The organism is Streptomyces sp. NRRL F-2664, assembly GCF_000719345.1.
Classification (GTDB): domain Bacteria; phylum Actinomycetota; class Actinomycetes; order Streptomycetales; family Streptomycetaceae; genus Streptomyces.
This window is the reverse complement of the sequence record NZ_JOFX01000001.1, coordinates 226,104-337,900: the sequence shown is the minus strand read 5'-3', so window position 1 is coordinate 337,900 and position 111,797 is coordinate 226,104. Positions and strand designations below refer to the sequence as shown.

Sequence of the window (111,797 nt, the reverse complement as noted above, 5' to 3'; positions counted from 1 at the left end):
CCGGCGTGTTCTGACCGCACCACGCAAGCGAGGAAGACGGAGAGGGTGAGATGGCCGGACCACTGTGGCCCCGAACTCGGCGGGGCTCGACCGATGAGGCACTGATCAAGTCCGTGTACGAGGAGCACGGCCACGCCCTGCTCGCGTACGCCACCCGGCTGACCGGGGACCGCGCCGCTGCCGAGGACGTCGTACAGGAGACGCTGATCCGTGCCTGGCGGCACTCGGAGGTCCTGGTCAACGGAAAGGGCTCGGTGCGGGGTTGGCTGCTCACCGTGGCCCGGAACATCATCACCGACCGGTACCGGGCCAGAGCCGCGCGACCTGCGGAGGTCTCCGGTTCGTCGGCCGCGCCCCCGGTGGAGGCGGACCACGCCGACTCCGTGGTGGACAGCATGACGGTACTGGGGGCCCTCGACCGGCTGTCCCCGGAACACCGTGACGTGTTGAAGGAGTTGTACTACCGGCAGCTGAGCGTCGCGGAGGCCGCCGACACCCTCGGTATTCCCGCGGGTACCGTCAAGTCACGCTCGCACTACGCCCTCAAGGCCCTGCGCGACGTCTTCCGGGACGACGGCTTGCGGGAGAACGGCACTGGAGACGGAAAACGATCGGGCAGGCCGCCCCAGCAGCCGGCCGGACTGCGTGAGGTGGTGGCATGAACCGGCAGCGGCACGAGGAGGAACTGCTCGGCCCGTACGTGCTCGGCGTCCTGGACGCCGAGGAGGTCCGCCGGGTCGAGGGACACATGAGCGGATGCGTGCAGTGCCGGGAGGAGGTGGCCGCGTTGCGCGAGATGGAGGCGGCACTGGGCGAGGTGCCCGAGGAGGCGTTCCTCGACGGACCGCCGCAGGGCGGTGACCTCCTGTTGCAGCGCACCCTGCGGCAGGTGCGGGGTGAGCGGGCCGCCGCCGCGCGCCGGCGAGCGGCGTTCACGGGCCTGGCCGTCGCGGCCTCGCTGGCCGCCGTCTTCTGGGCCGGGACGCAGTGGGGCGCGGGTGACCCGGCAGGCGTCGCGCTGCCGCCGACTCCGTCGCCGACCGCTTCGGCGGATCCCTCGCCCCCGCCTCGGGGGACCACGGTGCACTCGGCGACCGACGCGGGCACGGGTGCGCGGATGACGGTGCAGATGACGCCGGCCACGAAGTGGGTGCGAGTGCGGGCGGCCGTCACGGGGCTGCCGCAGGGCGAGCGGTGCCGCCTGGTCGTCGTCTCCAAGGACGGTACGCGCACCACCGCGGGCAGTTGGGTCGTGGGCAGTCAGGAGAACGGCGAGGCCAAGGGCGCCGGGCTGGACGGTTCGGCGGCCGTCGACCGATCGGACGTCAAGGCCGTGACGGTCGAGAACGAGACCGGCCGGACGTTCGTGTCCGTCCCGGTGTGACCGTGGCGGCCCGACCGCCCGGCCACCGGACCGCGTGACCGCGGGGCGGACGTGACGGAGCCCGGGAGCATATCCAGCTCCCGGGCTCCTGTTTGCCACCCAATTGCGCACACCGGCACGTTTAAGAGTCGCGGATCATTCTGAGATCGACGTGTTCTACCTTTGAACTACCGTGCCATGGGAGAGGCACAGGAGGGACTTGAACCCCCGTCCATCGATGGTCGTCCACGCTCGGTCGATCCGGTGTTCGGCGGCGAATACTGAGACTGGAGCGATAACCTGAGATTCAAGGGGCCGCCTCTACCGACTTGGGCCACCCCGGCACGCAATGCCGGGGGAGGGATTCGAACCCCCAACTGACACCCCTGTTTCAGCTTCAACATCAGTTTCAGCTTGCGCTCTCGCGCACCTCCTGCAGACATACAGGAGGGGTTCTGTGGGCTACCGGAACAGGTAGCCGAACACCGCGTCCCCGACCCGCTGGTCGGTGACCTCGGCGCTGTTGGCCTCCTCGCGGGCGTACTTGACGGCCTGCTGGAGCTTCTCGACCCGGTCGACCAGCTCGTTGACCCGCCGGGCCGGCAGCGCGCCGGAGAACTTCACGGTCGTCCAGTAGCCGACCGGCACGTCCTCGTAGTACACCTCGACCTGGGCCGGGTGCTTGTCGGTGGCCTCGGCCTTGACGTGGTTGCGCGGCACCTTCTTGGTGCGGATGGTGCGCACCGGGTCCGTCTTCCAGGAGTCCGTGGACGGGTCCAGGTTCCAGGATTCGGAGGCGTCCAGCACCGGCAGCTTCCGCACGAAGGTGTGCAGGTCCGTGAGCTGCTTCTCCAGGAAGAGCAGGTACGGCACGGGCACCTGCGCCAGCAGGACGTTGCCGTCGACGACCACGTCCGCGGCCGCGCTGCGGTTCGCCCAGTCCTTCGTGGCCGTCACGTCGAAGAGCCGCGTGAGCGTCCCCGCCGTCGCGCGCAGCACGTCCTCGGCCTTGACCTGCACCCGGGTGGACTCGGGCGGCAGCTGCTCGCCCTCCTCGTCCTTGGGCTGGTACGTCCGCGAGATGCCGGCCAGCAGGGCGGGCTTCTGCACGTCGTGGTGGGCCTGGGTGAGCTCCTGGAGCGACTTGGACTTGACGCCCTTTTCGACTGCGATGATCTGATTCAGCTTCGGCACGCGATCAACCTAGCAGCAGCTTGTCCGATCATTCACTCGGATTTCCGGCACCCGCGCCCGGCCCGGGAGGCGGCACATGTCCCGGCCGCCGGAGCGGGTGGCCGGGGCCGGGCAGAAAACGCTGGGGACGTGTCGGTCGGGGCGGGCCGGAACGGGCTCGATCGCCTCCTGCGGCAGGGCCGCGCCGCGCAACCGCTCGTCGCACGCGGACGTCTTCCTGGCCGAGCAGCGTCAGCGGCACGTCCGCGGGGTGCTGCCGGGTGCTGCGCCGGGCCGCACAGCACCTGAGTCCACCGGTCACCCATGTCCCGTCCGTCCCCCACCGAGTCGAAAGGCCAACCCCGGCAAGGAAGCCCACAGGCGGACCGATCATCACATTGCGGTCCATGACATCCTGTGACGTCACAACTCGCCGGGCGGATTCGGCGGACGTCCGGGAATTGGGGAAGGTCGATGAGGCTCTGCTTCCTGGTGGAGGAGCACTACCGCCACGACGGTATGCCCAACGAGGTGATCGGTCAGCTGACCGCGTGGGGGCACCGCGTGGACGTCGTACGGCCGGGCGGCTCCCTGCTGCGCATGACCGAGGCGGTGGACGCGGGCGCCCATGACGCCTGGGTGCTCAAGACGGTGTCGGGCGGCCCGGGGCTGACCCTGCTGGAGGCCGCCGCCGCGGCCGGGTCGACCACCGTCAACGACGCCCGGTCGATCCGCGGTGTACGGGACAAGGCGCTGGCCGCCGCCATCGGATGCGGGCGCGGGCTCCCGCTGCCGCCCACGTACGCGATCGCCCGGCCCGAGTTGCTGAGGGAGATACCGGCGGTCGAGTACCCCCTCGTCGTCAAGCCCGCCGACGGCAGCTCCGGGCGGGCCGTGCACCTGGTGTCCTCCCCCGGGGAGTTGGAGGTGCTGCTGCCCGCCCTCGCGGGCGAGGGCATGCTCATCGCCCAGCCCTACGTCCCCAACTCCGGTACGGACATCAAGGTGTACGCGGTCGGCGGCGAACTGTTCGCGACGGAGCGCTGCTCCCCCCTGCACCCGGACCCCGCGGTGCGCGAGCGCAGGGTGCCGCTGTCGGCGGAGGTGGCGGCGATCGCCGCACAGGTGGGGGCGGTCTACGGCCTCGACCTGTACGGGGTCGACGTGCTGCTGGGCCCCGACGGTCCGGTGGTCGTCGACGTCAACGACTTCCCGAGTTTCCGCCAGGTGCCGGACGCGGCTGCCCGGGTGGCCCGAGCCGTACTGGATCTGGCCCGGTCCGGTGGCGCCGGGCCCGCGGCGGCGCCCGTGGTGCTCCCGTACCCGCTCCCCCTGTCGATCCCGGCGCAGGCCACGGCGCAGGTCCCGGCCCAGGTCCCCGCCATCGCGGGTGAGGCCGTATGAGGATCGGTCTCATCACCCCGGAACCGGGGCATCCGCTGCTGGCGGACACCAATGCGCTGCTCACCGCGGAGCACGAGGTCGAGGCGCTCGACCCGGTCGCCGCGGCGCGCGCGTCCCTGCCCCGGATCCTGGCCGACGTGTACCTGCTGAAGTCGCGGACGCCGCAGGCGCTGGAGTTCGCTCGGGCGCTGGAGCGGCGCGGGGCGCCGGTGATCAACACCGCCGCGGCCACCGCGCTGTGCCAGGACCGGACGGAGATGGCCGGGCTCGCCCTGCGGGCCGGCCTGCCGTTCGCCGCGACCCGTACTGTCGGCGCCCTGGGGGCGTGGGCGCGACGGGCACGGCCGGCGGCCCCCGTGGTGGTCAAGAGCCGGCTCAGCCGGCGCGGGGACCTCGTCGCCCGCGCCGACGACCCCGTGCGACTGCGGGAGTTGGCGCGGGACTGGCCCCGGGAACCCGTCGTGGTGCAGGAGTACGCACCCAACAACGGCTGGGACCACAAGCTGTGGGCCATCGGTGACCGGGTCTTCTCGGCACTGCGCCGGTCCGAGCTCTCCCCCGGGGGACGCGGTCCCACCCGTCCGCTCGCCCCGGACGAACTGCCGGGCGGCTGGGCCGACCTGGTCCGCCGGGTCGGCGCGGTCTTCGCGCTCGACGTCTACGGCGTGGACATCATCGACACCGGCGGCGGGACCCCGCTGATCGTCGACGTCAACGCCTTCCCCGGGATCCGCGGCCAGTCCGGCGCCCCCGAGGCCCTCGCAGCGCTGGCCCTGCACCGGGCGACGGCCGCGCGGGGCCGGGGGGCCGCAGGTTGTGCGGCATCCGGGGGCTGAGGGCGGTGTCGGGGGCTCGCCCCCGCGAGTGCCTCCGGCAGGTCCGGACGGGCGAATACGGACGCCGCGCCGCGCGCGGTCCGGTGTCGCGGGGCGGACGGGCGGCCGGCGCGGTGAGGATCGGGGCATGGGCGTCGTCCTGCCGGTCCTCTTCGCGCTGTTCGCGGCCTTCAGCAACGCGTTGGCCACCGTGCTCCAGCGGCGGGCCGCGCTCACCGTGCCGCAGAGCGACGGCTTCCGCTTCGGTCTGGTCCTGGACCTGCTGCGGCGGCCCGTATGGGTCGCGGGCATCCTGGCCGTGATCGCGGCCGGGGCGGGGCAGGCCGCGGCGCTGGCCACGGGCGCGCTGGCCCTCGTACAGCCGCTGTTCGTCCTGGAGCTGCCGCTCGCGCTGCTGATCGCCTCCCTGCTCACGCGGCAGCGGTTGCCGGGGGCGCTGTGGCTGGCCGTGGCGGGGGTGGTGGCTGGACTCGGGGTGGCGATGGTGGCCGCCTCGCCCGCCGGCAACCGCACCGATGTGCCGCCCGAGCGGTGGGCGGTGGCGCTCCCGGCCTGCGCGGTGATCGTGGCGCTGCTGGCCGTCGCGGGCCTGCGGCGTCCGCCCGGGCGGTCCCGGGCCGGCTGTCTGGGGGCCGCCACCGCCGTCTGCTACGCGCTCACCGCCGCCCTGATGAAGTCCTCCGTGCACGTCCTCGACGACGACGGCATCGACGGGTTCCTGACGACCTGGGAGACGTACGCCTTCGGTGCGAGCGGCATCTGCGCCCTGCTGCTGCTGGAACACGCCATGCAGGGCGGCCCGCTGGTCGCCTCCCAGCCGGCGCTGACCCTGGGCGACGCGAGCATCAGCATCGCCCTGGGCGTGGTCCTCTACGAGGAGCACCTGCGGTCGGGCTGGTGGCTGCTCCCCCAACTGCTGGGGGTGGCCCTCGTCTGCGCCGGTGTGCTCGCCCTGGCCCGGGCGGGCGAGGGCGCACCGTGACGACGGCTCACCGTGGCCACGGAGTACCGCACCCCGCTCCGACTACGGAGCGCCGGGCGGGGCGCCGGGCGCGGTGACGGGCACTTCGAGGCTGCCGTACCGCTCCATCCGCTGCCAGCGCAGGCGGGAGCCGGCGACTGCGGTGAAGACCGACTGGATCACGACCAGGTACATGAGCTGCCGGTGGACGAACTGCTGGAGCGGCAGGCTCCACAGCGGTCCGGGGCGCTCACCGTCCAGGCGGAAGGCGTACAGGCCCATCAGTACCTGGAGCATCAGGAAGGCCGTCCACAGGCCGACGATGCGCACGGGGTCGAGGAAGACCAGTCCGTAGACGGCGAAGACGTCCACGACGGGCGCGAGCAGCGGCAGCAGGACCTGGAACGTCAGGAGGTAGACGAGACCTCGACGGCCGAGTTTGCCGGCCTGCCCGCGCTGGGTGAGAGCTCCGCGGTGCTTCCACATGGCCTGGAGGGTGCCGTAGCACCAGCGGTAGCGCTGCTTCCAGAGGGCGGCGAGCGAGGCGGGGGCTTCCGTCCAGGCCCTGGCCCGCTCCTCGTAGACCACGCGCCAGCCGTCCCGGCACAGGGCCATGGTCAGGTCCGTGTCCTCGGCAAGGGTCGTGTCGCTGACACCGCCGATCCGGAGCAGGGCCTCACGGCGGAACGCGCCGACGGCACCGGGCACGGTGGGCATGCACTCGGCGAGGTCGAACAGGCGGCGGTCGAGGTTGAAACCGACGACGTACTCGATGTGCTGCCAGCGGCCGAGGAGACCACCCCGGTTGACGACCTTGGCGTTGCCGGAGACCGCCCCGACCCGGCGGTGCGCGAAGGGCTGGACGATCATGCGGACCGCGTCGGGTTCGAAGACGGTGTCGCCGTCGACCATGACGAGCAGGTTGCAGGAGGCGGCGGCGATGCCGGTGTTGAGGGCGGCCGGCTTGCCCGCGTTCTGCTGCCGGATGACCCGTACGCCGGGGAGGCGGAGCGCCTCGACGATGTCGGCCGTACCGTCGGTGGAGCCGTCGCCGACCACGATGACCTCGACGGGATGGTCGGACGCGAGGAGGGAGCGGACGGCCGCCTCGATGCCGGCGCTCTCGTTGTACGCGGGCACGATCACGCTCACCGGTTCGGTGACGGGGGCACCCCAGGGCTTGCGCCGCATCCGCACGTGCCGCCGGGCGGCGACGAAGACGGCGACCGCGCGGAGCAGGCTGATCGCGCCCGCCGCCCACAGCAGCCACGACAGCACGTCGAGGACCCCACCGCTGGTTCGGATGGCGGTGATCAGGGCCGTGCCCTGCCACCGGTCGGCGGTGCCGGCCTGCTGCACGGCGGCCGGGAGGGCGACGGCGTCGCCGACGGTGGCGAAGGTCCAGCCGGACGCCTTCAGCCGCGGGACGAGCTGTTCGAGGGCGGCGACGGTCTGCGTACGGTCCCCGCCCCCGTCGTGCAGCAGCACGATCTGCCCGGCGGAGTCGGAGGGGGTCGCAGCGGAGACGATCGTCTCGACGCCGGGGCGCCGCCAGTCCTGGCTGTCCAGGGTCGTCAGGACGGTCAGGTAGCCCTCCTGACCGGCCTGGACGACCGCGCTCCATTCGGCGTCGCCCAGCGCCTTGTTGGTGGAGGAGTACGGCGGGCGCAGCAGGGGGGTGGTGACCCCGGTGGCGCCGGCGATGACGAGTTGGGTCTCGCGCAGCTCCAGGGAACGGCGCCAGGCGGAGGCGGCACCGAGGTCGGTGTGGGTGAAGCTGTGCACGCCGATCTGGTGGCCTTCGGCGACGATCCGGCGTGCCAGGTCCGGATGCTCGGCGACGCGGGTGCCGACGGTGAAGAAGGTCGCACGCACGTCGTTGCGCCGCAGCACGTCGAGGATCTTCGGGGTCCAGACGGGGTCGGGGCCGTCGTCGAAGGTCAGGGCGAGCGTGCGGGGCGCCGGGGCGGCGGTGCGGCCGGCCGCTCCCTCGATCACGGGGCCACCGGAACTGATCGCGGCGGGCACGGACGCCCCGGCACGCTGCTCCCGGTGGGCCCCGTCGGGCCGGGAGTCGAACAGGTGCTGGGTGTAGCCCTCAAGGAGGAGCGCCGCCGAGAGCGTGAGCACGAGGGTGGTGAGCAGCAGCCAGTGGGTGCGCAGGGGGACGCTAACGCTGCGCACGGAGATGTGCCTGCCCTGCGAGCGGCGACGACGGTTCTTCGACACGGGGATGGGGCTTCCTGCCTGCTGCTTCGGGGGGTGCGGTGGGTGGGGTGGGCCGGCGGCGCGGTGGGTGCCGTGGCCGCGCTCGGGCCCGTGGCGCCGGACGGACCCGGGACGCCAGGTGGGATCAGGGACGGCCGGTGGGCTTGCCCCCGCCCTGGCCGGGCGGCGCGGTGAAGCGGCCGCGGCCGCCGCCGGGGGGTGCTGCCGTCGTGGCCGCCGGTCCACCGGTGGCCTTCGCCGGCCCGGTGGCGAGTGAGGTGGCGCTGCTCCCGGGGGTGGCCACCGGTGCAGGCGCGCTGGACTGCGCCGCGACCGGAGTGGCTCGCGGAGCTGTGCTCGCCGTGCCGCGGGGCGACGGGCCGGCGGTTGCGGACTCGGCCGTCTCCCCGGGCGCCGGGGTGTGCGGAGCCGGGGCCGAGGGGAGGAAGGGCGCCGGGAAGGTGGGGCCGCCCGTCAGCGTGCTCAGGAGCAGGAGAACGTAGGCGGCCGCCGGTATCACGAGCAGGTATCCCCAGCGACGGACCCGGCGCTGCCGGCGCCCCGAGCTGTCCACGAACACCGGTGCTTCGGCCTCGCCCTCGGCCGCGGCCACCGCCACGGGTGCGGCCGGCGGCACCTGAGCTGCACTCATGTCGCCGAGGAAGAGCTCCACCGTGTCCTGGTCGGGGGCGCCGGATGATGGGTGCATGCGTCGTGGCCTCTGGCAGGTCGGGCGACTGGTGTCGAAGGTCGGGGCAGAATCGTGGCCGCCGGGAGGCGACCCGTGCCTCTCAGCGCTGGGAGCGCCACGGGTGTCACTCCGGGGAGTGCGAATCGGTCTCTTTCCCCGCGTTCGGTACGGCGAGGGGGCGCACGCTGGTTGCGGCGCGCCGTCCTGGCTACGATCGCCCGACTCGGACGGACGGGCCGTGAGGGTGGGGGGCGGGCGATGGGCGGGGGTTCCGCAGGCCGTGCGGCGGGCGCCGCGACGGTGGCGCTGGCGTGCGCCCTGACGCTGAGCGCCTGTTGGGGCGGCCCGGGCGGGGCCGAGCCGGACGTGCCGGCACCCGCCTCCGCCCCGGTCGTCACACCCCCGGCCACGTCCCCGTCGGAACGGGCGACGGCGCAGCCGTCCGCCGAGCCGCCCACACCCGCTGCGGAGCCGAGGCCTTCGGCCACCGGGGAACCCGCCGCCGCCTCACCGGGCGTCCCGCAGAACCCCCGCCGGGCCCCGCACCCGCCGCCGGCACCGGACCGGCCGCCGCCTACCTGGAAGCCGACGCCGTTCGACCCGAAGAACCCGTCGATCCCGAACTACACGGTGCCGCCCCCCATGCGCTGACCCGCGGACTGACACCCCCGTACCGAGGCCGTCCCGGGCCGTCCCCGTGAGCATCGCAGGTTCACCCCGAGCTACGGCTACGACGACGACCTGTGCCTGCGTGGCACCCGCGACCCCGCCGCCCGCCACCGCGTCGAGTCAAGAGCATCCGATCCTGTGTCATTGCGGTGTCCGAGCGGTGGCCTCGCGGTGGAGGCGGCGATAGCGGCGGAGGTGCAGGACGTAGAGGGCGGAGGCGGTCGCGGCGACGGCGGCTCCGATCGTCAGGAGCCAGACCGGGGTGCCGTCGCCGACCGTGAGGAGCTCGTCGCGGTAGACGGTTCGGCGGTACGGGGTGTCCTCGGGCGTGGCCCGCAGTTCGTGGTCGCCGTCGATGCGGCCGGGGTCCGGGAACTCCTGGTCGAGCGCCGTCAGGAACACCGGTTCGCCGTCGGTGAGAGCGGCGAGCGCGCCGTGCTTCGGCTCGACGGTGCCTGCGAAGGTCACCTTCGGTGCCGAGCCGCCGATGCGGGTGGCGGGCTCCATGCGGTGGTCCGCCAGGACGTACAGGCCTAGGGACTGGGGGGTCCTGGCCATGCGGGAGAGCCGCATGGGGTAGACCAGCCGGTCACTGTCGAAGCGTATCTTCAGCGGGTCCAGGTTGCCGCGGAGCACCTTGCCGGCGCCGCCGTCGCGTGGGGCGAGTCGTACCGCCACGTATTCCCAGTGCTGGTCGACGTACGGCTTGACCTCGGTGGCGAGGCGGTCGGGCAGCGAGAAGCCGTTGCTCTCCAGCCAGTTCTTCAGGGCGTCGGGGTCGGTGGCGGTGAGCCGGGCGACGTCGAAGTCGCCGAGCTGCTCGCGGCCGACGACGCCGACGGGCGGCACGGCGCCGGTCGCCGGGGCGCCCGCGGCGTCGCCCGTGGTGTGGGAGAAGGGCCAGTCGCCCTCCCGCGGCCAGAAGTGGGTGCGGGTCCTGCGCTCGGGCCGGGTCAGCTGGCGCAGTTCGTCGAACATGCGGCCGTCGCCCAGTTCCACCGTGGCCCGCCCGGGCACCGGCATGATCCAGGCGGCCCGCTGCGCGTTCCCGCCGACGGTGAAGCGCATGACGATCTGCTCGGTGCGCCCGTCCCAGCGCACGACGGAGGTCTCCCGGTCGACTCCGATCCGGGACCCGCCGTCGGGGATCATGGCCCCGCATCCGCAGGCGTAGGCGGGGACGACGAGCGAGCCCACCTGCGTCGCGAGCAGGGCGAACAGGAGAAAAAGGATCCTTCGTTTCATCCACACGGGGTCTCAGACGGCCGTCCGTGTGATCCGGTTCCGCCCCCTCTCGCTGCACGATCAGCCCTGGCCCATACTGTGGCGCATGTGGGGGAGTGAGAAGCAGCCGCACGCTCAGCGGCACCTGAACGCGCTACCGCGCAGCCCGATGGTTCCCGACTCCGTGATGGCGGAGATCGCCCGGCACGACTGGGAGGGAACGGAGTGCGGCTGCGGCCGGTCGGCGGGCCATCTGGTCGACGCCGTGCGTGATGCGGCGGAGGGTCATCCGGCCGCGTTCCACGCACTGGAGGGCCACGCCTTCTTCGCTCAGCACCTGAAACCGCCGGCCCCGGCGGTCTGTGCCGTGCTGATGGCGGTGTGGGCCGCGCGGCCGCCCCGGCGGGCGACCCGTGAGGCGCTGCTGTGGACCTTGCTGGCCCTGCTGTGCACGGTCGACGACGGCGGCACCCACGAGGCCGGCCTGCACGGGCAGTGCGCCGCCCACATCCGCACCGGCGTGGACGGCTTCCGCCTCGAACTGGGCGTGCCGGGCTCCGGGACCTCCGCGTACGCGGAGGGCATCCTGGAGATCCTCGGCCTGCCGGCCTCCTCCTGACCTCTGCCTCAGGCGGTCTCGGCGACCGCCCCGGGCAGCCAGTCGGCGACCCGGCCGAAGGGGAAGCCGAGGCCTTCGGCGCGGCCGTTGTCCATGGCGTACGCGCGGTCGAAGGAGAAGGGCGAGGCGGCCTCGCCCGCCCCCACCACCCGGTAGCGGGGCTCGCGGCCGAGCTGTCCGGCGACCGTCGAGCAGAGCGCGAGCACGTCCGGCGCGCCGTGCGAGGCGGCGTTCACAGGCCCGGTGAAGGTGTGCCGTGCGGTCCAGTCGAGGAACTCGGCCATCTCCAGGTGGTGGATGAACGAGGTGCCGTACGGGGCCTGGTGGACGTCGACCGGCCGCCCGGTGCGGATGCGCTGCACGTAGTGGGCGAGGCGCCCGGTGAACTCGGCGGGGCCGCCCCCGAGGACGTGCGCGGTCCGCACGGAGACGAACGGGAAGGGTGGCTCGCGCAGGAAGACGGCCTCGGCGCGGCGCTTGCCCTCCGCGTACGCATGGGCGTCGCTGTCCGGGGCGTAGCGCGTGGCGGCACTGAAGCCGGTACTGGTGCCGGTGCCGGTGGCAGAGGCCGTGCCGGTGCGGGTGCCCGTGCCGGGGCCCGGGCCCTGCCGGTCCGGGAACGGCGGCGCGAGCGGCGGCCGCCCCGGGTCGAGGGCCGCTTCGGCCACGGGCACGGCGTGGGGCGCGGAGCCCGCGGGGAGGGTGGCCGGGTCGTACACCTCCATGGTCGAGGTCATCACATAGCGCCCGGTCCGCGCGGCGAACACCCGGCGGGCGACGGCGGCCTGGAGCGGCGTGTAGCAGACCTGGTCGATGACAACGTCGAAGTCGCGGCCGCCCAGGGCCGCCCTCAGGCCTGCCTCGTCGTCGCGGTCGGCGAGGAGCCGGCCGACCCCGGGGGGCGGGGCGCTGGAGCCCCGGTTGAGGACGGTCACCTCGTCCCCCGCGTCACGCAACCGCGTGACCAGGGACTTCCCGAAGTACCGACTGCCGCCTACGACAAGGATGTGCTTCATGCGTCCGACTCTCGCGCTGTATCGTCCCCAGCGGAACCGACCAGCTGCTGAACGGGTCGTAAGGAAAACTGATGATCGATGTGCAGCGGTTGCGTGTCCTGCGCGCGGTGGCCGAGCACGGCAGCTTCAACAAGGCGGCCGCAGCCCTGCTGCTGACCCCGTCCGCCGTCTCCCAGCACATCGCCGCGCTGGAACGCTCCCTGGGCCACCCGGTGGCGGTGCGCAGCACGCGCGGGGTCACGCTCACGGAGCCGGGGCGACTGCTCGTGGAGGCGGCGGAGACGATCTCCGCCGAACTGGATCAGGTGCGCCGGGCGATCGACCGGCTGACGCAGGAACGGCCGCGGCTCACCGTCGCCACATTCACCAGTGGCGGCCGGCACCTGCTGCCGCTCGCGCTCGCCCGGTTCGTGCAGGCCCACCCGGAGGTGGAGCTGACGGTGCTGGAGAGCGAACCGGAGGACGCCGTGCCGATGGTGCGCAGCGGCGCCGCGGACCTCGCCCTGGCCTACCACTTCGACGGTCCGCCGCCGAGGGGTCCGGGTGGCCGCCGGGACCTCGACTGGCAGCCGCTGACGGACGATCCGCTGTGGGTGGTGCTGCCGCGCGGCCACGGCCTGGCGGACCGATCCTCGGTGGACCTCGGGGAGTTGGCCGGGGACCGGTGGGTGCTGGGCTGCCTCAAGACGGAGGCGTTCCTGCGCCGGTACGCCGAACTCGCCGGTTTCCACCTGCGCGTGGGGGCTTCCACCACCGACTACTTCTTCGCCCAGACCCTCGTCGCGGCGGGGGTCGGGGTATCCCTCGTCCCCGAGGTCGCGCTCGTCGGCACCGGGGAGTCGGTCGCGGTCCGTGTCGAACCCCCGCGCCCCACCCGGCACATCGGCCTGCTCCTGCCGCGCCGACGGCGCACGAACCCCCTTACCGAGGCACTGGCCGAGGCCCTGACAACAGCCGCCACCACCTCCCCCACCGCCCCGCAGACCGGAGCCCGCCCCTGAACCCCTTGCTGAGCGGCCTCGCCGCCAATCCCGCGTTGCCCGCCGAGCTGGTCGACCGGTTGATCAGGTTGGCCGCGGGAACATCCGATGCCGCGGACGAGCTGGTCGGGTACCTGGCCGACCGCACGGACCTGTCACCCGACCAGGTCGCCGCCCTCGCCGCGCACGACGAGGACACCGCCGTGCAGCTCGCCCGCGGCGGCCACCTGACCGCCGGCGACGTGGACCCCGCGGTGCGGCCGTCCGTGGCTCTCGCCCTCCTCGACGAGGGATGCGGATGGCCGCAATGGGCGGTCCGGTTCGCAGCAGACCCCGATCCGTGCGTCCGCCGGCGGCTCGCCTCCTGCCCCGGGCTGCCGCCGGAGGCCGAGGACGCCCTGGCCGGCGACGCGGACCTCGAGGTGACGACCGAGTTGGCCCTGTGGACGACGTCCCCGCCGGTTGCGGCCCGTCTCGCCCGGCACCCGCATGCCGAGGTCCGGCGGGTGGTGGCCGCCAACGAGGCGGTGCCGCCCGCGGCCCTGGCTGCGCTGCTCACCGGCGACGGCCTGGAGTCTGCCCGGTCGTGCCTGGACTGCGAGGACCGGGCGGAGGGCCGGGCGGCACCCTTCGCCCACCGCTCCTGCGGCCCGGATCCGGCCGGTGGCCCGGGGCCGGGTGCCGCATGCGACGGGACGCACGGCTCGACCGTTCACGGCACGTGGCGGCGGGCCCTGGCCAATCCGGCCACGCCCCCGGCGGCCGTGGCCGCGTTCGCGGACCATCCCTCCGAGCCGCTGCGGTGGGCCGTCGCCCGGCATCCCGGTCTGCCCGCGCACGTACGGACGCGCCTCGCCGAGGACCCGGCGCCCGGCGTACGGGCGGCGCTCGCGGGGAACCCGGGGACCGGAGCGGCCATATGCCGCCGACTGGCCGCAGACCCGGATCCCGAGGTGCGCCGGGCTCTCGCACACCATCCTCGCGTCCCGTTCGACGTGCTGGCGCGGCTGGTCCTCACGACCCGCACCCGCACCGGCCCGGATCCGCTGCCGCGGATCTCCTCGGCCACCCCCGATGAGCTGGCGGAGGCGGCCGCGTCCGCGCGCGGGCAGGTACGGATGCTCGTGGCCCAGCGGCGCGATCTGCCCCCGGACGTGCGGAACCGGCTTGCGTCCGACGAGGACGCCTCGGTGGCCAAGGCGGTTGCCCCGCATCCGGGTCTGCCGGCGGAGCTGCTGCGGGGCATGGTCGCGCTGCACGGGGTGCAGGTCCTCGCCGGGGTCGCGGCCAATCCGGACGCCCCCGCGGATCTACTGGCTGAACTGGCCCACCGCGAACCGCCCGTCCGACGGGCGCTGCGAGAGATCGCCTCGCACCCGAACGCGACCGCCGGGGCACTGATGCCATGCCTTGCGGACCGGAAGGCGAGGGTGCGTGCCGCCGCCCATCCGGCGCTCCCGCCGGCGGTCGTCGTGGAACTCCTCGACGATACCGACCCGGCGGTGGTGGAGGCGGCAGCCGCCAACCCCGCGTTGCCGTCTGCCGTGATGAGGGGGCTGCTGCCATGACCACCGGTGGTGCGGGCGAGGTGCCCGGGGGCGGATCCGGGGATCCTGCACCTCCGCGCCGGCGGGGAGGGGCCGCATGGTGAGGGAGCGCATATGCGGATGCGTGCGGGGGCCGGGGCTTCGTAGGCTGCTGCCCGGAGGGGGGCGGGAGCCCCGTGTCGCCGGCGGGAGGGAGAGGCGGATGCCGCGCAGTCCGGGCAGGGCCCGACGGATCGTCGTGGACGGTGACACCTATACGTGGTCGGTGCGCCACTCCCACAGCCGGCCCGGCGGCGGTGCCGGGGACTGCTGCGAGTCGCTGACGCTCCACTTGGCCGGGGCGCGGGGACATCTGCGCATCCTCTTCCGGGAGGGGCCGGGCCGGCTCGTGCCGAACGGCTACCCGATGGTCTCGGGGGAGGTGTCCCTGACCTCGACCGAGTCCCTTCACCTGCACGAACCCGGCACCGTCCGGGCCCTGTTGGAAGAGGGCCGGGCCGCCGGGTGGCGTCCCGACGGGCCGTCGGGGAGGGAGGTCGACGGATGGACCCTCTTCGAGGGCGCCCTGCGGCGGCGCGCTGCCGCCCGCGCAGGCCGTCGTCCCGCCCCTCAGGGGTGATTCCGTCACCTCACCGGGTCGGGGGTCGTTAGGGCCTGGGGGTTGACTCGGGGGCGAAGGGATGGCGGTATGCGGCAGTTTCCTCTGGAGATGCACCACGTGGCACCCGGCAGGGTGGTCGAGTGGCGGCTCAGGTCCACCACGGCGGTGGCCGACCGGCCGGCCACGCAACAGACGGATGATGTCAGGCAGTTCGGGGCCGGTGGACCGGACGGGGAGCAGGCCGACGGGTCCGGTGATCCGGCGAGCCGGAAGGCGTCCTTCAACCAGGACAAGCACTTCACCGTCGCCGAGGAGAGCCGGGCGGCCGACGACCCCGTCGCGTCCTGGGTCGCGGTCACCTTCGAAGTGACCGGGCGGCTGGACGAACGGGCCCTCGCCGCAGCCCTGCTCTGCTTCGTCCAGCGGCACGAGGTCCTGCGCTGCGCGTTCCGCAGGTTGGCCGGAGAACTGGCCTGCGAGCCCTTCGACCCGGCCGCGCTCGTCCTCGACCCCGAGCCCGTGGGTGTCTTCGACGACGCCGGAGTGCTGTCCGACTTCCTGGTCGAGCGCTTCAAGCGGAGCATCGACACCTTGTCCTGGCCCCTGTTCATCATGGGCGCGGTGGTCCGGGAGGATTCGGCCACGGTCTACCTCGCCTTCGACCACATCGTCTGCGACGGCATGTCGATGCCGATCGTCGCCCGCGAGGTCCTGACCGCCTACGAGGACCTGTGCCGCGGCGAGCGTGTGGACCTGCCGCCCGCGCCCAGCTATCTGGACTTCGCCGACGAGCAGCGCCGCCGCTACCTGTCCATCGACGCCCGCGACGGACGGCTGGACTACTGGAAGGCCTTCATGGGGCCCGCCGGGGAGTTCTTCCCGCGCTTCCCCCTCGACCTCGGGGTCGAGCCGGGGCGGATGTACCCCATCGTCAACGAAGCCTCCATGCTGCTGGACGCCGGTGAGGCGGAGGTATTCGAGAAGACCTGCGTGGCCGTCGGCGGCAAGCCGTTCATGGGGGTGCTCGGTTCGGTGGCGGTGTGCCTGCGCGACGCGGGCGGGCCGGGCGTCTACCGGGGCCTGATGCCGGTCAGCGAGCGCGGCCGGGGCACCTGGACGAACTCGGTGGGCTGGTTCGTCAACACCCTGCCGATCGAGTTCGACGCCTCGCCGGGCCGGGACTTCGCCCAGGTGATGACCTCCGTCCGGGCCGGGTTCAGCGAGATGATGTCCCACCTCGACGTGCCGTTCGTGCGGGCGTGGGAGCTGCTGGCGCCGCAGGAGTTCGCCGCCCGCTCCTGGCCGTACCCGGTGAACTTCTTCTCGTACATCGACATGCGCAAGTGCCCGGGCGCGGAGCGCCACGACGACTGGCGGCCCACCACCCACGTCTGGTCGGCGCGTGCCAACGGTGCCTGCTCGTGGTTCCAGCGGGACACGGACGGCCTGCACATGAACTCCATCTACGTCGACACCCCGGCGGCCCGCCGGACGATGGGCGGCTTTCAGGAGGCGCTGCGCCTGACGGTCCAGGAGGTCGCCCGGTCGGGCGGTTTCCGCCGGCCCGTCGCGCTGACGCCGCAGCGCCGGCCGGTACGGCCCACCCCGGTGGACGTGGCCGCGTCCGGGCGCCGCGGCTGAGTGGTCCGCCAGTGGAGCCTCACAGGCGGGCGGCCCGCCGCAGGAGCAGGGTCCGTTCCTGCGCGTTGCGGGTGAGTGCGGCCGCGCGTTCGAACTCGGCCCGGGCCTCGCGCGGCCGGCCGAGGCGCTCCAGCAGGTCGCCCCGTACGCTCGGCAGCAGGTGGTAGGCGTGCAGGGCCGGTTCCGCCGTGAGGGCGTCGACGAGCGGCAGGGCGGCCGCGGGTCCCTCGGCCATGGAGACCGCGACCGCCCGGTTGAGTTCCACCACGGGTGAGGGCGTCAGCTGGACCAGTCGCCCGTAGAGGGTGGCGATCCTCGCCCAGTCCGTGTCCTCGTAGCGGACGGCGGCCGCGTGGCAGCCGGCGATCGCGGCCTGGAGGGAGTACGGGCCGCTGCCGGCGCGGCTCATCGCCCGGGCGCCCCTGGCGATGAGCAGGCGGTTCCATCGGGCCCGGTTCTGGTCGGCCAGGAGCACCGGTGCGCCGTCGGGGCCGGTGCGGGTGGCGATGCGGGACGCCTGGAACTCCAGGAGCGCGGCGAGGCCGTGCACCTCGCCCTCCTCGGGCATCAGGGCCGCCAGGACGCGGGCCAGGCGCAGGGCGTCCTCACAGAGGGCGGGGCGGACCAGGTCGTCCCCCGCCGTCGCCGAGTAGCCCTCGTTGAAGACCAGGTAGATCACGTCCAGGACGGAGGACAGCCGCGCCTCGCGGTCGGCGCCGTAAGGGACTTCGAAGGGCACCGCAGCCTTGGCCAGAGTGCGTTTGGCGCGCACGATGCGCTGGGCGACCGTGCTCTCGGAGGCGAGGAAGGCGCGGGCGATCTCCTGGGTCGTCAGTCCGCCGACCAGGCGCAGGGTGAGCGCGATGCGGGCGTCGGTGGCGAGGACGGGGTGGCAGGCGGTGAAGACCAGGCGCAGCAGGTCGTCGTCGATGTCGTCGGCTTCGGCCGGATCCGGGGGCGGGGGTGCGTCCTCCAGGGTGCGGCCGACCTCGGCGAGCTTGCGCGCGTAGGTCTCCTTGCGGCGGACGAGGTCGATGGCCCGGTGCTTGGCGGTCGCCATGAGCCAGGCGCCCGGACGGTCCGGGACACCCGACTGAGGCCATTGCTCCAGTGCGGTGACGAGGGCGTCCTGGGCGATCTCCTCGGCGATGCCGACGTCCCGCACGATGCGGGTGACGCCGGCGATGATCCGCGCCGACTCGATCCTGAACACCGTTTCGACCGCCTGGGCCGCATCCACTGCCGTCACGGCCACCCATCAGAGCAGCCGTGACGAGGCGGGGCAAACGCGGCACGAGCCGTCGGGATCACATCTCCTGGATCTCGCGGACCTCGGCGCTGACGTTCCATTCCGGCGGGTGGATCTCCAGGAACCGCCGGGTCCACTCGATGGCCTCGGCCTTGTCCTTGCACTGGCTGAGGGAGTAGCCGCCGACGACCTCCTTGGTCTCGGTGAAGGGCCCGTCGGTGTAGCTGATCCTTCCGCCGGACCAGCTCAGGCGGGTGGCTTCGGAGGTGGGCAGCAGGCCCGCTGTGTCGAGCATGACCCCGGCCTTGGTGATCTCCTCCAGCAGGGCGCCCATGCGCTGCTCGAACTCCGGCGGGAACTCGTTGGGGGGAAGGTCGTTCTCGTTGATGCGGATCATCGTCAGGAAGCGCGGCATGGTGACTCCTCGGTCATGGGGGCGGGCTTCTCCCCGCCTCTCACCCTTGCGTCGAACGGGAGGCGCCCGGATCGACAGCTGCCGGGAAAAACTTTCGAGGATGTTCCGCCGGCGGCCGCCGGCACGGCGCCGGTCGGCACCTCGCGGTCCGGTCGGCAGTCGGCGGGCTGCGGCGGGAACCTGTCAGCGGCTGTCGCCGGTCCAGTCCCAGTGGCCGGGGTCGCCCGCCCGGCGGCGGTAGTGGGCCCGGCCGCCCGCTCCGTAGCGCCCTATCTCCGTGGGGAGGCGGGCCTCCTCGTCGAGCCGGGACCCGCTCCAGCCGGTGATGTCCAGGAGGAGCCCGTCGAGTGGGCCGCCGACCAGTTCGCCGTAGACGTGGCCGGGTCGCGGCCCCGGGTCGGGGTCCTCGTGGTCGGCGCCGTACACCCGGCGCCGGAGCATCCTGTCGTCCATGCTGATCAGCTTCACAGGCGGCACTGACAACGGCCCGGCGGTCGCCCGCCCGGACGGCGGCGATGATGGGGGCTGCGCTCCCGGCGGAGGAGCGCCCGAACGAGGAGCGACGCGCATGGCACGCGGGGTGCACCGGCCGCAGGAGGACGCGGAGTTCGACTTCGTGCTGTCGATGACGGCGGGACCCGTTCTCGCGTATTTCTGCGGCACCTGGCCCAAGGCGGTGGAGGCGTGCCGGGCGATGGACGCGGTCGTCGGCGAAATGGCCCGGGAGTACGGCACGCGGCTGACTGCCGTCCGCACCGACATGACGCGCTGTCCGGGGTCGACGAAGCGCTACGGCGTGACCGGTGCGCCGACCGTGGTGCTCATCGAGGGGGGTGAGGCGGTCGCGAGTCAGGCGGGGTCGATGGACCGCGAGGAGTTCCGCGCGTTCCTGGACGTACACCTCCCCTGAGGGCGGCTGCCCGCCGGGAGTCTCGGAGGACCGGGGCCGGGCCGGACTTCCTGTACAGTTGTTCAGAAAGTCGAGTCCCGCACGGTGCGAGAAGTGGAGACGGCCCGATGCAGACGGTCGCGCAGATCCTGATCGGCCTCGTGGCCGCACTGCACGCCTATTTCCTGGTCCTGGAGATGTTCCTGTGGCAGCGGCCGCCGGGGCGGGCGCTGCCAGGGTTCGACGCGGACACCGCACGGCTGACCGCGCCGCTCGCCGCCAATCAGGGCCTGTACAACGGCTTCCTCGCCGCCGGGCTGGTCTGGGGGCTGGTCGTCGACTCGCTCGCCACACAGGTCTTCTTCCTCGTCTGCGTGGTCGTGGCGGGGGTGTTCGGCGCCGTGACCGCCAACCGCCGGATCCTGCTCGCCCAAGCCGTCCCCGGCGCCCTCGCGCTCGGCGCCGCTCTGCTGGCCGCGTGAGTCCGCAGCCCGCCGGACGGGAGCAGGACCGCCCCGAGGACCCACGCACGGCCCGGACGAAGGCGCGGCTGCGCGAGAGCCTGCTGGCCGAGTGCGCGGGCCGGCCGCTCGCGGAGGTCAGCGTCTCGGCGGTGGTCCGCCGGGCCGGCGTCGGCCGGGCCACCTTCTACCTGCACTACGAGGACCTAGCCGCGCTCGCGGTCGACGCGTGCGCGGGCGTGGTCCACGCGGCGGTCGACGCCCTGCACGCCTGGCAGACCGGCCCCTCGCCGCTTCCCCCGGCCCGTCCCCCCGCCGCACTGGCCGTGTTCCTGACGGGTGCGGCCGAGCGGGCGCCGCTCTACCGCACCCTGCTCCTCCCGGGCGGCGGCGGACCCCTCGGCGACCGCTTGCACCGGGAGCTGCGCGCCCGCGCCCGCGCCGAGCGCGCGGCAGTGGGCGCCCCCCGGCCGGAGCTGGTCGCCTCGGCGGTCGCCGCGACCTTCACCGGGGTGCTCGCCGACTGGCTGCACGAGGAGATCCCGGTGGGCCCGTCCGTACTGGCGGACCACCTGTGGCCGCTGCTCCTGGCCCTGCACCGGGCCGGCCAGTAGGTCCCCGCCGAGCGGGCGGGACGCAGCGGACACGACCTGCGGGAGCGGGCGGCGCCGGCTCCCGCAGACGCGGCAGGCCCCGCCGGCGGACCGGCGGGGCCTGCTGCACGGCGCGTGGCGGCGGCTACCCGAGGGGGACCACGTTGTCGGCCTGGGGGCCCTTGGGGCCCTGGGTGACGGTGTAGTCGACCCGCGCGTTCTCCTCCAGCGACTTGAAGCCCGTGGTCTGGATGGCGGAGAAGTGCACGAACACATCAGGACCGCCGTCGTCCTGCTGGATGAAGCCGAACCCCTTCTCCGAGTTGAACCACTTCACGACACCTGTTGCCATCTTGCTGATCCTTCACAACGGTCCACTGCGGGCCGCACACGCGGCCGTCTCGATCCTGCCCGACGGTGCTCCACAGCACACGCCGAACGCGGCCAACCGGGGCGCGTCGCGCATGCGAACTTGCGGTCGACTTGTCCGCGATACGGGGGGCAGGCCCGCCGTACAGGCTCAGGCGGCCTCGTCGGCCGCCAGCGGCACCGCGGGCCGGGAAGGGGCGAGGGCCACCGGGGCACGGCGGGGCCGGGCGGCCACCCGGCAGCCCAGGCAGTCGGCGTGCCCGGCGCGGGCCGCGGTGTCCCGGACCCGCCAGTCCCAGTCGGCTTCGGAGCGGGGGCCGCTCGGCTTGCCCCATCCGGCAAGGTGCAGCAGCCAGGTGGCGACCCCGGCCAGGGCCACGACGGCGAGGCCGATCAGGATGCCGGGCGGCCAGGCCGCGCACAGCGCGGCGCCCGCGCCGGCGAAGCCCAGAAGGGCCAGTGTGGTTCCGGTCCAGCCGGCCACCGTGTGGCCGAGGTCGACGTGACCGTGCGCGCTCATGGTTCTCCCTGGTCGAAGGGGGCAGCAGTAGGCTCGGAGACAAGGGGATCCTTATTTCGCAAGGTAAGTATCTCACAAGCTAAGTAACTTAGATGCTAAGGAGTATCTGCGTGCAAGGCAAGCCCCGCCCCGCGGCCACACCCGCGGAGGCGCTTTCGCGCATGGACCAGTTCGTCGCCCTCGGCATCGTCGGCCAGCAGGAGGTGGCGCAGCGGCTGGGCCTCAACGTCACCGATCTGACCTGCCTCGGGCACATCCTGGGCGCCGGTGAGAACCCCCTCGCCGCCGGCGACCTGGCCGAACTGGTGGACCTGACCACCGGCGCCGTCACCGGCGTGCTCAACCGCCTGGAGAAGGCCGGCTATGCGCGGCGGCGCCCCGATCCGGCCGACCGGCGCCGGGTCCGGGTGGTGGCGGAGCCGGCCGCGGCAGCCCGGGTCTTCGCCGTCTACCAGCCCTTCTACGATCGGCTCGGCACGCTGTTCGCGGACTACACCCCCGACGAGATCGCCGTGATCGCCGACTGGTTCGAACGCGCCGCCGCCGAGGTCCGTGCCCACTGCGCCCAGGTCCGCTCCGGCGAACTGGACGCCCCGGAGGGCCTGCCCTCCGCTGGTACCATGGGCGGTTGACCAATCTCCTTCCCCTCTCCCCCACTCCCCCTCTCCCCTGCTTCCTTCTTCCCCCCTGCTTCGAAAGGTCCTGCATGAGGAACCCGTCAGCCCATGGGCGCTTCGGTGTGAAGGGCGGTGCCAAGGGCGGTTCGAAGACCGCCACCCCCCGGAACATCGGACCGCAGGGCGAGTTCGCGATGCCCGAGCCGAAGTCGCCGGCACTGGCGCCGGTGGAGTCGTTCGCCGAGCTCGACCTGCCCGCCGAGCTGATGGAGACCCTGGCCTCCCTGTCGGTGACGCAGCCGTTCCCGATCCAGGCCGCGACCCTTCCCAACGCCCTCGCCGGGCGGGACGTCCTCGGGCGGGGGCGCACCGGCTCGGGCAAGACGCTCGCCTTCGGGCTGGCCCTGCTCGCGCGCACGGCGGGGCAGCAGGCCGATCCGAAGCGGCCGCTGGCCCTGGTCCTCGTACCGACGCGCGAGCTGGCCCAGCAGGTGACCGAGGCGCTGCAGCCGTACGCGGCGGCCCTGCGGCTGCGGATGGCCACGGTGGTGGGCGGGCTGTCCATCGGCCGGCAGGTCAGCGCCCTGCGGACCGGTGCCGAGGTCGTCGTGGCCACCCCCGGGCGCCTCAGCGATCTGGTCGGACGGCGGGACGTGCACCTGGAGCGGGTGCGGATCACCGTCCTCGACGAGGCCGACCAGATGTGCGACATGGGATTCATGCCCCAGGTCACGGAGATCCTGGACCAGGTCCACCACGCGGGCCAGCGGATGCTCTTCTCGGCGACCCTGGACCGCAATGTCGACCAGCTGGTCCGCCGGTACCTGAAGGACCCGGTCTCCTCGTCCGTCGACCCGCAGGCGGGCGCGGTGACGACGATGGACCACCACGTCCTGCACATCCACGCGGCCGACAAGATCTCCGCGGCGACCGAGATCGCGGCCCGCGACAACCGCGTGCTGATGTTCCTGGACACCAAGCACGGGGTCGACCAGTTCGTGAAGCACCTGCGCGCGATGGGCGTGCGGGCGGAGGGCCTGCACAGCGGCAAGTCGCAGCCGCAGCGCACCCGCACCCTGGCCCAGTTCAAGGCCGGGGCCGTCACCGTGCTGGTCGCGACGAACGTCGCGGCACGCGGCATCCACATCGACGACCTCGACCTGGTCGTCAACGTCGACCCGCCGGCCGACCACAAGGACTACCTGCACCGCGGTGGCCGTACGGCCCGGGCCGGCGAGTCGGGCCGGGTCGTCACCCTCGTCACGCCGAACCAGCGGCGGGACATGGTCCGGCTGCTGTCCGACGCCCGGATCCGGCCGACGATCACGCAGGTGCGGTCCGGCGAGGCGGCGCTCAGCAGGATCACCGGGGCGAAGGCCCCGTCCGGTGTGCCGCTGTCCGGGGCCTCGCCCACCGACGCCAAGGGCAGGCCGTCGGGGACGGAGCTCGGCTTCCGCGGCATCGGCACCCGCCCCGGCCGGCCCGGGCGCGGCAAGGAGTCCCGCAAGACGCTGGAGGCCCGTCAGCAGGCCGAAGCCCGCCGGGCCGCCCGGGTCCGCCGCGGCATCTGATGCCCTGCGGGGGACCGCCCGGCTCGCCGGCCGGTCCCCCGCACCCGGGTCATTCGCGTTCGAAGACGTGCGAACGGCCGACGACCTCGAAGCCGCGGCGCCCGTACCAGTGCCGCGGCCAGTCCGTCGCGTCGGCGGTCAGGAAGCGGGTGCCGCAGCCCGCCTCCGCGGCCAGGCGCAGTGCGGTCGCCAGCACGGCGTCGGCGTGGCCGCGGCCGAAGTGGGCCTGCGAGGTCATCAAATCCTCGATCTGGGCCGTTCCCGCCGCCGGGTCGAGATAGAGGTCGGCCCAGGAGGCGACCTCTCCGTCCGCCGCGCGCGAACCGATGAAGCGGACGTCGTCGGCGCCGCGGAGGCGGGACTCGCGGCGGTCGACGAGCTGGCGCACGACCTCGTCGTCGACGTCGGGGAGGATGCCGCGCCAACGGGTCGTCAGCGGGCCGCGCAGAGCGTCGAGGGAAACCTCCTCGGCACTCGCGCGGTCCGGCACCGGACCGGTGTGGACCATCACCAGGTAGCCGGAGTGGGTGTAGCCGGCCCGGACCATGGGCCCGACGCACGCCCGCGCGGTGTCCTCGTCGAGTACGCAGACCAGCCGGTGCGGCAGGTGACCGAGGGCGTCCTCCGCGAGGGCGGGTAGCGCCTCGGCGTCGACGGCTCCGTCGATCACCACCTGGTTGTTCGCGCGGGACTGCGGGAACAGGTCGTCGAAGGCGGCGAACCCTCCGGGCAGCGCGACGGTACGGGTCGCCTGGCGGCGGGCGAAGGCCGCCATGAAGCGGTTGATGCGCGAGAGGTGCGGACCGGTCATCGGGGCAGCCCCAGCCCGCCGGTCCCGGGGGTCACGCGGATGCGCGGGTCGACGGCTCGCCGGCGCAGGCGTTCGGCGGCGGCATAGCGGACGCGGCCCGTACGGGCGCCGGCGGCCAGCAGCTCCAGAGCCTCGCACGAGGCGAGCAGCCGGACCGCGGTGCGCTGGCACCAGTCCGACGCGCCGGCCAGCTCGGCGGCGGACCACGGCTCGCCGCGGGTCACGGCCTTGAGCAGGCTCCACTCGCGCAGCCGCCGCTCGGGGAAGGCCCGGCCGGCGAGGACGCCGGAGATCGCCCCCGCCCAGGCGGTGAAGCCGTCGTCGGTGAGCAGGCCGGCCGCCCGGCGGTCGAGATGGGTGACGACGGCGCTCTCGGCCATCACCCGGTCGGGGTCGCGCAGGACGGCGGCGACGGTGTCGGCCTCGGCCTCGGCATGTGCGCCGGGCGTCGCGGCCAGGGCTTCGAGGTGGCGGGCGTAGCGCCAGTGCTCGGGGGGCGTGCGGGCGCCGGAGGGGCTCATCGGGTGCCGCCCGCGACCGACCCGGCCCGGTCTCCGGGCACCGGTGTGACCGTCCTCGTCGGTATGCCGCCGGCGGGCCGCCGCTGCTTCTTGCCTGTCCGCATGGCACCCATTTCACACGACCGCCGGGGCGTACCCGTGGTCAGGGTGCCGTCCGGGCGCACCGGGGGCGGCGGCCTCGGCCCGGACGGATCGGTCAGGTCGCAGCCGGCACCCTCCGGTCAGGGGGCGCGGAGGAGCGCCGGACCCTGCCGGGCAGGCGGGGGGCTGCGGACACGGCCTATACCCCCTGGGGCAGCGGCGCCCCCGTCTCCAGCAGGGTCTTCAGGCTCGACGCGAGCATCGGCCAGGCCTGCCCGCACAGGCCGATCAGGGCGCCGCCCGGCTGGAAGCCCTCGTGGCGGATCGTGAGGCGGGCGAGGGTGTCGCCGACGGGCTCGATCTCGTACGTCACCTTCGTGCGGGGCTCCTGCGCGAGCCGGGCCCGGAGTTCCTCGTCGATCCCGGCCGCAGCCGCCCATTGCGGGCTGAAGGTGTGCCAGGTGTAGGACAGCAGGCGGTCGGGCACGCAGCCGAGGACCAGCTGGCCGGGGTCACTGGTGCGGGCGCCGCGCTCGACCCAGTCCATCGCCGAGCCCACCGCCCAGTCGGTCTCGAAGCTCAGCCCCCAGTAGCGGCGGGTGAGGGCGGGGTCGGTGAGGGCCTGCCAGACGCGGGACGGATCGGCCTGGATGTACAGGGTGTAGGTGATCGCGCTGTCGCTCATGGCCCCATGCTGCGGGACCGCGCACGGCGGACGCCGGATTTCGCGGCCCGGCCCCCGCGACGGCCGCGGCCGCGGGCCGGGGCGGGTCGGCCCCGGCCGTCACCAGCGCACGCCCTCCTCGGGGAGTTCCGCCAGCGGGGTGCGGGCGGCGGCGGGCAGGTGGAACCGGGCGCGGGCGGCCAGGACGGCAGCCAGCTCGGCCTCGCCGGCCGGGCCCCAGTCGCTCAGTTCGCGGACCTGTTCGGGGGTGGCGAGCAGGCGGGCGTACGCCGGGTCCGCGGCCGGCGGGAGGCCGGTGAGGCGGGCCGCGACGCGGGCGTGGGCGCCCTCCTCGCCGGAGCGGTGGCCGAGCGGCACCGGTCCCGCGCAGAGCGCGGCGGCCGGGGGCGGCAGGTGGACGGCGCCGGTGGCCCGGGCGATCAGGAGCAGGACCCGGCCGTCGGGTGCGAACAGCCAGCCGGACACGTCCCGTACGGGCAGCTGCGCGGGGACCGGGCCGTCGTGCCAGGCGCCCCGCTGCGGGACCCGGCGGGTGCGGAGCACGCCGAGCCGGTCGAGGGCGGTCGGTGCGGTGGGGCGGCCGTCCTCCAGGAAGGCGGCGCCGGAGCCGTTGATACGGGCCCGCAGGGCGGACAGGGCGCGGCGGGCGTCGCCCGGGTCCATCAGGGCGGGCAGGTCGGCCGGCTCGGCGAAGTGGATGCCGGTGATCTCCTGCGCCGGGAGGCGGACGCCGTCGATGCGCTCCGGTGTCCAGGTCCCGCCGTCGTAGACGTGCAGGACCTCCCCCGGGAACCGCATCGCCGGGGGGAATCCCGGGGTGTCGGCGGGAATCCAGTCCACGGCCAGGCCGCGCGGGTAGTGGCCGTCGACGCCGAGTTCCTCGCGCAGTTCCCGGGCGGCCGCGGCGGACGGCGCCTCGCCCGCGTCGACCGCCCCGCCGGGGAGCATCCGCTCGGCGCGGTAGTCGACGCTCTGGACGAGGATGCGGCCGTCGGTGTCCGTCACCAGGACGACGGCTGCGGTCCAGACGGCGGCCCGCGAGGCTCCGTACTCCTCCGGAGTCATCCAGGTCCCGGTACCGGGGTCAACGGCGCATTCGGGGGCGTCGGTCGCACTGTCGTCGGTCGCGCTGTCGTCGGTCAGCTGCGGCATCGGGACTCCGTTCACCGGGGTGGACCCGTGCGGGCCCGTGGGCCCGTGTCCGGCCCGCCGTCTGTGCAACAGCGGGCGGGGGCCACGGGTTACGGCGCGCGGTGCGGTCCCGCGGCGGCAGCGCACTCCGCCGTCCCCCACCTCCTTATTACTCGGTTACATCACCGTTGCTACCGTGCGGGAGCGGGCTGGCGGCATGAACACCGCCGGTCCGACCAACTTCAGAGCGGGAACGGCAGTGGCGGGGACAGCGGTGGGAACAGGGGCCGGGGCAGGGGCCGGTGCGCAGGCGACGGCGGAGCGGCGCAGCGGCGGCGGATCCGGCCGGCTGGCCGGGGTGGACGCCGTGCGCGGCATCGCCGTCCTCGGCATGTTCGCCGTGCACGTCGGACCCAGCCCGCAGCCCGAGGGTGCCGGCTATCTGCTCGTCGCGGCGGACGGGCGTGCCCCTGCCCTCTTCACCCTGCTCGCAGGTTTCTCCCTGGTCCTCGCGCAGCGCGGCACGGACCCGGCGCGGCGTCCCGAGGGCTGGGCGTCGCGGTGGCGTCCGCTGCTGATCCGCAGCGCCGTCCTGGCCGTACTGGGTCTGTACCTGGCGTCGTTGTGGCCCGGCTTCCTGGTCATCCTCGCCTTCTTCGCCGTGTACTTCCTGGCTGCCGAGCCCTTCACCCGGCTCTCCACACCGGTGCTGACCGCCGTGGCCGGCGCGTCGGTGGTGGTGGGGCCGCTGCTGTCGTTCCTGCTGGGCCCGTTGTTCGGGTACGGGTCGTCGGGGCGCGGCCTGGTCCCCGAGGCCGCCGATCTGACCAGCTGGCCGGGGCTGGCGGCGGTGGTGTGCGAGCTGCTGCTGACCGGGGCGTACCCGCTGGCCACCTACTTCCCGTACGTCCTGGCCGGGATGGCCCTGGCTCGTCTGTGCGACGTGCGCGAGTGGGCGACGGCCCTGTGGATGACGGTCTGGGGCGCGGTGGCCGCCGTGGCCGGGTACGGCTCCGCGTGGCTGGCGGGGCACGCGTTCGGGACCCGGCAGCGGCTGCTGGAGGCGATAGCGGTGCACCACCCGGAGGCCCTGGCCGCCTCCGACCCGGTACGGGAAGTGCTCGGCAGCCAGTTCGGGGCCGTGCCCAGCACCTCGTGGGACTGGCTGCTGCTCGCGGACCCCTACAGCCAGACCCCGCTGGAGACCCTGGGCAACGCGGGCGTGGGGTGCGCCCTCATCGGCCTGTGCGCCCTGGTCGCGCGGCACGCGGTGGGCGCCCGGCTGCTGCGGCCGCTGACGGTGCTGGGCGCGATGGCGCTGAGCGCGTACGTCGTCCACGCGTTGGTGCTGGCCGGACCGGCGCACGGCGCCGCGTCCTGGTCGGCGTGGATCGGCTTCAGCGGCGCGGCGCTGGTGCTGACCTGGGCGTGGCAGTGGGTGTGGGACGACAGCCCGCTGCGTCGCGGCCCCGTCGAGCACGCCCTGCGGCTGGCCACGCGGGTGGGCGCCCGGGCATAGCGCCCCGGCACCGCCCTGGACACGGCCGGCGACGGCCCGGGACAGCGGGGATCCCGAGCCCCCCACCCCCGTGGGGGGGCTCCGATCCGGACGGGACCTCCCGTGCCTCTCCGGGTGGCGGAGCACCCTGCGAGAACGGTCCCCACGCTAGGGCCGGGCGGCGGGCCGCCCCCATGGCCGCAGACGTCAGCAAGGGGACCGAACGCGCCACGGGGGGACCCTTCACGCCGTATGGGGGGCATCGGTCCCCGAACCCGGCGCAGGACTGGCGTTCCCCGCCGGTCTATGCTCAGCCCCCGTGGCCTCGCACACGCACCAGGGGACGACGTCCTCCGCTCTCACCCGTCTGAACGCCCATGCCGCACACCTGTTGGGGATACCCCCGGACGGTTACGCGCACCTGTTGGGGATGGCGCCCGAGCACCTCAACGACGACCTGTGCCGGCCGCCGGCCATGACGAGCATCCGCATTGCCGAACTGGCGACCGTCCACGCCCCCTGGAGCGAGGTGTCCCTGCTGCTGACGCAGCAGTCGGCGGTGGGGAGCCTCGGGGTCTGGGACTACTTGATCACCTCTGCTCCGACTCCACTCGAAGGGATCCGGGACGCCGGGACCTACCTCGCCGCCGTCGTCGACACCAGCACGGACGACCTGCGGATCACCGAGGACGGGGACCGGGTCACGCTCAGCCATCTCAACCGGGGCGATCTGGCCCACGAGGCGGCCTGCGCCGTCCGGGCCTGCGCGCTCGGCCTGTACCTGCGGCGCCTGAGCGAGGCGGCACAGCGGCGCCTCGTTCCCCTCCGCGTGTCCCTCGCCGCCGAGGCCCCCCGGCGGCACGACGCGCTGATCGAGCTGTTCGGCACGCGTGACATCGAGTTCGGGGCCGCGGTCAGCACACTCACCTTCCTCACCCGCGACCTGACCGCCCCGACGCCGCACGCGCAGCCGGGGCTGTCGGCGGTGCTGCGGCGGCACGCCGACCAGACCCTCGCCACCGCGGTCCCGCTGCGCGACTGGCTGGACCTGTTCCGCGGCGCCCTGGCCTCCGTACACGACGAGGCCGGCGTACCGGCCCTCGCCTCGGTGGCACGGCGCTTGGCCGTCAGCCCGCGGACCCTCCAGCGCCGGCTCGACGAGCACGGCACCACCTGGAGCACCGAGGTCGAGACGGTACGCCGGGACCGCGTCTCACGGCTGCTGCACTCCACGGATCTGAGCATCGAGGCGATCGCGGCCCGCAGCGGGTACGCCGACGCCCGGGCCCTGCGCCGCGCCGTGCAGCGCTGGTACGGCACCACGCCCGCCGCTCTGCGCCGCTCCCCCGACCGGAGCGGCGTCGCGAGCCCTGCATGACGGCGGGGTGCTCGTTCGATCAAGACGGGACCTAGCGGTTCAGGCGGCGCGTCCAGTCCTCGGGGACCCGGTCGGCCGGGCCCGGGGCGGGTTGGTCCGCGGGGTGGTCGCCCGGCGGGGCCAGCCGGGGCCCGGACTCGTACATCTCGTTGCCGTCGTAGTCCCAGAACCACTGCTCGCCGGGTTCGAAGCTCTGCACCAGCGGGTGTCCGGTGGCCCTCCAGTGGGCGGTGGCGTGCTGTGCGGGCGAGGAGTCGCAGCAGCCGATGTGGCCGCACTGGGCGCAGCGGCGCAGGTGGAACCACCAGCCGCCCACCGCGTCGCAGTCGGCGCAGCCGGTCCCGGTCGGCGGGACGCTCGGGTCGATTCCCTCGATGTCGCTCATGCCGGCTCCTCGGCCATGTCGGTGCCGGGCGCCGTCCCGGCGTCGTGGTTCTCCGGTGCGGCGGTCAGCGGCAGCAGCACCTGGAAGCGGGTGTCGCCGGGGGCGGACTCCACCTGGAGGCTGCCGTGGTGCTTGTTGACGACGATCCTCCAGGAGATGTCCAGTCCGAGGCCGGTGCCCTCGCCGACCGGTTTGGTGGTGAAGAACGGGTCGAAGATGCGGCTGCGGATGTCGGCGGGGATGCCGGGCCCGGTGTCGCGGAACTCCACCAGCAGGCGCTCCCCCTCGCGTGCCGTGTGCACCGTCAGGGTGCCGTCGCCGCCGGTGCTCGCGATGGCGAAGACGGCGTTGTCGATGAGGTTGGTCCACACCTGGTTGAGCTCGGCCGGGTAGGCGGGCACCTCCGGCAGGGAGCGGTCGTAGTCCTTGACCACCCGCACCCGTGGGCCGATCTTTCCGGACAGCATCAGCAGGGTGCTGTCGAGGAGTTCGTGGACGTCGACCACGCGGTGCGGGGCCCGGTCGAGCTGGGAGTACTGCTTGGCGGCGTCGACGAGGTGGGAGATGCGGGTGGTGGAGTCGTCGATCTCGTCCATCAACAGTTCGGTCTCGACGGTGTAGTTGAGCCAGCCGATGGCTCCGGGGAGGATGTCCCCGGCGACGGCCGCGGCGACCTGGTCCAGCCACTGCACGTCGAGTCCGGCCTGGACGAAGGTCGGTGCGATCCGCCAGCCCTCGGGGATGCCGTGGTCGTCGAGCCAGTCGGCGAGTTCGTCCTCGCGGTCGGCCGCCTCCAGCGGGCTGAGCGCCGTGGCCTTCGCGACGCGTTCCACCGTGCGTTCCTGGACCTCGATGAGGTCGGCGATCGCCTCGCGGGAATAGTCGCCCCGGGCGATGACGGCCAGCTTGTGCCGCATCCTGCCGACGCGTTCGCGCAGGGTCGCGGTGGCCCGGACGGCTGCCGCGGCCGGGTTGTTGAGCTCGTGGGTGAGGCCGGCGGAGAGCGATCCCAGGGCCAGTAGGCGCTCGCGCTGCCCGATGGCCCGCTGGGTGTTCTTCGCGCCGAAGAAGAGGCCCTCCAGCAGGTGCGCGGCCATGGGGAACCACTGCTGCATGAAGTCCGAGAAGGCCCGCGCGGGCAGCACGAAGAAGCGGGTGGGCTCGGTGACCCGCATGGAGTTGGTGTACGTCTGGGGCACCCGGTCACCGAGGTAGGCCTGCATCGCGCCGGCGTACACCCCGCGCTGGGAGGTGCGGCTCACCTCGATGTCGTCTCCGCCGACCCGGCGGGACAGGACGACGGTGCCCTCGATCATCACGTAGAAGCAGGACGCCGGGTCGCCCTCGGTGTAGACGGGGCCCGCGTCGAAGCGTTCGACCCGGCCCTCGGCGCACAGCTGCCCGAGCTGCTGCGGGGTGAGCTTCTCGAACAGGAACAGCGAGGCGATCTCCTGCGGGTCGCAGTGCGCGTACGTTCCGCTCATGACTGCTCCAGGTAGCGGTGGACGAGCATCACGGCCATGGCTCCCTCGCCGACCGCGGAGGCGACGCGCTTCGCCGACTGGGCGCGTGCGTCGCCCGCGACGAACACGCCGGGGACGTTGGTCTCCAGGTGGTAGGGCGGCCGGTCCAGCGGCCACTCGGCGGGCGGCCGGCCGTCCGGGGTGAGGTCGGGGCCGGCCAGGATGAATCCGCGTTCGTCGCGCAGCACCGTGCCGTCCAGCCAGTCGGTCAGCGGGGCCGCGCCGATGAAGACGAACATCCACTGCGCGTCGACGCGTTCGACCGCCCCGGTGTCGACGTCCCGCAGGTCCAGGCGCTCCAGGTGCTCCTCGCCGTGCGCCGACTCCACGACGGTGCGGGTGCGCACCGAGATGTTCGGCGCCTCCTCGATCTGCTGGATGAGGTAGTACGACATCGAAGCGGTCAGGGACTCGCCGCGTACCAGCAGTGTCACCGACTTGGCGCCGCGGGAGAGGTACATGGCGGCCTGCCCGGCCGAGTTGGCGCCGCCCACGATGTAGACGTCGTGGCCCTGGCAGGAGGCGGCCTCCGTGAGCGAGGAGCCGTAGTACACGCCGCGGCCGGTCAGGTCGTCGCAGCCGGGTGCCAGGAGCTGGCGGTAGGAGACACCCGTCGCCAGGATCACGCTGTGCGCGGCGACGGAGGAGCCGTCGGAGAAGCGGACGAGCCGCGCGGGTCCGTGGGCCTCCAGTCCCGTGACCTCGCGCGCGGTGAGGATCTCGGCGCCGAACCGGCCGGCCTGGCGGCGGGCGCGTTCGGTGAGCTGGGCCCCCGACACGCCGTCGGGGAAGCCGAGGTAGTTCTCGATGCGGGAGCTCTGCCCGGCCTGTCCGCCGGTCGCCGACCGCTCGACCAGGACGGTCCGCAGCCCCTCGGAGGCCCCGTACACGGCTGCGCCCAGCCCGGCCGGTCCCCCGCCGATCACGACGAGGTCGTAGAAGTCGGCGGCCGGCGTCGTCGCGAGCCCGACGTGCGCGGCGAGGTCGGCCGGCTCGGGCTCGATCAGCACGGTGCACTGGGGGGTCACGACCAGCGGCAGCCGCTGCCCGTCGGCGCCGGCCGCCTCCAGCAGCCGCCGTCCCTCGGGCTCGTCGGAGGAGTACCAGCGGTAGGGCACCTGGTTGCGGGCCAGGAACTCCCGCACCTGCGAGGAGCGCGCAGACCAGCGGTGCCCGACGACCTTGGTGGCGGGGACGGGGCGGTAGTCACTGGAGCGCCAGGCCGCGAGCAGGTCGTCGACGACCGGGTAGAGCTTCTCCTCGGGCGGGTCCCAGGGCTTGAGCAGGTAGTGGTCGAGGTCGACGACGTTGATCGCGTCGATGGCCGCGCCGGTGTCGGCGTAGGCGGTCAGCAGCACGCGTCGCGCGCCCGGGTACACGTGGAGGGCCTGTTCGAGGAACTCGATGCCGTTCATCTGCGGCATCCGGTAGTCGGCGAGGATGACGGCCACGAGGTCGCCCCGGAGCTTCAGCTCGCGCAGTGCCTCCAGTGCGGACTCGCCGGACTCGGCGCGCACGATCCGGTACCCGGCCCCGTAGTGGCGCCGCAGGTCGCGGGCGACGGCGCGGGAGACTCCGGGATCGTCGTCCACGGTCAGGATGACGGTCCGAGCTGGTTCGGCGGCCTGTGCCATACGTCTCCCGCGACGGCCCGGTCCGGTCCGGCGGGCGGCGGCGAGCCGTCCGCGCCGGTTCCCGCCCATCGTATGTTCGATCGTCCGCTTCCGCTCCGGGTCGCCGCGGGGGGTGCGCTGCGGGTCGCCGCGGAGGGTGCGCTGCCCGGTGCACGCCGAGCGCCTGCGGGGAGCGCGCGGCCTCGCTCGATCCGAAAGCAAGACCGCCCGTCACCCGACCGTGTGATCGGCAGGCCCGCACGGCGGCGGTGCGGCAGGGTGGGCGGATGCAGCTGCGCCGGGTTCTGCCCCTGACACTTGCCGCTCTCGTGCTGGCCTCCGGGTGCGTGACGGTGCATCCCGTCCCCGCACCGCAGGCACGGCACCCGGCGCAGGCGCCCGCGCCCGCCGGGACGTACGGGCGACCACCGGAAGCGCCCGAGGCGGCGGGGCCGTTGGTGGACCTGCCCGCTTCGCGAGGCGCTTCCGCCGCCGCAGCGGATCCGGCCGGGGCCGGCCCCGTCCCGGCGCCGGCGCCCCGCCGGCCGGCTGCCCGCGGACCGGCGCACCGGCCTGTCCCGCCGCGCGGGCTCAGGGCCCCCCGGACGGTGAAACGGGCGCAGCCGGCGAGGACCGTACCCCGGGCCGGGGCCCGCCGGCAGGCCGCGCTGCCGGGGATTTCCCGCCCCGCCCCCGGGCGTTCGTACGACATGGCGCCCCTGTGCGCGGCGGCCCGGGGCACGGTGTCCCCGGCCATCGTGGCCCTCTGCCGCTGAATTGGGTGGATCCGCCCGCTCCCGGATACCTACAGTGACGGCTGAACCCCGTCGTCGAGCCGGAGCGGACCATGCGCACCCACTATCCCCGTACGCCCCATCTGCCCTGGTCGCCCGGGGCAACGGCGGACGATGTGCGGGCCCTCGGACTGGCCGGGCTGGCCGGACGCGAGGTCGTGGTCACCGAGAAGCTCGACGGGGAGAACACCACCCTGTACGCGGACGGTCTGCACGCCCGCTCGCTCGACTCCGGGCACCACCCCTCCCGGGCCTGGGTGAAGGGCCTGCAGGGGCGCATCGGTGCCGGGATCCCGGCCGGGTGGCGGGTGTGCGGGGAGAACCTCTACGCCCGCCACTCCATCCCGTACGAGGACCTGGACAGCTGGTTCTACGGGTTCTCGGTGTGGGACGGCGAGCAGTGCCTCGACTGGGACCGGACCGTGCGGTTCCTGCGGGATCTGGGGGTGCCCGCGCCGCGGGTGCTGTGGCGCGGCACCTTCGACGAGCGCGCGCTGCGCCGGCTGAAGCCCGACACCTCCCGGCTGGAGGGCTACGTCGTGCGTACGGCCGCCGGCTTCGCCCGTGCGGACTTCGGCCGATGCGTGGCCAAGTGGGTGCGCAGCGGCCACGTGCAGACCGACACGCACTGGATGTACGCGGAGATCGTGCCCAACGGACTCGGTCCGGCGGCCCCGTTGTGGGCGGTGCGCTCGGGGGCGGAGCCCGATGCCGCTGCCCTGTCCGCCGCCGTGGGCGCGGTCGCCCCCGCAGGTCCGGCAGCCGACGCGGAGGCGGTCGGGGACGCGGAGGGGGCCTCGGACGCGGAGGTGGTCGCCGAGGTCGCCGCACGGATCGACGCGGCGGGGCGGACCGGCGACGACCGGCTGGCGGGGGTGCTCGCCGCCGTGCTGCGCCGCACACCGCGTGCCCGGGCCGCCGCGCGGCTCGCGGCGGGGCCGGCCGGTATGGGCCTCGCCCGGCGGGTCGGCGACCTGCTCGGTCTGTACCCGTACCTCCAGCGGCCGTTCCCCGACGCCGACCGGCGCGCCGGGCTCGTGCGGATGGCCGCCGCGGCCGATCTCGGGGTGCTGCACGCGCTCGCCGGGGCGCTGGCCCGGGGGCCGCAGGAGCGCGAGTACGTCGAGTGGTCCGCGCTGTGGGCCGAGGAGGCGGGGCTCCTCTGCGGGCCCGACCCGCTGGAGGCCCTGCGCGCCGCGCTGCGGGAGCCCCTCGCCGGGCTGGACGCGGACGCGGCCGACCGCTGCTGGGCGGAGGCCCGGCGGGCCTTCGCGCACGGCCGGATCTCCGGCAGTTCGGTCGAGGAGGCGGTGGCAGCCACCTGGCAATGGCGCGACGGCTCGTTCCCCCGGCTGGTGCAGCTGTGCGGACCCTCGGGCAGCGGGAAGAGCACCTTCGGCCGGGGGCTGCCCGGCGTGGACACGTACATCGGGCTCGACGACCTGCGTGCCGCCCGCGGCGCGCGTGCGGACCAGCGGGCCAACGCGGCGGTCCTCGGCGAGGGCCTGGAGCGGCTCGACGCCGCCCTGGCCCGCGGTGGGACGGTGGTGTGGGACGCCACCTCGCTGACCGACCAGCAGCGCGGGCGGGCCGGTTCGGTGGCGCGCCGCCGCGACGCGCTGGTCACGCACGCCGTGGTGCTCGTCGAGGAGGCGGAGCTGGTGCGCCGCAACGGCGTGCGCGCGCACCCGGTTCCGCCGCAGGTGCTGACCTCGCAGCTGCACCGGTTCGACCCGCCGTACGCGGGCGCGGCGCACCGTACGTGGTACGTCGGCGCGGGCGGACACGTGCAGGACACGGCCTGCACCCTCGGGCCCGGTCCGGTGGCGGCAGGCGGAGGAGGCGGCGATGCGCACCAGTGAGCAGCTCTACCACCAGGTCCGGTGGGACCCGCGGTTCGATCCGGCCCGGTTCGTCCTCGGCCTGCTCCAGCGCGGGGCGGCTCCCAAGCGGGTTCCGCTGCCCTCCTTCGTGCCCGGCGGGGACATCCCCTGGCACCGGGTGCTGTTCGTCGAGGCCGACGGGGAGCTGGTGTGGGACCGGGCCACCGGCGTGGACCGGATCGATGCGACGACGGCGGGCCGGGTCCGCCGTGCGCGCCTGCTGCGCGCCCCCTTCTTCACCGCGCGTACCCCGTACGCATGGGATCCGGCGGGCGGTGGCGCCTGGCGTCCCGCGCCGGCCGGCCCGCGGGACGCGGCCGCGGCGCCGTCGTCGGTGCGGCTGCTGACGTGGAACACGCTCTGGGACCGCTACGACGCCCCGCGCATCGCCACGGCCCGGCGCAGGCCGCTTCTGCTGGACGACCTGGCCGTCGCGGACGCCGACGTCATCGCGCTCCAGGAGGTCGAGCCCGAGCTGCTCGAGATGCTGCTGGCGGCGCCGTGGGTGCGGGCCGGGTACAGCCTGGGCGCGGATCCCGCCGGCCGGGACGTCGCCGAGTACGGGCTGCTGGTGCTGAGCCGGCTCCCGGTGCGGGAGGCGGGCCTGCACGTGTTCCGCGCGCACAAGGCGGTCACCGCCGTCACGGTGGACACCGCGGCCGGGCCGCTGGTCGTTGCCGCAACCCACCTGACCAGCGACCACACCGAGAACGGGCACCAGCGGCGGGAGGCGGAGCTGGCCCGGCTCGCGGAGGGGCTCGGCGGCGTCGAGGCCGCGGTGGCCCTGCTGGGCGACTTCAACGACGGCCGGCACGGCGCCGAGGGGCCCGCGACCGCGCTCGGCATGCGGGACGCCTGGTGCGAGGTGCACGGCGCGGCGGACGCCACGCCGACCTTCGACCCGGGGGCCAATCCGCTGGCGGCGGTGGGCTCCCTGACGGGGCGCGCCGCGCGGCTGGACCGCATCCTGCTGGGCTCCGCCCCGGCCCGGGTCACGCGGGCGGCCCTGCGCGGCGACTCCCCCGCCCCCGGCGGGCTGTTCGTCTCCGACCACTACGGGGTGGAGGCGACGGTGGAGTTCGGGCAGGACGGCTCCGGCCCGGCCCGGCTCGACGCGGAGGCGACGGTACGGACGGCGGTGGCATGGCTGCCGCCCCGACTGCCCGACGGGGTGCGGGAGCTGCGCCGCGCGCACGACCCGGCGCACGGGCGCTGGCCCGCTCATGTGAACCTGCTCTTCGGGTTCGTGCCGGAGTCCGCCTTCACCGAGGCCGTCCCGCTACTGGCCCGGGCGGCCGCCGCGAACGCGCCGTTCGAGGTCCGGCTGGAGGGCGTGCACAGTTTCGGGCAGCGTGAGGAGGCCACGCTCTGGCTGGACCCGGCAGCGGCCGGTGAGGCGCCGTGGCAGGAGCTGCGGCGGGCGCTGGCGGAGCGGTTCCCCGGATGCCGGAGCCGCACCGGCACGTCCGGGGGGTACACCCCGCACCTGACGCTGGGGCGCAGCGCCGACCCCCTGCGGGCGGTCCGGGATTTCGAGGCGCGCCTGGGTGGGCCGGTGTCCGCGCGGGTCGGGGAGCTGGCCGTGCTCTCGCGGCGCGGGGACGGGCCGATGCGGGTGCGGGCGACGGTGGCGCTGGGCACGGGTGAGGTGCGCTGGGCGCCCGAGCCGCTGCCCGGGCCCGGTACCGGGCACGAAAGCGGTCACGCCGAGTCGGTCGCCGCGCGCATCGGCGCGGCGCTGCCGGGCGCGCGCGTGCACGTGGCCGGCTCCCGCCGGATGGGCTGCGCACTGCCGGACGCCGATCTGGACCTGGTGGCGGCGGTTCCGGGGGCGGCGGACGTCGACGGCGTGCGCGCACGGGTGGCGGCCGCACTGCCGCAGGCCCGGGGGCTGCGCGAGGTGGAGGGGGCCCGGGTGCCGGGGCTGCGCCTGCAGGTCGGGACGCTGTCCGTGGACCTGGTGGTGGTCTTCACCGGCGCGCTGGATCCGGCGCGGGCGGTGGCGCGGCGCGCGGAGCTGGGCGAGGCCGCCGCCGTGGCGCTGAGCGCGGTGAGCGACGCGGACGCCGTACGGGAGGCCGTGGGGGCGGAGCACGCCGCGTTCGCCGGGCTCGCGCGGCGGGTGAAGGCGTGGGCGCGGGCCCGGGGGCTGGACTCGGCGCCCTTCGGGGGCCTGCCGGGCCTGGCCTGGTCGGTCCTCGCGGCACGCACCGTACAGGAGGCCGGGGCGCTGCCGCCCGACGCCCTGGTGCGCGAGTTCTTCGCGCGGTGGGCCGCCTGGGACTGGCGCGAGCCGGTCACGGCGGCGGGTTCGCAAGCTGCTGCGGGGCCGGATGCCGTCACGGTCCTCACCCCGTCGGAGCCGGTGCGCAGCTGCACCACCCAGGTGACACCGGGGCTGCGGGACCTCCTCGTCCAGGAGCTGTACGGGGCGTGGGAGCTGCTGGAGTCGGGGGTCGGGGCGGAGGCCCTGGCCGCGGCCGCGCCGGCACCCCACCGCCGGCACGCGGCCTGGGCGGTGGTGACCGTACGGGCCGCCGAGCAGGAGTTCGAGGAGGTGCGGGGCCGGGTGCGCGGACGGCTGCGGGCGCTGCTCGGCGCGCTGGAGGAGGCCGGCGTGACCGGGGTGCACGCCTGGCCGCGGCCGTTCGAGTCCGGGCCGGGCCTCGCCCGGTACGCGATCGGTCTCGGTGCCGCGCCGCCGGACGCGGCGCGGCTGGCCGGGGCCACCGAGCAGTGGCGGGCCGGCCTGCGGGGCGTCGAGGTGACCTGGGCGGCGGGCGGTGAAGTGCCGGACCTGGGCGCCTGACCCGGGGGCCTCCCGCGGACGGGATCAGACCTCGATGATGATCTTTCCCGGTGTGTGGCCGCCCTGGCTCAGCTCGAAGGCCGCCGCCAGCTCGGCCAGGGGGAAGGTCTTGGCGACCGGTACCTTCAGCCGTCCGCTGTCGGCGAGTCGGCCCAATTCGGCCAGGTCGCTGCCGACGGGACGGACCCACATCCACTGCCCGCCCGAGCCGAGGACACTGGGGTCGGCGATGGACGCGTGCCGGCCGTCGTCGTGGAGGACCTCGCGGGTGACGGCGCCGACCCCGCCGACGAAGTCCGCCACGACGGTGGGCCCGTCGGGCACGAGGGCGCGCACCCGGTCGGCGAGGCCGTCGCCGTACTCGACGGGCTCGGCGCCCAGCTCCCGCACCCGGTCGTGGTTGCGCAGGGAGGCCGTGCCGATGACCCGGGCTCCCAGTGCGCGGGCGATCTGCACGCCGAAGGAGCCGACGCCGCCGGCGGCGCCGTGGATGAGGACGGTGTCGTCCCCGCCGGTGCCGAGGCGGGTGAGCAGTTGGTAGGCGGTGAGCCCGGCGAGCGGGAGCCCGGCGGCCTCGGCCCAGCTCAGCGCTGCGGGCTTGTGCGCGAGGGCGCGCACCGGCACGGTGACGAACTCGGCGAAGGTCCCGCCGTGCACGTAGTCCTTGCGGGCGTACGCCATGACCTCGTCGCCCTCGGCGTACTCGGGAACGTCGATGCCGACCTTCTCGACGGTGCCGGCGACGTCCCAGCCGGGGATGACCGGGTGGACGACGTCCATCAGCGGGTCGAGCCCGCCCGCCATGATCTTCCAGTCGACGGGGTTGACGGCGGCGCACCGCACCCGGACGAGCACCTCGCCGGGGCCGACCTTCGGCAGGGGCAGCCGGATCTCGGAGAGCACCTCCGTCCCGCCGTACGTCTCGTACGCCATCGCCCGCATGGTTTCCTGGCCGCTCCGGCCCGACTCGGACATGTACCCGACCTCTCGGTGTGCTGGTGGACCCCGCCCCGCCCCATCCCACCACGCACGCCGCGGCCCGGCCGGTCGGACACGACCGACCGGCCGGGCGTGCACCGGGAAGGCGGCCCGGAGGCCGCGCCGGCCGTCCGCCCCGGTCGGCGGTCCGCCACCGGGCGATCACTCGTACTCCGTACCGCCCTTGCGGGTCAGGTAGGCGGGGCTGACCGCCTTGGCGATGGCGCGACCGCCCACGACCGGGCTGTACCGTTCCACCACCGGGCGGACGACGACGCCCTCCCGCAGGTGAACGGCGCGGCCCGACACCGTCTCGCGGCCGCTCACGTGCTCCAGCACCGTGTCCAGGTCGTACGGGCCCTCGTACAGCCGTGGCACCAGCGGCAGTTCACCGTCCGCGAGGACCGCGTACGGGTCCAGCCGGCGGACCTGGCCGTCGATCTCCGCGGACACGTCGAACACGGCGTATCCGGGCGGCGCGTCGGCGGTGCGTACGTCGGTTCCGTACGCCAGGTCCTGGACGCCCGCCCCGTACACCTCGGCGAAGATCCCGATCCGGGTCGCGCCGAGGCGTTCGGCCAGCACCTCGGCGACGGCCGGGACTCCGTGGCCGCGCACCGCACGCCAGTAGAGGTTGCGCTCGTCCTCCTTGAGCGCGAGACCCTTGGAGCCGAAGCCCTTGGAGGAGACGAGGGAGCGGCCCGCGTCGACGACGTATGTGTACAGGCAGGCCGTGCCGTGCAGTTTCTCGGTGAGGACGACGGGCTCACCGGGCTCGAAGATGTGCGGGTAGCGCTGCAGGTTCTCGATGTCCCCCCACGGCAGGAGGTCGGCGGCGGGCTCGACGTCGCCGCTCATGGTGGTGGGGACGGGCGGCACCCATTTGGTGATGCCGAGCAGCTCGGCGAAGTCCGTGCCCTCCTCGGCCGCCTGCTCCAGGTCGACCCCGGCCAGCGCCCGGGGCCGGCACACCAGGCCCTGCGAGAGTTCGCCGCGCAGCCGGACCGCCTTGACGCGGTCGGCGGAGCTGCCGGCGAGGCGCCCGGTGAGGCCCAGCTCCTCGATCAGCGGGGCGGGCAGGACGGCCTGTTCGGGTATGTAGAGCGCGAACTCCCCGGTCCGGTAGGCGCCTTTGGCGATGACCGCGCGGTAGAGGCCCACCTGGGCCAGCTCCAGCGCATCGGCGTTCGGGTGTTCGTGCACGGTCAGCTCTTCGGCTGTGACGCGCAAGGTGGACACGGGAGACCTCCAACGGGTCGTCATGGACGCGACCGACACGCACACATGCGGCAACAGGACGGCCCGCGCATCGGTGGCACCACCCTCCGTCCCGGCATTTGCGCTGGTCCAGCGAATATCCCGGTGTTAGCCTGCCGCACCGTGCGACACGTCGGGCGCCCGCACGCGCCTGCTCCGCGCACCGCGTCCCACAGGAGGCTCACATGTCACGTCGTCCCGTCACCGTCGTCACCGGGGGCAGCAGGGGCATCGGTGCGGCGACCTGCCTGCGGCTGGCCGCCGACGGGCACGACCTCGCGCTGGGCTACGTCCGCGACGGGACCGCGGCCGATGCCGTCGCCGGGCGGGTACGGGCCGCCGGGGTCCGCTGCGTGACCGTACGGGCCGACACCTCCGAGGAGTGCGGCGTCGAGCGGCTCTTCGACATCGCCGGTGCCGAACTCGGCACGGTGACGGGCCTGGTGAACAACGCCGGGGTGACGGGGCCGCTGGGCCGGCTCGCCGACGCCCGCACCGAGGACCTGCGCCGTGTGGTCGAGGTGAACCTCCTCGGATACCTGTTGTGCTGCCGCCGGGCCGCCCGGGACATGGCGGAGTCCGGGGGCGGGGCCATCGTGAACGTCTCCTCGGCGGCCGCCACCCTGGGCAGCCCCGACGAGTACGTGCACTACGCGGCCACCAAGGCGGCCACCGACGCACTGACCGTGGGCCTGGCCAAGGAGCTGGGCCCGCAGGGCATCCGGGTGAACGCGGTGGCGCCCGGCACCATCGAGACCGACATGCACGCCGCGATGGGCGACCCCGGCCGCCCGGCGCGCATCGGGGCCGAGACCCCGCTGCGGCGACCTGGGCGCCCGGAGGAGATCGCCGGGGCGATCTCCTGGCTGCTGTCACCGGACGCCTCGTACACGACGGGGACCGTCCTGAGGGTCGCGGGCGGCCGCTGACACCGGCCCGACCGGCAGGACACAGATCAACCCCGGGCGTCTGCGTACCGTGTCCGTGGGGGGTTCACCGCATCATGTCCTCGTCCCGTTCCGATGTCTTCCAGCCTCGTCCGCCACTGACCCACCCGGCCCCCAGTCCCCGGCGTGCTCTGCTCGGGGTGCTGCACGCCGCGCTGACGGCGGCCGCGGCAGCCGATGCCGCATCCCTGTACGCCGGTTTCCGGGCGCACTTCGCGGTGGAAGGGGACGGCGCGTTGGCCTTCGTCGCCGAGGACCGGTGGACGGCCCTGAACACGATGTTCGCCCGAGTGGAACAGCTCCAGCTGCTGACCGTGCTCGCGTGCGCGGCCGTCTTCATCATGTGGTTCCACCGCATCCGGCTGCGGGCCGGCCTGCTGGCGCCCACCGGGTTCCGGTGGGGTCCGGGCTGGGCGATCGGGGGCTGGTTCGTACCGCTGGCCTGCCTCTGGATGCCGTACCGGATCGCCCGTGAAGCCTGGACCGTAGGCCTGCGGGGCGCCACAAGCCCCTTTTGGCCGCTGAACCTCTGGTGGGCGTCGTTCGCCGGATCGCTCCTCCTCGGCCGGTACGCAAGCGTGAGCCACCGGCGGGCCGAAGACCTCGGCCCCTTCCTCGACGCGGTGACCGTGGGCATGATGGCCGACGCCCTGAACATCATCGCGGCGGTCGCGGCCATGTTCTTCGCAGCACGCCTGACCCTCATGCCGGACCACGACGGAGCCCCGGCCACCCTCCACTGAGCCGGCGGCTTCAGAAGCGGCAGTCCTCGGTCGGGGGGCGGGCTGACACGGCTCAGGTGCGCTGCGGGCGGCGTCGGCCACGCCCGCGTGCGGGCCGTCCCGGCCAGTGGAATAGTGGGGAACGGGCAGGTCTCCTTGCGGTGTGGATGGTCACCCACGTACCTCCACGAGGCGTCAGATGCGAGTTCGAAGACGCCGACACCTCAACCGCACCCGGCGTATACCAAGCCCTGAGCCCTGAGCACCACCCGTCGGCTCCGAGGCCTGGCGCCGACACACAGACACGTTCCCGGCCGACACTCCTCTGCGAGGCACGGGAGGCGTGCGCGGGCGAGGCCGCTTGTCGAGCGAAGCCACTGCCTTCAGTCGAGGGAGAGGGACATCTCATGCGAAGCAGAACTCTGTCCACCGCCGTCGTAGCTGCCGTGGCGTTCAGCGGATGGACCGCCGTCACGGCGAGTGCGGCCCACACGGCAGAACGGGCCGCTCCAGGCGCCACCTGCTTCCTTTCGGAAGGCCCCAACAACACGTTCGGCGTGTCGGGCGACGGGTTCAGACCCGGTGAACGCGTCACCGTGAAGAACTCACAGGGCACCACGGTCCGTACGACCACCGTCGTCACAGGGGGCTTCTTCGAGGTCACCGGGCTGCCGAACGACACCTACAGCGCCGCGGGACGTCGGGTCAGGGCGATCTGCCCGAAGTGGGTGTCCGACGAGGAGGCCGCCATCAAGTGCACCGTCACCAAGGGCCCGGGGGCGACCTACGGCGTGTCCGGCAGGGGATTCCCGGCGGCGGAGACGGTCACGCTGAAGAACTCCTCCGGCGCCGTCGTGGACACCACCCGAACCATCTCCGATGGGTTCTTCGAGTTCACCGGCGTCCCCAACGACACGTACACCGTCACCTCGAAGTTCGCGAAGGTGACCTGCGCCAAGGCAGCCGGGTAACGGAACCCGCCCCTCCCGCCCCTCGCCGCGGCCGGCCGACAGGGGCACAAGAGGGCACGCGACGGTCTTGCCGAGGGAGTGCTTTGTGGGCTTCCCCGTCATCGGCCCCAGCTGACGCCGGCTCGGCCGCTCGGACCATCCGCCAGGGTCCGGGGGTCAGGCGTCGCCGTCGGTCAGGAGTTTGGCGTGCAGGCGGTGCACGGTCCGGTCGGACAGTCCGACGCGGTTCGTGAGGTAGCCGTGCACCGAACCGTGGCGGGCCTCCAGGTCCGCGAACACCAGTTCCATGATCACGGCGGGGGCGCGGCCGTAGCTCGGCCATGCCAGGACGCGGTCGGGGTGGGCGGCGCGCCAGTCGGCGGCGAGGCGCTCCGTGGCCCGCTCGGTCAGGGCGAAGTCGGCGAGGACCTCCTCCCGGCCCACGCCCAGCAGGGTCAGCACGAAGGCGGCGACCAGCCCGGTCCGGTCCTTGCCCGAGGTGCAGTGGAACACCACCGGGCCGGGTGCCCCGGCGATCTCCTCGACAGCTTGCCGGATCTCCTCCGCGCCGTCCTCGGTGACCTCGGCGAAGCGGTCGGCGAGGTAGCGCCAGGGGTCGACGCCGGGGTCGATCGCGGCCTGGTCGTAGGGCCGGTGTTCGATGCTGAGGTTGACCCAGCGGAATCGTTCCGCTTCAGGGATGCGGCCCTTCGCCTCGATCTCCCACGGATAGCGCAGGTCGATCACCGTCCCCACGCCCAGCTCCAGGAACCTCTCCCAGTCGCCGCCCGCCAATTTGCCCAGCGAGTCCGCCCGGTACAGGGTTCGCCACGCGACCGTCCTGCCGTCGGCGGACCGGTAGCCGCCCAGGTCACGGAAGTTGTGCACACGCTCGAAGTCGACATGCCGATTCATCGGTTCTCCCCCCGGCCCCCCGGGCCGCGCTCGTTGGAACGTGATCATTGACCGGTCCGCGTCATCGGAGTTCTATCAGCCCTCGGCGAGAGGCTCCGAGCCCGGCTCGCGCAGTGGCCGGGTCGCCGGCGGCAGCGTCGGTCTCGGACCGCGACGCCGGGCCCGGTACGGCAGGTGGACCTCGGCGGCCGGCCCGCAGATCGGGCCACGGCCGCGGGCCGGCGCCCCGCGGCGGTCCGGACCACCGCCCGGCCGCCCGGGCCGGCCGTGGTGAAGAGCAGCGCCCGTTGCCCGTCCGGCTTCCGTTGCGGACTGTCGGACAGTCCGCGGGCGGCCCTGCCTCACTTCGGCGTATGCGCGCTGTCCCGGTTCACCGCGGGGTCGAGCGAGTCGACATCCTCCATGAAGTCCAGCATCCGGGCGTTGACCAGGTCGGGGTGATCGATCTGCGGTCCGTGGCCGGTGGCTGCGACGATCTCGGCGCGGGCACCGGGGATCAGGCGAGGTACGCGCTCCAGCTGCCGCTTCGGGTGTACGAGCAGGCTGCGCCTGCCCATGATGAGGGAGAACGGCGTGCGGATGGAGCCCAGTTCCGCGTCCGACAGCGGCAACGGGGCGGGGCGGCGGATCCGGAAGGCCTTCACGCCGGCCTGGATCCACGCACGCAGCTCGGGGACGACGATCACCGGCTGCTCCAGCCACGAGGCGAGGCGCGGTCGCCACGCCTTCGGGGCGTAGGTGGCGAAGAGGCTGGCGAAGATCCAGACGAAGAAGCGCAGGCCGACCTTCTCCAGCCCGCCCGGATCGAGGGCGGTGACCGAGGCGAGGCGTCCGGGCCGAAGGTGGGCCTGGTTGATGACCAGCCAGCCGCCGTAGGAGGAGCCGACGAGGTGGACCTTGTCGAGGCCCAGCGCGTCGAGGGCCTCGTCCATCCACTGGGCCGCGCGCTCGGGCTGCCACATGGGTTCGCGCTGGACGCTGCGGCCGGGGTCGCCTGGAGTGTCGAGGGCGTAGACGGGGCGCTCGGCGCTCAGCGCCCGGGTGTTGGGGTACCACATCGCGGAGCAGCCGCCCGAACCATGGATGAGGACCACGGGCGTCCGCGACTCGGCCGCCGGGTCGGAGGGGCCGTACCGATAGACGTGGGTGGTGCCGAAGCTCGTCTCGACGTCCGTCTCGGAGCGGGCGGGCGCTCCCATGGCATAGAGGACGTCACAGGCGGCCAAGTAGCGGTCGCGCAGCTCGTCACTGACGTAGCGGCCGATGTCGCGTCGCACTCGGGTCGCGTTCTCGGACACGGGGCACCTCCAGGAAGATCCGTTCTTCGTGATACGAACGTACCACGTTCTTGGTACACCGGTACCATGAAAGGGCGCGGATCGAGCCGGACCGCGTTGCCCTCGAACCATCCCCCACCTCACGGCCGGAGACAGAATCGATGCCCAAGCGCGTGGACCACGACGTACGGCGCACCCAGATCGCCGAAGCGCTCATCCGGGTCGCGGGGCGGCGGGGGTTGCACGCCGTCGGCATGCGCGACGTGGCCGCCGAGGCCGGCGTATCCCTCCGGCTCGTGCAGTACTACTTCGAGACCAAGGAGAAACTCCTCTTCCACGGACTGCAGCACCTGACCGACCGGTTCACGGCTCGCGTGGGCGCCCGCCTGGCGGCCGTCGGCCCGAACCCGGGCCCGCGCGCGACCGTCGAGGCGCTGCTGCTCGCCTCTCTTCCGACCGACGAGGAGAGCCGGACCTTCCACCTCCTCTACAGCTCCTACTCCATCCTGTCCGTGACCGACGAGGCGCTCGCCTCCCAGCCCTTCATCGACAAGCCCGACGCCGCGGAAAACGCCGTGGCGCATCTGCTCGAACAGGCACAGGAGGCGGGATCGGCCGATCCCGCCGCCGACGCACGCATCGAGGCCATCAGCCTGCTCGCGATGACCGCGACCATGGGCACGAGCATCCTCGTCGGCCAACGGACACCGGAGTCGGCCATCGCCGTACTCCACCACCACCTGGACCGCATCTTCACCACCGACGGCAACACCGGCCCGGACGCCCGACAGCGCCCCGGCACCGAGCCCCGTCCATGACGTCTGCCGGCCGGTCCCTCCCGGCCCTCGGCGCAGTCCCCTTACGCGGCCGTTGCTCATCCGTCCGAGGGGCGCCACGGAGCAGCGGCCCTGGGCGCTTGGCGGCGGTGCGGCCACGGGTGCGGGTGGTGGACGACACCGCCCGCCCCAAGCACGGTTGTTCTCGCCCGGGGTGGTAGGGCAGTGCTAGCCCATGGCCGCCTGGGTGTTCGGCCCGTAGACGCCCTGGGGGTCGCCCTTGATGGACCGGTCGCGCTGGAGCTGGCCGACACCGCGTTTGGTCTGGCCGTCGTAGACACCGGTGACGGAGACGTACGTGAACCCCTGCGCGTAGAGCATCTCCTGCAGGGCGCGCACCTCGGGCCCGCTGTCGCCCATGCGGAGGGTGACGTACGCGCTCGTCGGCCGTGCCGTCGACGCGGTGGGGGCGGTCGACGGCTTGGCAGGGCCCGTCGCCCGGGCCGACGCCTCTGCGGTCGGGGCCGACGGTGCGGCGGACCGGGCCGACGAGGCCGGACCGGGGGACTCCGCGGTCGTGTCCGGGCCTCCGCCGGCCGGGAGCGCCGGCACGGTCAGGTCGGCGGGCGCCTGCGCCCTGGGCGGCCGCTGGTCGGGGCCGCTCAGCAGTAGGAAGGCACTGACCGCCGCGAGGCCCAGCCCGGTGCCCACGGCCAGCGGAAGCCGGCTCCTGCGGCCGCGACGCCCGGCACGGCGGCCGCCGGCCACCGCAGGCACGGAGCCGCGTACCGGAAAGTCGTCCGGGTCGGGCGCCGGGCCGCCTGCGGGAGCGGTGGGGCCGGGGAAGGCGTACGGCCCGCTCTGCGGCCAGGGGGAAGCCGCCTCGCGCGGCGGCGGGCCGGAGGAGGCGACGTACGGGCGTACGAACGGGGCGCCGTCGGGGGCGAGCCCGTTCTCGTCAGGATCATGGGACATGGCGGTCTCCCGGCGGGGACGGGGGCCGGCGCGGCGGTGCGGTGCCGGCCCCTGCCCGGCCGGTCAGGCTCTGCGCCGCCGGGCGGCGGGAGCCTGGGCCGCACCGGGCGCACCCGGCGCGGCGGGTGCCGGAGAACCCCCGGTCGCGGGCGGGGCGAGCGGTGAGCGAACCGGTATGGACATCTGGGTCTCCGAGGTGCGGCTCGAACTGTGGTTCTTGATCGGGCGCACTCTCGCCCTCCGGCCGGTGCCGGGTCAAGCCGGATGTCCGATCTGCTCCGGTCCACCCGGTCTGTCGGGCTCATCGCGGCACGATGCGGGGGGGAGGGGTCAGCCGATGCGGTCGGGCCGGCCGCGGAGCGCCGTGGCCCGGACGGTGGCGGCGGCCGCCAGCATCAGGACGGCTCCGCCGAGCGGGGCGGCGGGGGCGGAGATGCCGTCGACCGCAAGGCCCCCGAGCAGCGCCCCGGCCGCTATCGCGAGGTTGAACACGGCCACCATGAGCGCGGAGGCCGCCTCGGCGGCGGCCGGGGCCGCCTTGATCATCCAGCCCTGCACGCTCACCGAGACCCCTCCGTAGGCCAGCCCCCAGCCGAGCAGCAGGGCCGTCCCGGGGACCGGTCCCGGCAGGACCGCGATCAGGGCGAGGACCGGGGCGAGGGCGGCGCTGATCACGAAGAGCGTGCGGTAGGGATCGCGGCTCCCGGCCAGGAAGTTGCCCGCGACGCCCGCGAGGCCGTAGCCGAGCAGGAGGGTGCTGACCCATCCGGCGTCGATGCCGGAGACGTCCTCGAGAATCGGCCGGACGAAGGTGTAGGCGGTGAACTGCGCGGTCACGACGAGGAAGGTGACGACGATGCCGGCCCGGACGGCGGCGTTCGCGCGCAGCAGAAACGGCAGTTGGGGGAAGCTGACGCGCCGGGTCGGCGGCAGCGGGGGCAGCATCAGGACCAGTGCGGCCAGTGTGCCGAGGCCGAGGGCGCCGACGGCGGCGAAGGCGGTGCGCCAGCCTCCGAGTTCGCCGAGCAGCGTTCCGGCGGGCACGCCCAGCACGGACGCCGTGGGGACGCCTGCGAAGAGGAGGGCGGTCGCCCGGCCGACGTGGCGTGGGGGCACCAGTCGGACGGCGAGCCCGCCGGCGACGGCCCAGAAGCCGCCGACGCCGACCCCGACGAGCAGCCGCGCCGCGAGGACGATCGCGAAGTCCGTCGCGACGGCGGCGGCGAGGTTGGCGACGGCCGTCAGGGCGATGAGCACGCACAGGACGACCCGCCGGTCGAGGCGGCCGGCTCCGACGGCGACCAGCGGCGCGCAGAGCGCGGCGACCACGCCGGGGGCGGTGACCATCAGCCCCGCGGTCCCGTCGGAGACCCCGAGGTCGGCGCCGACGGGGGTGAGCAGGCCGACGGGCAGCAGTTCGGAGGTGATGAGGCAGAAGATGCCGAGGGCGACCGCACCCACGGCGGCCCAGCCCTTCCCGGTGGCGGGTGCCTGTGCGGCCGCGCTCACGGCACCGGATCCGGCTTCGGGCTCGACGGGGCCGGCGCCCCCGGCGGGTACGGATTGCTCGGCGGGAGGCGGCGCGGATGCGGGGGCGGCTGCGGGCCCGCCTTCCGGTTCGGGGGACGGCGCGGGACTGCCGGGCGCGGCGGCGGCTGTCATGGATCGGTACTCCGTACGGGTCGATCGGCGGGCAGGGGCAGGTCGGGTCCGCACGGGCGCCGGAGGGTCGCGCCTCCCCCGGCTCCCGTACGTCCGGGCCAATCTCCCACACACCGCTGCCGACGGTTTCGCCGCCCGGTGTCACCCGGACGCGTGAGCCGGGGAGCGGGACGCGCCGGTCCGTGCGGCAAGGTGATCGGATGCAGTTGCGCCGTGCCCTGCCCCTCTCCCTCGTCGCGCTCCTGGCGAGCGCCGGCTGTGTCTCCGTCGGCCCGCGGGATCCGGCTCCGTCTCCGTCTCCGTCTCCGGCGCCCGTACGGGGATCTGTGCCGTCGGCCGACCTCCCCGCGCACGCCGCCCTGCCCCTGAGCGCACTGCCCCCGGCCGCGCCGCCCGGGCCGGCGCCGGACCAGGACCGGAAGGCCGCCGCGGACCCGGACCGGGCGCCCGGCTCCGCGGCCCCCCGGAGGCGGTCGCACGCGAAGCAGGCGGCCCCGCCCCGGCGGACCCGGCAGCCCGGCACGGCGACCGCCCACCCGCGCCGCCGCCCGCCGCCGCCCCGCATGGACGAGCTGTGCGCGGCCGCCGACGGTGTCGTGCCGCCGTCCATCGTGGACCTGTGCGTGCGGCAGTACGGCCGCTGACTCACCCGGCGTGGACGCGGGGGCGGCTGCCGCAGGCCCGGGCACAGCGGCGGGCGGTGTCCCGGCGGACGGTGCGCAGCCGGTGCAGGGTGCTGTGGCCGCGCCGCTGCCACTCGCCGCGCGGCAGCGCGGCGCGCTGGCCGCCGCCCGCGATGAGGGCGTTGACCGGGGTCATCGGGTCGGCGGCCATCGCCTTCGCGATCAGGACGCCGACCACGAGCGGGACCAGGGCCACGGCCAGGGCCGAGCCGGCGCTGGTCACGTGCTGCATGCGCGGGCGGACGGTCGCGCTGCGCGGGGCGTCGTTGTTCATGGCCCCATTCGACCAGCGGCGGCGCTGCGGGGAATCGGGGCGGATACTCAGGCCGTTGGGCGTGAGGTACTCAGACGGGCAGGACAGCGGGCGGTGGTGGGGCGATGACGGACCCGGGGCAGGCCTTCGAACCGGCGACCGGTGACGGTGCCGGCGACACGTCCCCGGGGCGTGACGCCGAGCTGCGCACCGCGTACGAGGGGCTGCTGCAGATCCGCCGACTGGTCAACGGCCCGGCGGGCGCCGCGGTTCCCGCGCCGTGGGAGCTGCGGCAGCCCTCCCGGGCGGTGGCCCTCGTCCTGGAGGCGGCCGGGATCCCGCCGTCGGCGCTGGATGCGGACGGCAGCCGTTCACGCACGGGCTACCGCGTGACCGCCTCCGGCTCGGGGGCGGGACGGGTGGAGGTGGCCTGGGTGGGCCCGCCGAGCGGTGGCGCGGCGGCGGAGGAGCAGGAGCGTCTGAAGGCCTGTGCGGCCGTGCTGGAGGAGCTGGGCTGGGTGTGCCTGCTGTACCGGGGCCCGCGCCGGCGGCGGTTCCTGGAGGTGGAGCCGCCGCACTGACCGACCGCCGCCTGCCGGCACAATCCGGTGGCCGCGCAGCGGGCGGCGAGACTGGAGCGATGGGCATGCTGGACACGCAGGCGGACCGTCTCGGCCGCGGTGAGACCGTGGAGTTCCGACCGGCCGGCAACTCGATGGCACCGCTGATCGCCGGCGGGCAGCGGGTGCGGGTCGCGCCGGCCGCTCCCGCCCTGGTGGAGGTCGGCGACATCGTCCTGGCCCGCGTGGCGGGCACGGTGTACCTGCACCTCGTGTCCGCCGTGGACGCGCCGCGCCGACGGGTGCAGATCAGCAACAACCGCGGTCGGGTCAACGGCTGGACCGGCCACGACCGGGTGCTGGGCATCTGTGTGGCCGGGGACGGCCTGCCCCGGCCCGGGGCGGCCGCGAAGGTGCGCCGGACCCCGCTGCGGCCGCCCGCCCTCGCCACCGCCCGTCTGGACCTGCTTCCGCTGCGGCCGGAGCATGCCGACGAGATGGGCGTCGTCCTCGCCGACCCCGCCCTGTACGCCTTCACCGGCGGCGCGCCGCTGTCGCGCGGCGCGCTGCGCGCCCGTTACGAGCGGCTCGCGGACGGCTCGCCCGACCCGGAAGTGGTGTGGGCCAACTGGGTTCTGCGCCTGCGCGGGCCGGGGAGGCTGGTGGGGACCGTCCAGGCCACGATCACCCCGGCCCGCGGCCTCGCCGAGCTGGCGTGGGTCGTCGGCGTCCCCTGGCAGGGCGACGGTTTCGCGTCCGAGGCCGCCCGCGCCCTCGCGGCCTGGCTGGAGGGGGTGTCTGTCAGCCGCCTGGTCGCGCACGTCCGTCCGGACCATGCCGCGTCGGCGGCGGTGGCGCGGGCCTGCGGGCTGCGGCCGACGGGACGTCTCCGGGACGGCGAGGTCCGCTGGCAGTCCCCCGGCGGCGGGGCCGGCGCGCAGGCGTAACGGTCGGCGGGTGCCTTCCCTGTAGCGGCGGGGCACGGCGCCGTTCGCCGCCCCGGCCTCAGCCGGTGCCGGCGGCTCCGGCCCGGGCGCGAGGGCGCGGACCACACCGGTCCGCGCCCTCCGGCGTCCCGTCGGCCGGCCTCGGGTCACGGCGCGCCGAAGGTGAGCGTCAGCTGCGGCGTGCCCTCGGCGGCCTGGGCCTCGGAGGACCACAGCCACAGGGCGTCCGTGGCGGGACTGGTCAGCGCCAGGCCGAGGCTGCTGCCGAGCGACGCCGCGACGGGTCCCGCGGCCAGCGCGGCGGTGTGCACGGCCGAGCCGTCGGGAATCGGCGGGTAGGAGCCGAGGGCCGGACCGCCGAGGGCGGGGCGGTTGTTGTACGTCGTCCCGCCCTCGCTCCACGAGCCGGTGACGGGGACGACCGAGACGGTGTCCGTGGTACCGGCACCGCTCATCGTGCTCGTTCTCACGCCGAGCGTGGCCGACTTCAGCACCGTGCCCGCCGGCGCGGCCGGCAGGTCGAAGCGCAGGTAGCTCGCGTAGTACGAGCTTCCGCGCACCGCCAGCGAGGACGAGCTGCCGTAGTTGGTGCCGGGGGCGCCCGCGTTGGCGTAGGTGTCCTCCGCGGCGGTGACCCGGACGACCGAGTCGGCCGGGGCGGTGGCGAGGGCGTAGTGGTTCTGCACCTGCGCCGCGCTCAGCACGGTGGGGTAGACGGCGCTCTCGTCGAGCTGTCCCGCCCACATGTCGCTCGTGGGTCGGTCGGGCCAGCCGCCGAGGGCGTCGCCGCCGGCGTGCCAGTAGCCGGAGTAGTTCTCGTGCGAGGTGACGGCCAGGGTGCCCCGTGGGACGCCGTCCACGTAGAGGGTCATGCCGCCGGGGCCCTGGGTCGCGACGACGTGGTGCCACTGGTTGTCGTTGTACGCGCCGGCGGTGGCGATGGTGCGGGTGACGCCGGGATAGGCGCCGAAGACCACCCGGCCGTCATTGGTCATGTAGAGGTGCTTGTCGTACTGGTAGCTGCCGCGGTCCTGGTTGCTTCCGAAGCCGAAGAGCTTGCCGCCGCGGGTGGTGTTCGTCTTGAACCAGGTCTCGATGGTGTAGGCGCTGCCCACGGTCTGCCGCTTGTCGGCGTAGATCCGGGCGTCGGTGCCGTTGAAGCCGATGGCCGTGCCCCCACCGGATACCGCGCCCGGAGTCTGCCGCAGGGCGGGGGCGTTCATGTGGACGCCGTTCTGGTTCCCGCCGGCCGAGGAGTCCGCGACGTAGGGCAGGATCGCGTCGTCGTAGCGCCAGTACAGCTGGGCTCCGTCGGCACGGACCTGGTTCGGGTAGCTCTCCGGCCGGGTCGGCACGGTCACGCTCGCCGTGGCGGACAGGGCGCTGGTGTTGCCGGCCGCGTCGGTGGCCGTCACCCGGTAGGTGTACGACTGGCCCGCCGTGACGGTGGTGTCGGTCCAGGAGGCCTGGGGGCGCTTGAAGAACAGCGAGTCCGCCGCGACCGTGGCGATCGGAACGGCCGCGCCGTTGCGGTAGATGCGATAGGTCAACGCGCTGTCGTCGAGGTCGAGGCTGGTGCGCCAGCGCACGTGGACCTCGCCGGGCTTGAAGCTGACGGCGCTCGCCACGGGTACGGTGGGCGCCCCGGTGTCCCCGGTGGAGGCGAAGCGCGTCAGGCTCTGCTGCGCCGCGCCGTTGACGGTGGTGAACTCGCCGCCGACCCACAGGTACTGCACCCCGCCCTTGGAGCCGACCGCCATCACGCGCGGCCCGATCCCCTCGCCGATGCCGTCGTTGGTGTCGGGGGCCCAGCCGAGCTTGCCGGTGCCGGTGGTGGGCTGGGCGAGCAGGTGGTAGCGCCGGCCGTCGGGGAACTCCCCCATGGCGGCGCAGTCGTGTGCGTGGGAGGCGCTGTAGAGGACGTTCTGGTACGGCAGTACGGCCTGTGTGGCGCCCAGGCAGGTGTCGCGCCAGCGCTGGCCGAAGCCGGGGAGGTCGAGTGCGATCCGGCCGTCGAAGACGCCGCCGCCGGTGCCCTCGTTGGCGGTGTAGAAGCCGGTCGCGTCGGTGGCGATGTCCTTGACGACGGAGTTGGTCTCGATGAAGCCGGGGTAGGGCTTGGTGAGCGCTCCGCTGACCGCGTCGACGACCGCCAGGGCGTGGGTGTCGGTCCCGTTCACGGTGAAGAAGTCCCCGCCGAGGACCACGTTCCGTCCGTCGGGGGTGACCTCGACGGCGCGTCCGGGTTCGTCGGCGTCGGCGGTGAAGGGCTTCAGCGCCCCGTCGGCGGCGCCGACGGCGGCGAACCGCTGGCGCGGCTGGCCCGCAACGGTGAGGAAGTCGCCGCCCGCGTAGACCGTGTCGGCGGTGACGGCGAGAGCGCGGACGGTGGCTGCGAAGGCCGGCCGGAAGCCGGTCTTCACCGTGCAGCTCGCCACGTCGACGGCGGCGAGGCTGGAGACCGCAGTGCCGTTGACCGCGCCGAAGTACCCGCCGGCGTACAAGGTCTTCTTGTCGGGTGAGAGGGCGAGCGCCCGGACCGTGGCGGTGCCGGACGCGATCGTGAAGGACAGTTTGCAGGAGGTCGGCGCGCCCGTGGCGGCGTCCAGCGCCACGAAGTTCACGGCCTGCTGCTCACTGCCGGCGCCGCCCGCCGGCGGGCGCACGGTGGAGAAGGTACCGCCGGCGAAGACCTGTCCGCCGGCCTCGGCGAGGGCCCATACGACGCCGTTGGGCTGCCAGGTGGACAGTGCGTCGGCGGTGAACGCGACGGGCGGGGTGAGTGCCGCCGCCTGCGGAGCGAGGGCGACGCCCAGCCCTGCTCCGGTTCCGGTCAGGGCCAGGGCGAGTGAGACCGCCAGCCCGCGGGATCTGCGCATGAACCCCCCAGTTCGGTGTGCGGTGCGACCGTGGGGCACGGTCGGCGGGTCATGGCCGGAAACCGCCGTACATACGTCCACGACCATGCTTACGGCGCACCCTAGAGCGAATCGGCGGTCGGTTCACCCCTCTTGACGCATTGGATGCCGAACGGCACGGGGCCTGGCCCGGACGTGGATGCGCTCGCCCTGGCGGCCGAAAAGGGAGAGGATCTCCACCGGGCGCCCGTCGGCGCTGGTGAACCAGTGGGGCAGCCGGGTGTCGAACTCGGCCGCCTCCCCCGGCCCGAGCACCAGGTCGTGCTCGGCGAGGACGAGACGCAGCCGGCCGTCCAGCACGTACAGCCACTCGTAGCCCTCGTGCGTGCGCGGGTCCGGCTCGGCGCCCCGGTCCGGGATCAGCATTTTGAAGGCCTGGAGCGGGCCGGGGCCGCGGGTCAGCGGTACGGCCGTGCCGCCGTTGGGCAGGGTGCGCGGTTTCAGCCGCACCCGGGGGTCGCCGACCTCGGGTGCCCCGACCAGGTCGTCCAGGGGCACGCGGTAGGCCGCGGCGAGCGGCAGCAGCAGTTCCAGGCTGGGGCGGCGCTGTCCGGACTCCAGCCGGGACAGGGTGCTCCGGGAGATACCGGTCGCCTCCGACAGCGCGGCGAGGGTGAGGCCGCTGTCGGCGCGCAGGCGGCGCAGCCGCGGAGCCACCTGGTCGAGGACCGCCTGGTGGGAAGGGGGTGTGTCCATGCCGCCATTCCACTGCGCCGTCCCGGAATCGGCAACAATGTTTGCCACCGGGTCGGAGTCGGCCGGACCCTCCCCCCATGACCACTCCCGAAGCCCCGGGCCCCGGCGCGACCACGGTCCGCCCGGCCCCGGACGACGTCCGGCCGGCCGGCGGCCGCCCGGCCCTCGCCGGCCTGTCCCTGTCCATGCTGCTGTCCGCACTGGGGACCGGCATCGCGCCCGCCGCCCTGCCGACCCTGGCGGACGCCTTCTCGGCCTCCTTCGGGTCGGTCCAGTGGGTCGTCCTCGCCCATCTCCTCACCGTCACGGCGCTGGTGGTCGGGGCGGGCCGCCTCGGTGACCTCTTCGGGCGGCGCAGGCTGCTCCTGGCCGGCCTCTGCCTGTTCACCGTCGCCTCGGCCCTGTGCGCGGCCGCGCCGACGCTGTGGCTGCTCGTCGGCGCCCGGGCGGTGCAGGGCGTCGGGGCGGCCTTGATGATGGCCCTCACCATGGCGTTCGTCGGTGAGGCGGTGCCGAAGGACCGGACAGGCCGTGCCATGGGGCTGCTCGGGACCATGTCCGCCGTCGGAACGGCCCTCGGACCGTCGTTGGGCGGCGGCCTGATCGCCGCGTTCGGCTGGCGGGCGGTCTTCGTGGCGCCCGTCCCGCTGGGCGTCGCCGCGCTGGTGCTCGTCCGCCGGCACCTGCCCGCGGACGGGGAGGCCGCCGGGGCCCGCCGGGGCCGGTTCGACGGAGCCGGCACACTGCTGCTGTCCCTGGCGTTGGCCGCCTACGCCCTCGCGATGACCTTCGGCCGCGGCGGTTTCGGCCCCTTCCACGCTGCGCTGCTCGCGGCCGCCGCCCTCGGCGCCGGTCTCTTCGTACGGTCTCAGGCGCGCGCGGCGTCGCCGCTGGTCCCCCGGGCGCTGCTGCGCGCCCCCGGGCTGCGGGCGGGCCTCGCCACGAGCGCGCTCGTCTCCACGGTGATGATGACGACCCTGGTGGTCGGCCCCTTCCAGCTCTCCCGCGCGTACGGGCTCGACCCGGCCCTCACGGGGCTCGTGTTGTCGGTCGGTCCGCTGGTGGCCGCCGTGACCGGGGTGCCCGCCGGACGGCTCGCCGACCGCTTCGGCGCGGGCCGCACGACGGTCTTCGGGCTCGCGGCGATGGCGGGCGGCGCCCTCGCCCTGTCGGTGGTGCCGTCGGCGGCGGGCCCCGTCGGCTACGTCGCCCCGCTCGCCGTACTGACCGCCGGGTACGCGGTGTTCCAGACGGCGAACAACACCGCCGTGATGGCGGACGTGCCCCCGGACCGGCGCGGAGTCGTCTCCGGCGCCCTGGGGCTGGCCCGCAACCTCGGGCTGGTGACGGGCGCGTCCGTCATGGGGGCGGTGTTCGCACGCGCAGCGGCCGCCGGCGACGTGGCGGCGGCGTCCCCCGCGGCGGTGGCCGCCGGCACCCGGACCGCTTTCGCAGTGGCGGCGGCGCTGGTCGTGCTCGCGCTCGCCGTGGCCGTGCGGGGCCGCGCCGGATCCGGCGCGGCGCGCGGGACGGGACCTACCCCGCCTCGGGACCGGGCAGCGGCCGGCAGAGGAGGGCGGCCGGGGACGGACGAGAAGCGACCCGCGTCGTGAAGGCGATGCCCGCCGCGTACTCCGCGGGCCCGCACTGGCCCTTGCGGTGCCCGGCGGCGAAGTCGCCGCCGGGGCCGCCGGCCGGGCGGTTGTCACCGCGGTCGAACCACAGGGTCCGGCCGCCCGCCGGGAGGGCCGTACGGGCCGGGGCGCACAGGGCGGCCGAGACCCGCTCGCCGCGGACGCTGTGGCCGATCAGGAACTGGCCGGCCGGACACTGGAACTTGGTGTACCCGGTGGCCCAGTCACCGCCGGCGGGGACGTGGCGCTCGTCGCGGACCACCGTGTGCGCGCCGGTCGCGGCGCGCAGGCCGGAGCTGGTGCACAGGCTGCGGCCGCCGGTGTGGGCGAGGCCGGTGAGGCGGGCGCCGTCGGGACAGACGGCCTTGCGGGCCCCGCTGTCCCAGTCGCCGGCCGCGCGGGTGAGCAGCGAGGCGTTGTGGTCGCGGTGGTCGGTCGTCAGCTGGTGCCAGGCGGTGGTGGCGGGGACGGTGCCGGTGCGGCCGGGGGCGGCGAGCAGCCCGGACCAGCGTGCGGTGCGCCAGTCCCCGGGGTCCAGGACGCCGGAGCGGTGGCCGGCCGCGTCGTAGCGGAGCAGTGCCCAGCTGTCGCCGCCGGGGGTGCCCTGCGCGGTGGTGCTCCAGCCCACGAGGGGCCAGTAGGCGAAGTCGGCGTCGCTGCTGGTCAGCCGTCCGGTGAGGCGGTCGAACCAGGTGCGCGGAGCCGCGCCGGCCTCGTCGGCACCGATGCCGAACTCGCTGATCCAGACGGGGGCGGAGAAGTGTGCCCCGGTTTCGGCGGAGACGAAGAAGGCCTGGTCGTAGAGGGTCTGTTCCAGTTCCGCCGCGGTCATGTCCTGGTACCGGGCGTCGTGCGTCTCGCCGATGCCGGTGGCTCCGCTGTGCCGCGGGCCGGTGTACCCGTAGAAGTGGGCCGAGTAGACGAGCTTGTTGGACACGGCCAGGGTGTGCGAGAGGGTCCGTACGGGGGTCAGGGTGGGCCGGCCGTGCGGGAGGCCGTCGACGGGCAGTCCGAACCAGTTGATGCCCTCGACCACGATGAGCAGGTCCGGGTCGGCCTCGGTGAGGATGCGGTCGGCCGCCTCCTGGGCGGCCGCGTGCCAGTCGTGGTGGTCGCCGAGGCCCCAGTTGGGGTCGTCCCAGAGGTCACGGCGGACCTCATTGTAGAGGTCGGCGCCGACCACGCGCGGGTTGTCGCGGTAGCGGCGGGTGAGGAAGACCCAGTCGTCGGCCCACTGGGCCGTCGAACGGCCGCTGTTCCAGCGCTCGTTGCCGTCGAGGCCGCAGCACCAGCGGGTGGTGACGGTGTGGTTGTTGAGGATGACGGCGAAACCGGCGTCGGTGAGGGCCGCGACCACGGCGTCGTAGACCTGGAGGGGGGTGCGGCCGCGCAGCGACGGGTTGGCGGCGACGGCCGCGTCGGGGACCGGGGTGGCGGTACGCAGCATCTCGTTGGAGAAAGGCAGCCGGATGCTGTTGAGGCCGAGGGCGCGGAAATCGGCGAGCAGGGCGGGGATGGGGACCCGGTCCAGACCGAGCGGGATGCCGTGGGCGTTCTGGCCGCTGTGGTGACTGCCGGGGTCGTTGCGGTCGCCGGTGCCGTTCCAGGAGCCCTGGGCCCCGTCCCAGTTGCCGGAGCGCAGGCGGAAACGGTTGCCGTTCGCGTCGACGATGTACCGGCCGCGTGTGGAGAGCGGTGGGGTCCAGGCCTCGGCGGCGGCAGCGGGCATCCGGGCCGCCGGGGCCGCTTCCGCCGTCCGAGCTGCCGGTGCGGCCTGGGCGGGCGCGGCGGCGCCGGCCGTCAGCAGGAGGGCGCACAGGGCGGCGCGTAACAGGCTTCTCATCATGCTCCCGCCGGGATCCGGCCGCCCTGTCGCCGGGCGGTTGCCGCGGGTCAAGCTACCGGCGGGTCGTCGCCGGCGGAAGTCGAACGCGCGCACGCTTTCGGCGGCCCTCCGCCCCGGTCGCGCCCGGCCGGACCCGCCGCGATCCGGCCGCCTTCCGCGCTCCGGCAGGGGCACCCTGCGGAAAGCGCCCCGCGCCGGGCCGCGCCCCTCTACGGTGCCTGTGAACGGGGGCCGGCGGCGGAGGGCGGGGCGGATGAACGAGGAAGAGGACTTGCGGCTGGCGGGGTTGACGCCGGAGATCTCCCGCCGCACCCTCGTCATGCTGCGCGGCCTGGCAGGCCTGGAACCCCCCGAGCAGGTACCGGAGGAGGCGATGGTCGTGGCCGACGCGGTCCTGGCCGAGCACGGCACCGACGGCCTCCGGGTGCTGGTGATGACCCTGGCGGCCTGGGCCACCGCCCAGATCGAGAACGTCGCCGAACTGAGCGGACGCAGCCACGAGGCGGTCCTGGACGCCATGGAACTCGCCTGCCTGGAGGCGAACGCCGAAGAGTAGGCGGCCGTGGCGGCGGGGAAGAAAGGGGCGCCGCGGGCCGATCCGGATCGGTCGGCGTCGGCGACACTGGGATCAGCAGGAGCGTCGCGGGGGGTCGATCGGAGGCCGTCGTGAGCACACCTTCCCCCATCCGAATCGCCGCCGTGCTGTCCACGGAGCACCGTGGACGGCTGATGGCGCAGGCCCATGAGGTCAATTTCCCGGAGAACGCGCGGATCTTCGACGAGGGGCGCCGTGCGGAGTCCTTCTGGATCGTGCGCTCCGGCACGGTGACCTTGGAGGTCCCGGTGGCGGGCCGCCGGCCCGCGCAGGTGGAGAACCTCGGCCCCGGCGAGCTGGTCGGCTGGTCCTGGCTGTTCCCGCCGTACGTGTGGCAGCTCGGCGCGCAGGCGATGACGCCGGTGCGCGCGTACGAGTTCGACGCGGCGGCCGTGCGGATGCTGATGGACGCCGACCCGGCCTTCGGATCGGCGGTCGGGCACTGGGTGGGCCGGGTGCTCGCCATGCGGCTCCAGCAGACGCGCACCCGTCTGCTGGACCTCTACGCCCCCCGCCTGGGCGCGGCCGGGTAGGGCCGGCAGCGGGGCCCCTTCGCGTGTTTCGGGGAGGTTTCCCATCGGTGTTCGGCCGATTCGGGCGTCTCCTCCCGCACAGGTCACACCCCTGGCGCGGCTGCGGACTGCACTCATCCGCGCACGATCAGTGACGAGAAATGGGGGTGCGAACGGGCGTTCGTGGTGCGTGTCCGCAAGACTCTGTCCGCTATCCGAAACACCAACCCAAGGGAGTGTTCGCAATGCGGTCCATCGCAAGGGGTCTCGGACTCGGTTCCGCCGCCATGGCGCTCACCGCGCTCACCGCGCTGGCGTGGCCCGGCACGGCCGGCGCCGCGCCGGCCGGTGCCCGGAGTCTGTACGCGCCGTCCGCGCTGGTGCTCAGCGTGACGGCCGGCCCGGACACCGAGACCGGCACGGTGCTGCGGGCGGTGACGCTCGTCTGCGCCCCCAAGCCCGGCGGGACGCACCCGAACCCGGCCACCGCATGCCGTGAGTTACGTGCGGCCGACGCGCAGCTCGACCCGCTGGCGGCGCCCGCCGCCGACGCCGTGTGCACCCGGGAGTGGAACCCGATGACGGTCACGGCCGACGGGGTCTGGCAGGGCCGTCGACTCAGCTACTCGTACACCTTCGCCAACCCGTGCGGCCTGCGGAACACCACCAGCGCCCTCTTCACCTTCTGATCCGCGCGACCGCGACCGGCCGGGCGGCGCCGTGCGACCGCCGCCCGGCCCTCGCGCCCCGGCACTTCAGCCCAGTTCCAGGCTGGTCACGCCGAACAACTCGGCCGCCGGGAAGTCGGGGACCGGGCCGGTGTACATCCGGGCCGTCTCGAAGGTCGGGACGAGGCCCAGACCCTTGCACAGCGCCGTCGCCTGCCCGTTGGCGTCAGGCACGTCCACGGAGACCAGCCCGCCGGGCGCGTGCCCCGAGAGGCTCCGCAGCAGAGCAGCCGCCACCGCGGGCGTCGCCGCGTACAGGGGGCCGATCCGATGGGCGGCGCTGCACGGCCGGATCAGACCGAGGCCCTCGATGCGTCCGTCGCGGACGGCGGCCAGGGCGGTCCGCCCCGGCAGAGAGGTCCAGGCGGACAGGAAGGCGTCCCGCGGCGCGGGGAAGAACCGCCTGTCGTAGGCGGCGAGCAGTTCGAAGGCAAGCGTGGCGGCGTCCACGATCTCGACACCGCCGCCCTCGTCCGGGCCGGTGCCGCCCAGCGGCACGCCTTCGACGCGGATGTTGTTCCAGGCGGAGCGGAAACCGGACGTGCGGTAGTTGTCCTGCTGCTCGACGACCCCGTCCAGCCCGACGAGCCGCCCGTCGAGGCGTTCCATTCCTGCGCGCCAGAGCCGCATGCCGTAGCCGCGGCCCCGGAAGGCGGGGCGGACGATGTAGAAGCCGATGAAGCCGAAACCGGCTCCGTAGCGGACGGCGGAGATGCAACCCACCGGCTCCCCGTCCAGCCGGCCGACGAGGAAGCCGCCGGGGTCGGCCACGGCGAAGGCGAACCGGTCCGAGTCCCCCGGGTTCCAGCCTTCCTCGTCGGCCCAGCCGCGCAGCATCTCCATGTCGGCGGCGCTCGCCCCGGTGATCCGAAATCCCGTCATGCCGGTGTTGTACCAGATGCCGGCGGCGCGGGCAGGGGTGCCGGACCGGCCGTCAGCATTCGGACGAGGGCGTCGGGATCGGCACCTGCGCCGAGGTCGCTGACCTGGCCGTCACCGACCTCGACGACGCGCCAGACGCCGTCCTCGCGCAGGGCGAGGTCGGTGGTCACGAAGGGGCACCCGAGCGCTGCGACGGCCGCACGGACCGCTCCGAGGGCGGGCGGGGTCACGACCTCGGCGACCGGACTGTCGGGGTGGGCGGTGATCAGCCGGGGCATGGCGTCGCGCCACCACACCCGCACCTCGCCCGCGCCCGGAGTGCCCGCGGGCGTCAGGGGTGCGACGAACTCCTCGAAGGCCCTCAGGACCACACCGCCCGTCAGGAACTTCTCCTGGAGTGCGACGAACCGGCCGACCACCCGCTGCAGGGCCTCCGTGTCACCGAGGTCGGGCAGGTAACAGGCCTCGTCCCACTCGTGTTTGCGGGACTTGACGTAGTCCTTCACGACGGCGGCGCCGGGCGGCAGGGCGGCGGCCAGGGTCGCGAGCCGCCGCGCATCCGGCATCCGCCCCGGATCCGTGGGCAGCCAGACACTGGCGGGGGTGAGCCCGGCGAAGGTCTCGTACCAGCCGGGGAGTTCGTGTGCCCTGCGGTACTCCTGCCCGGTGACGGCGAGCCGGCCGCCGCGCCGCCGCAGGGCGGCGTCCAGCGCGTCGTAACGGTCCGCGGGAACCATCCAGCCCCGGTACCAGAGCGCACCCGCGCCCTCGGGCACCTGGGCCAGGGCCCGCTCGGCGTCCCCGGCGAGCAGCGCGTCGTGGTCCAGGAGCAGGACCCTGCCGCCGGCCGCGCGCACCTGCCGCGCCTCCGCCGCGAAGTGGGCGTCGGCGCGGCGCTGGTCGAGCGGGTCGCAGCAGTACAGGACGGTGATCGGGCAGGCGTTTGCGGTCGTCGCGGGCATGGGCCCACCCTAGAGGGCGCCTCGTCGACCGGGCCGGAACGGGGCTGCGGACCCGGCGTGATCGGCAAGGCACCTCCTGGGGGCGCGACGGGACCGACGGCCGGTCAGCCCGCGCAGATCACGTCCTCGACCCGGAGCGGTCTGGTGTCGAGCCGTACGTACACGGTGAAGGTGTCGGTCCGGTCCGCCGCCCAGTGGGTGGTCACGGTCGCCCAGCCGACCCCGGCCGCCTGGGCGACCGTGACCGGGCCGATGCCGATGTCCTGCGGTCGGTCCTGCGCGCAGAGCAGGACGTCGGACAGCGTATTCGTCTGTCTCTCCAGGAGCACCTGCGAGACGTGGTGCCGGCGGGCGTGGGCGGACGGTCCGTGCTTGCCGTAGAAGCGGACGAGGAAGCGGCTGATCTGGTCCGCCGTGTGCCCGGCGGGGGCGGCCGCGGGTGCGACGGCCGCGGGTGCCGCGACGGCGGGGACGGGCGGCACGAGCGGCAGCGCCAGCGAGGTCAGCAGCAGGGCACCGAGACTGTAGGGCTTCAGCATCATGTCCGGTCTGTACCCGCCGGCCCGGTCCACGGGGAACGCCCGGCCCGGATCTCACTCCTGTGGGGGGTCGGGATTCACCGCAGAAACGGCCCTGCCTCCCCCGTGCGGTCGGCGCGCGGTAATGGGGTCGCGGGCGGGCGGCGGCCGTACATAGGGTCGGAGCCATGGGGAAGCCACTCGTCGCAGTGTTCAGCGGGGCCGGAATGTCCACCGACTCCGGGATTCCGGACTACCGGGGGCCGCAGGGTCTCTGGCGTCGTGAGCCGGACGCCGAGAAGCTCGTGACCTACGAGTACTACATGGCGGATCCGGAGATCCGGCGGCGTTCCTGGCAGATGCGGGCCGAGATCGGCGCGCTCGGGGCCCGGCCGAACGCCGCGCACGTCGCCGTGGCGGAGCTGGAGCGCGGCGGCACCCCGGTGCGGGTCATCACCCAGAACGTGGACGGGTTGCACCAGCTCGCCGGAATGCCGGCGCGGAAGGTGTTCGAGCTGCACGGCACGGCCCGGTCGGTGGTGTGCACGGCCTGTCACGCCCGGTCCGGGATGGACGAGGCGCTGGCCCGGGTCGCCGCCGGGGACCCCGATCCCGCCTGCACGGCGTGCGGCGGGATCCTCAAGCCGGCGACGGTGATGTTCGGCCAGCGCCTCGACCCGGTGGTCCTGGGCCACGCGATGGCCGTGGCCAAGGGGTGCCAGGTGTTCGTGGCCGTGGGCTCGACGCTGCAGGTGCAGCCGGCCGCCTCGCTGGCGGGCATGGCCGCGGAGGCCGGTGCCCGCCTGATCATCGTGAACGCGGAGGAGACCCCGTACGACTCCCTCGCCGACGAGGTCGTCCGCGAGCCGATCGGCACGGCCCTCCCGCCCCTCCTCCACAGGATCGCCGCGGAGGGCGGGACCTGAGGCTCCAGGGGGTGTTGCGAAGGCCCGCACGGCGCCCACGGCCCCTAGCCCGCGTCGGCCGCTCGGCGCATTTCTGCCACGTCCAGCTTCTGCATCCGCATCATCGCGGCGGTGGCCCGGGAAGCCCGTCCCGGGTCCGGGTCGCTGATGAGGTCGATCGCGCCGGGCGGGATGACCTGCCAGGACACGCCGAACCTGTCCTTGACCCAGCCGCAGTCGGACGGTCGGCCGCCGTCGCGGGTCAGCGCGTCGTAGTAGTAGTCGGCCTCGGCCTCGTCGGCGCAGTGGATCTGGAAGGAGATCGCCTCGGTGAAGGGGAACTGCGGGCCGCCGTTGAGCCCGACGAACTTCTGCCCGTTGATCTCGAACTCGACGACCATCACCGAGCCCGTCTCGCCGGGGCCGGTGTCGGTGTAGCGGCCGATCCGGCCGATCCTGCCGTCCTTGAAGACGGACAGGTAGTAGTCGGCCGCCGCTTCCGCGTCGCCGTCGAACCACAGGCACGTGGTGAATCCGTTGCCGCTCATCTCTGCCTCCAGGCCGGTGCGTGGGCGGTGGACACCGCCTCCGCACATGAAGACCGGCCCCGGGCCCGAAATTCATCGGTGTGCCCGGGGCCGGTCCTCATACGGCCGGGAATGCGGCCGAACGGCCTACTTCGCGGGCTCCGCGCCCAGCGCGAGCATCCGGTCCACGACGCGCGCGGCGGCGTCGCCCCGGTCGAGGTCGCAGAACTCCTCGCGGAACGCCGCCCGCGCCCCGGCGTACTCGGCGCCCACCGCGTCCGCGTTGCGCACGGCCGCGATCAGGCTCTCCGAGTCGGTCAGCATCGGACCGGGCGCCTTCTCCACCAGGTCGAAGTTGAAGCCGCGCAGGGTGGCCCGGTAGTGCTCCAGGTCGTACGTGAAGAGCAGGATCGGCCGGTCGGTGAGCGCGAAGTCGAAGATCGCGGAGGAGTAGTCCGAGATCAGGACGTCGGCGACGAGCAGCAGGTCGGCGGCGTCGGGCCAGCGGGACACGTCGACGACGAATCCGTCGCGGACGCCCTCGCGGACCTGCTCGGTGACGTGGTGGTGGCCGCGGATCAGCAGGACGTGGTCCTCGCCCAGTTCCCGGCGTGCCTGCTCCAGGTCGATCCGCAGGTCGAGCTTGTAACCGCCGCTCCAGCCCTCGCAGTTCTCACGCCAGGTCGGCATGTAGAGGACGACCTTCTTGCCCTCCGGCAGGCCGAGCCGGCGCCGGACCTCGGCGATCCGCTGCGCGTCGGGCCGCACCAGCGCGTCGGTGCGGGGGCTCCCGGACTCGATGACCTCGCCCTCGTAGCCCAGGGCACGCTTGAGCAGCGGCGTCGCGTAGGAGCTCGGGGAGGCGAGCAGGGTCCACTGCGCGCTGTCGTGCGCGAGGCCCTCCAGGATCTCCGGGCTCGTGTAGTAGTCGTGCACGAAGTCGTGGCCGATCTGCTTGATCGGCGTGCCGTGCCAGGTCTGGACGACGACCTGGCCGGGGCGGCGCTGGAACAGGGTCGGCACGCTGTCGTTGGTGACGAAGTAGCGGGCGCGGGCGAGGACCTCCCACCACTCCACGCTGTCGTACTGCACGGCGCGGGCGGTCGCGGGGACCTCGGTGCGGCCGTCGCGGACCAGCCAGATGTGCTCCAGCTTCTCCCCGCGGCGCAGCAGTTCCTCGTGGACGGCGCGCGGCGCGTCACCGGCGCCGTGGCCCTGGAAGGTGTCGTAGACGACGATGTCCTTGACCGGCAGGGCGCGCTGGGCCGGGTAGGTCTCGAAGCGGGCGACGCGCTGGGCGTAGCGGGAGCGGTCGTGCGGGCTGAGCAGCGGGTCGGCGACGAGCACCATGCGGTCGTGGAAGCGGGTCTCGATCCGCATCCGGCGGCCCTGCGCGGTGAGCGGGTGCGGGCCGGCGAAGAGCAGTCCGGGCGCCATCTGGACCGGGGCGCCGCGGTCCACGCCGAGCAGGCCGGCGGTGGTGCCGCCATGGGCTGCCGGGCGCAGCGTGGGCCACCAGCGGCCCTCGGGGAGCGTGGTGCGGCCGGCGAACGGCTCGGGGAGCACGGGCTGGAAGGTGCTCGTGAAGGCGTCGCCGTCGCGGGTGACGGGGTAGCTGAACTCCATGCCGTGCGCGTTGTGCAGGACGAGTTCGTAGGGCTCGTCGGTCGGCGCGACGAAGCGGCCCCGGAGGGTCAGGGTGCCGTCCGCGGCCTCCACCCGGTCGACGAGCGGCGGGGAGGGCTGCACGGACAGGGTGAGGTGACCGGTGTTGCCGCGCTTGACGAACAGGGAGCGGCCCGCGGTCTCGCCGGGCAGGGGCAGGACGAGGCCGTCGAAGCCGGCGCGCTCGTCGTGGGCCAGGCGGTGCTCGGTGCCGTCGGCGCCGACCACGGAGAGGCTCCACGGCTCGGGGATCCACTCGCCGGGCTCGCACGGGGAGTCCGGTACGGCGGCCAGGTCGGCCAGATTGACCCGGGCGGTGAAGGGGATGCGGCCCGCGGTGGCGGAGCCCTTCTCCAGCGGGAATTCGGCGGTGGTGCCGGTGGAGACGTGCACGGCCTTCAGGCGGGTGGCGTCGACGCCTGCGGAGAGCTCGCCGGTGATCTCCACGGCGTCGTCGCCGACGGGCCGGGCGTCCAGGCCGCGGGCACGGGTGACCTCGACCTGGATGGTGAGCGCACCGGAGACGGCCGGCACGATCCGGACGTCGGGGGCGACCCAGAAGGGCGGCGGGTTCTGGCCGGTGTCGTGCTCACCGCCGCGCAGGCGGGCGCGGTGCAGGCCGCCGGCGCCGGTGACGGCGATGGACGTCGTCCATATGCCGTCGTTCCACTTGCCGCCCGACTGGAAGATCGCGGGGTCGACGACGGCGGTGAAGCCGGCCCAGTCGGCGTGCCGCAGTGCGAGGTGCGGGGCCTTCACGGTGGCCATCGGCGAGGCGACGGTACGGGTGCTGACGACGGAGCGGCGACGCTTGCCTCCCTCGCGGAAGATCAGCATCTTGCGGGAGCCGAGGCGGCTCTCGGCGCCGAGGTGGCCGGGCAGGGCGTAGCCGCGCAGCAGCAGCTTGCCGTCGGACCAGGCCGCCTGCTCCAGGCGGCTGACGACGCGGCGCTCGCGCGTGCCCAGGGTGAGGATCTTGGCGGGGACCGGCGGGCGGCCCTGCAGGAAGGGGTAGTCGGCCTGCGGGCGGGCGAGGCCCTTGACCGGGACGCTGTAGTGGTAGTCGCGCTGGTGGTTCAGGAGCGCGATGAAGTCCTCGACGCGGCCTTCGCCAGCGAGGTAGGCCTTGAGGCGGTCCGCGACGGTCAGGTCGGGCCAGGGGCCGGTGCCGATCTCGCGGACGAGGCCGCCGACCTCCTTGACGAACGCGGCGCGGAAGTCGGGGCCGCCCTCGGCCACGTACTTGTAGATGAGCGGGAGCTCTTCGCTGAGCACGTTGTAGTCGTAGTCGCGCAGGTAGCGGACGTACTTGGCGCCCTGCTTGGCCTTGAGGGACTCGCGGACCAGGCGGACGGACGTTACGCGGTCGATGAGGGAGACCGGGTCGGTGGAGCGCTGGGTGATGGAGCGCTCGCCGGTCTCGCGGACGCGCCAGTGGTAGACGCAGTCGCTGAGGATGTCGACGCTGGAGGCGAAGTAGTGCGCGGGGATGCTGACCGGGGCGTCCTCGTAGAGGATGCCCTCCGGGTACTGGAAGCCGTGCTCGTCCCAGAAGGTGCGCCGGTAGACCTTGTTCCAGGCGGTCCGGTCGGTGACCAGCGCGGGGAACTTGGAGATGTGGGTCTTCAGCTGCGTCTTGGCGAAGGCGGCCCGGTGGCCCCACGACTGGTTCATGCCGACCGAGCGGAAGCGCTTGACGTTGCCGCCGGCGAAGTCGGAGCCCGTCTCGTCGAGGGCGTCGATCAGTCGCTGGTAGGCGTAGTCCGGCATCGTGTCGTCGCTGTCGACGAAGGCCAGGTACTCGCTGTCCGGGTGGATGTGGCGGGCGCCGGCGTTGCGGGCGGCGCCGAGGCCGGCGTTCTCCTGCATGACGACCCGGAAGCGCTTGTCACGCGCGGCGAAGGCCTTGGCTATGACGGCGCTGCTGTCCGTGGAGCCGTCGTCCACGAGGATGGCCTCGAAGTCGCCGAATGTCTGAGCGGCGATGGATTCCAGGCACTCGTCGAGGTAGAGCTCGACGTTGTAGACGGGGACGACGATGCTCAGGCGCGGGGGCATGGGTGGCGGTTTCTCCAGCGTTTTTTGCTATTTCGATGATCAGCTCACAGCATCTTACTCTGTAACAGAACCATAAACTCCACCCATACGGGGCATAGAGTGCTGATCGTCGGGGCGGACGGCAAAGAATGCAGCCGTCCGCCACTTCGACGCTGCGGTGGGACGCGTTCCGTCCCGGTCCGGCGCCCCGTTCAGATCTCCAGTTCCGCTTCGATCTTCTTCAGCTGATGGCGCGCCATGGCGAGGTTGGCCCTCTTCTTGTCGAGGGCCAGGTAGAGGAAGAAGCCCACGGAGCCCCGGCCCTTCATCAGCCGGATCAGGTGGTACTGGCTACCGAGGGTGATCAGGATGTCCTCGATCTCGTCCTTGAGGCCGAGGAGCTCCATCGTGCGGACCTTGGCCCGCACCACGTCCGTGTTGCCGGCCGCCGCGACGGCCAGGTCGAGGTCCTTGCCGCCGCCGATGGTGCCCAGGGCCATGCCGCTGCCGTAGTCCACCAGAGCCGCGCCGATCGCGCCCTCGATGAGGGTGGTGGCTTCCTTGAGTGCGGTCTCCACGTTGACCATGAGAAGTACCTCTTTCCGATGTTGCTGTAGCGGATTGTGCTCTGTTGTGACTGGCTGTAGTTGTCCTGAAGGCGACGGGCCTCGTGCGGTCGGCCCGGGGCGGATCAGGCGGGCGCCGTGCCGGAACCCCGGCGGGCGAGGGTGTGCTCGATCAGTTCGGCGATGCGCAGGCTGGACCGCCTCGCTTCCAGATGGAGGCGTCCGACGTTGACGCGCGGCTCGGCGGTCAGGGTGAGGACGGCCGCCACGCCCGCCGCGTAGGTGGCCACGTACCCGTCGGCTCCGCGTACGAGCAGTTCGCGGAACGCGCCCTGGCCGGTGCTGTCGCTGAGCCGTTGGGCCACACCGAGGGCGGCGGCGGTCAGGGCGGCGACGGCCTCGGCCTCGGCGGCGGCACTGTCCTGGGCCAGGACGAACCCGTCGGCGCTCGCGGCGAGCGCGCCGGTGAGCTGGGGTACGCGGGCCCGCAGCCTGCGGAGCTCGGCGAGTATCTCGGCCTCCGCCTCGGGGGGCAGCGTACTCATGTCGGCTTTTCTCCTTTCGGGCTGCCTACGCTCGGAGCGGTCGGCGCGCAGGGCCGGTCGCAGCGGGAGCCTCACAGGCTTGCCTCCAGTGCGTCGCGTAACCGGCGGAGCAGCGCCACGTCCGGGGATTGGGCCTGGGTCATCCAGTCGGGCAGGGGCACCTCGACCGGCGGTGGGGCCGGGCTGTGCGGCGTCTCGACGAGGCCGGCAGCCGCGAGGCGGCGTACGTCGAGCAGGGTGTGGAAGGCGGGCCGGCCCAGTACCCAGGCCAGGTCCGCCGGGGTGCGCGTTCCGTCCGCCCGGTCCAGCAGGGACCGCTGCCGGGCGGTGACGGTCTGCCCCGGCGCGGCGGACCGGGGCACCACCGGGGCGGTGTCGAGCAGCGGGTACGGCCAGACCGCGTCAAGCAGCTCACGGCGTCGCCGGGTCTCGCGTTCGACGGCGGCGGCCGCAACGGAGCGGACGGAGCCGATCCAGTGGGTGGCCCCGCGGCGGAACCGGGAGGGGCCGCTGCCCGGGGAGAGTGCGAAGAAGGCGGCGTCGAAGATGGCGGCGAGGTGGCATATCTCGAGCTCTCCGCCGGCGAGACCGCCGCTGTCCACGAGGAAGCGGGCGACCTGTCTGCGCGCCCCGGCCCGGTCCACCGCCTCGCGCCACCGTTCGGGGGCGAGGCCGCCGCCGGTGGTGAGGAGGACGTCGAGACCGGGGGTGGCGGGACTCTCCGCGTGGACTATTCGCCCGTCCTCCAGGAAGAGGGTGCCGCGGTCGCGGAGCAGGGCGCCGGTGGCGCGCTCGGCGGCGAGCCGGGTGAGGAGGGGCGAGACGGCGGCGAAGGCGTTCGGGGCCGTGGTGGGGGTGGTCATCTGAGCACCAGCCCTTCGGCCAGGGCTCTGAGTTTGAGCCGGGCGAGGGCGAGGTTGCCGTCGGCACGGTCGAGCCAGACGTGCAGGAAGACGCTGCTGTCGAAGCTGGTCTCGACGAACCGCAGGACGTGGAACCCGCTCCGGGTCGTGACGATCAGGTCTTCCACGGGCGGGCCGGCGGGGACCGCCGCGTCGGCGGAACCCTCCTCCGCGCGGGCGAAGGATTCGTACTCCGCGGCCGCGCGTGCCAGCTCGGCGGTCTCCGCCGCGGTGGTCTCGTGGTCCCCGACGGGCGATTCCCCGATGGTGCCGAGAGCCAGCCCGCTGCTCCAGTCGACCAGCGCGGCCCCCCGCGCACCAGGCAGGGCCATGGCTTCGAGCAGGCATTCGTCGATCCCGGGCACGCGGGCTCCCCTCCCGGCCGGACGTGCGGTGTGCACGGTAGTGCGGCGCGACAGGAGGGAACTTACTCAAGTTCCGCAGGGCGAAAAGGCGTTCTGGCATTTTCCGCTGGAACGTGCCATTCAACGTGTAAGAGCTTGGCCGGAACGCGTCGGATTCTGATCACGAAGCCAGGGGAAGATCGTCCGCCAGACGGAAGGACCCGCCCACACGCTCGACGTAGCCCTCGTGGCTGAGGGTGCGGAGCAGGTGGTAGACGGTCGGCAACGGGATGCCGGTGACCCGTGCGAGCCGTTTGGCGGTCGCCCCGCCCTCCGCGTACATCGCTTCCACGAGCCGCAGCGCGCGCTGCACGGAACCGATCAGGGTGGGTGTGCTGTCCTTGTGGATGCGGTCGGTTCCCATGAATGGTCCCCCTGCTCCGGTACGAGGCCTGGCAGGGACATCAAAGTCCCTCATCGCCCCCAAGACCAGCGGACTCGCGTAAACCCGAGCATAAGATCACCGGACCCGGTGGCGCCTACCCCTCCCGCTCAGCGGCCTGCGCGGCCTTCATCGCCCTCGCCGACGCCAGCAGGTACGGGACGTCGATCACCGCCACCCCGGGGGTGAACAGCAGGCGCGCCTTGAGCCGCAGGGCGTTCTGGTTGTGCAGCGGCTGCTCCCACCAGTGGCCCACGACGTACTCCGGGATCACCACGGACAGCATGTCCGTAGCCGGCGCCGCGGCCAGCTCCTCGACGTGCGCCAGGACCGGGCCCACGACCTCGCGGTAGGGCGAGTGCAGGATCTTCAGCGGCAGGCCCGGATCGTGTGCGTCCCACGCCTCGCGCAGCCGGGCCGCCTCCGACTCGTCGGCGGCGACGGTCACGGCCGTCAGGGTGTCGGGGCGCAGGGCCTGCGCGTAGCCGATGGCCTTGAGTGTCGGGGCGTGGACGGCGGCGACGAGGACGAGCACGTGGTGGCGTGCCGGCCTGCGCGGTCTGGCGTCGGGGGCCACGCCGACCTGCTGCGCGACCTGGTCGTAGTGGCGGCGTACGCCCTGCATGCCGAGGAACAGCAGGGGCATGGCGATGACGACCAGCCAGGCCCCGTGCGTGAACTTGGTGATGAGGACGATGACGAGGACCAGGGCGGTGAGGGTGGCGCCGACCGCGTTGATGGCGAGCCGGCGGTGGATGTGGACCCGCTCCTCGCGCGGGGTGGCGGGGGAGGCGAGGGCCTTCCTCCAGTGCCGGACCATGCCGGACTGGGAGAGGGTGAAGGAGACGAACACGCCGATGATGTAGAGCTGGATCAGGCGGGTCAGTTCGGCGTCGAAGGCCACGATGAGGGCGACGGCGGCGAGGGCCAGGAGCACGATGCCGTTGGAGTGGACGAGCCGGTCGCCGCGGTGGTAGAGCTGGCGGGGCGCGTAGCGGTCCCTGGCCAGGATCGAGGCGAGCATCGGGAAGCCGTTGAAGGCGGTGTTCGCGGCGAGGATCAGCACCCCCGCGGTGACGGCCTGGAGCAGGTAGAAGAGGAAGTGCCAGCTGCCGAAGGTGGCGCGGCCGATCTGGGCGAGGGCGGTGGAGGTCGGGGTCCCCGGCGGCAGGCCCAGTTCGGTGGGGTCGGCCGCGACGTGGACTTCGTAGGCCATGGCGAGGGCGGTGATGCCGGCGAACATCGTCACCGAGAGGAAGCCCATCACGGCGAGTGTGGTCGCCGCGTTCGTCGCCTTGGGCTTGCGGAAGGCGGGTACACCGTTGCTGATCGCCTCGACGCCGGTGAGCGCGGTGCAGCCGGATGCGAAGGCGCGCATCGTGAGGAGCACCAGGGCGAGGCCGGTGTAGGTGTCGGTGGCGATGATCGGCAGATCGGCCGACTCGGCGCGGACGGTCTGGCCGGTGCCGAGGCGTACGGCGGCGACGGCGAACATCAGGTGGACGACCAGGACGAAGCCGTAGGTGGGGATGGCGAAGAGGCGGCCCGACTCCCTGACGCCGCGCAGGTTCATCAGGGTCAGCAGCGCCACGAAGGCGACCGACATGACCACTTCGTGGTCGCTGAGCGCGGGGAAGGCCGAGGTGATGGCGGCGACTCCGGAGACGACCGACACCGCCACGGTCATGACGTAGTCGACGAGGAGGGCGCTGGCGGCGGTGAGCGCGGCGGTCTGCCCGAGGTTCTCGGCGCTGACGACGTACGCGCCGCCCCCGCCGGGGTAGGCGTGGCAGGTCTGGCGGTAGGAGGCGACGACGACGATGAGCAGGAAGACGATGGCGGCGGCCGCGTACCAGGCGAGATGGAGCAGCGCGACGCCGCCGAGGGCGAGAATCAGCAGGATCTCCTCGGTGGCGTAGGCCACCGAGGAGAGAGGGTCGCTGCAGAAGATCGGCAGGGCGAGTCGTTTGGGAAGCAGGGTCTCGCCGAGCCGCGCGGTGTCGAGGGGTTCACCGACCAGCACTCGCTTCGCCTTGATACGCCTCATTCGGGCATGATCGTGCACGCTCCTCAGTTTCTGCGGCAAAAATCCCTTTTACGGCTTGTGTCATTCGGCGAGTTCCTCGGCCCGATGGGCCAGCCAGAGGTCGTACCGGACGCTCGGCGACTGCAGCAACGAGCGCTCCAGCACGCCCTCGATCCGGGCCAGCCGCTTGCGTGCGCCGGGGACGGAGACCCCGAGCGCTGCGGCGGCCGGGACGAGCCGGGCGTCGTGCGCCAGCCAGGTGCGTACGGTGTCCCGGGCGCCGGGCGGGGCGTCCGGTCCGGCCAGCCCGGCGAGGTGGGCGCGGGCCCACTCGGTGAGCCGGGGGTCGCGCAGGACCGCGTCGAGCGCGGGGGCGGCCGCCGGTTCCGCACCGGCGCTCCCCCGCTCCGCACCCGTGGTCAGCCGCAGCGCCAACGAGAGCGCCGCCTGGTCGGGGAGCCGGCCGAGGTCCAGTCCGAGAAGCGTCTCGACCAGCCGGATCCGGGCGGCCAGGGTGTTGCGGTGCACCTTCAGCAGCCGGGTGGCGTGCGGGCCGAAGTTCAGCCAGGCGTGCGCGGTGGCGCGCAGTTCCTGCCCGCCGGGGTCCTGGGGTCGCCGGGGTGCGTACGCGTGCAGGGGCGCGAGCAGGGCGCCGGCCCAGCCGGCCCCGGCCTCGTGGGCCGCGAGGGCCAACTCCGGACCGGGGCCGAACCGGGCGTGCCGCTCGCCGCGGCCGCGGGCGACGGCCAGGGCGTGGAAGGCCTGGGTGTAGGCGGTGGGCGCCTGCCCCAGCGCCAGTTCGCCGCTGACCCCGACGGCGCAGTCCGCATCCACCGCCGTCAGCGCCCCGGCCAGCGGGTCGTGATCGGCGGACACCGCCGTCGCGTCGGCCGGGACCAGGATGATGAGGTGGCGCACGTAGACCGGGCAGCGTACGACCCAGGCCCGCCCGCCGGTCGACTCCTGGCACACTCGCGCCACTTCGGCCCGCCGCCCGGTCCGGCACTCGGCGACGTACATCCGCATCGGGTCGGGCAGTGAGGGGCGCAGCGCCTCGGCGATTTGGTGGGCGGTGGAGAGCCGTCCGTTCATCAAGAGGTGGAGCACGGCCTCGCGGGCGCGGGCCTCTGCGACCGCGGCCCGCGCTTCGCGCTGCTCGGCCTCCTCGGCGCGCAGGACGAGGGCCAGCGGTACGGCGGCGTCCGCCAGCAGCGCGGGCGCTTCGGGCAGGTGCGGCACAGGCAGTACGGCGGCGAGGGTCCGCCCGGCGTCCAGGGCGAACAGCAGGGTGGCGGACCCGTCGCCGTGCAGGACGGCCGACCGTACGCCGCGCGCGGCCATCTCGGCGGCGCCGCGGACGGCGTCCGCGGGCGCCTCCCGCCCCCGGCCGGCTGCGGCTCCGGCGGCGTCCGGTGCGTCGGCGGACACCACGCCGGTCCAACCGCCGAGGCGGGCGGCGAGCCAGTCCAGCAGCGCGGCCGATCCCCCGGTGTGGGCGAGCCGGTGGACCCTGAGTACGTCGTCGGACCGTGACACCGGCGCATTCAACCACCGGTCGCACACTGTGCGCTGTGATACCGGTCTCGCCCGCTCACTGGGCAGGGCGAACCCTGCGGACGGCCCCGCTCCGGCATAGGTTGTTCCACGAGCGGACGGGTCCCGGAGCCCATGAGTACGAATACGGGGGAGGCACCGGGATCCGCCGCTCACATCCTGGCGGCAGCGCTCCGGAGGGCCTTGCGGAGGCAGACGTGGATGCCGCAGATGCCGCACCGGCAGAGGTCGGCGATGGCGTCGAGGGCCTCGTCCGTGGGCTCGCCGGTAAGCCGGGGCAGCGCGACGGCCGCCCTGATCCGACCGGGCCAGCAGAAACCGCATTACCGACACGTAGAGTAACGATCCGAGTACGTCCGGGGAAGCCTCGATCCCGTTCGGGCTGCGCGCCGCGGATCCTCCGTTCGGGTGGATCGCAGGGGGCACCGGGAACCGGGCAGGGTGCGCGGGGCACCGGCGGAACGCCTCGTACACCTCGGGCGTGTGATCGAGTCACGCGAGGCGGATGGCCGGATTCCGGTCATGGGTACCGGATGCATCAGCGGCCCCACCGGCAGCGTCGCGCACCACACCCGCGGAACGCTGCCGACCGGATTCGTTCGCACACCGCGCAGAACTCGCGAGGCCCGTGTCATATACCAGAAGCAAGAACGTAGCGGATGTTGCCAAACGTCTTACACAGTGTCGCTGCCTGTGCAACAGTCGTTACCGGTCCTTCCTTCAGACTTGGCCGTGCCGCGCCTGTATCGGAGTTCTCATGCCGTCCCACCTGTTCGCGGACCGTCCCGCGCAGCCGCCCGAGCCGGGGTCGGTGGACGCACTGATCTCCCAGACCCGGCGCCTGCGGGGCGACGTGGACGCGGTCCGCCGCGACACCGTCGTGGACGACGACGACGCGCAGGGCCGCTGGCAGCGGGCACTGTGCGATCTCGCCGTGCACCACCTCGACGACCTCCGCGAGCACCTCGGCCAGCTCAAGGAGGGGCTGCCCCCGGCCCCCGAGAGCACCGTGCTCCCGCAGGCGGCCCCCGAGGCCCCTGCCGAGGCGCAGACCCGCGTCGGCAGCGCGGAGTGGAACCTGCTGACCGACGAAGTGACCTGGTCGGACGAGCTGTTCCAGATCCTCGGCCGGTCCCCCGAGGCGGGCCCGCTCCCGCTCGACGAGCTGGGCTCCACCCTGTTCTCCGAGGACCAGCCGCTGCTGACGGCGTGGGTCACCGCCTGCCTGGTGGACGGCAGGCCGATCGACGGCGAGTTCCGCATCGTCCGGGCCGACGGCCGGGTCCGGACGCTGCACATGAGGGGCGAGCCGGTACTCGACTCCGACGGCTGCACGGCCTCCATGTGGGCCGTGCTGCGGGACGTGAGTGAACTGCGCCGCAGCCAGCGGGCGGTGCGCGAGTCCCGCGACTCGCTGCAGCGCCAGCGGGAGATCGCGCAGACCGAGCACCGGCTTGCGGTCGAGCTGCAGGAAGCCGTGCTCCCCCCGTGGCGCGGCTCCCTGCGGTTCCCGCACCGTGACACCGGCTCGCTGGACGTGGCCGCGCACTACCTGCCCTCCGCGACCAGCGCGCTGATCGGCGGCGACTGGTACGACGCGCTGGAACTGCCCGACGGGTCCTCGATGCTGACGGTCGGTGACCTCACCGGTCACGGGGTGACCGCCACCTCCGGCATGGCGATGATGCTGGGCGCCCTGCGCGGCATGGCCATGGCTGGGATCGCGCCGGGACCGCTGATGGGCTGGCTCAACCAGCTCCTGGAGACCTCCGTCCAGCCCGCCCTCGGCTCGGCCGTGTGCTGCCGCTACGACTCCGCAAGCCGGGTGCTGACCTGGGCCCAGGCGGGCCACCCGGCCCCCCTGCTGTTCCGCCGCGGGTCGGGCCGCGCCCTGACCCCGCCGGAGGGCATCCTGCTCGGGGCGACCTCCGGGGCCGCGTACGGGCAGGCCGAGGAGCGGCTGGAGGCGGGTGACGTGCTGGTCCTGCACACGGACGGCCTGACGCCGCGCAGCATCGAATTCAGCCGGGCGGACGGGACCGAGCGGCTGCTGGCACTCGCTCCGCGGCTCTCGGCGGCGCGGTCCGCCCGGGACTGCGTGCGGCTCGTGGTCGAGGAGTTCGGGGAGGGCGAGCGGGAGGACGACGCCTGCGTGCTCGTCGCCCGGGTCGGCGGGTAGGGCACCGGGCCGGCCGGAGCGCCGGACCTGTGGACTGCGGCCGTCGGGCTGCACCGTAGGGCCTCCTCGTACGGGCTTCAGGGCCGCGCCGGACGGCGCGGCCTTTCTCGTCCGCGTTACCGCCCCTCTCGTCCGCAGGGCGTGCGGGATCCCTGGCCGGCGGCTGCCGCGGGAGCCGGCAACTACACCCCCATGGCCGGCCGGCCGCTCGCTGCGGGGGTGTCGGGGAGCGCCAACTCGATCTCCTGGCGCAGGTCCTCGATGCGCGCGTACCCGGCGTACTGGGCGGTGAGCCGGTACATCTCGCGCAGGCGGTCCCAGGTCCGGTGCGAGGAGGTCTCGTTCATCGAGACGAGCGCCAGGCGCGCGTAGCGGTCGGCCTGTTCGGGGTCGTCGGCGATGAAGCAGGCGGAGGCCATGGAGATGTAGTCGAAGATCTGCGACCGCTGGTAGCCGTCGCCGCGCAGCCGCAGGGCCTCCTTGGCGTGCCGCGCGGCGATGGGTGCCGCCGTGGCGTCGTGGTCGGCGAGGGTGCGGTAGGCGAGCGCCTGCATGCCGTGCAGGTCCGCCTCGTCGAAGTGCTGCATCCAACTCGGGGGCGGTACGTCCCCCTTGTCGGAGACGAACAGCTCCTCCGCCTCGCCCAGGGTGCGGCGCATGGCCTGCCCCTTGCCCATGGCTGCCTGTGCCCACGCCTCGATGGTGTGCAGCATGGCGCGGGTGCGCGGGAGGGTCTGCTCGCCGGAACCGGACTGGGCGAGCTTCATGAGGTCCAGGGCCTCGTTCGGCTTGCCGAGGTGGACCATCTGGCGCGCGGCGCGGGACAGCGCCTCACCCGCGCGCGGCCGGTCGCCGCCCTCACGGGCCGCGTGCGCCGCGATGACGAAGTACTTCTGCGCGGTCGGTTCGAGGCCCACGTCGTGCGACATCCAGCCCGCGAGGACCGCCAGGTTGGCCGCCACTCCCCAGAGCCGCCGCTGGAGGTGGTCGGGGTGGTGGTAGGCGAGCATCCCCCCGACCTCGTTGAGCTGGCCGACGACGGCCTTGCGCTGCAGCCCGCCGCCTCTGGAGGCGTCCCACGCCCGGAACACCTCGACGGAGCGCTCCAGTGCCTCGATCTCCTGGGAGCCGATCGGGGCGGCCTCGTAGCGGTCGAAGCCCGCTGGGTCGGCCTGGAAGGAGTCGGCGAAGCGCGCCGGATCGCCCTTCGCCAGGGCGGGGTCGGTGTGCAGCCAGTCGTACATGGCGTTGCTGAGGGCTGAGCCGGCGGTGAGCACGGCGCCCGCGCCCATCAGACCGCGACGGTTGAGCATGAGGTCCATTCCCGTGAATTCGGTGAGGACCGCGGCTGTGCGTTCGGGCGCCCAGGGCATGCCGTCGGGGTTCTCGCGAGCCCCGTCCGGCTGCCGTCTCGAGGTGCGCCGCTGCCGTACGAACCCGAGGTCCTCGATGGTCACGACACGACCGAGCCGCTCGGTGAACAGTGCTGCCAGTACCGTGGGCACCGGTTCGCGGGGGCTCTCCCCCATGTCGATCCAGCGCCGCACCCGCGAGGTGTCGGTGGCGAGCTGGGGGTGGCCCATGGCCGCCGCCTGCCGGTTCACCATCCTCGCCAGCTCGCCCTTCGACCAGCCGGCCAGGCCGAACAGGTCGTTCAAGCGGGTGTTCGGACCTTTGCTCACGTCAAGCCCCCAGGTTCTCGGCTGAGTTGACAGTAGCCCGCCGTCAGATGCCCAGCGACTATTCGCCAGGCTTCGCCAGGGCACGCCCGATGGTTCGCCACCTTGCGACGGGTGTCAGGTAGGAATGCGCCTCCCCGCCCCGGTCACCGGCGGAACTCCCCAGGGTGAAGTACGGGATCGGCGGGGTGGCGTACGCAACTCGTCGGCGCACGAAGGGATCCGTATCACCATGTACGCAGCAACGTCCTCCGTGTCCGCACCGGTCCGGTCGCACCGCACGCTCCCCGCGGGCGGCGGCCCCTATCTCGAACCGGGCCGCGCGTCGGCCGCGGCGCAGGGCGCAGTCCGGGCGCGGCGGATGCCGAGCGCCGGGTCCCAGCCCGTCAGCGGAAGAATCGACCTCTCGGGGCCGCAGGGAGCGCAGCTGCGCACCGCGCTCGCCTCGGTGCAGCGGATCTGTCCGGAGTTCTCACCTGTGCAGGTGCTGCGGCGCAGCGGCCGCTCGGTCCTCCTGGTGGGGACCACCGGCCGCATGACCGCCGTTGCGAAGGTTTTACTGGACCACTCGCCGGAATGGCGTGAGCGCTACCGGCACGAAATAGCGGCGTACCGGGCGTTCGTCCGCCACCGCCCGCCGGTCCGGGTACCGCGGTTGATCGCCGCCGACCCCGAGAACTGCACGCTGGTGGTGGAGCGGATGGCGGGCCGGGTCGCGGCACTCCAGCGGCACCCCGTGGAGCCGCCGCCGCGGGTGGACCTCCGGGCCGCCCTCGGGGCGGTGTGCCGGGTCAACCAGTGGCAGCCGCCGGCCGAGTTGTTCGGCACCCCGATGAACTACGCGCGGCGGATCGCCCGCGACTACGAGTTGGGCCTGCTCACGGACCGGGACCTCGGCGACCTGCAGAAGCTGCTGCACGGGGTCAAGCTGTCGGGGGCGCCGCTGCAGTTCAACCACGGCGATGCGCTGCTGTCGAACCTGCTGCTCTCCCCCGCCGGCCCGGTGCTGCTCGACTGGGAGCACGCGGGCTGGTACCTGCCGGGCTACGACCTCGCCACCCTGTGGACGGTGCTCGGCGACGCCCCAGCCGCCCGCGCCCAGATCAGCCGGCTCGCCCAGTCGGCCGGTCCGGTGGCCCGGGACGCCTTCCTGATCAACCTGATGCTGGTGCTGACGCGGGAGATCCGGATGTCCGAGACGGCCGTCCAGCGCTCGATGCTGGCGACCGCCCCGGCCCAGCCGCTGCCGGCGGGCGCCCTGTCCTCCGGGGAGGAGCAGCGGTTGCTGCTCCGCCGCCTGCACGACGACGCGGGCATGGCCCGGCGGGCGGTCCGCGCGGCGGTCGGCACGCGCTGATCCGGTCTGCTCCAGCCCCTGACGCGAGGTCCCGTGGCCCCACCGCCACGGGGCTTCGCCCGTTCGCGGTCCGGCAACGGCGGCGCCGGGCTCCGCTAGCGTGGGAGCGGACGACCGACGGGAGGCGCTGAATGAAGTCCGGAGTGCGCAAGTGGGAGGCGGTGCGGGAGTTCGCCCTCGGCCTTCCGGAGGCCTTCGAGGACCATCCGTGGGGTCCCGAGGACTGCGTGGTTAAGGTGAACAAGAAGATCTTCCTCTTCCTGGGCAGCACCGACGGGCCGGGGCAGCCAGGGCTGTCCGTCAAGCTCAAGGACGAGGCGCTGCACGGGCACGCGATGGCGTCGCCCGGCGCGGAGCCCACCGGGTACGGTCTGGGCCGGTCCGGCTGGGTGTCCGTACCGCTGGGTGAGCAGGGGGCGCCGTCGGTGCAGGTGCTGTGCGAGTGGGTGGAGGAGAGCTACCGGACGGTGGCCCTCAAGCGGCAGGTGAAGGAGCTGGACGCGCGCGGCCGGGCGGAGGGCTGAGGGGCCGGTGCCGCGGCGGGTGCGCGGGGGTGCACCGGATGGCTTGACATCACATGATCCCCCGAACACCTTTTTCTGACTCAGCATCAGACGTGTTGGAGTCACCTTCTCCTCCCCAAACCGCTGGAGCCTGCCCATGTCCGCAAGCGCTTCACGCACGTCCCCCGCCCCCCTGCCGTCCAGACGCGCCGTGCTCGCCGGTACGGGGGCCGGGGTGCTCGCCGCGGCCGTGCTGCCGTCCGGTGCGGCGCGGGCCGACGGTGACCGGGCCGGACCGCCGCTCGGTGAGTACGACGTGGTCGTGGTGGGTTCCGGCGCCGCCGGGATGACGGCCGCGCTGACCGCCGCGCGGCGCGGGCTGAGCGTGCTGGTGGTCGAGAAGGCGCCCACGTTCGGTGGCTCGGCCGCGCGTTCCGGGGCCGGCATCTGGCTGCCGAACAACTCGGTGATCCTCGCCGCCGGGGTGCCCGACACCCCGCAGAAGGCGGCGGCGTACCTCTCGGCGGTGGTGGGGCCCGATGTCCCGGCCGACCGCCAGGCGGCGTTCCTCGCCCACGGCCCCCGCATGCTGGACTTCGTGATGGCCCACAGCCCGCTGCGGTTCCGCTTCATGGAGGGGTACAGCGACTACTACCCGAACCTGCCGGGCGGCCTGCCGAACGGCCGGTCCATCGAGCCGGACCAGATCGACGGGAACGTCCTCGGGGGTGAACTGGCCCGCCTCAACCCGCCGTACATGCCCGTGCCGGCCGGAATGGTCGTCTTCAGTCAGGACTACAAGTGGCTGAATCTGGCGGCGGTGAACGCGAAGGGCCTGGCCGTTTCCACCGAGTGCCTGGCGCGCGGCACGAAGGCGGCCCTGCGCGGCGAGAAGCCGCTCACGATGGGCCAGGCCCTCGCGGCGGGGCTGCGGGCGGGACTCCAGCGGGCCGGGGTGCCGGTGTGGCTGAACAGCCCGCTGGTGGACCTGGTCCAGGAGGGCGGCGCCGTCACCGGGGTGGTGGTGGACAAGGAGGGTGTGCGCGGTGTCGTGCGGGCCCGCAGGGGGGTGGTCGTCGGCTCGGGCGGCTTCGAGCACAACGGCGCGATGCGGGCGCAGTACCAGCAGCAGCCGATCGGCACCCAGTGGTCGGTGGGCGCGAAGGAAAACACGGGCGACGGCATCCTGGCCGGTCAGCGGGCCGGCGCGGCGCTGGCCCTGATGGACGACGCGTGGTGGGGTCCGTCGATCCCGCTGCCCGGGGAGCCGTACTTCTGTCTGGCCGAGCGGACGCTTCCGGGCGGGCTGATCGTGAACGGGCACGGGGCGCGGTTCGTCAACGAGGCCGCCCCGTACAGCGATGTGGTGCACGTGATGTACGAGAAGGATCGGGCGGCGACAGGTTCGCACATCCCTGCGTGGCTGATCGTGGATCAGAACTACCGCAACCGGTACTTGTTCAAGGACATCCTGCCGACGTTGCCCTTCCCGGACTCGTGGTATCAGGCGGGAGCGGCGAAGAAGGCGTGGACGTGGGACGCGCTGGCGGGTGCGATCGGTGTGCCGGCGGGTGCCCTGCGGGCGACGCTGGGGCGGTTCAACGCGCAGGCGTGGAGCGGCACCGATGCCGACTTCCACCGGGGCGACACCGCCTACGACCACTACTACACCGACCCTGGGGTCCAGCCGAACTCGTGCCTGGCGCCGGTCTGGGTGCCGCCGTTCTACGCCTTCAGGATCGTGCCGGGGGATCTCGGTACGAAGGGCGGCATCGTCACGGACGCCCGGGCCCGGGCGCTGCGGGGGGACGGTTCGGTGATCCGCGGCCTGTACGCGGCGGGCAACGCCAGTGCGGCGGTGATGGGGCGCAGCTACGCGGGGGCCGGGTCGACGATCGGCCCCGCCATGACGTTCGGCTACGTGGCCGCGAACGACATCGCGGACGGCTGACCGGTGCCGGAACCGGGTCGGGCCGACCGGTACCCGGCCCGGGGTGGGCACGAAGGGACGGCCGGGACCGGCGTGCGAGCGGCCTCGGCGGGGGGCCGGGGCGGGTCAGCCCTGCTGGAAGAGCTCGGCGGGGAGCGGCTTCAGGAGGGCGTAGAGGTCGTCGGTGATCGGGCGGTCCCAGCTGGCGATGGTGACCAGCACGTTGTCGCTGCGGTCGAACTGGACGCAGGAGATGCGGGACTCCGACAGCTTGATCTTCCGGACGATGAGGAGGTTGTCGCCCTGCATGACGGGGCAGTCCTCGACGCCGGTGACCTCGACGTCCTCGTCGTTCTCCAGCGCGTCGAGGAGCTGGGCCACCTCGAAGGGGACCTGGCCGTCGGTGAGGTCGCGGGCCGGGGAGCCCTCGGGCAGGTTGCCGATGATCATCGCCGGACCGCGTCCGCCGAACAGGTCGTACCGGAGGAAGACCCCCTGGCAGCTGCCGTCGGGCGCGGGCAGCAGCCCGGCCCCGAGATTGCCCGGCCAGTCCCCCGGGTCCATGGCCAGGACATCGAAGTCCGGGCCGGCGGGTGTGGCGGCGCGGTGGCGGCGGAGGAAGGACATGCGGCCATGGTACGTGGCCGCGGGAGTTTTACGGCCCGGGGGCCCCTCGTCCGACCGGCCGTCCTGCCCGGTCCCGCGCCCTGGTCCCGCCGCTGTCCGCGAATGCGCCCGTCGGAGGGGCGTGACCGGCGTGAACCAGCGCGGGAGCAGGCCGCTGCCCCCGTAACGTGCGGGTCGGCCGGGTGGGACGCGGCGGCGGAAGGGGGTCGGCCCGGGCGGAGCCGGCGGCCTCGCCGGCCGCGGGCCCGGTGGTGGTGGCCGGCACGCCCCTGTCGCCCGCGAGGAGGATTCCAGGATTCCCGGCCTGCCGTACGCCGGAAGCGGTACCTCCCGCCGGTGTCCGGGGCACCTGCCGTCGGGCGCGGCGGGCGGGGGTCGTACGCCGCGGGTGCGGGGGCGGCGTCGACCGCGACGGCCGGGGCGCGGGGGGGGCGGCGGGGCGGCGCGTCGCTGCGCGCGTCCGCGGCGGGCCGCCTTCTCGGAGACCGCCTCGTCGAGGCGCGGCAGGGCCTTCCCCTCGATGTGGTCCGGGTGCGTCGTGCCTGCGGGGCGGGGTGGGTCCGATCACGTGGAGCTGCGGGCGAACGCCTCCAGTGCGGCGCGCAGCCCGGACCGGTCGGTGCCGAGCTTGCGGCACGCGGCCGACAGCACCCAGTCCGGGGACGCAGGCTCGGGCTGCTCCGCGGAGCGTACGGCCAGGTCGGCGGCCCGGATCTCCTCCTCGGTGACCCAGTCCGCGCGGGGCGTCCTGGAGGGCAGGGCGCCGCCCATGCCGGTCAGGGTTTCGGTGGCCTCCTCCACCAGCCCGTCGGCGCCGCATTCCCGGGCGGTGACGACGGCCGCCGTCAGCAGGTCGGCGTCGCGCAGTCCGTAGCCGAGGGCGGCCAGGGCGCGGGCGAGTTCGTATCCGGCGGGGGACGCCGAGAGCAGGGTGACCGCCTCCCGGAGGAGTGCGGTGCGGTCCTGCGGAGCAGCGACCTCCGCGGCCACTCTGAGGGCCTGGCCGATGGCGGAGGGCGCGCCGAAGGCCCTGGCGCGCCGGACGGCGTCGGCTGCGAGCGCGCGGGCCCGTTGCGGATCGTCCGCGGCGACGGCGCGGGCCAGGTGCAGCTGCCACGGGCACCAGGCCGGGTTCTGGATGCCGCGGGGTGTCAGTCTGCGGTCAACCGCCTCCAGTTCGGCGACGGCCGCGCGGACCTCGCCGCGGGCGAGCAGGAGTTCGGCGTGGACGGTCTGCGAGTCGGGGAAGACGACGGCCGCCGGGAAGGGGGCGCCGAACTCGTGCTCCTGTGCCAGCTCCCAGGCCTCGTCGACCCGGCCGCGGGCGAGCAGGGTGGTGAGGAGGATCGCTATGGCGTACCAGTGCACGGGGGTGCGCCGGCCGACGCGTTCGGCGAGGCGAAGCCCGGACCGGGCCAGTTCCTCGGCCTCCACGAGCCGTCCGCGGCGGTAGCGGATGTAGGCGCGCAGGCTGTATGCGAAGGACAGGTGGGCGCCGCGCCAACCCTGCCGCTCGAACTCGGCGGTGCCGGCCTCGAACAGCTCCTCGGCCCGGCCGGGCCGGTCGGCGTACATGTGGACCATGGCGGCCAGCACCGGGACTTCGAAGCCGCGGTCCTCGTGCGCCCAGCTGAAGGGCTGTTCCAGGACGCGGCCGGCGTGGTGCAGCACCACGTCCACCGGTTCGCCCCACAGGCAGGCGTCCCAGGCGCGCAGGGCGATGACGTACCGCTCGGTGAGGTCCCGGCCCGTGAGGCGGTCGGCGAGCCGGGTGAGGCGTCGGGAGCGGGCCGGGGAGTCGGTCTCGGCGGCGTTGAAGGCGTCCCACATGAACTGCTCGGACTGCAGGCGCAACCGGGCCCGTACGTCCGGGGTCCGGGCGATCTCGCGGGCGAGGGATGCGGAGGCCTCGGCGAGGCGGTCGCTGTGCGCGAGGACCTGGGCGAGCCGGATGACGATGCCCTGGCGCAGGGCCGGGTCGTCGAAGGGTTCGGCGAGGGCCGCCCGCAGGTGGTTGACGGTGTTGGCGGGCTCGGTCAGCAGGGAGGCGCAGCCCAGTTCGTACAGGACGGCGGCGCGTTCGTCGAAGTCCGGTGGCTCGCGCAGGGCGCGGGCGAGCTGTCGGCGGGCGGCTTCGGGGGCGCCGGCGCGGAGGTTCTCCGCGGCCGCCTCGCGCAGGGTGCGCACGACCCACGGGTCGTTCTCGGGGTGGGTCTCCAGCAGGTGGCGGGCGGCGGCGGAGGCACCGAGGCCGGCGTCGACGACGGCGGCCGCGGCCTTCCCGTGCAGGGCGACGCGCAGGGCGTCGGGGATGGCCCGGTAGATGGCGGTGGCGATGAGGGGGTGGACGAACTCCAGCCCGGTCTCGGGCTCGTGGTCCGAGGCGGGCCCGGCGGCCGACAGGATGCGGGCGTCCCGCAGGCGCGTGGTGGCGGCGACGGCCTCCTCGGCGCCGAGCGCCGCGACCCGGGCGGCGATGTCCTGCGGGATGGCGGTGCCGAGGACGGCGCAGGCCCAGGCGAAGCGGACGGTGGAGGGGCCGAGGCGTTCGAGGCGTGCGACGAGGCCGCTGCCGCGCTGGGCGGCGGCGAGGTCGGCCAGTTGCGGGGCGTTCTCCTCGACGGGCCGCAGTCCGCGGCCGCGGACCTTGGCGGTGAGTTCGACGGCTTCGAAGGGGTTGCCGGTGGTGACGGCCCAGGCCTCCTGGCAGAAGGCGTCGTCGGCGTGCTCGCCGAGGGCTTCGCGGACCAGGGCGGCGACGGCGGCCGGGGTGAGCGGGGCGAGGGGCAGCGGGGCCTGTCCCGCCCGGCCGGGCAGCGTACGGAAGGCTTCGGCGTGGGCGGGGAGTTCGTCGGGCCGGTAGGCGACGACGAGGAGCAGCGGGAGGTGTTCTGCGCGCGGGGCGAAGGCGGCGAGCCAGCCGAGGGACTCGGGGTCGGCCCAGTGCGCGTCGTCGAGGACGAGGACGACGGGGGCGCGCTTGACGACGAGGTGCGTGAGGACCCAGTCGAGGCCGTCGCGCAGGCCCTGCGGGTCGGGCGGGGCGCCCTGCTCGGGCGCGCAGAGGCCGAGGGCGGGGCCGACGATGGCGTACCAGCTCCCGAGGGCGGCGCGCAGTTCCTGCTCGGAGGTGCCGGCGAGCTGGGGCTGGATGAGCTGACGGGCGACGTGGAAGGGCTGGCTCTGCTCCTGTTCGCCGCCGCGTGCGGCGAGGACGGTGCAGGAGCGGGCGTGGGCGCGGCGACGCAACTCGGCGAGGAGGGTGGTCTTGCCGAGGCCGGCGGGCCCGGAGAAGGCCAGCAGCGCGCCGCCGGCGTCGGGGCCGGGACCGGTGAGCTGGTCCAGGGCCTCGTCGACGATGGCGAGTTCGGCATCGCGTTCGACCATGGTGCGCCGGATGCGCGTCCGGTGGTCCGTCATGGCTGGTACCCCCCAGGCCTGTTCCGGGAGATCAGCGTACGCCCGCGCATATCGCGGGGTGCCCCACTGGCGGAAAGAATCCGATCTTCTTTTCCGACGCGATTGCGGGACGGATCGCAGGAGGTTTCGAGTTGCTTCCGAGGGCGATCAGTCCTGCCCGGAACGGGTCGCCAGGTCTTCCGGGACACCGACGGCCTCGGCGGCCCGGTCGGCGGCCACGAAGAGGTGGTCGTGGTGGTGCCCGGCGATGACGTTGCAGCTCAGGCCGCGGGTGGCGAGTTCGGCGGCGAAGGCGGCGGTGAGACCGACCGCGTCGAGCGCGGAATGGATCCGCAGGGTGATCCAGCGCGCGACCGCTCATGCCGCCGCCCCAACGAGCGGGCGGTCAGCCGAGGGTGAGCTGGAAGTGCGCGGTCTCCCGGTAGCCGGCGGCCGGCGGATCCACTTCCACGGTGACCGTGGCGCCCTTCGCGCCGGGCCGGACGCGGACCGGGACGCGGCGTGTGCGGTCGGTACCCAGGGGCGGCAGGAGGGCGGCGGCGGACTCCTTCGAGTTCAGCCAGTCCAGACTGTCGCCGGAGGTGTGGTCGTCGAGCGAGCGGCCGGCGCGGACGGTCAGCGGTGCGTCGCCGTACTCCGACACGGCGGAGGCGGCCGACTCCCCGCCGGGGCGCAGCTCCTCGTCGGTGTCGTTGTCGTAGGTCACGGTGAGGCTGTAGGTACCGTCGGGCTCGGCCCGCGGGCGGCTGACCGTGATCTTCAGGCCGTCCTCGTACCGGGCGGTCGCGCCGGGTCCGAGGGGGTCCGCCACCGATCCGGAGGGGCCGCTCTGTTCCAGCTGGCCGTAGCCGTCCAGGCCCTTCTCGAACTCGGCCAGCCCCCAGGCGCCCAGGCCGGCCAGGCCGAGCAGAACGAGGGCGGCGAGCGTGCATCCCTTCAACCACCGGGGCGTGTCCGCGGCAGGGGTGTCGGTGGGGGTCCGGTCGGTGTCCATGCCGGTCAGCCTAGGCAGCCCTGGCCCTGCGGATCATGAGCGGAAGTACTCAACGGCGTACTCGGGCACTGTCTGAGTAGCCGTTGCGCAGCCGTCCCCGGCCGACGCCCCGGCCACCGCCCCGGCCGGGGACGGGGCGGCGGCGTGCGGTCAGGTCAGGTCAGGTCAGGTCAGGTCAGGTCAGGTCAGGTCGAACTCGCCGCCGCGGGCGTTCAGCACGAACTTGTGCCACTCGTCCGGCGAGAAGATCAGGGAGGGGCTCTCGGGGCGCTCGCTGTTGCGCATCGCGATGAAGCCCTCGACGAAGGCGATCTGGACGTCGCCCGCTCCCCGGCTGCTCGACTGCCAGTCCGCGTCGGTGAGATCGAGGTCCGGCTTCCCCCAGCCGGCGAGCGGCTGTGAAGTCATGCTCTCGGCCACGTGCGTGCTCCTCCCGGTACGTCGTCCGGGGCCAGGTTACCCATCGCGGCGGGTGCCGCACAGGCCACGGTGAGTCACTCGTGACCGGTCCGGCACCCCGGCGGGCCCGACGGTTGGATGTCAGGAAGCGGGATCCTGCGTCCCCACCAGCCACATGGCGAAGAACTGCGCACCGCCGCCGTAGGCGTGGCCCAGCGCCCGACGCGCTCCCGGCACCTGGTGCTCCCCGGCATCACCGCGCACCTGGAGGGCCGCCTCGGCGAAGCGGATCATCCCGGACGCGCCGATCGGATTGGTGGACAGCACACCGCCGGAGGGGTTGACCGGGAGGTCCCCGTCGATCTCGGTGACGCCCGCCTCGGTGAGCTTCCAGCCCTCGCCCTCCTCGGCGAAGCCCAGGTTCTCCAGCCACATCGGCTCGTACCAGGAGAAGGGGACGTACATCTCGACGGCGTCGATCTCCCGGCGCGGGTCGGTGATCCCGGCCTGCCGGTAGACGTCGGCCGCGCAGTCCTTACCGGCCTGCGGGGAGACGAAGTCCTTGCCTGCGAAGAGGGTGGGTTCGCTGCGCATCGCGCCGCCGTGCACCCAGGCGGCCGGTTTCGGGGACCGGGCGGCGCCCGCCCGATCGGTGAGGACCATGGCGCACGCGCCGTCGGAGGAGGGGCAGGTCTCGGAGTATCGGATCGGGTCCCACAGCATCGGCGAGGCCCGGACCTTCTCCAGGGTGATGTCGTGCTCGTGCAGGTGCGCGTACGGGTTCTTCAGGGCGTTGCGCCGGTCCTTGTACGCCACGAGCGAGCCGACCGCGTCGGGTGCGCCGGTGCGCCGCATGTACGCGCGCACGTGCGGGGCGAAGAAGCCCCCGGCACCGGCGAGCAGGGGCTGTTGGAAGGGGACGGGGAGGGACAGGCCCCACATGGCGTTGGACTCGGACTGCTTCTCGAAGGCGAGGGTGAGGACCGTGCGGTGGACGCGGGCCGCGACCAGGTTGGCGGCGACGAGCGCGGTGGACCCGCCCACCGAGCCGGCCGTGTGCACGCGCAGCATCGGCTTGCCGACGGCGCCGAGCGCGTCCGCCAGGTACAGCTCGGGCATCATCACCCCCTCGAAGAAGTCGGGGGCCTTGCCGATGACGACGGCGTCGATGTCGGCCCAGGTCAGCTCGGCGTCGGCGAGGGCGCGCAGGGCGGCCTCGCGGACGAGTCCGGCGATGGACACGTCGTGGCGGGCGGCGACGTGCTTGGTCTGGCCGATGCCGACGACGGCCACGGACTCTTTGCTCACCTTGTGTCCCCTTCCAGGACGGCGACCAGGTTCTGCTGGAGGCAGGGACCCGAGGTGGCGTGCGCGACGGCACGGTCGGAGACGCCGCGATGGATGCGGGCGGCGGCCTCGCCGATGCGGATCAGGCCGGCGGCCATCATCGGGTTGGCGGCCAGCGCCCCGCCGGACGGGTTGACGGCGACGGATCCGGTGCCGTGGCCGTTGCCGGTGCCGTTGCCGTGGCCGGTGGCGGTCGCGCGGAGGCCGAGGGCCTTGCGGAGCACCACCTCCTGCGAGGAGAACGGCGCGTGCAGTTCCGCCGTGTCCACGGGGGCGTCGAAGAAGCCGGCGTGCTGCGCCGCGATCCGGGTCGACGGGGAGTCGGTCAGGTCGCGCAGGCCCGGACCGTGCGCTTCGATGCGGTGGTCGATGCCGGTGATCCAGGCGGGGCGTTCGCACAGCTGTCGCGCGAGGTCGCCGGCGGCCAGGACCACCGCTGCGACGCCGTCGCCGATGGGCGGGCAGTCCCCGGTCCGCAACGGCCGGACCTGGTAGTCGCCCTGTGGGACGGTGCCGCGGAGCTGGGCGTGCGGGTTGGCCCCGGCGTCGGCCCGGCTGCGGGCCGCGATGGCGGCGAGCTCGGACTCGTCGGTCTCGCCCGCGTCGATGAGGGCCTGGGCCTGGAGGGCGGCCAGGGCCACCGAGTCGGGCCAGAGCGGGGCGAGGTAGTACGGGTCGAGCTGCCGGGTCAGCACGTCGCGCACGGATCCCGGCGAGGACTTCCCGTACGAGTAGACGAGCGCGGTGTCCGCCTCGCCGGTCTGGAGCTTGACCCAGGCCTCGTAGAGGGCCCAGGCGCCGTCCATCTCGACATGGGACTCCGAGATCGGCGGCCAGGCGCCCACCCCGTCGAGGGTCATGGTGAAGGAGAAGGCGCGGCCCGCGAGGTAGTCGCTGGAGCCCGAGCAGGTGAAGCCGATCTCGCCGGCCCTCAGTCCGGTGGCGGCCAGCACCTGGTGCAGGACGGGCATGACCATCTCGACTTCGCTCAGTTCGTCGGTGCGGCGCAGGTGGTCGCTCTGCGCGAAGGCGACCACGGCCACGTCGCGTGCGTACCGGCTCGCCTCGGGCCCGGTCATCAGATGAGCTCCTTGTACGCGTCGTAGTCGGCGTCCGGTTCGCCGGTGGGGCGGTAGTGGTCGGGGTAGCGGCCGCCTTCGGTCCAGACGGGCTCGACGCGCAGGCCCATACGGACCTGGTCGTACGGGATGCCGCCGATCCGGCCGTGGAGGGCGAGGCCGGCGCCGTCGAGGGCGATGTGTGCGTAGACGTAGGGGACGTCGATGTCGAGGCCCTTGGCCTTGATGTTGACGATGCAGAAGGTGGTGACGGTGCCGGCCGGGCCGACCTCGACCCGGTCGGTGGTGGCGACGCCGCAGGTGGGGCAGGCACCGCGGGGCGGGACGTACACCTTGTGGCAGGACGGGCAGCGCTCGCCGACGGTCCGCCGTTCGGAGAGGGCGTTGATGTAGGCGGTCTGGGCACGGCCGGGGCTGTAGACGTAGTCGAGGCGGGCCTCGGCGACGATGCCGGTGACGGGGTCCTGGAAGACTCCGTCGTGCGCGGCGGGCCCGGCCTCGGCGGCGGGGCCGTCGAAGGGCTCGAAGCAGGCGATGTCGGTGATGGCGCCGGTGCGCTCGGCGGCCCAGCGGACGCGGACCCGCATGCCGGTGCGCACGGCTTCGGGGCCGAGGGCGTCGAGTGCGTGGAGGAGGGCGGTGTCGGCACCGTCGAGCCTGACCAGCGCCCAGGCGAAGGGGGTGTCGAGGGGCTGGTGGGGGCGGGGGTGATCGTTCCAGGCCCAGGTGGTGACGGTGCCGGTGGCGGCCACCTCGACGAGCGCGCGGACCTCCTCGGAGGTCACGGGGTCGTACTCGACGGGCGGGACCACCACCCTGCCGTCCGAGGTCTTCACGCCGAGGACGGTCTTCTCGCGCAGGCCGGTCAGGAAGGCGCTCTGCACGGGCCCGAGGGACCGGGTGAAGGGGAACTCGACGACGAGAGGCGCGCGGAGCACCTCCGGTGGGGAGGCAGCTGTCATGGTGGCTCTCCGTTGCAATGGGTTCCGGTGATGATCGAGACCTGCGCGAGGCCCGCCCTTCCGGCCCCGCCTGCGTGCGAGGCACTTCTCGGCCCGCCGGCGGTCGAGGCGCGGGGTCGGGGGCGCAGCCGCGGTCCTTGTGCCACGCCGGCACGTGGGGCGCAGGACCGGGCATCCCCCGACGGGGGCCGCAGGGTCACTCCCGCCGATACACCGGCTCGCGCTTCTCCGCAAAGGCCCGCGCCCCCTCCTTGGCGTCCGCCGTGTCGAAGACGGGCCACCCGCGCAGGAGTTCGGAGGCCAGTCCCTCCGTCTCCGTCAGCCCGGCGGTCTCGTAGACCGACGCCTTGACCGCCTCCACCGCCAACGGGCCGCACGCGTTGATCCGCTCGGCGATCTCCAGGGCCGCGTCGAGTGCCGTTCCGTCCGGGACGACCCGTCCGACGAGCCCGATCCGCGCGGCTTCCTCGGCGGAGTACGGACGTCCGGTCAGCAGCATCTCCAAAGCGTGCGTGCGCGGGATCTGCCGGGGCAGCCGCACCGTGGAGCCCCCGATCGGAAAGAGCCCCCGCTTGACCTCGAAGAGTCCGAAGGTGGCACTCTGCGCCGCCACGCGGATGTCGGTGCCCTGGAGGATCTCGGTGCCACCGGCCACGCAGTAGCCCTCCACCGCCGCGATCACGGGCTTGCGCGGCCGGTGGTGGCGGAGCATCGCCTTCCAGTGCAGGTCGGGGTCGGCCTTGAGGCGGTCCCGGTACTGGTCGCCCGCCATGCCCTTGCCGGCCAGCGCCTTGAGGTCCATGCCCGCGCAGAAGTCGCCGCCCGCTCCGGTCAGCACCACGGAGCGGATCTCGTGGTCGGCGTCCGCCTCCAGCCAGCCGTCGTACAGCCCCACCAGCAGCGGCAGCGAGAGCGCGTTCTTCGCCTCGGGCCTGTTCATGGTGAGCACCAGCGTGGCGCCGCGGCGTTCCACGGTCAGGTGTTCCGTCCCACCCATTGCCGTCCTCCCGTCTGAAGACCTAGAACAGGTTGCAGTAGGGGAGGGTGCAGTTCAATAGCTTTCTGACACTCAGTCAGGTTTTTTGGACGGTGCCCTTCCCAGTTGCCGGGCGCGGCGCTCTAATGACCGCCGGGCGTCCGGCCACGGGGCCGGTCACCGGGGAACAACGGGGTCAGGAGGAACGGTGGAGTACAACCTTGCCGACCTGTTCGAGTCGGTCGTGGACGTGGTCCCGGACCGCGAGGCCCTCGTGTACGTCGACCACCCCGGTACGGGCGCCGAGCGCCGCCTCACGTACGCGGAGCTGGACGCGGCGGCGAACCGGATCGCGCACCACCTGCTGGACAGCGGCCTGGAGGCCGGCGAGCACCTCGGCCTCCACCTCTACAACGGGATCGAGTACCTCCAGACCGTCCTGGCCTGCCTGAAGGCCCGGCTGGTCCCGGTGAACGTCAACTACCGTTATGTGGAAGAGGAATTGGTCTACCTCTACAACGACGCCGACCTCGCGGCGCTCGTCTTCGAGGGCGAGTTCACCGCGCGGGTGGCGGCCGCGCTGCCGAAGACACCGAAGCTGCGGCACCTCGTCCGGGTCGGCACGGCACCCGAAGGGGCGGCGGAGCCGTCGATCGCACCGGTGGCGTTCGCGGACGCGGAGGCGGCCGGATCGCCCGGGCGCGGGTTCCCCCCGCGCAGCGCCGACGACCTCTTCATCATCTACACCGGCGGCACCACGGGCATGCCCAAGGGCGTGATGTGGCGCGCGGAGGACCTCTTCTTCGCGGGGCTCTTCGGCGGTGAGCCGTCGGGCGAACCGGTGAAGCGGCCGGAGGAGCTGGCGGAGCGGGTGGCTGCGCGCGGCGCCGGGCTCACCTTCTTCCCGGCTCCCCCGCTGATGCACGGGACGTCGACGCTGACCTCGTTCATCGCCTTCAACTACGGCCAGCGGGTGGTCATCCACCGCAAGTACGTCCCCGAGGAGGTGCTGCGCACGATCGAGAAGGAGAAGGTGTCGAGCGTGTCGCTCGTCGGCGACGCCATGCTGAGGCCGCTCATCGACGCCCTGAACGGTCCGCTGAGGGGCACCGACCTGTCGTCGCTGTTCAGCGTCTCCTCGTCGGGGGCCATCATGTCCGAGACGGTGCGCGCGGAGTTCCAGAGGCTGGTGCCGAACGTCCTGCTTCTGAACAATTTCGGGTCCTCGGAGTCCGGGTCCAACGGCCGCGCCACGGACGACTCCGGCCCGGAGAAGGGCTTCCGCCTGGAGGTCAACGACCGTACGCAGGTGGTGGACCCGGTGACGCACGAACCGGTGGCGGTCGGCGAGCCGGGACGGCTGGCGCAGCGCGGCCATGTTCCGCTCGGCTACTACAACGACCCGGAGAAGACCGCCGACACCTTCTTCCAGAAGGGCGGCGAGCGCTGGGTCCTCCTCGGCGACATGGCGACCGTCGACGAGCAGGGCATCGTCACGGTCCTGGGCCGCGGCTCCCAGTGCATCAACACGGGTGGCGAGAAGGTCTACCCGGAAGAGGTCGAGCAGGCGCTGAAGGCGCATCCCGACGTGTACGACGCGCTGGTGGCCGGTGTCGCGGACCCGACGTGGGGCAGCCACGTGGCCGCGGTGGTCCAGGTACGGCCGGGCGCGGAGGCGCCGACGCTGGACGCCATCCAGAACCACTGCCGCACCCGACTGGCGGGCTACAAGATCCCGCGGCAGCTGGTCGTCGCGCCCGCCATCCAGCGTTCACCGAGCGGCAAGGCGGACTACCGCTGGGCGAAGGCGGTCGCCACGGAGGCGGACGCCGGTACGGACGCGGGCGGGGGCACGGCGCCCTGAACCGCCGCGCGGGCCGGCCCCGGTCTGTGCACCCCCCCGGCCCCCGGCCCGCCCGCCGCCGCGCGCCACCGCTGCCCTCCGGGCCTGCGAGGCCGCCGTGCGCGACGGCCGCCCGCATCGCGGGGTCGCCGGCGGGCGGGGTGCCCGAGCAGCCGCACCGCGGCTCCTGCCGGCTGGACGTCCAGGAGCCCGGCGGGACACCACAGCTCAGTCCGGCGAGGCCGGGCGCGGGTCTGCCGTCCGTGCGTCCGCGAGCACCGGCACCTCCCCCGCGACCCGGCGCAGGGCTGCCCGGGGGGCGCGTCGTAGGGCTCGGTGCCCGCACCGAGGCGGGCCGAGCCGGCCGGTCCTGGCGGTCCGCGCGGTACGTGAACCCGTCGGCCGGCACGGCCGAGTCGCCGGTGCCGCGCAGGGCGAGCAGGATCAGGGTGGGGCGGGCCAGTCCGGTCCCGTCGTGCGCGGAGAAGGTGGGAGGGCGGCCACGAGAAAAGACGATCACTCGTTCGAGTCATTGATTTCACCAGCAGAAGCCTGGCAATCTACCGAATGATCGGTCGGTTACTTGGGGCTACTCACGATGAGGTGACGACATGGCGGCGCAGGCGGTCTTCCACGACGAGGGTGAGCGGCTGGGCCGCGACGAGTTGGCGGCACTCCAGCTCAAGCGACTGCGGGCGACGCTGCACCGGGCGTACGCGTGCGTGCCGTTCTACCGGCAGGCCTTCGAGAAGGCCGGCGTCCACCCCGACGACTGCCGTTCGCTCGCCGACCTCTCCCTCTTCCCCCTCACCGGCAAGGCCGACCTGCGCGACCAGTACCCCTTCGGGATGTTCGCGGTACCGCGCTCCGAGGTGCGCCGCATCCACGCCTCCAGCGGCACCACCGGGCGTCCGACCGTCGTCGGGTACACCGAGGGGGATCTGTCCACCTGGTCCGATGTCGTGGCCCGGTCGATACGCGCCGCGGGCGGCAGGCCCGGCCAGATCGTGCACGTCGCCTACGGGTACGGGCTGTTCACGGGCGGCCTGGGCGCGCACTACGGCGCCGAGCGCCTCGGCTGTACGGTCGTGCCCGCATCGGGCGGGATGACGGACCGCCAGGTCCGGCTCATCCAGGACTTCCGGCCGGAGGTCATCATGGTCACGCCGTCCTACATGCTCACCCTGCTGGACGAGATGGAGCGCCAGGGCATCGACCCGCGCACCACCTCGCTCCGCACGGGGATCTTCGGCGCGGAGCCGTGGACCGAGGAGATGCGCCGGGAGATCGAGGAGCGTCTGGGCATGGACGCGGTCGACATATACGGCCTGTCGGAGGTCATCGGGCCCGGCGTGGCGCAGGAATGCGTCGAGACGAAGGACGGCCTGCACATCTGGGAGGACCACTTCTATCCCGAGGTGGTCGATCCCCTGACGGGTGCCGTACTGCCGGAGGGCGAGCTCGGGGAGTTGGTGTTCACCTCCCTCACCAAGGAGGCGATGCCGGTGATCCGCTACCGCACCCGGGACCTGACGCGGCTGCTCCCCGGCACGGCACGGCCGGCGTTCCGCCGCATGGAGAAGATCACCGGCCGCAGCGACGACATGATCATCCTGCGTGGGGTGAACCTCTACCCGACCCAGATCGAGGAGATCCTGCTCCGGACGCCCGGGCTGGCCCCCCACTTCCAGCTGAGGCTGGGCCGGGAGGGCCGGATGGACACTCTGACGGTCCGGGTGGAGGCCCGCCGGGGGGCGGACCCCTCCCGGCGGGAGGCGGCGGCGGCCGAGGTGGTCCAGGCGGTCAAGGCGGGCATCGGCGTCTCGGTCCGCGTCGAGGTGGTGGACCCGGAGACCTTGGAACGCTCCGTGGGCAAGATCAAAAGACTCGTCGACCCCCGCACCCCCACCCGCCCCCCTGCGCCGCCCGCCGGGTCGTGACCGTCCGGTGGGGGACGGCTGGTCGGCCCTAGCGGGTGAGTCCGGGCCGCTCCCTCCGCCCGGTCAGCAGACGGGTACTCCGGGTACCTGGTTCTCCGGCACGCTGAGGTAGATGTTGGTCATGTAGCCCCCGTACTGCGGCAGGTGGGCCCACCAGTCGTTGGCGTAGGGCGGCTGGCTGACCTGCTGCCCGCGCTTCTGGCAGCCGACCAGGACCTCGACTCCGGCGGGCAGCGTGGTGATCGCTCCGGAGGTGGTCGTCGCCTGGGTGCGGACACGGACCCCGCTGCCCCAGGTGCCGACCCAGGTACCGGCGGGGCGGGAGGCGCCGGGAACGTTCAGCGAACGGGTCAACCGGCCGATGTCGGTGTAGGCCTTGCCGTAGGACGTTCCGCTGGGGTGCAGGGTGAAGACCGCCACGATGGAGCGGTCGCCCGCGCCCACCACACCGGTCGTGTGCAGCGCTGGGCGGGAGAGGTCCACGGCGTCGGCGTCCGCCGACGTCCGGGCCTGCGCTCCCACCGGTCCCCCGGCGGCTTCGGCGGCCTGCGCGGCCGTCGTGGTCGGGGCCGTGCAGCCACCCGAACTGAAGCCCGACCATCCCTGCTTGACGGCCCAGGGGCGGTTGAAGAAGCCGGCGATGCCGAAGTGCTGGTCGTAGCCGTCGGTGGCGCAGCGGGTGGACTGCCGCAGGTCACCGAGGACGTAGTCGCGGGTCGCCGCCGGGGCGGAGTCCAGCAGATGGCGGTAGATCTTCACGGTGTCACGGGCCGAGAGGGCCGTGTAGCCCCAGAAGCCGGGGTGGGTGGCGGGCGGCCGGGCGGTGTCCGTCAGGCCGAGCCGGGTGACCATCCGGTCGATGATCGCTCCCGAGCCGTTGTTCGACCAGAACGTGCTCGCGGCGGTGTCGTCGCTGCCGCGCAGCATGGTGTCGATCCTGGCCCGGTCGGCGGCCGACAGGGCGTCGGGGCTGCGGTTCCAGAGCACGTCCAGGGCGATCAGGAGCTTCACCACCGATGCGGACCGGAAGGGGGCGGCGGTGTTGACCTGTTCGGTGAAGGTGCCGGTCTGGCGGTCGAAGACCGCGACGCCCGCCGTCACCCCGGCCGGCACGTCGGCCGCAGCCGCAGCCGCAGCCGGAGGCGCCGAGGGGGACTCGTCGGACGCCACGGAGACGGCGGTCGCGCCGGTGCACAGGAGCGCGGCGAGGGCGGCGGTCAGCACGCCCGCCCGCACCGCGCTCCGTGCGTGGGTCAAGGTCATCATGTTCGTCCTCGGGAAGGGCGAGGCCTGGCTGCTGAACGGGTTGGGCCAACTCCGCCTGGAGCAGGACCGCTTCGACGATGCGTACGCGTTCTTCGCCCGTGCGCTGCGCCTGTTCGAGGAGAGGTCCGTGCGCACCGGCTGCGCGGGCGCGCGGGCCGGTATGGGTGCGGCCCGCCGCGAACAGGGCCGCTTCGAGGAGGCACTGCCCCTGCTGACCTCGGCGCTCGAACTGTGCCGGGAGCCGGAGGACATCTCGTCCATGGCCCATGTGCTGTACGGCATCGGGTACGTCCACCGGGAGCAGGGCCGCGACGACGAGGCGTGGGAGGCACTCTCCCGCGCCCACCGCCTGTACGTCAGCGCCGGGGACCGGCACGGCGAGGCGCTCGCGCTGCGCTCACTGGGCCTGTGCCATCGGGCGCGGGGCGACCTGGCGGGTGCGGAGGCCCTGCTGCGGCAGTCCCTCGCCATCTTCGAGGAGACGGACGACGCCTACGGCGTCATGTACGCGAGCCTGTCGCTGGCCAAGGTCGAGTTCCGGCAGGGCCGGACGACCGAGCCCCGGCAGCGGCTCGACCGGTGTCTGGAGATCACCCGCAAGCGTCAGGACGTGTTCGGCGAGGCCCTCGTCCTGCGCACCCTGGGCGAGTGGTACCTCGCCGCGTCCGACGCGGAGACGGCGACCGAGACCCTGCGGCAGGCCCTCGGCCTGTGGGACACGTTGCACCTGCCGCTGTGGCGTGCCCGCACCTTGCGGGACCTGGCGCGCGCCGCCCTGGCCCAGGGCCGGACGGCAGCGGCACGCGCGTTCGAGCAGGAGGCGTACGAGGTCTTCCAGCGGTTGGGCAGCCGCGAAGCGCTGGAGGGCCTGGAGCGGGGGGACGCCTCCGGGCGCTGAGGCAGCCTCGACGTGCGAAGCATCCGCGCCCTGCGTCCGACGGACTCACCGGCACCCAGACGGACTCACCGGCACTCATACGAGAGGCGACCGTTCGCCGTCGCCGGTGTGAACGGCGCGGCAGCCGCCGCCCGCGACCCCTGCCGGAAGAGGCCTGCACCATGACGCACACGTCTCCGCGTGCGCTCCGAGCGCTGACCACGTCCCTCCTCCTCACCGCCGCGGCGATGGCCGGTGCCGCGAGCGCGTCGGCGGCCGGGCAGCCGGCGGTGAGCGGGCAGCCGACTGCAGCCGTGCGGCCGGGCGCTGCCGGGGCCGCCGCGATGGACTTCACGGAGGTCCACGTGTGGGCGACCGGGGTCAACGTCCGCAACGCGGCCTCGGGAACCCCCTTCGAAACGTGCAAGACCTTTCCCTCCCGGCAGGATTGCAACACAACCAGGGGCATAATCCCGCCATGAACATGACTGCCGCGCGGCCCCTGCTGGCGTTCCTGCTCGTGGGAACCGGCCTCAGCGGCTGCTCCCTCCTTCCCCCGTACGAAACCTGCCGGGGGACGGAGGCGGCCGTGGCGGAGCTGGACCGGCTGCCCGTGCTGGAACTGCACCCCCCGGGCGCCGTGGCCGTCGGCGGGCCGTGGGCAGGAGCCCGCTGCGTCGACGACACGGGGGGCGCCTGGCTCACCGCCGATCGGCTCTACGCGTACGGCGGCACGCGGGAGGACGTGCTGGACCACTACCGCCGGGCGGCAGCCGCCGCGGGGTGGCGTCCCGTGGGCGACCTCGACACGGGGCCCGACGGCAGGATCGCCGTCTTCTGCTTCGAGAATCCCGACGGCCCGAGCATCACCCTCGCCTTCGACTCCCCGACCCGGCTCCGCGAGGTCCACGGCACGGAACCCCACCCCGCAGCCCGCCTCGGCGTGGACGCCCGGACCTGGTTCGCCTGGTCCGCGGAGGCCGCCCCCGACGGTTCCCGCATGAACTGCTAGCCGTCCGCGAGCGGGGCGGCGGCTGTGGGAGTGAGCCCGAGGCACACGTCCCGGCCGCGGGCCCGAGCGTCCTCGATCGCGCGGGCGACGTCGAGGACCGGAGGGGCGGCCGGACCGAAGGGGTACAAGGTGCGCGTCATGGACTCCGGTTGATCGGACGGCCGCTGCGGATCCGGGCGGGCCTCGCGTCACCGGCCCACCTCGCGCGCGCGACGGCCGCCGGCGCGCTCCGGTCGGCCGGGGACGTGCCGGGGACGTGCCGACAGCCGGACACGACACCGCGGCGGCGGCCGAAACCACCCCTTCGGGCTCATTTCGATCCGGGTCCCGGGAGCGGGCGGGCCCGCCCGGGTAGGGCATGAGGCGTGACTTCGACCCTCCGGCGCCTCCACGACCGGCTCCAGGGCTCCTCCGTCGGGCTGGCCTGGAGCCGCGGCCGGGAGATGGAGCTGATGCACCGGGCGATGGGCTTCGCGGCGCTCGGGTTCCTCACCCTGGTGCCGCTGCTGGTGGTCGTGGCGGCCGCGGCGCCGGGGAGCGGTTCCGGCTTCGGCCGCTGGCTCGGCCAGGCCCTCGGGGTGACGGTGTCCTCGCGGAACACGATCGAGATGGTGTTCGGCGCGGCGGACCTGGCGCTGGAGCGGACGACGGCCTTCGGGCTCGCCGCCCTCGCCGTCTTCGGCCTGACCTTCGGTGCGGCCGTGCAGACCGGCTACGAGAAAGTGTGGGACCTGCCGACCGCCCGCTGGCACACGATGTGGCGGCACGTGGTCTGGCTCGCCCTGCTGGTCTGCTACCTCGCGCTGCTGGTGGTGATCCCCGCTCCGTCGGACGACAGCCTGGGCTCGGTCCTCGGTACGCTCGGTGACCTCTTCGGCACCTGCCTGTTCTTCGTCGGCTCGCAGCGCCTGCTGCTCGGCGGCCGGGTCCGCTGGCGGGCCCTCGTACCGGGGGCGGTGGCCACCAGCATCGGGCTGCTCGGCCTGCGCCTCTTCTCGCAGCTGGTGTTCTCACCGCTCATCGCGTCCAACGCCGTGACCTACGGCCCCTTCGGGACGCTGCTGGTGGTCCAGTCCTGGCTCGTCGGCGTCGGGTTCGTCGTCTACGGCGGCGCGCTCGTGGGCCGGCTCGTGCACGAACGCCTCACCCTGCGGCGGTTGCGGCGCAGCGGTCTGCTCGCCGGGCTCCACCGGGAGCAGCACGCCCGCCACCGGCCGGAACCGGACTGACCGCACCGGGCCGACGGCTGCCGCACCGGGCCGACGACTTCCGTACCGGTGCACCGGGCCGCAGCGCGGCCGTGAGCCGGCGCGCCGGCAGGCGGATACCGAACGGGATGTTGACAGGTCGTCAGCGCACCTGAATGAGTGTGTGGGCACCGAGGCACCACGCACCACCTGTCCGAGCAACCACGGCCGCTGTCCGGCCACTTGGGAGGTACGTTGCACCGCAGCACGCGATCGACGCTCCGCCGCGCCGCCGTGGCCGGGGCGGCCCTGCTGGCCGCGACGGCCGCGGTCCCGCCGGCACACGCCCGGCCCCCGGCCCCCGCCGCGGCGGCGGATCGGATACCGGCCGGCGGCGGCCTGTCCGCCGTCATCCGCTACACGGAGAACGGCATCCCGCACATACTCGGCCGCACCTACGCCCAGGTCGGCTTCGGAACCGGCTGGGCGCAGGCGGCGGACCAGGTCTGCGTCCTCGCGGACGGCTTCGTGACCGTCTCGGGTGAACGCTCGCGCTGGTTCGGGCAGGACGCGACGACCGACGGGTCGCTCTCCTCGGTCACCCGGAACCTCTCCAGCGACCTGTACTTCAAGGGGGTCCGGGAGTCCGGCACGGTGGAGCGACTGCTGGCGACGCCCGCGCCGGCCGGCCCCAGCAAGGACCTCAAGGAGCTGATGCGCGGCTGGGCCGCCGGCTACAACGCCTGGCTCGCCCAGAACAGGGTCACCGACCCCGCCTGCAAGGACGCGGGCTGGCTCCGCCCGGTCACCACGGCCGACGTGGCCGCGCGCGGCTTCGCGATCGCGGTGCTCGGCGGCGAGGGGCGCGGCATCGACGGCATCACGGCCGCCCAGCCGCCGAGCCCGACCGCGCCGGCCCCGGCGCCGGCCGCTCCGCCCGCCCCGGCCCTGCCCCGGGCCGGCGGAGCACCGGCGGCCGCGCCCGAGGAGGCCGATCCGACCGCCGCGGCGGAGGCGGCGCGGGCGTTCTTCGACACGACGCGGTACGACATGGGCTCCAACGCGGTGGCCTTCGCCGGCTCCACGACGGCGAACGGCCGTGGTCTGCTGCTCGGCAACCCGCACTATCCGTGGCAGGGCGGGCGCCGCTTCTGGCAGTCGCAGCAGACCATCCCGGGCGAGCTGAACGTCTCCGGCGGCTCGCTGCTGGGCATGCCCGCGATCAGCATCGGTTTCAACGAGAAGGTGGCGTGGAGCCACACGGTGGCGACCGGCACCCCGGTCAACCTGCACGAGCTGACCCTCGACCCGGCGGACCCGACCGCGTACCTGGTGGACGGCGTCCCGCAGAGGATGATCCGGCGGACCGTCACCGTACCGGTGGCGGGCGGCGCCGCGGTGACCCGCACCCAGTGGTGGACCCGCTACGGCCCGGTGGTCACGAACCTGGGCCCGGGCCTGCCGCTGCCCTGGACCAGCCGGTCCGCCTACGCATTGAACGACCCCAACGCGGCGAACCTGCGCGGCTCCGACACCGCTCTCGCCCTGGGCCGGGCCCGCTCGGTCGCCGGGATCCAGGAAGCCCTCGCGCGCACGCAGGGCCTGCCGTGGGTCAACACGGTGGCCGCCGACTCGGCGGGCGGCACCCTCTTCACCCAGACCCAGGTGCTGCCCCGCATCACCGACGAGCTCGCCGCCCGCTGCTCCACCCCGCTGGGCCGGGCCACGTACCCGGCTTCGGGGCTGGCGGTGCTGGACGGCGCCCGCGGCGACTGCGCGATCGGCTCGGACGCCGACGCGGTGCAGCCGGGCGTGTTCGGCCCGGGGCGGGCGCCGACCCTGCGCGACGCCCCGTACGCGGAGAACTCCAACGACAGCGCCTGGCTGGCCAATGCGGACCGGCCGCTGACCGGCTATGAGCGGATCTGGGGCACGGTCGGCACCCCGCGGTCGGTGCGCACGCGCGGGGCGGTCGAGGACGTGTCGGCGATGGCCGCGAGGGGCCGGCTGACCGTGGCCGATCTGGAGAAGCAGCAGTTCGCGAACCGGGCGCCGGCCGGTGACCTGGCGGCTGCGGACGCCGCGCAGGCCTGCTCCGCGCTGCCCGGCGGCAGGGCCACGGCGGGCGACGGCTCGGCGGTGGACGTCTCCGCGGCCTGCGCGGTCCTGGCACGCTGGGACCGGACGACGGACACGTCCAGCCGGGGCGCGCTGTTCTTCGACCGGTTCTGGCGCAGGGTGACGGCGACGACGCCGCCCGCGGAACTGTGGCTGGTGCCGTTCTCGGCCGCCGACCCGGTCCGTACGCCGCGTACGCTCAACCGGGCGGCGCCCGGCATCGGGCGGGCGCTGGCGGACACCGTTGCGGAGCTGCGGGCGGCCGGCATCGCGCTGGACGCCCCGCTGGGTGAGCACCAGTTCGTGGTCCGGGACGGCCGGCGGCTGCCGGTGGGCGGCGGCACGGAGGCGCTCGGCGTCTGGAACAAGATCGAGGCGCGGTGGAACCCGGCGGCCGGCGGCTACCCGGACGTCGCGAGCGGATCGAGCCACATCCAGGCGGTCGGCTGGGACGGCAGCTCCTGCCCGGTGGCCCGCACCCTGCTCACGTACGGGCAGTCCTCGAACCCCGGTTCGCCGTACTCCGCGGACCAGACCCGGCTGTTCTCCCAGGAGCGCTGGGTCCGCGCGCGGTTCTGCGAGCGGGACATCCTCACCTCGCCGCGGTTGGAGGTGGTCCTGGTGCGCGAGCGGCGGTGACCGCATGCCGGTGCCTCGTCCCGGCCCGGCCCCGGCTCCCGGGCGGCGCCCCGGCTGAAGGGGTCAGGGGCTGACGGCGAGGAAGAGGTACGCGGCCAGCACCACGATGTGCACCCCGCCCTGGAGCAGCGTGGCACGCCCCGGGGCGAGGGTGAGCGTGCTGACCACGACGGTCAGGGCGAGCAGCACCATGTGGACCGGTCCGAGGCCGAGCAGGAGCGGGCCGGAGAGCCAGATCGAGGCCAGCGCGATCGCCGGGATGGTCAGTCCGATGCTGGCGATGGCGGAGCCGTAGGCGAGGTTGAGGCTGGTCTGGACGCGGTCGCGGCGGGCGGCGCGGACGGCGGCGAGGGTCTCGGGCAGCAGGACCAGCAGGGCGATGATCACACCGACGACGGCCTGGGGAAGCCCGGCCTTGGCCACGGCCGCCTCGATGGTCGGGGAGACCGCCTTGGCGTCGCCGACCACCGCGACGAGGGCGACCAGCAGCAGGCCCAGGCTGAGGAGGGCGGCGCGGGCGGTGGGCGGCGCCGCGTGGTCGTCCTGGTGGTCGGCGCCCCGCCCGGTGTCGACGGGCAGGAAGTAGTTGCGGTGGCGGACCGTCTGGACGGCGACGAACAGGCCGTAGAGGGCGAGTGAGGCGACGGCGGCGAAGGTCAGCTGTGCGGTGGAGAACTCCGGACCGGGCTTGCTCGTGGTGAAGGTCGGCAGCACCAGGCTCAGGGTGGCGAGGGTGGCGACGGTGGCCAGGGCCGCACCGGACCCCTCGGGATTGAAGACGGCGACCCGGTTGCGCAGGGCGCCGACGAGCAGGGACACGCCCACGATGCCGTTGCAGGTGATCATGACGGCGGCGAACACGGTGTCCCGTGCCAGGGAGGCGGTCTTGTCGCCGCCGTCGGCCATCAGGGTGACGATGAGGGCCACTTCGATGACCGTGACCGCGACGGCGAGGATGAGCGAACCGAAGGGTTCGCCCACCCGGTGGGCGACGACCTCGGCGTGGTGGACGGCCGCCAGGACCGCGCCGGCCAGGCACAGGGCGACGAGCACCACCGCGAAACCCGGTAGGTCCCGCCCCCAGCTGAGGACCAGCGCGACCAGCGCCACCACGGGGACCAGGACGGTCCAGTCGACCAGGGGGGATCTGCGCTTAGTCGTACCCATATCGCCCAACTTGCCAGAAGCATCCCCCGGAGGCGTCGCACGGCGCGCTCCCCCGCCACCGACGTGGCCGGCGTCGATGCGCGCCACGGCCCGTGCCGGCGGTGTGCGCCCGGGCCCGGTGGTCACATCGCGCGTTCGTGGCCCTCCCAGTACGGGTCCCGCAGACGGCGCTTGTAGAGCTTGCCGTTCGGGTCGCGCGGCATCGTCCCGATGAAGTCGACGCTCTTCGGCCGCTTGTACCCGGCGAGCTGCCGCTCGCAGTGGTGGAGGATCTCCGCGGCGAGGGCGTCCGCGGCGGTGAAGCCCTCGGCCGGTTCGACGACGGCCTTGACCTCCTCGCCCCAGTCGGCGTGCGGGATGCCGAACACTGCGGCGTCCGCGACCGCCGGATGGCTGAGCAGGACCGACTCGATCTCCGCCGGGTAGATGTTGACCCCGCCGGAGATGATCATGTCGATCTTGCGGTCGCGGAGGAAGAGGTAGCCCTCCTCGTCCATCAGCCCGAGGTCCCCGACGGTGAAGAAGTCGCCGATGCGGTTCTTCTGCGTCTTGCCCTCGTCCTTGTGGTAGCTGAAGCCGCCGGTGTTCATCTTCATGTAGACGGTGCCGAGTTCCCCGGGGGGCAGCCGGTTGCCGTCGTCGTCGAAGACGGCCAGTTCGCTGATCGGCCAGGCCCTGCCCACGGTTCCCGGCTTCTTCAGCCAGTCCTCGGCGGTCGCGAAGGCGCCGCCGCCCTCGCTCGCGGCGTAGTACTCCTCCACGCAGCCGCCCCACCAGTCGATCATCGCCCGCTTGACGTGGTCGGGACAGGGTGCGGCGCCGTGGATGGCGTGCCGCATCGAGGAGACGTCGTAGGCGTCCTTGGTCTCCTGCGGGAGGGCGAGGAGCCGGTGGAACTGGGTCGGCACCATGTGGGTGTGCGTGCAGGCGTGGGCGTCGATCAGGCGCAGCATCTCCTGCGGGGTCCACTTGTCCATGAGGACGAGCGGGTGCCCGATGTGCAGGGCGGCGCCCGCGAACTGCAGGACGGCCGTGTGGTAGAGCGGTGAGCAGACGAGGTGGACGTTGCCGTCGAAGGGCCGGATCCCGAAGATGCCGAGGAAGCCGCCGAGGTAGGTCTCCTCCGGGAGCCTGCCGGGCAGGGGGCGGCGGATGCCGCGCGGCCGGCCGGTGGTGCCGGAGGTGTAGTTCATGACCCAGCCCAGGGTGCGGTCGGCCGGGGGCGTGGCCGGCTGCCCGTCGAGGAGTTCGCCGTACGGGCGGAAGCCGGGGACGGCTCCGACGCAGTAGCGGTGGCTCGCGGGCAGGGCGGCCTCGTCGGCCGCGGCGGTGGCGGCATCGGCGAAGCGCTCGTGGGCGATCAGGACCTTCGCGCCGGAGTCGGAGACGATCCAGGCGATCTCGGGACCCACGAGGTGGTGGTTGACGGGAACGAGGTAGAAGCCGGCCTGGGAGGCGGCGAGGTAGGCGGTGAGGAACTCGACGCCGTTGGGCAGGACGACGGCGAAGACGTCGCCCCGCTCCAGCCCGGCGGCGCGCAGGCCGTGGACGAGGCGGTTGGCGTCGGCGTGCAGCCGGCCGGCGCTCCACTCCTCGCCCCCGGGGGCGGTCAGGACGGTGCGTGCGGGGTCTGCGGCGGCCTGGGCCCAGAAGCCGTTCGGGGGCTGCTGGCCGGCGGCGGTGGTGCTGGACGGGGTGGCGGTCATGGCGTCACGCCTCTCGGACTCGGCCGGCGATGCGGTTGATGCGGTCGATGGCCCTCTCGAAACCGCTGGTGAGCTCGTCGAAGACGGCCTGGACGCTGCGTTCGACGTTCATCCGGCCGACGATCTGGCCGACGGGTGTGCCGAGCAGCGGCTGGACCTCGTACTTCTGGATGCGGGAGACGGCCTCGGCGACGAGGAGGCCCTGGAGGGGCATGGGGAGCGCGCCGGGGCCGTCGGGGTCGTCCCAGGCGTCGGTCCACTCGGTGCGCAGTTGGCGGGCGGGCTTGCCGGTGAGGGCGCGGGAGCGGACGGTGTCGCCGGAACCTGCGGCGAGGAGCTTCTCGGTGAGGGCGCGCGAGTGCAGGTCGGCCTCGGTGGTGGTGAGCCAGAGGGAGCCGAGCCAGGCGCCCTGTGCGCCGAGGACGAGGCCGGCGGCGATCTGCTCTCCGCTGCCGATGCCGCCGGCGGCGAGGACCGGGAGGGGGGCGACGGCCTCGACGATCTCGGGTACCAGGACCATGGTGGCAATGTCGCCGGTGTGACCGCCTGCTTCGTAGCCCTGGGCGACGACGACGTCGATGCCGGCTTCGGCGTGGCGGCGGGCGTGCTTGGCGCTGCCGGCGAGGGCGGCGACGAGGATGCCGTGGTCGTGGGCGCGGGCGATGACGTCGGCGGGCGGGGAACCGAGGGCGTTCGCCAGGAGTTTGACGGGGTAGTCGAAGGCGACGTCCAGCTGGCTGCGTGCGACCTGCTCCATCCAGCCGGTGATGCGCCAGCCGGAGGCTTCTCCCTCGGCGAGTTCGGGCACGTGGTGCTTGGCGAGGACGTCACGGACGAAGGCGCGGTGCCCGGCCGGGATCATCGCCTCGATGTCGGCTTCGCCGATGCCGTCGACGGCCTTCTTGGCGGGCATGACGACGTCCAGGCCGTAGGGCTTGCCGTCGGTGTGCGCCTGCATCCAGTCGAGGTCGCGCTTGAGGTCGTCGGGCGCGGTGTAGCGGACCGCACCGAGTACGCCGAAACCACCCGCTCGGGTGATCGCGGCGGCGACCGCCGGGAAGGGCGTGAAGCCGAAGATGGCGTGCTCGACTCCCAGTTTCTTGCTCAGCTCCGTCTCCATGGGCGGCAGGATGCCGCAGCCCGGCGGGCGAGGGAAGGGCTTTCCTGATGCAGTGTCAGATTCTTTGCGGGTCCGCCGGTGCGGGCCCTGGCCGGCGGGCGGGCAGATACCCACTAGCCTGCGCTGCGCCTGCGGCGCCGCCCGGCGGGTGCCGGCCGGCCCGGGGCGGCAGGGCCGGTGGCACGGGCGGGCACGGTGCGGACAGGAGGGCGGAGATGGCAGCGGACACGGGGGAAGAGCCGATGGCGGGCGCCGGCGGTGCGGGCACGGAGTCCGGGCGGGGCGCCGCCGGTGGGCGCGGCCTGAGCCGGCGGCGGCTCGGTGCGCGGTTGCTCGCGCTCGGCGGAGTGCTCGTCCTGCACGCCGCGCTGCCCGGTGCGGCGGGAGCGGCGGGGAACCCGGCCGAACGGCGCGCCCTCCAGGGGCTGCGCCTGCGGTACGGGTCCGCGCGCCGGGCCGGGCTGCTGGAACGGCACCTGGAGGCGGTGGCGGACGAGGCCCGGCGCTTCCTGGGCCCCTCCCCCGAGCACCCCTACTACGCGGGTGCGGTGGTCCTCGCCGGGCGGGGCCGTACCGTCGCCCTGCACCGGGCCATGGGACACGCCGTCCGGTACGCCGACTACGACGGGCGCACCGACCGGGTCCGGGAGTTCCCCGCGGCCGAGCGGATCGCGATGGCGGAGGACACCGTCTTCGACCTGGCGTCCCTGACGAAGCTGTTCACCTCGATCCTGGCCGTGCAGCAGATGGAGCGGGGCCGTTTGGAGCTGGAGGCCCAGGTGCGCCGCTACCTTCCGGAGTTCACCGGCGGCGGCAAGGAGGTCATCACGGTCCGTCAGCTGCTCACGCACACCTCGGGACTGCGCTCATGGGCGCCCTTCTACCAGGAGCCCACGCCGGAGGGCCGGCTGCGGCTGCTGTGGTCGGTCAGGCCGCAGGAGCCGCCGGGCTCCGTGTACCGCTACTCCGACCTGAACCTCATCGCGCTCCAACTGCTCCTGGAACGGATCACCGGTCGCACGCTGGACGTCCTGCTCCACGACGAGATCACCGCTCCGCTCGGCATGCACCGCACGCGTTACAACCCGCCGCTCTCCTGGCGCCGCGTCACCGCGGCCACCGAGGTGCAGCGCCCGCCCTGGTCCGGTCTTGACCGCGGCCTGGTGTGGGGCGAGGTCCACGACGAGAACGCCTTCGCCCTCGGGGGCGTCGCCGGCCATGCCGGGGTCTTCGGCACCGCCTGGGACCTGGCCGTCCTGGCCCGCACCCTCCTCGACGGCGGCGCCTACGCGGGGCGGCGCATCCTGCGGCCCGCCTCCGTGGAACTGCTCTTCACCGACTACAACACCGCGTTTCCCGGCGACGACCACGGCCTCGGCTTCGAGCTCTACCAGCACTGGTACATGGGGGCGATGGCCACCCCGCACTCGGCCGGCCACACCGGGTTCACGGGCACCTCCCTCGTCCTCGACCCCTCCACCGACTCCTTCCTGATCCTGCTGGGCAACTCCGTCCACCCCGTGCGCACCTGGCGGGCCGGCAGCGCGCCGCGGGTCGCCGTCGGCAACCGCTTCGCCCGCGCCGTCCCGGTACGCACCCGGCACGGCGGTGCGGCCTGGTTCTCCGGGACCACCCCGGGGAGCTCGGGCACCCTCACCCTGCCGCCGCTCACTCCGGCCACCGCAGCGGCCCGGCTGCGCTGCGCGGTGTGGTGGGACACCGTGCCCGGTGAAGGCGCCCTGCACCTGGAGGCCTCGGCCGACGGGGCGGACTGGGCGCCGCTGCCGTTCACCACGCTGCGGTCCACCGGCGGCTCCCCCGAGGAGTGGCCGCGGGGATCGGTCGGCGGCTGGTCCGGGCGCATCTGGCACCGCCTGGAGGCCCCCCTCACGGCCGTGTGGGCGGGGCGGGAGGTGCGGCTGAGGTTCCGCCACGAAGCCACCGGCCGCTATGCGGGGCGCGGCGTGTACGTGGACGTCGTACGCGTCGCGGAGCCGGCACGGCTGCTGTTCGCCGAGGACCGCCCCGACGACGCCGCCCGCGTCGAGGCCGTCGGCTGGACCCGGTCCGCGGACTGAGCGACCCGCGCCGGTCAGTCGCGCACCAGGCAGAAGGGGTGCCCCGCCGGATCCGCGTACACCCGCCAGCCGCGGCCGTCCGCTCCGTCGAGCAGGGTCCCGCCGGCCGCCAGCACCTCCTCCTGCGCCCGGTCCAGGTCCGGGACGCCGAGGTCGAGGTGGAACTGCTGCGGCCGGCTGGGGTCGGGCCAGCTCGGGGGCACGTGGTCGGCCGCCCGTTGGAAGGCGAGGACCAGACCCGACGGCGTGTGCAGGGTCGACCAGTCCTCGTCGAGCGACCACCGCCGGTCCGGCCGGTCGACGCTGCCGCCCAGCAGTGACCGGTAGAAGGCGGCGAGCGCCCGCGGCTCGGGACAGTCCAGGACCACGCACTGCAGTTCAGCGATCATGACCGGATCCTAGGGGTTGCCCGGGCGGTCGGGCCGGATCCGGCGAACCGCGTCCCGCTCGTCGGGGCGACCGGCCGGCCGGGCCCAACAGGACAGCGTGACGCGGGCGAACGCGTGAATCAAGCCATGCGAAGGGGTGTATTTTCAGCCATGCCGAGCGTAGCGTGAGCGCACTCCACCAGGAGGAACGCACCGGCCCTCCCGCCTTGCATCCGCCGGCGCGTACCGATGGAAGAGCCCCGCCGCCACATCCCCCGGTGCGGCGGGGCTCTTCTGCGTTCGCCGGCCACCGGGGGCCGGCCGCCTCAGGCCGGGTCGGCCAGGGCCGCTGCGAGCATCCGACGCGCCACGTCGGTCAGTTCGGCCGGATCGGGCGCCGGGCGGGACCGGGCCAGGGCGCCCGCCAGCCGGTCGTACAGCACTCCTTCGGTCCAGGCGACCAGCAGTTCGGCGGCCTCGTCGGGCCGGTCGGATCCGAGTGCGGCGACGATGCCCGCCGCACGGACCCTGGCCTGCCGTCCCGCCCGGTGCAGGTCCGCCTCCAACTCCGCATTGCGGGCCGCCTCCAGGCTCAGTTCGAAGCGCGCCAACTGACGCTCGCGCCCCTCGGTCAGCCAACGGTGCAGCAGTCCCGCCAGCGCTGCCGCGGCCGCCTCCCGGTCGGGCGCCGCAGAGCGGTCCGGCCCTGCGGCACCCCCGGAGGGGCTGCCGTCGTCCACGTCCGCGAGGTCCAGCTCGGCCAGCCTCTGATAGCAGGCGCCGATCAGGGCCGTCCTTGTACGGAAGTAGTACGAGGTGCTTCCCGCGGGCAGTCCGGCGGCCGCGTCGACCGCCCGGTGGGTCAGACCCCGGAGCCCGGCGGCGGCCACGAGGCCGATCGCGGTGTCGGCGATCAACGTCCGCCGGCCGGCGGGGGGAGGAGAGGACGGAGCGGGGGGTGGAGTGGACATCAGCCCACTCTACAGCTGTAGAGTGAATCTCATCAGCCTCTACACATGTAGAGGTCGGCAGAGAGGCAGGGATCCGTCATGTCGGCAGTTCAGCGTCACGCGGTCGTCGCCGGGGCGGGTATCGGCGGTCTGACCGCGGCCGTGGCCCTGCACCGCAAGGGCTGGCGGGTGACCGTGTGCGAGCGGGCGCCCGGCCCGGCCGCCGTCGGCGCCGGGATCGTCCTCGCGCCCAACGCCCTGCGTGCCTTCGACGCCATCGGCTTCGACTTCGCGCGCGCCGCGGGCCGCGCCCTTCCGGCGGCCATGGGCCTGCGCCGCCCCGACGGCCGCTGGCTGAGCCGCGCCGACACGGCGGGACTGGCCGCCCGCTACGGAGGCCCGCCGCTCGCCGTGCACCGCTCGGCCCTCGTCGACGCCCTCACCGCCGCCCTCCCCGCGGGGACGGTCCGCTACGGCGTCGAGGTCACCTCCGTGGACGACGCAGACGGCGTCCCGGTGGTCCGCACCCGCGCCGGCGACCTCGACGGCTCCGCCGACCTCGTGGTCGCCGCGGACGGCATCCACAGCCCGCTGCGCCGCCAGTACTTCCCGGACCACCCCGGCCTCCACCACAGCGGGGAGACCGCCTGGCGCACCGTCCTGCCGGCTGCCGCGAGCCCGGTGGGGGCGGCGACCGCCGAGACCTGGGGCCGCGGCCGGCGCTTCGGCGTGGTCCCGCTCGCCGACGGCAGGACCTACGTCTACGCCACCGCCGTCGCCCCCGAGGGGTACCGCCCGGCCGACGTCCGCGCCGAACTGCTGCGCCACTACGGCACCTGGCACGATCCGATCCCGGCCGTACTGGAGCGCATCGACCCGGCGGACGTCCTCCAGCACGACCTCTACGACCTGGCGGCCCCGCTCCCCCGCTTCCACCACGGGCGCCTGGCCTGGCTCGGCGACGCCGCCCACGCCATGACGCCCAACCTGGGACAGGGCGGGTGCCAGGCCGTCGAGGACGCGGTGGTCCTCGCCCACCTGTTGGACGGAGCCGGGCCGACCGGCGTGCCCGCGGCGCTCGCCGCCTACAGTACGGCCCGCTGCGCCCGCACCGACGCCATCCGGGTCCGGGCCCGCCGCGCGGGGCGGATCGCCGCCGTCACGCACCCCCTCGCCGTGGCCCTGCGCGACCTCGCCGTCCGCGCCACCCCCGCCCGGGTCGCGCACCGCGCACTGGACGACGTCTTCGACGGCTTCACCCTTCCGGCCGCAATGGGCGCCGCACCCACGGGCGTTGGCACTCGTTGACGAAGGCCGTGCGCACCCCGCTCATCCACGGTGAGGCCGACGGCCGCTACCTGCTCGTCGCCTCCAAGGGAGATGCGGACGAGCAGCCGCTGCGGTTCCGCAACCTCGGCGCGAACCCGGAGGTCCGCATCCAGGTCGGACCGCGGATCCTCCGGGGCACGGCGCGCACCGCGAACGCCGAGGAGCGCGCCGCGTACGGGCCGGTGATGGGGAAGCACTGGCCCGCCTACGACGAGTACCAGCCCAAGTCGGACCGGGAGATCCCCCTCGCTGGTGATCGAGCCCGCCGCTCAGGGGGAGTAGCCCAGCACCGCCATCGCGGCGTTGTGGC

General features: G+C 73.8%; 99 protein-coding genes and 3 pseudogenes (1 of these 102 only partly in view). 45 read left to right on the top strand and 57 right to left on the bottom strand.

What is annotated here, in order from left to right:
* The first annotated feature begins 50 nt into the window (after positions 1-50).
* Positions 51-662 (top strand): sigma-70 family RNA polymerase sigma factor, encoded by a 612-nt coding sequence (locus tag IF89_RS0101525; RefSeq protein ID WP_030759842.1) that lies wholly within the window; start codon positions 51-53, stop codon positions 660-662.
* Positions 659-1,384: a zf-HC2 domain-containing protein gene (locus IF89_RS0101520; protein WP_030759839.1), complete on the top strand. Its 726-nt coding sequence runs from the start codon at positions 659-661 to the stop codon at positions 1,382-1,384. The genes IF89_RS0101525 and IF89_RS0101520 overlap by 4 nt, the downstream gene beginning before the upstream one ends.
* A 441-nt stretch (positions 1,385-1,825) precedes the next feature.
* Here IF89_RS0101520 and IF89_RS0101515 read toward each other — a convergent pair whose 3' ends face one another.
* The gene (locus IF89_RS0101515) at positions 1,826-2,557 is read right to left on the bottom strand and encodes a hypothetical protein (RefSeq protein ID WP_030759836.1); all 732 of its coding nucleotides are present in this window, start codon (positions 2,555-2,557) and stop codon (positions 1,826-1,828) included.
* Between the two features lie 453 nt (positions 2,558-3,010).
* Between IF89_RS0101515 and IF89_RS0101510 the strand changes: the two genes are divergently transcribed.
* The 3 genes from IF89_RS0101510 to IF89_RS0101500 all read left to right on the top strand — a co-directional run bounded on the left by IF89_RS0101510 (position 3,011) and on the right by IF89_RS0101500 (position 5,758).
* Positions 3,011-3,940, top strand: coding sequence for an ATP-grasp domain-containing protein (locus tag IF89_RS0101510; protein ID WP_043192530.1), 930 nt, complete (start codon positions 3,011-3,013; stop codon positions 3,938-3,940).
* Positions 3,937-4,776 (top strand): ATP-grasp domain-containing protein, encoded by an 840-nt coding sequence (locus tag IF89_RS0101505; protein WP_030759832.1) that lies wholly within the window; start codon positions 3,937-3,939, stop codon positions 4,774-4,776. The genes IF89_RS0101510 and IF89_RS0101505 overlap by 4 nt, the downstream gene beginning before the upstream one ends.
* Positions 4,777-4,903: 127 nt before the next feature.
* A complete protein-coding gene (locus tag IF89_RS0101500; RefSeq protein ID WP_030759830.1) occupies positions 4,904-5,758 on the top strand; it encodes a DMT family transporter in 855 nt (284 codons plus the stop codon).
* 42 nt (positions 5,759-5,800) lie between these two features.
* Here the strand turns inward: IF89_RS0101500 and IF89_RS0101495 are convergent, their stop codons facing one another.
* Together IF89_RS0101495 and IF89_RS40580 are read right to left on the bottom strand one after the other, a co-directional pair.
* Positions 5,801-7,972 (bottom strand): bifunctional polysaccharide deacetylase/glycosyltransferase family 2 protein, encoded by a 2,172-nt coding sequence (locus tag IF89_RS0101495; RefSeq protein ID WP_420706855.1) that lies wholly within the window; start codon positions 7,970-7,972, stop codon positions 5,801-5,803.
* 118 nt (positions 7,973-8,090) lie between these two features.
* The gene (locus tag IF89_RS40580; RefSeq protein ID WP_158717779.1) at positions 8,091-8,654 is read right to left on the bottom strand and encodes a hypothetical protein; all 564 of its coding nucleotides are present in this window, start codon (positions 8,652-8,654) and stop codon (positions 8,091-8,093) included.
* A gap of 240 nt (positions 8,655-8,894) precedes the next feature.
* Here IF89_RS40580 and IF89_RS0101485 point away from each other — a divergent pair, with 240 nt between their 5' ends.
* Positions 8,895-9,287, top strand: a complete 393-nt coding sequence (locus tag IF89_RS0101485) for a hypothetical protein (protein WP_030759821.1) — start codon at positions 8,895-8,897, stop codon at positions 9,285-9,287.
* A 159-nt stretch (positions 9,288-9,446) separates the two neighbouring features.
* Here the strand turns inward: IF89_RS0101485 and IF89_RS0101480 are convergent, their stop codons facing one another.
* Positions 9,447-10,550, bottom strand: coding sequence for a DUF2330 domain-containing protein (locus IF89_RS0101480; protein ID WP_043192627.1), 1,104 nt, complete (start codon positions 10,548-10,550; stop codon positions 9,447-9,449).
* An 85-nt stretch (positions 10,551-10,635) separates the two neighbouring features.
* Here IF89_RS0101480 and IF89_RS0101475 point away from each other — a divergent pair, with 85 nt between their 5' ends.
* Complete coding sequence (locus tag IF89_RS0101475) at positions 10,636-11,148, top strand: hypothetical protein (protein ID WP_158717778.1); 513 nt, start codon at positions 10,636-10,638, stop codon at positions 11,146-11,148.
* Positions 11,149-11,156: 8 nt separating this feature from the next.
* Here the strand turns inward: IF89_RS0101475 and IF89_RS0101470 are convergent, their stop codons facing one another.
* Positions 11,157-12,164, bottom strand: coding sequence for an NAD-dependent epimerase/dehydratase family protein (locus IF89_RS0101470; protein ID WP_030759811.1), 1,008 nt, complete (start codon positions 12,162-12,164; stop codon positions 11,157-11,159).
* A 71-nt stretch (positions 12,165-12,235) separates the two neighbouring features.
* On the opposite strand from IF89_RS0101470, the gene IF89_RS0101465 reads away from it, so the two are divergent.
* From IF89_RS0101465 to IF89_RS0101450, 4 genes are all read left to right on the top strand, one after another.
* On the top strand, positions 12,236-13,165 hold the full coding sequence (locus IF89_RS0101465) for a LysR family transcriptional regulator (RefSeq protein WP_030759808.1): 930 nt from the start codon (positions 12,236-12,238) through the stop codon (positions 13,163-13,165).
* A gap of 5 nt (positions 13,166-13,170) precedes the next feature.
* Positions 13,171-14,712, top strand: a complete 1,542-nt coding sequence (locus tag IF89_RS0101460; protein WP_324605287.1) for a hypothetical protein — start codon at positions 13,171-13,173, stop codon at positions 14,710-14,712.
* Between the two features lie 181 nt (positions 14,713-14,893).
* A complete protein-coding gene (locus IF89_RS0101455) occupies positions 14,894-15,310 on the top strand; it encodes a hypothetical protein (RefSeq protein WP_043192529.1) in 417 nt (138 codons plus the stop codon).
* Between the two features lie 69 nt (positions 15,311-15,379).
* Complete coding sequence (locus tag IF89_RS0101450; protein ID WP_051806689.1) at positions 15,380-16,933, top strand: condensation domain-containing protein; 1,554 nt, start codon at positions 15,380-15,382, stop codon at positions 16,931-16,933.
* Positions 16,934-16,952: 19 nt separating this feature from the next.
* Here IF89_RS0101450 and IF89_RS0101445 read toward each other — a convergent pair whose 3' ends face one another.
* The 3 genes from IF89_RS0101445 to IF89_RS0101435 form a co-directional block, all read right to left on the bottom strand.
* The gene (locus tag IF89_RS0101445) at positions 16,953-18,173 is read right to left on the bottom strand and encodes an RNA polymerase sigma factor (RefSeq protein WP_030759797.1); all 1,221 of its coding nucleotides are present in this window, start codon (positions 18,171-18,173) and stop codon (positions 16,953-16,955) included.
* Between the two features lie 67 nt (positions 18,174-18,240).
* Complete coding sequence (locus IF89_RS0101440) at positions 18,241-18,597, bottom strand: YciI family protein (RefSeq protein ID WP_030759794.1); 357 nt, start codon at positions 18,595-18,597, stop codon at positions 18,241-18,243.
* A 183-nt stretch (positions 18,598-18,780) separates the two neighbouring features.
* Positions 18,781-19,050 carry a hypothetical protein gene (locus tag IF89_RS0101435; protein ID WP_030759791.1) on the bottom strand — a complete coding sequence of 90 codons (270 nt, stop codon included), beginning with the start codon at positions 19,048-19,050 and terminating at the stop codon, positions 18,781-18,783.
* Between the two features lie 115 nt (positions 19,051-19,165).
* Here IF89_RS0101435 and IF89_RS0101430 point away from each other — a divergent pair, with 115 nt between their 5' ends.
* The 3 genes from IF89_RS0101430 to IF89_RS0101420 all read left to right on the top strand — a co-directional run bounded on the left by IF89_RS0101430 (position 19,166) and on the right by IF89_RS0101420 (position 20,561).
* A complete protein-coding gene (locus tag IF89_RS0101430) occupies positions 19,166-19,507 on the top strand; it encodes a thioredoxin family protein (protein ID WP_030759788.1) in 342 nt (113 codons plus the stop codon).
* Between the two features lie 107 nt (positions 19,508-19,614).
* Positions 19,615-19,968, top strand: a complete 354-nt coding sequence (locus tag IF89_RS0101425) for a DUF1304 domain-containing protein (protein WP_030759785.1) — start codon at positions 19,615-19,617, stop codon at positions 19,966-19,968.
* The gene (locus IF89_RS0101420; RefSeq protein ID WP_030759783.1) at positions 19,965-20,561 is read left to right on the top strand and encodes a TetR/AcrR family transcriptional regulator; all 597 of its coding nucleotides are present in this window, start codon (positions 19,965-19,967) and stop codon (positions 20,559-20,561) included. Before IF89_RS0101425 ends, IF89_RS0101420 begins: the two co-directional genes overlap by 4 nt.
* A gap of 124 nt (positions 20,562-20,685) precedes the next feature.
* On the opposite strand, the gene IF89_RS0101415 is transcribed toward IF89_RS0101420, so the two are convergent.
* Positions 20,686-20,892, bottom strand: coding sequence for a cold-shock protein (locus IF89_RS0101415; protein ID WP_030654205.1), 207 nt, complete (start codon positions 20,890-20,892; stop codon positions 20,686-20,688).
* 168 nt (positions 20,893-21,060) lie between these two features.
* Positions 21,061-21,429, bottom strand: a complete 369-nt coding sequence (locus IF89_RS0101410) for an HGxxPAAW family protein (RefSeq protein ID WP_030759781.1) — start codon at positions 21,427-21,429, stop codon at positions 21,061-21,063.
* 110 nt (positions 21,430-21,539) lie between these two features.
* Here IF89_RS0101410 and IF89_RS0101405 point away from each other — a divergent pair, with 110 nt between their 5' ends.
* Both IF89_RS0101405 and IF89_RS0101400 read left to right on the top strand, forming a co-directional pair.
* The gene (locus tag IF89_RS0101405; protein WP_078628023.1) at positions 21,540-22,061 is read left to right on the top strand and encodes a MarR family winged helix-turn-helix transcriptional regulator; all 522 of its coding nucleotides are present in this window, start codon (positions 21,540-21,542) and stop codon (positions 22,059-22,061) included.
* Between the two features lie 74 nt (positions 22,062-22,135).
* Positions 22,136-23,617 carry a DEAD/DEAH box helicase gene (locus IF89_RS0101400; RefSeq protein ID WP_078628022.1) on the top strand — a complete coding sequence of 494 codons (1,482 nt, stop codon included), beginning with the start codon at positions 22,136-22,138 and terminating at the stop codon, positions 23,615-23,617.
* Positions 23,618-23,666: 49 nt separating this feature from the next.
* Here IF89_RS0101400 and IF89_RS0101395 read toward each other — a convergent pair whose 3' ends face one another.
* The 4 genes from IF89_RS0101395 to IF89_RS0101380 all read right to left on the bottom strand — a co-directional run bounded on the left by IF89_RS0101395 (position 23,667) and on the right by IF89_RS0101380 (position 26,867).
* Complete coding sequence (locus IF89_RS0101395) at positions 23,667-24,428, bottom strand: GNAT family N-acetyltransferase (RefSeq protein WP_030759774.1); 762 nt, start codon at positions 24,426-24,428, stop codon at positions 23,667-23,669.
* A complete protein-coding gene (locus IF89_RS0101390) occupies positions 24,425-24,949 on the bottom strand; it encodes a hypothetical protein (protein ID WP_051806687.1) in 525 nt (174 codons plus the stop codon). Before IF89_RS0101390 ends, IF89_RS0101395 begins: the two co-directional genes overlap by 4 nt.
* Before the next feature lie 280 nt (positions 24,950-25,229).
* The gene (locus IF89_RS0101385) at positions 25,230-25,715 is read right to left on the bottom strand and encodes an SRPBCC family protein (protein ID WP_043192527.1); all 486 of its coding nucleotides are present in this window, start codon (positions 25,713-25,715) and stop codon (positions 25,230-25,232) included.
* A gap of 99 nt (positions 25,716-25,814) precedes the next feature.
* Positions 25,815-26,867 (bottom strand): NUDIX domain-containing protein, encoded by a 1,053-nt coding sequence (locus IF89_RS0101380; RefSeq protein ID WP_234327617.1) that lies wholly within the window; start codon positions 26,865-26,867, stop codon positions 25,815-25,817.
* A 253-nt stretch (positions 26,868-27,120) separates the two neighbouring features.
* Here IF89_RS0101380 and IF89_RS0101375 point away from each other — a divergent pair, with 253 nt between their 5' ends.
* Both IF89_RS0101375 and IF89_RS0101370 read left to right on the top strand, forming a co-directional pair.
* Complete coding sequence (locus tag IF89_RS0101375; RefSeq protein ID WP_158717777.1) at positions 27,121-28,365, top strand: DUF418 domain-containing protein; 1,245 nt, start codon at positions 27,121-27,123, stop codon at positions 28,363-28,365.
* 298 nt (positions 28,366-28,663) lie between these two features.
* Positions 28,664-29,722, top strand: coding sequence for an AraC family transcriptional regulator (locus IF89_RS0101370; protein WP_158717776.1), 1,059 nt, complete (start codon positions 28,664-28,666; stop codon positions 29,720-29,722).
* Between the two features lie 31 nt (positions 29,723-29,753).
* On the opposite strand, the gene IF89_RS0101365 is transcribed toward IF89_RS0101370, so the two are convergent.
* From IF89_RS0101365 to IF89_RS0101355, 3 genes are read right to left on the bottom strand one after another with little or no spacing between them, the layout of a single operon-like run.
* Positions 29,754-30,107, bottom strand: coding sequence for a UBP-type zinc finger domain-containing protein (locus IF89_RS0101365; RefSeq protein ID WP_030759755.1), 354 nt, complete (start codon positions 30,105-30,107; stop codon positions 29,754-29,756).
* Positions 30,104-31,591, bottom strand: a complete 1,488-nt coding sequence (locus IF89_RS0101360; RefSeq protein WP_030759754.1) for an ATP-binding protein — start codon at positions 31,589-31,591, stop codon at positions 30,104-30,106. The genes IF89_RS0101365 and IF89_RS0101360 overlap by 4 nt, the downstream gene beginning before the upstream one ends.
* The gene (locus IF89_RS0101355; RefSeq protein ID WP_030759752.1) at positions 31,588-33,264 is read right to left on the bottom strand and encodes an FAD-dependent oxidoreductase; all 1,677 of its coding nucleotides are present in this window, start codon (positions 33,262-33,264) and stop codon (positions 31,588-31,590) included. Before IF89_RS0101355 ends, IF89_RS0101360 begins: the two co-directional genes overlap by 4 nt.
* 826 nt (positions 33,265-34,090) lie before the next feature.
* Between IF89_RS0101355 and IF89_RS0101350 the strand changes: the two genes are divergently transcribed.
* Both IF89_RS0101350 and IF89_RS0101345 read left to right on the top strand, forming a co-directional pair.
* Entirely contained in the window at positions 34,091-35,899 is a 1,809-nt protein-coding gene (locus IF89_RS0101350; protein ID WP_043192526.1) for an RNA ligase family protein, read from the top strand.
* Positions 35,886-38,729 (top strand): poly(A) polymerase, encoded by a 2,844-nt coding sequence (locus tag IF89_RS0101345; protein WP_030759748.1) that lies wholly within the window; start codon positions 35,886-35,888, stop codon positions 38,727-38,729. Before IF89_RS0101350 ends, IF89_RS0101345 begins: the two co-directional genes overlap by 14 nt.
* Positions 38,730-38,753: 24 nt before the next feature.
* Here IF89_RS0101345 and IF89_RS0101340 read toward each other — a convergent pair whose 3' ends face one another.
* Both IF89_RS0101340 and IF89_RS0101335 read right to left on the bottom strand, forming a co-directional pair.
* A complete protein-coding gene (locus IF89_RS0101340) occupies positions 38,754-39,671 on the bottom strand; it encodes an NADP-dependent oxidoreductase (protein WP_030759746.1) in 918 nt (305 codons plus the stop codon).
* A 198-nt stretch (positions 39,672-39,869) separates the two neighbouring features.
* Positions 39,870-40,946 (bottom strand): RNA ligase (ATP), encoded by a 1,077-nt coding sequence (locus IF89_RS0101335; RefSeq protein WP_030759744.1) that lies wholly within the window; start codon positions 40,944-40,946, stop codon positions 39,870-39,872.
* A gap of 203 nt (positions 40,947-41,149) precedes the next feature.
* On the opposite strand from IF89_RS0101335, the gene IF89_RS0101330 reads away from it, so the two are divergent.
* The 3 genes from IF89_RS0101330 (at position 41,150) to IF89_RS0101320 (ending at position 43,604) form a co-directional block, all read left to right on the top strand.
* A complete protein-coding gene (locus tag IF89_RS0101330; protein ID WP_030759739.1) occupies positions 41,150-41,893 on the top strand; it encodes an SDR family NAD(P)-dependent oxidoreductase in 744 nt (247 codons plus the stop codon).
* A gap of 158 nt (positions 41,894-42,051) precedes the next feature.
* Positions 42,052-42,654 (top strand): DUF4328 domain-containing protein, encoded by a 603-nt coding sequence (locus IF89_RS0101325; protein WP_051806684.1) that lies wholly within the window; start codon positions 42,052-42,054, stop codon positions 42,652-42,654.
* A gap of 386 nt (positions 42,655-43,040) precedes the next feature.
* Positions 43,041-43,604, top strand: coding sequence for a hypothetical protein (locus tag IF89_RS0101320; RefSeq protein WP_158717775.1), 564 nt, complete (start codon positions 43,041-43,043; stop codon positions 43,602-43,604).
* 156 nt (positions 43,605-43,760) lie between these two features.
* On the opposite strand, the gene IF89_RS0101315 is transcribed toward IF89_RS0101320, so the two are convergent.
* A complete protein-coding gene (locus tag IF89_RS0101315; RefSeq protein ID WP_030759732.1) occupies positions 43,761-44,498 on the bottom strand; it encodes a tyrosine-protein phosphatase in 738 nt (245 codons plus the stop codon).
* A 341-nt stretch (positions 44,499-44,839) separates the two neighbouring features.
* Entirely contained in the window at positions 44,840-45,796 is a 957-nt protein-coding gene (locus IF89_RS0101310; RefSeq protein WP_030759730.1) for an alpha/beta fold hydrolase, read from the bottom strand.
* A gap of 140 nt (positions 45,797-45,936) precedes the next feature.
* Here IF89_RS0101310 and IF89_RS0101305 point away from each other — a divergent pair, with 140 nt between their 5' ends.
* Positions 45,937-46,593: a TetR/AcrR family transcriptional regulator gene (locus IF89_RS0101305; RefSeq protein WP_030759728.1), complete on the top strand. Its 657-nt coding sequence runs from the start codon at positions 45,937-45,939 to the stop codon at positions 46,591-46,593.
* A gap of 186 nt (positions 46,594-46,779) precedes the next feature.
* Here the strand turns inward: IF89_RS0101305 and IF89_RS40575 are convergent, their stop codons facing one another.
* A complete protein-coding gene (locus IF89_RS40575) occupies positions 46,780-47,526 on the bottom strand; it encodes a peptidoglycan-binding domain-containing protein (protein WP_030759725.1) in 747 nt (248 codons plus the stop codon).
* Positions 47,527-47,856: 330 nt separating this feature from the next.
* The gene (locus tag IF89_RS0101295) at positions 47,857-49,188 is read right to left on the bottom strand and encodes an MFS transporter (protein WP_078628020.1); all 1,332 of its coding nucleotides are present in this window, start codon (positions 49,186-49,188) and stop codon (positions 47,857-47,859) included.
* A 200-nt stretch (positions 49,189-49,388) separates the two neighbouring features.
* On the opposite strand from IF89_RS0101295, the gene IF89_RS0101290 reads away from it, so the two are divergent.
* Positions 49,389-49,832, top strand: coding sequence for a hypothetical protein (locus IF89_RS0101290; RefSeq protein ID WP_158717774.1), 444 nt, complete (start codon positions 49,389-49,391; stop codon positions 49,830-49,832).
* A 1-nt stretch (position 49,833) separates the two neighbouring features.
* Here the strand turns inward: IF89_RS0101290 and IF89_RS37525 are convergent, their stop codons facing one another.
* The gene (locus IF89_RS37525) at positions 49,834-50,145 is read right to left on the bottom strand and encodes a hypothetical protein (RefSeq protein WP_043192524.1); all 312 of its coding nucleotides are present in this window, start codon (positions 50,143-50,145) and stop codon (positions 49,834-49,836) included.
* A 104-nt stretch (positions 50,146-50,249) separates the two neighbouring features.
* Between IF89_RS37525 and IF89_RS0101280 the strand changes: the two genes are divergently transcribed.
* Together IF89_RS0101280 and IF89_RS49570 are read left to right on the top strand one after the other, a co-directional pair.
* Complete coding sequence (locus tag IF89_RS0101280; protein WP_030759713.1) at positions 50,250-50,705, top strand: hypothetical protein; 456 nt, start codon at positions 50,250-50,252, stop codon at positions 50,703-50,705.
* A gap of 65 nt (positions 50,706-50,770) precedes the next feature.
* Positions 50,771-51,631, top strand: coding sequence for a GNAT family N-acetyltransferase (locus tag IF89_RS49570; RefSeq protein WP_420706850.1), 861 nt, complete (start codon positions 50,771-50,773; stop codon positions 51,629-51,631).
* A 146-nt stretch (positions 51,632-51,777) separates the two neighbouring features.
* Here IF89_RS49570 and IF89_RS0101270 read toward each other — a convergent pair whose 3' ends face one another.
* Together IF89_RS0101270 and IF89_RS0101265 are read right to left on the bottom strand one after the other, a co-directional pair.
* Complete coding sequence (locus tag IF89_RS0101270) at positions 51,778-54,510, bottom strand: DNRLRE domain-containing protein (RefSeq protein ID WP_051806683.1); 2,733 nt, start codon at positions 54,508-54,510, stop codon at positions 51,778-51,780.
* Positions 54,511-54,633: 123 nt separating this feature from the next.
* On the bottom strand, positions 54,634-55,245 hold the full coding sequence (locus tag IF89_RS0101265; RefSeq protein WP_030759704.1) for a helix-turn-helix domain-containing protein: 612 nt from the start codon (positions 55,243-55,245) through the stop codon (positions 54,634-54,636).
* A 77-nt stretch (positions 55,246-55,322) separates the two neighbouring features.
* On the opposite strand from IF89_RS0101265, the gene IF89_RS0101260 reads away from it, so the two are divergent.
* The gene (locus IF89_RS0101260; protein WP_199820449.1) at positions 55,323-56,858 is read left to right on the top strand and encodes an MFS transporter; all 1,536 of its coding nucleotides are present in this window, start codon (positions 55,323-55,325) and stop codon (positions 56,856-56,858) included.
* On the opposite strand, the gene IF89_RS0101255 is transcribed toward IF89_RS0101260, so the two are convergent.
* Positions 56,782-58,725 (bottom strand): cellulase family glycosylhydrolase, encoded by a 1,944-nt coding sequence (locus IF89_RS0101255; RefSeq protein WP_051806682.1) that lies wholly within the window; start codon positions 58,723-58,725, stop codon positions 56,782-56,784. The two genes, IF89_RS0101260 and IF89_RS0101255, sit on opposite strands and share 77 nt — an antisense overlap.
* A gap of 253 nt (positions 58,726-58,978) precedes the next feature.
* Here IF89_RS0101255 and IF89_RS0101250 point away from each other — a divergent pair, with 253 nt between their 5' ends.
* The 3 genes from IF89_RS0101250 (at position 58,979) to IF89_RS0101240 (ending at position 60,521) form a co-directional block, all read left to right on the top strand.
* A complete protein-coding gene (locus IF89_RS0101250; RefSeq protein ID WP_030759695.1) occupies positions 58,979-59,281 on the top strand; it encodes a hypothetical protein in 303 nt (100 codons plus the stop codon).
* A 110-nt stretch (positions 59,282-59,391) separates the two neighbouring features.
* Entirely contained in the window at positions 59,392-59,853 is a 462-nt protein-coding gene (locus IF89_RS0101245; protein ID WP_030759692.1) for a Crp/Fnr family transcriptional regulator, read from the top strand.
* A 224-nt stretch (positions 59,854-60,077) separates the two neighbouring features.
* Entirely contained in the window at positions 60,078-60,521 is a 444-nt protein-coding gene (locus tag IF89_RS0101240; RefSeq protein WP_030759689.1) for a subtilase-type protease inhibitor, read from the top strand.
* A 66-nt stretch (positions 60,522-60,587) separates the two neighbouring features.
* Here the strand turns inward: IF89_RS0101240 and IF89_RS0101235 are convergent, their stop codons facing one another.
* The 3 genes from IF89_RS0101235 to IF89_RS0101225 all read right to left on the bottom strand — a co-directional run bounded on the left by IF89_RS0101235 (position 60,588) and on the right by IF89_RS0101225 (position 62,946).
* Positions 60,588-61,442, bottom strand: coding sequence for a GNAT family N-acetyltransferase (locus tag IF89_RS0101235; RefSeq protein WP_030759687.1), 855 nt, complete (start codon positions 61,440-61,442; stop codon positions 60,588-60,590).
* Positions 61,439-62,404: an ATP-grasp domain-containing protein gene (locus tag IF89_RS0101230; protein WP_051806680.1), complete on the bottom strand. Its 966-nt coding sequence runs from the start codon at positions 62,402-62,404 to the stop codon at positions 61,439-61,441. The genes IF89_RS0101235 and IF89_RS0101230 overlap by 4 nt, the downstream gene beginning before the upstream one ends.
* Positions 62,405-62,508: 104 nt before the next feature.
* Positions 62,509-62,946, bottom strand: a complete 438-nt coding sequence (locus IF89_RS0101225; protein WP_234327616.1) for a hypothetical protein — start codon at positions 62,944-62,946, stop codon at positions 62,509-62,511.
* A 164-nt stretch (positions 62,947-63,110) separates the two neighbouring features.
* On the opposite strand from IF89_RS0101225, the gene IF89_RS0101220 reads away from it, so the two are divergent.
* Positions 63,111-63,848, top strand: a complete 738-nt coding sequence (locus IF89_RS0101220; RefSeq protein ID WP_030759678.1) for an SIR2 family NAD-dependent protein deacylase — start codon at positions 63,111-63,113, stop codon at positions 63,846-63,848.
* Between the two features lie 44 nt (positions 63,849-63,892).
* On the opposite strand, the gene IF89_RS0101215 is transcribed toward IF89_RS0101220, so the two are convergent.
* The 9 genes from IF89_RS0101215 to IF89_RS0101175 form a co-directional block, all read right to left on the bottom strand.
* A complete protein-coding gene (locus IF89_RS0101215; RefSeq protein WP_030759675.1) occupies positions 63,893-64,375 on the bottom strand; it encodes a VOC family protein in 483 nt (160 codons plus the stop codon).
* 126 nt (positions 64,376-64,501) lie between these two features.
* A complete protein-coding gene (locus tag IF89_RS0101210; RefSeq protein WP_030759673.1) occupies positions 64,502-68,077 on the bottom strand; it encodes a bifunctional glycosyltransferase/CDP-glycerol:glycerophosphate glycerophosphotransferase in 3,576 nt (1,191 codons plus the stop codon).
* Positions 68,078-68,268: 191 nt separating this feature from the next.
* Positions 68,269-68,643, bottom strand: a complete 375-nt coding sequence (locus tag IF89_RS0101205) for a hypothetical protein (RefSeq protein ID WP_030654066.1) — start codon at positions 68,641-68,643, stop codon at positions 68,269-68,271.
* Positions 68,644-68,747: 104 nt separating this feature from the next.
* Positions 68,748-69,167 carry a roadblock/LC7 domain-containing protein gene (locus tag IF89_RS0101200; protein ID WP_030759670.1) on the bottom strand — a complete coding sequence of 140 codons (420 nt, stop codon included), beginning with the start codon at positions 69,165-69,167 and terminating at the stop codon, positions 68,748-68,750.
* A gap of 71 nt (positions 69,168-69,238) precedes the next feature.
* Positions 69,239-70,030, bottom strand: a complete 792-nt coding sequence (locus IF89_RS0101195; RefSeq protein WP_030759667.1) for a hypothetical protein — start codon at positions 70,028-70,030, stop codon at positions 69,239-69,241.
* A complete protein-coding gene (locus tag IF89_RS0101190; RefSeq protein WP_030759664.1) occupies positions 70,027-70,434 on the bottom strand; it encodes a hypothetical protein in 408 nt (135 codons plus the stop codon). The genes IF89_RS0101195 and IF89_RS0101190 overlap by 4 nt, the downstream gene beginning before the upstream one ends.
* A 160-nt stretch (positions 70,435-70,594) precedes the next feature.
* Positions 70,595-70,837 carry a helix-turn-helix domain-containing protein gene (locus IF89_RS0101185; protein ID WP_030759661.1) on the bottom strand — a complete coding sequence of 81 codons (243 nt, stop codon included), beginning with the start codon at positions 70,835-70,837 and terminating at the stop codon, positions 70,595-70,597.
* Positions 70,838-70,952: 115 nt separating this feature from the next.
* The gene (locus IF89_RS0101180; RefSeq protein ID WP_043192518.1) at positions 70,953-72,902 is read right to left on the bottom strand and encodes an APC family permease; all 1,950 of its coding nucleotides are present in this window, start codon (positions 72,900-72,902) and stop codon (positions 70,953-70,955) included.
* 60 nt (positions 72,903-72,962) lie between these two features.
* On the bottom strand, positions 72,963-74,417 hold the full coding sequence (locus IF89_RS0101175) for a helix-turn-helix domain-containing protein (protein WP_030759655.1): 1,455 nt from the start codon (positions 74,415-74,417) through the stop codon (positions 72,963-72,965).
* Between the two features lie 775 nt (positions 74,418-75,192).
* On the opposite strand from IF89_RS0101175, the gene IF89_RS0101170 reads away from it, so the two are divergent.
* Positions 75,193-76,614 carry a PP2C family protein-serine/threonine phosphatase gene (locus IF89_RS0101170; RefSeq protein ID WP_030759654.1) on the top strand — a complete coding sequence of 474 codons (1,422 nt, stop codon included), beginning with the start codon at positions 75,193-75,195 and terminating at the stop codon, positions 76,612-76,614.
* Between the two features lie 182 nt (positions 76,615-76,796).
* Here the strand turns inward: IF89_RS0101170 and IF89_RS0101165 are convergent, their stop codons facing one another.
* Positions 76,797-78,296 carry a hypothetical protein gene (locus tag IF89_RS0101165; RefSeq protein ID WP_030759651.1) on the bottom strand — a complete coding sequence of 500 codons (1,500 nt, stop codon included), beginning with the start codon at positions 78,294-78,296 and terminating at the stop codon, positions 76,797-76,799.
* A gap of 229 nt (positions 78,297-78,525) precedes the next feature.
* On the opposite strand from IF89_RS0101165, the gene IF89_RS0101160 reads away from it, so the two are divergent.
* The 3 genes from IF89_RS0101160 to kstD all read left to right on the top strand — a co-directional run bounded on the left by IF89_RS0101160 (position 78,526) and on the right by kstD (position 82,104).
* A complete protein-coding gene (locus tag IF89_RS0101160) occupies positions 78,526-79,650 on the top strand; it encodes an aminoglycoside phosphotransferase family protein (RefSeq protein ID WP_030759648.1) in 1,125 nt (374 codons plus the stop codon).
* 131 nt (positions 79,651-79,781) lie between these two features.
* A complete protein-coding gene (locus tag IF89_RS0101155) occupies positions 79,782-80,174 on the top strand; it encodes an MmcQ/YjbR family DNA-binding protein (RefSeq protein ID WP_030759645.1) in 393 nt (130 codons plus the stop codon).
* Between the two features lie 136 nt (positions 80,175-80,310).
* Entirely contained in the window at positions 80,311-82,104 is a 1,794-nt protein-coding gene (gene kstD, locus IF89_RS0101150; RefSeq protein WP_051806679.1) for a 3-oxosteroid 1-dehydrogenase, read from the top strand.
* 105 nt (positions 82,105-82,209) lie between these two features.
* Here the strand turns inward: kstD and IF89_RS0101145 are convergent, their stop codons facing one another.
* From IF89_RS0101145 to IF89_RS0101110, 9 genes and pseudogenes are all read right to left on the bottom strand, one after another.
* On the bottom strand, positions 82,210-82,710 hold the full coding sequence (locus IF89_RS0101145) for a hypothetical protein (protein ID WP_030030746.1): 501 nt from the start codon (positions 82,708-82,710) through the stop codon (positions 82,210-82,212).
* Between the two features lie 564 nt (positions 82,711-83,274).
* A complete protein-coding gene (locus tag IF89_RS0101140) occupies positions 83,275-86,130 on the bottom strand; it encodes an ATP-binding protein (RefSeq protein WP_030759638.1) in 2,856 nt (951 codons plus the stop codon).
* Positions 86,131-86,277: 147 nt separating this feature from the next.
* Positions 86,278-86,484, bottom strand: a pseudogene (locus tag IF89_RS41655) (ACT domain-containing protein); the annotation flags it as partial.
* Positions 86,485-86,515: 31 nt separating this feature from the next.
* Positions 86,516-87,124: a hypothetical protein gene (locus IF89_RS0101135; protein ID WP_030759635.1), complete on the bottom strand. Its 609-nt coding sequence runs from the start codon at positions 87,122-87,124 to the stop codon at positions 86,516-86,518.
* 180 nt (positions 87,125-87,304) lie between these two features.
* Positions 87,305-87,532, bottom strand: coding sequence for a DUF397 domain-containing protein (locus IF89_RS0101130; protein WP_420706854.1), 228 nt, complete (start codon positions 87,530-87,532; stop codon positions 87,305-87,307).
* Between the two features lie 132 nt (positions 87,533-87,664).
* A complete protein-coding gene (locus tag IF89_RS0101125; protein WP_030759627.1) occupies positions 87,665-88,831 on the bottom strand; it encodes a thiolase domain-containing protein in 1,167 nt (388 codons plus the stop codon).
* Positions 88,828-89,949, bottom strand: a complete 1,122-nt coding sequence (locus tag IF89_RS0101120) for a thiolase domain-containing protein (protein WP_030759624.1) — start codon at positions 89,947-89,949, stop codon at positions 88,828-88,830. The genes IF89_RS0101125 and IF89_RS0101120 overlap by 4 nt, the downstream gene beginning before the upstream one ends.
* A complete protein-coding gene (locus IF89_RS0101115) occupies positions 89,949-90,911 on the bottom strand; it encodes a Zn-ribbon domain-containing OB-fold protein (RefSeq protein WP_030759621.1) in 963 nt (320 codons plus the stop codon). Before IF89_RS0101115 ends, IF89_RS0101120 begins: the two co-directional genes overlap by 1 nt.
* 196 nt (positions 90,912-91,107) lie before the next feature.
* Positions 91,108-91,908, bottom strand: a complete 801-nt coding sequence (locus tag IF89_RS0101110) for a crotonase/enoyl-CoA hydratase family protein (protein ID WP_030759618.1) — start codon at positions 91,906-91,908, stop codon at positions 91,108-91,110.
* A gap of 187 nt (positions 91,909-92,095) precedes the next feature.
* Here IF89_RS0101110 and IF89_RS0101105 point away from each other — a divergent pair, with 187 nt between their 5' ends.
* A complete protein-coding gene (locus IF89_RS0101105) occupies positions 92,096-93,751 on the top strand; it encodes an acyl-CoA synthetase (protein WP_030759616.1) in 1,656 nt (551 codons plus the stop codon).
* Positions 93,752-94,341: 590 nt separating this feature from the next.
* Positions 94,342-95,670: a phenylacetate--CoA ligase PaaK gene (gene paaK / locus IF89_RS0101100; RefSeq protein ID WP_030759613.1), complete on the top strand. Its 1,329-nt coding sequence runs from the start codon at positions 94,342-94,344 to the stop codon at positions 95,668-95,670.
* Between the two features lie 63 nt (positions 95,671-95,733).
* On the opposite strand, the gene IF89_RS0101095 is transcribed toward paaK, so the two are convergent.
* The gene (locus tag IF89_RS0101095; protein ID WP_420706849.1) at positions 95,734-96,936 is read right to left on the bottom strand and encodes a hypothetical protein; all 1,203 of its coding nucleotides are present in this window, start codon (positions 96,934-96,936) and stop codon (positions 95,734-95,736) included.
* Between IF89_RS0101095 and IF89_RS0101090 the strand changes: the two genes are divergently transcribed.
* Positions 96,935-97,834: a tetratricopeptide repeat protein gene (locus IF89_RS0101090; protein ID WP_030759607.1), complete on the top strand. Its 900-nt coding sequence runs from the start codon at positions 96,935-96,937 to the stop codon at positions 97,832-97,834. The genes IF89_RS0101095 and IF89_RS0101090 overlap by 2 nt on opposite strands.
* A 457-nt stretch (positions 97,835-98,291) precedes the next feature.
* Positions 98,292-98,825, top strand: coding sequence for a hypothetical protein (locus IF89_RS40570; RefSeq protein ID WP_051806678.1), 534 nt, complete (start codon positions 98,292-98,294; stop codon positions 98,823-98,825).
* 17 nt (positions 98,826-98,842) lie between these two features.
* On the opposite strand, the pseudogene IF89_RS41650 reads toward IF89_RS40570, so the two are convergent.
* A pseudogene (locus IF89_RS41650) lies at positions 98,843-98,965 on the bottom strand (flavoprotein); the annotation flags it as partial.
* Positions 98,966-99,190: 225 nt separating this feature from the next.
* Here IF89_RS41650 and IF89_RS0101070 point away from each other — a divergent pair.
* Both IF89_RS0101070 and IF89_RS0101065 read left to right on the top strand, forming a co-directional pair.
* On the top strand, positions 99,191-100,054 hold the full coding sequence (locus IF89_RS0101070) for a YhjD/YihY/BrkB family envelope integrity protein (RefSeq protein ID WP_051806677.1): 864 nt from the start codon (positions 99,191-99,193) through the stop codon (positions 100,052-100,054).
* A 213-nt stretch (positions 100,055-100,267) separates the two neighbouring features.
* Positions 100,268-102,769 (top strand): penicillin acylase family protein, encoded by a 2,502-nt coding sequence (locus IF89_RS0101065; protein WP_030759596.1) that lies wholly within the window; start codon positions 100,268-100,270, stop codon positions 102,767-102,769.
* Positions 102,770-102,832: 63 nt separating this feature from the next.
* Here the strand turns inward: IF89_RS0101065 and IF89_RS0101060 are convergent, their stop codons facing one another.
* The 3 genes from IF89_RS0101060 to IF89_RS0101050 form a co-directional block, all read right to left on the bottom strand.
* Positions 102,833-103,936: a calcium:proton antiporter gene (locus IF89_RS0101060; protein ID WP_030759593.1), complete on the bottom strand. Its 1,104-nt coding sequence runs from the start codon at positions 103,934-103,936 to the stop codon at positions 102,833-102,835.
* Between the two features lie 122 nt (positions 103,937-104,058).
* Positions 104,059-105,642 (bottom strand): acyl-CoA synthetase, encoded by a 1,584-nt coding sequence (locus IF89_RS0101055; RefSeq protein WP_051806676.1) that lies wholly within the window; start codon positions 105,640-105,642, stop codon positions 104,059-104,061.
* Between the two features lie 4 nt (positions 105,643-105,646).
* Positions 105,647-106,762, bottom strand: a complete 1,116-nt coding sequence (locus IF89_RS0101050; RefSeq protein ID WP_030759586.1) for a nitronate monooxygenase — start codon at positions 106,760-106,762, stop codon at positions 105,647-105,649.
* A 215-nt stretch (positions 106,763-106,977) separates the two neighbouring features.
* On the opposite strand from IF89_RS0101050, the gene IF89_RS0101045 reads away from it, so the two are divergent.
* Positions 106,978-108,840 carry a serine hydrolase gene (locus IF89_RS0101045; protein ID WP_420706848.1) on the top strand — a complete coding sequence of 621 codons (1,863 nt, stop codon included), beginning with the start codon at positions 106,978-106,980 and terminating at the stop codon, positions 108,838-108,840.
* Between the two features lie 14 nt (positions 108,841-108,854).
* On the opposite strand, the gene IF89_RS0101040 is transcribed toward IF89_RS0101045, so the two are convergent.
* Positions 108,855-109,229 (bottom strand): VOC family protein, encoded by a 375-nt coding sequence (locus IF89_RS0101040; protein WP_030759580.1) that lies wholly within the window; start codon positions 109,227-109,229, stop codon positions 108,855-108,857.
* A 305-nt stretch (positions 109,230-109,534) separates the two neighbouring features.
* Positions 109,535-110,179 carry a TetR/AcrR family transcriptional regulator gene (locus IF89_RS0101035; protein ID WP_051806675.1) on the bottom strand — a complete coding sequence of 215 codons (645 nt, stop codon included), beginning with the start codon at positions 110,177-110,179 and terminating at the stop codon, positions 109,535-109,537.
* A gap of 78 nt (positions 110,180-110,257) precedes the next feature.
* Here IF89_RS0101035 and IF89_RS45770 point away from each other — a divergent pair, with 78 nt between their 5' ends.
* Both IF89_RS45770 and IF89_RS49565 read left to right on the top strand, forming a co-directional pair.
* Positions 110,258-111,466 (top strand): FAD-dependent monooxygenase, encoded by a 1,209-nt coding sequence (locus tag IF89_RS45770; protein WP_030759575.1) that lies wholly within the window; start codon positions 110,258-110,260, stop codon positions 111,464-111,466.
* Positions 111,467-111,474: 8 nt separating this feature from the next.
* Positions 111,475-111,723, top strand: a pseudogene (locus IF89_RS49565) (nitroreductase/quinone reductase family protein); the annotation flags it as partial.
* A 33-nt stretch (positions 111,724-111,756) separates the two neighbouring features.
* Here IF89_RS49565 and IF89_RS0101025 read toward each other — a convergent pair.
* A protein-coding gene (locus tag IF89_RS0101025; protein WP_043192514.1) for a phytoene desaturase family protein crosses the window boundary here: on the bottom strand, positions 111,757-111,797 show its final stretch. 1,537 nt of this gene lie beyond the right edge of the window; 41 of the gene's 1,578 nt are visible here — the last part of the coding sequence; its start codon lies beyond the right edge, outside the window — the gene reads right to left on this strand; it ends in the stop codon at positions 111,757-111,759.

Excerpts from the sequence above, each read along its gene's own strand:
- IF89_RS0101525 (WP_030759842.1), top strand. The coding sequence starts at position 51 with ATGGCCGGACCACTGTGGCCCCGAACTCGGCGGGGCTCGACCGATGAG.
- IF89_RS0101520 (WP_030759839.1), top strand. The coding sequence starts at position 659 with ATGAACCGGCAGCGGCACGAGGAGGAACTGCTCGGCCCGTACGTGCTC.
- IF89_RS0101510 (WP_043192530.1), top strand. The coding sequence starts at position 3,011 with ATGAGGCTCTGCTTCCTGGTGGAGGAGCACTACCGCCACGACGGTATG.
- IF89_RS0101505 (WP_030759832.1), top strand. The coding sequence starts at position 3,937 with ATGAGGATCGGTCTCATCACCCCGGAACCGGGGCATCCGCTGCTGGCG.
- IF89_RS0101500 (WP_030759830.1), top strand. The coding sequence starts at position 4,904 with ATGGGCGTCGTCCTGCCGGTCCTCTTCGCGCTGTTCGCGGCCTTCAGC.
- IF89_RS40580 (WP_158717779.1), bottom strand. The coding sequence starts at position 8,654 with ATGCACCCATCATCCGGCGCCCCCGACCAGGACACGGTGGAGCTCTTC.
- IF89_RS0101485 (WP_030759821.1), top strand. The coding sequence starts at position 8,895 with ATGGGCGGGGGTTCCGCAGGCCGTGCGGCGGGCGCCGCGACGGTGGCG.
- IF89_RS0101480 (WP_043192627.1), bottom strand. The coding sequence starts at position 10,550 with ATGAAACGAAGGATCCTTTTTCTCCTGTTCGCCCTGCTCGCGACGCAG.
- IF89_RS0101475 (WP_158717778.1), top strand. The coding sequence starts at position 10,636 with ATGTGGGGGAGTGAGAAGCAGCCGCACGCTCAGCGGCACCTGAACGCG.
- IF89_RS0101470 (WP_030759811.1), bottom strand. The coding sequence starts at position 12,164 with ATGAAGCACATCCTTGTCGTAGGCGGCAGTCGGTACTTCGGGAAGTCC.
- IF89_RS0101465 (WP_030759808.1), top strand. The coding sequence starts at position 12,236 with ATGATCGATGTGCAGCGGTTGCGTGTCCTGCGCGCGGTGGCCGAGCAC.
- IF89_RS0101455 (WP_043192529.1), top strand. The coding sequence starts at position 14,894 with ATGCCGCGCAGTCCGGGCAGGGCCCGACGGATCGTCGTGGACGGTGAC.
- IF89_RS0101450 (WP_051806689.1), top strand. The coding sequence starts at position 15,380 with ATGCGGCAGTTTCCTCTGGAGATGCACCACGTGGCACCCGGCAGGGTG.
- IF89_RS0101440 (WP_030759794.1), bottom strand. The coding sequence starts at position 18,597 with ATGCCGCGCTTCCTGACGATGATCCGCATCAACGAGAACGACCTTCCC.
- IF89_RS0101435 (WP_030759791.1), bottom strand. The coding sequence starts at position 19,050 with ATGGACGACAGGATGCTCCGGCGCCGGGTGTACGGCGCCGACCACGAG.
- IF89_RS0101430 (WP_030759788.1), top strand. The coding sequence starts at position 19,166 with ATGGCACGCGGGGTGCACCGGCCGCAGGAGGACGCGGAGTTCGACTTC.
- IF89_RS0101425 (WP_030759785.1), top strand. The coding sequence starts at position 19,615 with ATGCAGACGGTCGCGCAGATCCTGATCGGCCTCGTGGCCGCACTGCAC.
- IF89_RS0101415 (WP_030654205.1), bottom strand. The coding sequence starts at position 20,892 with ATGGCAACAGGTGTCGTGAAGTGGTTCAACTCGGAGAAGGGGTTCGGC.
- IF89_RS0101410 (WP_030759781.1), bottom strand. The coding sequence starts at position 21,429 with ATGAGCGCGCACGGTCACGTCGACCTCGGCCACACGGTGGCCGGCTGG.
- IF89_RS0101400 (WP_078628022.1), top strand. The coding sequence starts at position 22,136 with ATGAGGAACCCGTCAGCCCATGGGCGCTTCGGTGTGAAGGGCGGTGCC.
- IF89_RS0101395 (WP_030759774.1), bottom strand. The coding sequence starts at position 24,428 with ATGACCGGTCCGCACCTCTCGCGCATCAACCGCTTCATGGCGGCCTTC.
- IF89_RS0101390 (WP_051806687.1), bottom strand. The coding sequence starts at position 24,949 with ATGAGCCCCTCCGGCGCCCGCACGCCCCCCGAGCACTGGCGCTACGCC.
- IF89_RS0101385 (WP_043192527.1), bottom strand. The coding sequence starts at position 25,715 with ATGAGCGACAGCGCGATCACCTACACCCTGTACATCCAGGCCGATCCG.
- IF89_RS0101380 (WP_234327617.1), bottom strand. The coding sequence starts at position 26,867 with ATGCCGCAGCTGACCGACGACAGCGCGACCGACGACAGTGCGACCGAC.
- IF89_RS0101365 (WP_030759755.1), bottom strand. The coding sequence starts at position 30,107 with ATGAGCGACATCGAGGGAATCGACCCGAGCGTCCCGCCGACCGGGACC.
- IF89_RS0101360 (WP_030759754.1), bottom strand. The coding sequence starts at position 31,591 with ATGAGCGGAACGTACGCGCACTGCGACCCGCAGGAGATCGCCTCGCTG.
- IF89_RS0101355 (WP_030759752.1), bottom strand. The coding sequence starts at position 33,264 with ATGGCACAGGCCGCCGAACCAGCTCGGACCGTCATCCTGACCGTGGAC.
- IF89_RS0101350 (WP_043192526.1), top strand. The coding sequence starts at position 34,091 with ATGCGCACCCACTATCCCCGTACGCCCCATCTGCCCTGGTCGCCCGGG.
- IF89_RS0101345 (WP_030759748.1), top strand. The coding sequence starts at position 35,886 with ATGCGCACCAGTGAGCAGCTCTACCACCAGGTCCGGTGGGACCCGCGG.
- IF89_RS0101340 (WP_030759746.1), bottom strand. The coding sequence starts at position 39,671 with ATGCGGGCGATGGCGTACGAGACGTACGGCGGGACGGAGGTGCTCTCC.
- IF89_RS0101330 (WP_030759739.1), top strand. The coding sequence starts at position 41,150 with ATGTCACGTCGTCCCGTCACCGTCGTCACCGGGGGCAGCAGGGGCATC.
- IF89_RS0101320 (WP_158717775.1), top strand. The coding sequence starts at position 43,041 with ATGCGAAGCAGAACTCTGTCCACCGCCGTCGTAGCTGCCGTGGCGTTC.
- IF89_RS0101315 (WP_030759732.1), bottom strand. The coding sequence starts at position 44,498 with ATGAATCGGCATGTCGACTTCGAGCGTGTGCACAACTTCCGTGACCTG.
- IF89_RS0101305 (WP_030759728.1), top strand. The coding sequence starts at position 45,937 with ATGCCCAAGCGCGTGGACCACGACGTACGGCGCACCCAGATCGCCGAA.
- IF89_RS40575 (WP_030759725.1), bottom strand. The coding sequence starts at position 47,526 with ATGTCCCATGATCCTGACGAGAACGGGCTCGCCCCCGACGGCGCCCCG.
- IF89_RS0101295 (WP_078628020.1), bottom strand. The coding sequence starts at position 49,188 with ATGACAGCCGCCGCCGCGCCCGGCAGTCCCGCGCCGTCCCCCGAACCG.
- IF89_RS0101290 (WP_158717774.1), top strand. The coding sequence starts at position 49,389 with ATGCAGTTGCGCCGTGCCCTGCCCCTCTCCCTCGTCGCGCTCCTGGCG.
- IF89_RS37525 (WP_043192524.1), bottom strand. The coding sequence starts at position 50,145 with ATGAACAACGACGCCCCGCGCAGCGCGACCGTCCGCCCGCGCATGCAG.
- IF89_RS0101280 (WP_030759713.1), top strand. The coding sequence starts at position 50,250 with ATGACGGACCCGGGGCAGGCCTTCGAACCGGCGACCGGTGACGGTGCC.
- IF89_RS49570 (WP_420706850.1), top strand. The coding sequence starts at position 50,771 with ATGCTGGACACGCAGGCGGACCGTCTCGGCCGCGGTGAGACCGTGGAG.
- IF89_RS0101270 (WP_051806683.1), bottom strand. The coding sequence starts at position 54,510 with ATGCGCAGATCCCGCGGGCTGGCGGTCTCACTCGCCCTGGCCCTGACC.
- IF89_RS0101265 (WP_030759704.1), bottom strand. The coding sequence starts at position 55,245 with ATGGACACACCCCCTTCCCACCAGGCGGTCCTCGACCAGGTGGCTCCG.
- IF89_RS0101260 (WP_199820449.1), top strand. The coding sequence starts at position 55,323 with ATGACCACTCCCGAAGCCCCGGGCCCCGGCGCGACCACGGTCCGCCCG.
- IF89_RS0101255 (WP_051806682.1), bottom strand. The coding sequence starts at position 58,725 with ATGATGAGAAGCCTGTTACGCGCCGCCCTGTGCGCCCTCCTGCTGACG.
- IF89_RS0101250 (WP_030759695.1), top strand. The coding sequence starts at position 58,979 with ATGAACGAGGAAGAGGACTTGCGGCTGGCGGGGTTGACGCCGGAGATC.
- IF89_RS0101240 (WP_030759689.1), top strand. The coding sequence starts at position 60,078 with ATGCGGTCCATCGCAAGGGGTCTCGGACTCGGTTCCGCCGCCATGGCG.
- IF89_RS0101235 (WP_030759687.1), bottom strand. The coding sequence starts at position 61,442 with ATGACGGGATTTCGGATCACCGGGGCGAGCGCCGCCGACATGGAGATG.
- IF89_RS0101230 (WP_051806680.1), bottom strand. The coding sequence starts at position 62,404 with ATGCCCGCGACGACCGCAAACGCCTGCCCGATCACCGTCCTGTACTGC.
- IF89_RS0101225 (WP_234327616.1), bottom strand. The coding sequence starts at position 62,946 with ATGATGCTGAAGCCCTACAGTCTCGGTGCCCTGCTGCTGACCTCGCTG.
- IF89_RS0101220 (WP_030759678.1), top strand. The coding sequence starts at position 63,111 with ATGGGGAAGCCACTCGTCGCAGTGTTCAGCGGGGCCGGAATGTCCACC.
- IF89_RS0101215 (WP_030759675.1), bottom strand. The coding sequence starts at position 64,375 with ATGAGCGGCAACGGATTCACCACGTGCCTGTGGTTCGACGGCGACGCG.
- IF89_RS0101210 (WP_030759673.1), bottom strand. The coding sequence starts at position 68,077 with ATGCCCCCGCGCCTGAGCATCGTCGTCCCCGTCTACAACGTCGAGCTC.
- IF89_RS0101205 (WP_030654066.1), bottom strand. The coding sequence starts at position 68,643 with ATGGTCAACGTGGAGACCGCACTCAAGGAAGCCACCACCCTCATCGAG.
- IF89_RS0101200 (WP_030759670.1), bottom strand. The coding sequence starts at position 69,167 with ATGAGTACGCTGCCCCCCGAGGCGGAGGCCGAGATACTCGCCGAGCTC.
- IF89_RS0101195 (WP_030759667.1), bottom strand. The coding sequence starts at position 70,030 with ATGACCACCCCCACCACGGCCCCGAACGCCTTCGCCGCCGTCTCGCCC.
- IF89_RS0101185 (WP_030759661.1), bottom strand. The coding sequence starts at position 70,837 with ATGGGAACCGACCGCATCCACAAGGACAGCACACCCACCCTGATCGGT.
- IF89_RS0101180 (WP_043192518.1), bottom strand. The coding sequence starts at position 72,902 with ATGAGGCGTATCAAGGCGAAGCGAGTGCTGGTCGGTGAACCCCTCGAC.
- IF89_RS0101170 (WP_030759654.1), top strand. The coding sequence starts at position 75,193 with ATGCCGTCCCACCTGTTCGCGGACCGTCCCGCGCAGCCGCCCGAGCCG.
- IF89_RS0101160 (WP_030759648.1), top strand. The coding sequence starts at position 78,526 with ATGTACGCAGCAACGTCCTCCGTGTCCGCACCGGTCCGGTCGCACCGC.
- IF89_RS0101155 (WP_030759645.1), top strand. The coding sequence starts at position 79,782 with ATGAAGTCCGGAGTGCGCAAGTGGGAGGCGGTGCGGGAGTTCGCCCTC.
- kstD (WP_051806679.1), top strand. The coding sequence starts at position 80,311 with ATGTCCGCAAGCGCTTCACGCACGTCCCCCGCCCCCCTGCCGTCCAGA.
- IF89_RS0101145 (WP_030030746.1), bottom strand. The coding sequence starts at position 82,710 with ATGTCCTTCCTCCGCCGCCACCGCGCCGCCACACCCGCCGGCCCGGAC.
- IF89_RS0101140 (WP_030759638.1), bottom strand. The coding sequence starts at position 86,130 with ATGACGGACCACCGGACGCGCATCCGGCGCACCATGGTCGAACGCGAT.
- IF89_RS0101135 (WP_030759635.1), bottom strand. The coding sequence starts at position 87,124 with ATGGACACCGACCGGACCCCCACCGACACCCCTGCCGCGGACACGCCC.
- IF89_RS0101130 (WP_420706854.1), bottom strand. The coding sequence starts at position 87,532 with ATGACTTCACAGCCGCTCGCCGGCTGGGGGAAGCCGGACCTCGATCTC.
- IF89_RS0101120 (WP_030759624.1), bottom strand. The coding sequence starts at position 89,949 with ATGACCGGGCCCGAGGCGAGCCGGTACGCACGCGACGTGGCCGTGGTC.
- IF89_RS0101115 (WP_030759621.1), bottom strand. The coding sequence starts at position 90,911 with ATGACAGCTGCCTCCCCACCGGAGGTGCTCCGCGCGCCTCTCGTCGTC.
- IF89_RS0101110 (WP_030759618.1), bottom strand. The coding sequence starts at position 91,908 with ATGGGTGGGACGGAACACCTGACCGTGGAACGCCGCGGCGCCACGCTG.
- paaK (WP_030759613.1), top strand. The coding sequence starts at position 94,342 with ATGGCGGCGCAGGCGGTCTTCCACGACGAGGGTGAGCGGCTGGGCCGC.
- IF89_RS0101090 (WP_030759607.1), top strand. The coding sequence starts at position 96,935 with ATGTTCGTCCTCGGGAAGGGCGAGGCCTGGCTGCTGAACGGGTTGGGC.
- IF89_RS0101095 (WP_420706849.1), bottom strand. The coding sequence starts at position 96,936 with ATGATGACCTTGACCCACGCACGGAGCGCGGTGCGGGCGGGCGTGCTG.
- IF89_RS40570 (WP_051806678.1), top strand. The coding sequence starts at position 98,292 with ATGAACATGACTGCCGCGCGGCCCCTGCTGGCGTTCCTGCTCGTGGGA.
- IF89_RS0101060 (WP_030759593.1), bottom strand. The coding sequence starts at position 103,936 with ATGGGTACGACTAAGCGCAGATCCCCCCTGGTCGACTGGACCGTCCTG.
- IF89_RS0101055 (WP_051806676.1), bottom strand. The coding sequence starts at position 105,642 with ATGACCGCCACCCCGTCCAGCACCACCGCCGCCGGCCAGCAGCCCCCG.
- IF89_RS0101050 (WP_030759586.1), bottom strand. The coding sequence starts at position 106,762 with ATGGAGACGGAGCTGAGCAAGAAACTGGGAGTCGAGCACGCCATCTTC.
- IF89_RS0101045 (WP_420706848.1), top strand. The coding sequence starts at position 106,978 with ATGGCAGCGGACACGGGGGAAGAGCCGATGGCGGGCGCCGGCGGTGCG.
- IF89_RS0101040 (WP_030759580.1), bottom strand. The coding sequence starts at position 109,229 with ATGATCGCTGAACTGCAGTGCGTGGTCCTGGACTGTCCCGAGCCGCGG.
- IF89_RS0101035 (WP_051806675.1), bottom strand. The coding sequence starts at position 110,179 with ATGTCCACTCCACCCCCCGCTCCGTCCTCTCCTCCCCCCGCCGGCCGG.
- IF89_RS45770 (WP_030759575.1), top strand. The coding sequence starts at position 110,258 with ATGTCGGCAGTTCAGCGTCACGCGGTCGTCGCCGGGGCGGGTATCGGC.